Source organism: Paraburkholderia agricolaris (assembly GCF_009455635.1).
Classification (GTDB): domain Bacteria; phylum Pseudomonadota; class Gammaproteobacteria; order Burkholderiales; family Burkholderiaceae; genus Paraburkholderia; species Paraburkholderia agricolaris.
This window is the reverse complement of sequence record NZ_QPER01000002.1, coordinates 3155906-3271248: the sequence shown is the minus strand read 5'-3', so window position 1 is coordinate 3271248 and position 115343 is coordinate 3155906. Positions and strand designations below refer to the sequence as shown.

The window sequence follows — 115343 nt, the reverse complement described above, 5'->3', positions numbered from 1 at the left end:
TGTCACCTATGCAACCACTCTTGGAGATGAAAAGTGAACTCGCGTTTTGTTTTTGGTCTTGCAGTTTTTGCTTATGCATGTGGAGCATCGGCGCAAAGCAGTGTCACGCTGTACGGTCTGATTGATTCAGGTCTCACGTATTCCACGAATCAAGGTGGTAAGAGCAGCGTTCAGGCGGTAAGCGGTGTGCCGGTCGGCAGTCATTGGGGCTTGACGGGAGCTGAGGATCTGGGCGGCGGATTGAAAACCGTGTTTAAGCTCGAAAGCGGCTTTAGCGGATTCACTGGGCAAGGCTATGGAAACAACGCCGAATTCACGCGACAAGCTTATGTCGGTCTCGCCAGCAGCCAATTCGGCACGCTCACGATGGGTGTTCAATACGATTCGATCGTCGATTACGTTGCTCCGTACACGTCGAATGGCGGCTATGCAGGCTTGTACTTTGCACACCCTCTGGACGTCGACAATACCGACAACAGTGTGGTGGAGACCAACACCATCAAGTACAAAAGCGTGAACTATGGCGGTCTGACCTTCGGTGGGGTATATAGCCTTGGCGGCATTCCGGGGCAGTTCAACAAAAACGGGATGTGGAGTGCGGGTGCGAACTACTCGTACGGACCGTTTGGGGTCGGCGCTGCTTACCTTCGTGCAAACAGTCCTGCGAGCGGACTGAATAGCTACCTGCAAAACAGCGCTGCGTTCACCAACACCGTGTACGGAAGTTATCTGGCAGCGGCGAAGTACGAGAACATCCTGGGTGTGGGCGCTTCGTACACGCTGGGTCAAGCCAAATTTCTGCTGAGTTATACGAATACGCTTTTCGAAGGCGGCGATGCGGGACATAACGTGAGTTTCAAGAATCTCGAGGCCGCAGTGCACTATGACGTGACACCTTCGTTCAGCGTGCTCGGATCCTACACCTATACTTTCGGCGACAACAATGCGACGGACGCAAGTCCCAAGTACCACCAGTTCAACCTGTTAGCCGACTATTTCCTGTCGAAGCGAACCGATCTCTACGCGATGGCCATTTATGAGCAGGCCGCGGGAGCCGCGCAAGTCGCACAGATCACCGGTCTGGACGCGTCGAGCAACCGGCGTCAATTAGCGCTGCGCATTGCGATGAAACATACCTTCTGATTTGTCTGCACCCGATTGACGAACGTCGATTGAGGTACCCCGAGTCGTATCAACAGCTTTGGAAGGAAATGTATGGCATCTGCTCGAGATCAATTCGGCAGCCTGGGCGTCGCGTCGGCGTGCGCCTTTTCAGGGGCCGACGAGGTCGCCGCCGGACATACCGGCGCGTGCCTTGGCCCGCATTCAACGTCCTGCCTCAGTTAAAGAGGAAGCATCATGAGCGTCTATGTGCGTATCGCCGCGGTAATGTTTCTCAACTTTTTTATCTGGGGGGCGTGGTTCGTCACCGCAGGGCTCGTCTTGAGCAAGCATGGATTGGGCAGCGAGATCGGCAATGTTTATTCGCTCGGCCCAGTCGCGTCGCTGATCACACCGTTTCTATTCGGCTATCTGATCGACCGGTACTTTAGCGCCGAACGCGTTTTGGCCGTTCTGCACCTGATCGGCGCGGTGCTGCTCGCGCTGGTTCCGTCGTTGATCGAACATCATGACGCGTTCTGGCTGCTGGCCACGCTGTTCGTCTACAACATGTGCTTCATGCCGACCTTGTCGCTGACCAATAACGTCGCCTTCCACCATCTGGGTACAGCGGAGAATTTTCCCTATCTGCGCATATTCGCCAATGTGGGGTGGATCGTGCCGGGCTTTTTCATCGGATCGCTGGGGTTGTCGGATAGTACGGTGATCTTCGATATCGCTGCCGTGTCCTCGGCGATCCTCGGGTTCGTCAGCCTGACTTTGCCGAAACGACGGCCGAACGCTACGACTCTCGCACAACGAGGTTCTTCCTTCCGGGACGGTCTCGTGCTGTTCAAGCATGGGCAATTCGTCATTTTGCTGCTGTGCATGATGTTGATTACCGTGCCGCTGACGTTTTACTACGCGTACACCGCGACGTTCGCCGATGCCGTCGGCTTCAAGCAGGTCGGCACCGTGATGACCATCGGCCAATTGAGCGACCTCGTGGCGATTGCGTTGATCCCCCTCCTGATCAAGCGTGTCGGCTATAAATGGATGATTCTGGCGGGCATGATCGGATGGATCGTCCGATACTGTTTGTACTCTGCCGGCTCGTTGCCGCCGAGTCTGACGCTGGTTTTCATCGGCATAGCGATCCACGGCATCTGTTATGACTTTCTATTCGTGACCGCCTTCATCTACACGGAGAAGATTGCTGGGGCAGCGGCCAAAGGACAAGCGCAGGGTCTGGTAATGTTCTTCACCTACGGCCTCGGCATGCTGATCGGCGCTCAGGTCGCCGGGCATCTCTACAACTCGTACGTGCCGGCGGCGTCTGGCGGACTCGCTCTGGCAAGCTGGAAATCGTTCTGGCTTTATCCGCTCGGTCTCGCCTGCGTTGCGGCCTTCGTGCATCTGATCGGCTTTCGCGGACGGCAGAAAGCGGAGTCGACCCAGTCGCTTCCCGCCTGAGGGCGCGAGCATCGGCCCGACGCACGGCGACTTTGATTAGCAGGACGGTCGGCCATAGAAGGACGACCGAAAAAACGTTAGTTGAAAGGAGAAGGGAAATGAGCAGCACCAAGACCGAGTTGGCGCAACTTTACGCGAGCACCGATGCGCTCGGACTCGCCGCGCTGATAAAGCAGAAGCAGATTTCGCCGCTCGAACTGCTCGAGGTGGCAATCGATGCGGTTGAGACTTTGAATCCCCAGTTGAACGCAGTCACTCAGAAAGCCTATGAGCAGGCCCGGAAAGAAGCGACGCAGGTGTCGCTCAGCAGTACGTTTGCCGGGGTGCCGTTTCTTCTCAAGGATCTGGCAACGGCTGCCGCGGGCACACAAACAACCAACAGTTGTCGTTTCTATAAAAAATTCAATCCGGTCTCAACGGCTGATAACGAAGCAGTTCGCCGAATGCGCGCTGCCGGTCTGGTGCCCTTCGGCTTTACTAACGTTCCGGAAAACGGCTGGGCATTGACGACCGAGCCCGCGCTTAACGGGCCGACGCGTAACCCCTGGAATCCGCAACTGACCCCGGGCGGCTCCAGCGGTGGCGCGGCCGCTGCCGTCGCTTCGCGCATGGTGCCGCTTGCGGAGGGAAGCGACGGGGCCGGCTCCATCCGTATGCCGGCCGCCATGTGCGGAACGGTGGGACTCAAACCGTCGCGCGGCCGTATCACCTTGTCGCCAGCGGCCGATTTCTGGCACGGGGGCGCTGTGTTCCTGTGTCTGTCGCGCTCGGTTCGGGACACCGCGGCCTACCTTGACGCGGTCGCCGGCGCACGTGCTGGCGAGCCGTATGCTCTGCCGCTGCCGGAACAGTCGTTCTCCGATATCGCGTTGAAGCCGTCGGGCAAGCTGCGCTGTGCTTTTAGCGTGACACTTCCCGGCGGCGGCAGTGTCGATCCCGAGGTGGCGGAAGCAGTCCGGGCGACAGCCCGTCAGGTCGAAGCGCTCGGCCATAGCGTCGAAGAGCACGATCTCGCCGTCAACCCGGCAGACGCGTGGAAAGCATACCGGCAGGTGATCGCGGTTCAAGCCGCGGTTCAGTTCGACGCCGCGGCTGCGACGTTCGGCCATCCGCTGACTCGGGACGACGTCGAGGCCTACACGTGGGAGAACGTCGCGAAAGGGCGCAGCATTGATGGGCTGCAGCACGCGAAAGATATCGACACGATTCGCTATGCAGCCATCGATATCGCCCAGGACCTTGCCCCTTTTGACGTTTTCATCACGCCGGTAATGCGCCGTACCGCGTTCGCGCTCGGTTCGTCTTATCAGATGAGCAAAGGAGACTACGAGGCATATAACGCCGAATTTCTGCCAGACACCGCGTTCCTGTTTCCGTTCAATGTCGGTGGCCAACCGGGCATTTCGCTGCCGTTGTACACCAGCAGTGCGGGACTCCCGATCGGTGTTCAGTTCGTCGGCCCGCTCGGCGGCGAAGGTACGCTTCTGCAACTGGCTACTGCGCTGGAAGAAGCCCACTCCTGGCACGAGCGTTATCCAGACATCCACTATTGACTGTTCAGCTACGCTGAGTCATTCCAACTAGGTGACGAGCGTGTCCTACTTGCCCAATCAGTAGGTAGTGGTTCGCGCTCGATTCCGCAATTCTCGTCGCAGGCTTAAAGGAGCAAAGCTGTTTGAATGACGATCGCGGTTACGCATTCGTCTCGGTGTTCGCATTGGCGAGCGGCCAGTCTAGCTCGAAGGCGTTCGTTATAGGCGAGAAGTGGCTACCGTTCGCAACGGGTCGAGAGTACGCGTTCGTTGATGCCACAGCGGTCGTTCGAGATTGCCGTTGTTGAACGACCGCTGTGGTGCAGTGAGGGCGCATGCCTACATCAACATGCCAAAGCAAAGTCGGCTCAGGCGCGCGTCCGCCGGCCGACGTAGTTAGGCGAGCGGCGGTTGGACAATGAAAATCGTCGCCGCAGTCGAGACAACCTAAGGCCGTCGAGTGCCAGAAAGAAATGCCGGTGTCGCGGACGGTATCGGGGCCAAAATTGGCCCAAGCAAAGCTTAGCGTTGGCTTTGCGGCGGGTGGTTATCAATCTCGAGTGGGCATTTGAGATAGCGCGACACGACGACAGGATCGGAAGCGCCATGCGTGCCGGTTTCGAGTCTGTAGCTCCATTGAGCTTGGAGTATGGGTAAGATGATGAGTAGGCCGTGTTCGGGCAGAGCGGGAGTCATACCTGGCCGAGCATTGCGGTCAATTGTTGGAGGGGGCTGCCTTCCGCCGGAACGCCTTGTGGGCGCTCCTTCAGGCTATCGTCGACGTTGTGACTCTTGGGCTTTTCCAGGCCGCCAGAGCGCTGATTTCAAAGCAGTCAATGGGTAACGACGTGCTTGCTGCTTCCGCTACGATCCCGCACAATTTCCACACGAAGTATGGGTAGGAAGATGGGTGAACGTCCTATATGGGCTTGAGATCGCGCGACCTTGACGGGCAGCCGCCCGGCTGCAACGGGTCATACTGGGCCGCTCATCATCAAACTGAGCTCGACCAGGAACAGTCGCTCGCTTTGCTTTCTCGAACGGCGGCTCGCGCAGGATGAACTGCCCCTCCTCGAAGGAGGGTTGGCACTCGATTCAACAGGGCGGTCGCGTCGAGATTGATCCGTGCGGGGAGAGCGTTCCCGCGAGCTTACTGAACGCTGAACCCGTCACATGGCCTTCAGATTCGGCAGCAGTCTTTCGCACTCTCGCTTGACAACGCGATAGCACTCACACACCCGCAGTTCGAGCCCAGGCCGGTCTAGGACTTCAATGCGGCCATAGCTGTAATGGATAAGCCCGGCGTCCTGCAGTTTCAAGGCCGCTTCCGTCACGCCGGCTCGCCGAACACCGAGCATGTTGGCGATCAGTTCCTGCGTCATCGTCAGTTCGTTCGAGGTTAGACGATCAAGGCTTAGCAGCAGCCACCGGCAGAGTTGCTGGTCAATTGAGTGGTGCCGGTTGCACACGGCGGTCTGCGCCATCTGCGTGATCAATGCCTGGGTATAGCGCAGCAACAGGCGTTGTACCGCACCCGCGCGATGGAATTCCCCTTTCAGCACGTCAGCATTCAGTCGATACGCTCGTCCTGCGCTTTGGACTACTGCACGGTTTGGCATGGTCTCACCGCCCATGAAGAGGGCAATGCCGACGATCCCTTCGTTTCCCACAATGGCAATTTCAGCGGATGCGCCGCTTTCCAATACGTACAGCAACGACACGATGGATGTTGATGGGAAATAGACATGGTCGAGCGGGTCGCCAGCCTCGTAGATGACCTGTCCCAATGACAGCTCCACGGGTACCAGATGCGGTGCAATACGTGCCCACTCCGCCTCGTCCAGTACCGCGAGCAGGTGATTGCCGGTTCGATGATCTTCCTTCAACATGTACTGCTTCCCTCAGGGGTCGTCTGAAAATCTTGTCGGTTCGTCGTTCTGTTCCGACGAGTGACACATCAATGCTGAAATCCGAAGCACCGTGCGTGGTACGTAGAACCTGGAGTCGTTAGCCCGTTTCACCTCCCATGCGCTTTCGCGCTTGCCCATTTGCGACGCGCGCCGATATACGCGAAATGCTCGTCCGCTGGAAGCTCGAACAATCGCTGTGTAATAAGCGCTACACTGGCACTCCAGCAGTCTCCAGCGGCGCGCCATGAATGATTCCAATAACACTTTTACTGCGCCCGACCTGGCAGTTGCTCCTCGAATAGTCGCGATTGGTGCGTCGGCCGGTGCCCTTCATGCACTGAGCCTCTTTTTTAGTTCGGCCTCGGCGATTCCGGACGACGTCGCCTTTGTGATCGTTGTTCATCTGGCGCCGGGTTCTGACAGCCATCTGCCGGCCTTGCTGGCCAAAGACACCCTTTTACCCGTGTCAGCGATCGAAGACGGCGCACGATTGCGTGCGGGGCAGGTCTACGTCATTCCGCCGAAAGTGTCGGTGGTGATTGAACAGCACACTTTTCGACTGCGTGCCGTCGTTGATCGTCCAGCAATCCCCATGCCAATCGACGAGTTTTTTACGTCGCTGGCCGCTGACCAGCATGATCGTGCTATCGGGATTGTGCTCACGGGCGCGAACGCGGACGGCTCGGCAGGTCTTAGAGCGATCAAGGCTGAGGGCGGTATGGTGATGGCGCAAACGCCGGAAACGGCCGAGCACAGCGCAATGCCAAACTACGCAATCGCCACGGGGTTGGTGGACTACGTGCTCCCGGTCGAACAACTGCCTGCTGCGCTGTTCGATTACATCAGACGATCCGCGCGCGGGATGCCACAGGTCGCGGTTGATCCTGCACAGCCGGTTGATCTCGAACCAGTGCTCAGAGCACTCGCTGTTTCCGGCTCGGATTTCAGGGGCTACAAACGGGGGACGCTTCAACGTCGCATTGCCCGTCGCATGACGGTCAACCGGGTCGACAGCCTGGACGCGTATTGCGACGTCCTGAAAGCTTCGGTAGAGGAGGCTCAGGCGCTTAGCCTGGACATGATGATCGGTGTGACGGAGTTCTTCCGCGATCCCGATGCCTGGACCGCATTATCCGATCGCGTTCTGGCCGCACTTCTCGACGAGCCAGAAAGCGAGCAGCCGGTTCGAGTATGGGTGCCCGGGTGTGCAACGGGCGAAGAGGCTTATTCGATGGCCATGTTGCTGACTGAAGAAATCGAGAAGCGGCAGGCAACGCGCCCGTTCATGATCCTTGCCTCTGATGTGAATCGGGTGGCGCTGGCGCGCGCACGGCAGGGCGTCTATTCATCCAGCGTGGCGTCACCGGTTGGTGAGGCGCGGCTCGAGCGATTCTTTCAGGCTCACAACGACGGATTCCAGATCCGGCAGGAACTTCGTGAAACGGTTTTGTTTACTCCGCAGAACCTGATTGCCGACCCGCCGTTTTCCCGGGTCGATCTGATCAGTTGCCGGAACCTGCTGATCTACCTCGAACCGGAAGCGCAGCAACGGGTGTTCGAGCTGTTCCACTTCGCGCTTAATCCGACGCGCTATCTGTTTCTTGGCCGTTCGGAGAGTACCGACCCCGATTCGACACAATTCAGGGAGGTGTCCAGAGCCTGGAGGATTTATCAACGCAGTCCGGCCGTGACGTCGGCACCCAGTGGCTACCGGTTTTCCGCCAGAACGACACGCCGCGAGGAATTCCCACCAGCGAGCCGTATCGGGGTCCGCAGCAAAGGTTATGCGGAACTGGTCAACGCCACCTTGCTCGAAGAGCACCATGCCGCATCGGTACTCATCAATTCCTCCCACCAGGTGCTCTACGTGAGCGGCTCGACGGACGAATATCTGACGCAACCGGCAGGTGAGCCCACCGGCAACATTCTCGACATGGCGCGCGAAGGCCTGCGCCTCAAACTGCGGATTGTATTGCGCCGGGCAACGCAGGATCAGGGAGGCTCACCGGTCAGTGAAGTCGTTGCTGACGGAGGCGCGCCCGCGGTGAAAATCACGGTGACGAGATCGTTCGACACGACCCACGCCGGCAAGGCATTGCTTGTTCTCTTCGCCAGGTTGCCGACGGTTGACCGGCCTGTATCGACAGCCCCCTCGGGCGCCGACTCCGACCTCTGGCACCTCGAGAGCGAATTGCGCACCACACAGGTGGAGCTCGGCAGCACGATCGAGGAGCTAGAAGAGAGCAACAGCGAATTGCGGGTATCGAACGAAGAAATCCTTTCGATGAACGAGGAGCTGCGCTCCGCGAACGAAGAGCTTGAAACCTCGAAAGAGGAACTGCAGACTGTCAACGAACAGTTGAATGCCCTCAATTCCCAGCTTGAGCTGAAGATTCATCAGATGGAGCTCCTCAACGAGGACGTCACAAATCTGCTGGCCAGCACGGATATCGCGACGCTGCTTCTCGACCGACAGAGTCTGATCAGACGATTTACCCCCAGTGCGGCGAGAATCCTGGGACTTGGGCCACCTGACATCGGACGCAGAATAGTAGACGTCCTCGGCAACCCGCTCGGCGACGCTTTATCTTCAGAAGTCGACCGGATACTGCAGGGCTTCGATCAGAAGGTCGACAAGGAAATCGAAACCGCGACTGCGGAATGGTATGTTCGCCGTGTTACGCCATATATTACGGTTCGCGAAGCGCCGCCTGCTGGCGTCGTGGTCACCTGGACCGATATTACCCACGTCAAGCTGGCCGACGAACGCGCCCGGCGCCTTGCGGCGGTGGTTCAGGATTCAAACGACGCCGTGACGGTATTCGACCTCAAAGGCCGTTTTCTCGCTTGGAACCGCGCTGCGGGCTCAATGTATGGCTATAGCGAGATCGAAGCGTTGGGCATGACAGTCTCCGACCTGGTGCCGCGCGGTGCCAGGCAGGATCATCTCGACTTCATCCGTCATGCTGAGCACAACGAGGCGCTGCATTCCTACGAAACACAGCGGGTAACGAAGGACGGGCGCGTGATCGATATTTGGCTGACGCTGTCGGTCCTGTCGGACAACGGGGGCAACGCTATTGCGGTTTCATCGACTGAGCGCGACCTCGTTAACCGCAGCGCGAGCAATGCTCATCTTCGCGAGCGCGCTGAGCAGTTGGCGTTGGCCGACCGGCGGAAAAACGAATTTCTGGCAACGCTCGGCCATGAACTGCGTAACCCACTTGCGGCCCTGGTCTCCGCAGGAAGTCTGCTCGTGTCGGAAACGGTCGCGAATCCCCAGAAGACCTGGGCCGCCGGCGTCGTACAACGGCAGGGTAGCGCGATGATGCGCCTCGTGAACGACATGCTCGATATCTCCAGGATAACAAGTGGCAGTATCGAGTTGAATCGACAGACGGTTCTGCTCAAAACAATCATTCAGAGCGCAATCGAGGTTTGTCAGCCCATTGTTGATGAGCGTCGTCATACGCTGTCCGTCTCCTTGCCGGAAGAGCCCGTCTGGCTGAACGCGGACCCGACACGCCTGTCACAGGTCGTCGAGAATATCGTGATCAATGCCGCGAAATATACCGCGCCGGGTGGATCCATACAGTTGCGGGCAACCAGAAAGGCCCATCGGCTTTCGCTCAGCATCAAGGACAATGGAAGAGGTATCCCGTCCTCGATGCTGGGAAGCCTTTTCGACATGTTCGTTCAAGGACCCGTATCCGATAGTCAGCGCCAGAACGGCCTTGGTGTGGGCCTGTCGGTAGTGCGGCGGCTGGTCGAGTTGCACAGCGGCTCGGTTCGGGCCATCAGCGACGGTCGGACCGGCAGTGAATTCGTCGTCGATCTGCCACTTGACCTGGGGCTCGTCACCGGGGAGCGGATGAATACGCAGCCGACACCCGTTGCCGTGCGTCCAAAGCGGATTCTCATCATTGACGACAACGCGGATGCGAGCGAGGCGCTGGCAATGCTTCTGACGAATGACGGCCATCGGGTCGAAACCAGCCTGGAAGGGGTTTTGGGAATCAGCGTGGCGGAAACTTTCAATCCCGATGTCGTACTTCTCGACATTGGACTCGCCGGCATGGACGGTTACGAGGTAGCGAGAAGGCTACGCGAATCCAGAGCCAATCGAAACGCAATGCTGGTCGCCACTACCGGCTACGGACTGCCGGCAGATCGCCGCAGGTCGGCCGAGGCTGGGTTCGACCATCATCTGACCAAGCCGGTCGACTATGAAGCCTTGCTCAGGGTAATTGCCACGGGGACAGAGGGAACCGCGAGCGATAGGCACGGCTAGCGCTCTGGCGCCTGGATGTGCCGCCGGTTCTGTGCCGCCATATAATCTGTTATGGACTGGGGGGCAACTGCGCTTGCCTATCTTCCTTATCGCAATCTTACGAATACGACGCCACTTCTTTCGCGATTTCGGGGGTGTCTCATGTCGAGTATCAATCAACCTCGCGACAACCATCTGCTTGCCGTGTTGCCTGAAGCAGAATGGGCCCGTATCGGACCGCACGTGGTGCAAATGGATATGCCGCTGGGTCAGGTTGTCTACGAATCCGGTGACCGCCTCGATCACGTCTATTTCCCGTCCACTGCGATTGTTTCTCTGCTGTATGTAATGGAAGACGGCGCGTCCGGCGAGATTGCGATCGTTGGCAATGAGGGGGTGGTGGGCATTGCTCTCTTCATGGGCGGCGACACCACGCCAAGCCGGGCTGTTGTGCAGAGCGCGGGGAAGGCGTACCGGCTGGAGGCTCGCATTCTTAAGGAGGAGTTTCATCGTGCCGGCCCAATGCAGCGACTGCTGCTGCGCTATACCCAGGCACTAATCACCCAGATGGCGCAGACCGCGGTGTGCAACCGGCATCATTCGATCGACCAGCAGTTGTGCCGCTGGCTGCTGCTTAGCATCGACCGCCTGCCGTCCAATGAGCTGAAGATGACTCAGGAACTGATTGCCAACATGCTTGGGGTGCGCCGGCCCGGTGTCACCGAAGCGGCGATGAAGTTGCAGGAGGCCCGTCTGATCCGTTACAGCCACGGTCACATCGAAGTGCTGGATCGACCGGGGCTTGAAAAGCGCGTGTGTGAATGCTACGGGGTGGTGAAGCGGGAATTCGACCGCCTGTTGCCAGACTTGAGAGCGCTATAGGCCACCTATGATGTGCGCGGGAGCGCGGCCCTCGTTCGGCAACCTCCGGCATTGCGGCGCGACGGCGACCAGAAGCTGCCTACATGCGTTGAGTTGCGAGAGGAACTCATGGCGATGTGGGACCGCTCCAATGTGCCGTGTGAGCAGTTGCTCCTTCAGTTGCAGGATTGGTGCCGTCGCGCCGAACTAAGCGGGATTGATGCCTTTGCGGAGTTTTCATTTCGCCCCCGCGAGTACGCTTGAGCGACGGCATGGCACTGTGCTGACCTTTGCCGGTACCCGGGGACGATGCTGCGACGCGCAGGCAATCTTGACGGCGGCGGCCGCGCGTATGCGCTTTGGCCGCACGGCGGAACTGATTTGCACCGCTCCAGTATTAGCTCATCTGAGGACTACCCGGAGCTAGTCCGGCGCGTACTTGAACTCGGGCAACGCCCGCAGGGATTCTTTGGTCGCATCCGGTAGCCGCATTTGTTTGTCGACGATCTGGACACTGCTGAACGGTATCGCGACCAGATGAGTCCCCATGCCCAGAAACCCGCCCACTGAAAGGATAAGGTACGGCGTCGGATCAGCCGGACCGACGATCACATCGTCGATAGTCCCGATCGTGTCCTTGTTGCGGTTGTAGACGGAAGAACCGTTGATCTTGGAGGCGCGATACCCGCTCGCCAGTTGTACTACGTCGACTCGTTTCGCATTGATAGTTTGCGGTGTTCCTTGAGCCCAAAGCGGCCCGCTTGTCATCGCCGTGACCAGCAGAACCACAGACAATGAATGATTAATCCGTTTCATGGTGACCTCACTCTGTTTAGGATGCGGTGCGGTCATGCGCCTTGCTTCCTAGCGCTGACGCTTCACGCAACCGCACATGACGCGAGGTGCTACCGGGTCAGCGCCGCACCACGCTCGAACTCGTTGAAGAACCTAAGCAAGCGGGCTACACGTCTGGTTCCGTCGGGCAGGAGGGCTTGCTTTGCTTCCAGGGAAGTGATGCGTTGCCGCCAGTACGATAGTGACAGCGGATTGCCCCGTTCGAGCATCGGCAGAACGTACTCAAGGTGGGCGAGATCTTTGGCGAACTCATGCATGGACATTTTTTTCCTTTAGGAGGCTGGTCAATGCCTCTGCCGTAAGGTATGTCGGCTTTGAGCCAATGTCTGCACGTTACCGTACAAGCCGAAAATTAGCGTCCACACGCCATAGATAGCCGGCAGTTTGTACGCTGACGTACCGCTTGCAGAGTCGATCGGGCGTAGTGTCAGAGTCGCTATCTGAGGAAGTGGAGGCCACAATGCTGCGAAGAACTTTTCTATTTACGACACCCGGTTCGATCCTCGCGATCGGGCTAGCGCTGTCAGCTTGCACCACAACAAGCCCGTCCGACGCCAGTGGTGCACAGATGAACAAGCGTCATAGTATCGACGCAGGTGTGGATTCGACTTTGGGACGTCTCTACACCGCCGCAAACGGATCGCGCGAACTAGTGCAGAAGGCCCGTGGGGTGCTGGTATTCCCGTCGGTCATCGATGCGGGCTTCGTTATCGGCGGCCAGTATGGCGAGGGCTCGTTGCGGGTTGGCGGGCGTACCGTCGGGTACTACAGCACGGCAACGGGGTCGATTGGCTGGCAAGCCGGCGCGCAGTCGAAGGCGATCGTCTTTCTGTTCATGACGGAGGAATCGCTGGCGAAATTCCGTAACAGCGAAGGCTGGTCGGCGGGCGGCGATGCGTCGGTGGCGTTGCTGAAGATCGGTGCGAACGGCAATGTCGATACGGGTACCGCAACCGGTCAGGTGGACGCGTTCGTGCTGACCAACAGTGGGCTGATGGCAGGCGTGACGCTCGACGGCACGAAGGTCAGCCGGCTCAAAACCCTGTAACGCGAGCGGATCGAGGCTCGCATTCGGTGTGTGCTGCGTGCGAGCGAGGAGAGAATCATGCACATGCTCACGAGTGCAGGTCCACTAGTCTCATTGATTGCCGGCATCCTGATTCTTGTCGTGCCACGTCTTTTGAACTACATCGTGGCGATCTATCTGATTGTGATCGGATTGCTGGGGCTTTTCGGAAGTCACATTCACTGAACGCGCGTTTTCCAGCTGAGAGACAACGCGGTGAATCGGGCGCAGGGAAGCCGAAACGGAGTATCGAACATGTTGCGCAATATAGAGTTTTTACAGGGATCCACCGTCAAGGCGAACGACGGTGACGTCGGAACCGTCACGCAAGTCTACTTCGATGACGAAGCGTGGGGCGTTCGCTATCTGGTGGTCGAAACTGGTGACTGGCTCAGGGATCGGCAGGTGCTGATTTCTCCGTATGCCGTTTCTCACTCGGATCCTGGATCAAGCGCCGTGCATGTGAAACTCACGCGGCAACAGGTGAGGGACAGTCCGAATATCGACGCGCATAAGCCTGTGTCGCGTCAACATGAGATCCAGTACCTGCGATACTACGGCTATCCGACGTACTGGGGCGGAGCAAATGTGTGGGGAATGGGGGCCTATCCCGCATTCGACGGACCCGCTGCGACGGCGGCACTCCCATTGGGCGTTTCTCCGCTTGTCGACCCGGACCCCGAGGCCGACGAGCCGCCGGTGGACACCCATTTGCGAAGCACCGAAGCGGTGAAGGGGTACCACATCGAAACGATCGACGGCAGCATCGGTCACGTTTCCGGTTTTATCTTCGACGATGAAACCTGGGTCATACGCTATCTGACCGTCGATACGCGCAACTGGTGGCCCGGCGGCAAGGAAGTCCTGCTGGCGACAGAATGGATCGAATTGATCGACTGGTTCGGCTCAACCGTTTCAACGACGTTAACGCGCGATGCGATCAAGCAAAGCCCGGCATACGACGATGCGATTCCAGTCGATCGGGACTACGAAACGGCGTTGTACGAGTTTTACGGCAGGGAGGGGTATTGGTCGAAAGAGAGGACTGCTTTGCCGGGTGAACGAATGATCGCACCATGAGCCCCGATGCCGGGGTATTCGGCCTCGACGGGTCATAGGTCTTAACGAAAGGCTGTGACCCGTCTGTCCTTCCCCCTAGATTGCGCGCAGATCGGGCAAAAGCCGTTCAAATTCACGTCTGACAACGTCATAACATTCGCAGACGCGCTTCTCGAGGCCGGTCCTATCCAGCACCTCGATATGGCCATAGCTGTAGCGGATCAATCCTGCATCCTGGAGCTTTGTGGCGGCTTCGGTCACACCGGAGCGGCGCACACCCAGCATATTGGCGATCAGTTCCTGAGTCATCTTCAACTGATGGGACGGTAATCTGTCAATGCTCAGGAGCAGCCAGCGGCACAACTGTTGATCGATCGAATGATGCCTGTTGCAGACCGCGGTTTGCGCCATCTGGGTAATCAGCGCCTGAGTGTAGCGAAGCAGCAGCCGTTGCACCGGGCCGGCGCGATGAAACTCCTCCTTAAGAATGCGAGCCTCCAGCCGGTAAGCGTGGCCTGCGCTTTGCACAACGGCGCGGCTGGGCGTGGTTTCTCCACCCATAAAAAGCGCAATGCCGACGAGCCCTTCATTACCGACGATCGCAATCTCGGCGGATGCGCCATCTTCCATGACGTACAGCAGCGAAATGATGGCGTTGGTGGGGAAATAGACGTGATCGAGGCGGTCGCCGGATTCGTATACCACTTGTCCCAGCGGCATATCGACCGGCACTAGATGCGGTTCGATACGTTTCCATTCTGCCTCCGGCAAGACCGATAGCAGGTGATTCTCGTTGGGTTGATGCGATTTCGACATCGTCGCTCCTCGACATGCCTGTGCAATCCGGGTGGCGATCCGGGCGAGCCTTACCCCATTATAGGGCAGCCCTACCAGACGCCGCACTGAGGTAGCGAAACATCGGTTGGATTGAGTACCCACGCAGGATGGCGTGATCGTGGGTGAATTCATCGCAATGGCCGCGGGTACGAGCCGGCCGGTCAGGCCATGCACCACCAGTATCGTGCCGCTGATGCCGCCGCTCGGCAGCACCTGATCGGTAAAGACCTTGGCTATGCCCAGTGGAATCAGGGTGCGCAGGGAGAGTGGATGACCGGCCTGGCGCAAGGCGGCGCGCCAGACGAACGCCGCGCTGACATACGTACCGGACTGAACTGCAAGCGCGGCCAGCATCCAGGCTGGCCGCGCCGAGCGGATCAGTTCGGTCATCTTTTGCAGCGAGCCGATGTGAAGCACCACCAGAATGACGGCGATAAAGCCCATTAGTCCGATGATCCAGAACATGAATGAGCGCAGCCGCGATGTTTTGCCGAGCAACCCGGGAGCGATGTGCACGAGGCCGGTCTCGGCGACCGCCTTCGTTCCGGGCCGCAACGCGCCGCTTCCCGGCATAAGCGGGGGGCGGACGGAGAGGAGTTGCGGAGTGCTCATTGGAGGGATGCGATTGGAAGGTGCTGCAAGAGGTCAAGCCAGGGCGGCAATCCCGCCGCCCTGGTCGCCTGAAACACGTTGCTCGCGAGCTGGCGCGATGTCGGTACGGTGCCGTACTGGTGCCGTACTCGTTCGGTCCAGCATGCCACCGCCATGCGGTTCGCCACCGTACCGACTTTTTTCAAAGGACGCGGCAGAGTGGCTTCAGATGAAGACAGTTGCGCATCACATCAGGCGCCCAAATAGACGCGTCGCTGCGTACGGGCCGACCCCATGCAACCGGAGTTACCGACAATGAAAGCACTCGTTTATCTTGGTCCTGGCAAGAAGGCCGTTGAAGAACGAACCAAGCCGGAGATAGAGGCGTCCACCGACGCGATCGTCAAGATCAGTAAGACGACAATTTGCGGTACGGATCTCCACATTCTCAAAGGTGACGTTCCGACCTGCCAGCCGGGACGCGTGCTTGGTCACGAAGGCACCGGCGTGATCGATCAGGTCGGTGCAGGTGTCACCGCGTTCAAACCGGGTGAGCAGGTCCTCATTTCATGCATCAGCGCATGCGGAAAGTGCCTGTACTGTCGCAAACTTATGTATTCCCACTGCGTCAGCGGTGGCTGGATTCTTGGCAACAAGATTGACGGTACACAGGCCGAGTTCGTGCGGATTCCGCACGCGGATACCAGTCTCCACCGGATTTCCGGCGATGCTGACGAAGAGGCGCTGGTGATGCTGAGCGATATCCTGCCGACAGGCTTTGAGTGCGGTGTGCTTAATGGCAAGGTGCAGCCCGGTAGTACCGTGGCTATTGTCGGCAGCGGGCCGATTGGGCTCGCTGCGCTGCTCACAGCAAGGTTTTACTCTCCAGCCAAGATCATCATGGTTGATCTCGACAACAGCCGACTCGAGACAGCGCAGCGCTTCGGTGCCACGGCCGTGGTCAACAGCGGGGACGGCAAGGCAGTCGAGGCGCTGATGAAACTCACGGCCGACCGCGGCGTCGACACCGCAATAGAGGCAGTCGGCATTCCGGCTACCTTCGAGTTGTGCGAGGCGATCATCGCGCCTGGTGGGACGATTGCTAATATTGGCGTACATGGCGTTAAAGTGGATCTTCATCTCGAACACCTGTGGGACCGTAACATCACCATCACCACGCGACTTGTGGATACCGTCAGTACACCGATGCTGCTGGACACATTACGCGCTCGCAATCTCGACGCCGGGCTTCTGATCACACATCGCTTCAGATTCGATCAGATTCTCGATGCGTACGAGACCTTCGAGCATGCTGCAGACACGCACGCGCTGAAAGTGATCATCGCGGCGTAGCCGTTTCGCCACGATCTTACCGGTGCTGCTTTAGCGCGGCATTGTCAGCATCGCAGCGGCAACGTCGGCATGATCCGTTTGGGCCGGCTCTACGTGCGCGGTTTGCATCTGGCGGCTCGGCACCAGCAACACTGGACAGTTGGCGCTGCGCACCACGCGCTCGGCGACGCTGCCGAGAAACAGCCGTTTGAAGCCCCGTCGTCCGTGCGTGCCAAGCACCAGAAGGTCCGCATTGAATTCGTTGGCCGTGATGCGGATGCGCTCTGAGATATCTTCGCCGATCGGCGCGACGTCCACCATCCGCGGCGTGCCGGTCACGTTTTCGCGTTTCATACGCGCCAGGGTGTCCGCCAGCAAGCGCTGACCTTCTTTCACGAACGCGTCATGCAGGATCGTTGGATCGTAGCCGGAGGCGTCGTACGCCATCAACGGATTGTCGACGACATAAATCGGTTGCAATTGCGCGCCGCTCTCGCCAGCGAGTTGTAAAGCGGCGGCGAACGCATGTTCAGACGTTTCACTGCCGTCGATCGCTACAAGAATGTGTTTGTACATATCGACCTCGAAGAGTTCGTTCGGACGGTGGCCGCCGTCGCGGGATTGAGATGTGTGAACTCACAGCGCAACAGCTTGAACCTTGCCGTCGCGATGTCCTTGCCGAACTGCATGGCAAGGTCGATTGCATCGTCGAAAGTGGCGGGGCGCCCAGCGTCGAATACGGTCGAGTAGCACAGCGCAGTGAATAGCACTACCTTGCGCTCAATGCCGGTGTAATGCAATGAACGGATCACCTGGAATGCCGCAATGCAGTACGGCACCGTACCGACTTCGATCCGTCGTGCGCGCACCGTGAGTACGGAAGCTTCCCCGTCTGCCCAACATCCCCTTTCCCTTCGCTCGGGTGCTCGTTCTCGCACCTTCCGCGTTCATTTCAAGCAAGGAGTGTCACGACATGACCTTTCTAAAATCCCCTCCCGCTACGCCCGATGCTGTTGCAGACGAATACGCCGCGACGATCTCCGGCTCTTCGCTGCCGAAGTACCGGATTCCAGAGACCTCGTCCGACCGCCGCGCGGTATTCGATCTGGTACGTGACGAGTTATTCATGGACGGCAACTCGCGACAGAACGTCGCGACGTTTTGCACCACCTATGCCGACGACGAGGTTCGCCGGCTGATGGATCTGTCGATCGACAAGAACATGATCGACAAGGACGAGTATCCGCAAACTGCGGAGATCGAAATGCGTTGCGTGCATATGCTTGCCGACCTGTGGCATTCCCCGAAGTCTTGGAAGACCACCGGTTGTTCAACGACGGGGTCGAGCGAGGCCTGCATGCTCGGTGGTCTCGCGCTCAAGTGGCAGTGGAAGAAGCGCCAGGAAGCCCAAGGCAAACCGGCCGACAAGCCGAACTTCGTCTGCGGGCCGGTGCAGGTGTGCTGGGAAAAATTCGCCCGGTACTTCGACGTCGAGATGCGGCAGGTTCCGCTCAGCGGCGACGCGACCGGACTGCGGCCGGAAGATCTGGCCCAGTATTGCGACGAGAATACCATTGGTGTCGTGGCCACGCTTGGCATCACGTTCACCTGCGTTTATGAACCGGTGAAGGCGCTGGCGACCGCGCTCGACGCCCTGCAAACCAATATTGGACTCGACATTCCGATTCACGTCGATGCCGCTAGCGGCGGTTTCGTCGCACCGTTCATCCAGCCCGATCTCGAATGGGACTTCAGCGTGCCCCGCGTCAAATCGATCAACGCGTCGGGTCATAAGTACGGGCTCGCGCCGCTCGGGGTCGGCTGGGTAGTCTGGCGCAGCACGCAGGACTTGCCCGACGACCTGATCTTCCGCGTTGACTATCTGGGCGGTGACATGCCGACGTTTGCCCTGAATTTCTCGCGGCCGGCCGGACAGATCATCGCGCAGTACTACATGTTGCTGCGCCTGGGCCGTGAAGGTTATCGACATATCCAGCAGGAATGCGCCGACACCGCGCAAGCGTTGGCCGACGGTCTCGCGAAGATCGACGCGCTGGAGATGATCTACGACGGGCGCGGCGCGTTGCCGGCTGTCTGCTACAAGCTGAAGCATCCTGAAACAGCGGGCTTTACGCTGTTCGATCTGTCTGATCAGGTACGCATGCGCGGTTGGCAGATCGCCTCGTACAAGTTGCCTGCGGGGCGCGAGGACACCGTCGTACAGCGCGTGTTGATCCGGCGCGGCGTGACCCGCGATATGGCGGCGATGTTGCTCAAGGACATCGGGCACGCGGTCGAGCATCTGACGAAGAATCCGGTGCTGCATTCCACCGCCGGCCCTACGTTCCATCACGATTGAGGTCACCTCGTTACAGGAGCGCACGAAATGGATAACAGCGTTACCACCTCGGCCGCGTTGCCGGCCGCAGACACCGCAAAGCGCGGTAAGTATCTGAGCGTCACGTCGATTGGTTTGATGACAGCCGCAGCCGTGGTCACCAGCCTGCGCGGACTTCCTTTGCTGGCGAAGGAGGAGATGACGATGTTCGTCTATCTCGCGTTTACCGTGGTTTTTTATCTGATCCCGGCGTCGCTGATTTCGGCTGAACTGGGCGGCGCTTTTGCGGACCGGCGCGGGGGGATCTATACGTGGGTCGCGGAAGCGTTCGGCACACGGTGGGGTTTTCTTGCAATCTGGCTGCAATGGATCCAGAACGTGGTCTGGTTTCCGGTCGCGCTGACATTCGGCGCGGCAGCGCTCGCGTACACGATCGGGCGGCCGGAGCTGGCGAAGAACGGTGTCTACGTGGGGATTTTCTGCATCGTCGCGTACTGGCTCGCGACGTGGGTCGTGCTGCAAGGCGTGGAAGTCTTCGCAAAGATCGCCAACTGGACCTTCGTGATCGGCACCATCGTACCGGGCGTGGTGCTGCTGGGGCTGCTCGGCTACTGGATCAGCAGCGGCCACCCGCTCGGCTGGCAACACCTGAACGATGCGGCACTGTCTCAGGATGGTCATTCCCGTTACTGGCCCGCGATTCACGGTTTCGGAACGATCTCGTTTCTTGCCGGCATCGTGCTGCTGTTTGCCGGTGTTGAGGTGCAGGCGGTTCACGTGATCGACATGCGCAGCCCGAGTCGCGGTTATCCGGCGGCCATAGGACTGGGGGCGCTGATTTCGGTGCTGATCTTCGCACTTGGTGCATTGCCGATCGCGGCAATCCTGCCGTACCAGAAGATCTCGCTGCAATCCGGCGTGTTCGACTCGTTTGGCGCCGTGCTTGCCGACATCTGGCACATGAACTGGGCTGTGTCGGGCTTGTCGCTGCTGGTCGGCGTCGGTGCAATCAGCGGCGTGCTGGCATGGCTCGGCAGCCCGTCGCGCGGCCTGCTCGAGACAGCGCATGAGGGCGAGTTGCCGCCGCTCCTTCAGGCGAAGAATAACAAAGGCATGCCGACTCATATTCTGCTGGCGCAAGGTCTGATAGTGACCGTCATTTCCTGCTTCTACTTCGTGATCCGTGATGTCTCGGTCGCGTTCTTCCTGATTTCTGCGATGACGATCGCGCTTTACCTGATCGCTTACATGTTGATGTATGCGGCGGCGATCCGGTTGCGTTACTCCGCACCAGCTTTGCCACGTCCCTTCACGGTCCCCGGAGGATCAGCCGGCATGTGGCTGACGGCCGGTGTAGGCTTCGCCGGCGTTCTGTTCAGTTTCGTCGTATCGTTCTTCCCGCCGGACCAGTTGCCGGTCGGCTCACCATGGCTTTACACGGGGTTGGTCGTGCTCGGCATCGTTGTGTTCGCAGGCATTCCGTTGATCATCCACCATGTGCGACGCAGCGACTGGGCGATTGCTCATGACGTGCCGCTTGTTAGTCCCGCTGCGATACCGCTGAAATAGGTGCGCGCGCTGATTTCCTGAATCGTCGCCGTCCATGAACGTGTGCTCCTCATGACCGGCGACGCCGTACCGACCCATCAGGCAGTTTCGGGAGTGGCGGGCTCGGTGGGCGTGACGCCTTCGTGCCAATCGAGAAGTGTCGGTTGGTAGGTCGTGAGCACGGCCTTTGCCCGCGCCATTTCATCCGGCGTGCCGTGAGCCATCACGATGAATCCATCGGCCTTGATGGCGGCCTCGTAATGGATCACTCTTTCTTTCGGCAACCCAGCATTGACGAGCGTTGCGCCCAAAGCACTGAGGGTGCCGACAACAACTGCCCCTTCCACCGTCGACACGATGATAACGGCGAGATGGCCCAGCACCACGATCGGCCCGAGCACCGGAATCGTCAGAAACACGCCGCCTATCAGCAGGCCCCACAGGCCGCCCCAGAAGGCGCCGTACTTGCCCCACATCTTCATGCGATCGCCGATCGTGTAGAGACCGACGATTTTTTCTTCGGTGTGGTAACCCTTGCCAACCACACTGAAATTCTTCATATCGAAGCCGCCGTCTATCAACTTGCGCACGGCGGCATCGGTCTTACGGTGGTCATCGAAGACCGCGATTACGACGTCATAGGGAGTCATGCGATTGTTCCTTGAGAAAATGAAAGGCAGCAGGCTGCTTTGCTGTGCCTGATAAGGTTTGGAAGTGTGGCCGCGTGCTATTTCCGATTGTTGAGCTCCGCACGTGCAAGCGTCTCAGCCGATTCCCATGCGAGATCTTCACTTTCGAAGAGCGTGGCGAGTTTGATGGTTTCATTGCCTTTTGGCGCACCTTTCGGAACGACGCACACGCTTGCCACCCAACCATCGGCTACGTGATCGTTGACACTCATGTGAGCGTCGTGTGTCTTGCTTGATATGGTCCTGTCTGTCATGGCGCCTCCCGGTCTGATTTTCAAAACGACGAGAGAAGTGAGAGCGCCACACCGAATACCAGACACGATCCGCAGGTGCTCCAGTTGAAGATTCGTCCAAGCATGATTTCTCCCCACTGGTCGACGATAGAAGACACGCTACGCGCACGCGCGGCACAAAGCGGTACGACAACGTACAGAGTTTGGTCTTTGTTCAAATGCGCAATCCACCGTGATTGTCATGGGATTTTCCAGATAGGAATGGGCGCCGGTCTGATATCTGTCTGCACGAGTTTTGCTGCGTTGTCGTATGTAGACTGCGGAGTTGCACACCGAACGGCATCTCCGCGGGCGCATTTGTTCGATCAGGACTATGTGCTCGTCATGGGCGAGCATCAATGCGATTTTTGAATTGAAATGGTATCGATTGTCCAATGCGAGTTGCTGAAAGCTGGAATAAAAAGTCGGTATCGGTGCTCATGAAGTCGCTGAGGGCCCGACAGCACAGCGGCCAGCCGGGTATGTGCAGCCGAGTGGGAATAATTGAGAGAGCACTTGAAGCCCACTAGCAAGAACCGCATTGGAAGCGGTCCGTGGGCGTTTTGAGCTATTGATTTTGCTGTGTGGGTAGGATGATGGGTAGGTCGTGTTCGGGCAGAGCGGGAGTCAAACCTGGTGCGGCTTTGCAGGCAACTGTTGGAATCGGCTGCCTTCCGCCGGAACGCCTTGCTGGCGTTCTGTCAGGCTATCGTCGACGCGCCGATTGTTCTGACTTCTTCCAGGTCGCAAGAGCGGCGAAATTGGGCGGAAGCGACGGAATTCGAAGGTCGCTCACGCTAGTTCTTGCAGCCCAACTGTCGTTGGTGCACAAGCCGTGCGCGGTCCTCCATGGAAATGAAGAAAGCCTTTTATCCTTGCCGTGCTTAAAAGCAGTGTTCGGACGCGGGGAACAGGTTCTCCTTCACTGCTTCAACATAGGCGCGGATAGCGCCCTCGATACTCGACTGCCCATGCATGAAGTTGCGTACGAAGCGAGCGGTCCTGCCGGGAAAGACGCCCAACATGTCGTGCATTACCAGCACTTGCCCCGAACAGTCTGGACCAGCCCCGATGCCGATTGTCGGGATATCCAGCAACTCAGTCACCTCCTTGCCGACGGAAGTGGGAATGGCCTCAAGAAGGAGAAGCGATGCGCCTGCTGCCTGCAGTGCAATGGCATCGGCTTTCAATTGCTCCACGTCTTCTGCTTTTTTCCCTTGTACCTTAAACCCACCGAGTCGATGCACGGACTGCGGCGTCAGGCCAAGATGAGCGAAAACCGGTACGCCACGCTCAGTGAGAAATTTGACGGTATCGACCAGCCAGGCGCCCCCTTCAAGTTTGACCATCTGCGCACCCGCTTGCATCAGTTTCACAGCATTGTCGAATGCGGATTGCGGTGTTGCATACGTACCAAATGGCATGTCGGCAGCCACAAAGGCAGATCGGTTTCCTCGAGTGACCGACGCTGTGTGATAGGCAATATCCGCCAGCGTGACCGGCAATGTCGTGCTGTGACCCTGCAGTACGTTGCCGAGCGAGTCGCCCACCAGCACCATATCAACGCCACAGCGATCCATCAACGATGCGAAGCTGGCGTCGTAACAGGTCAGCATTGCAATCTTTTCGCCTGCATTTTTCATATTCAATAGCGAAGACACGGTGACCGCTTTGCGGCTTGCGGCGCTCTCGCCTTGATGAAGATATCCAGCCATATTTTCTACTCGTTATTAAAAAGGAGGGTGCTCGCTTGCTCCCAAGCTTTAAACGGGGAGGAGCTACTCGTTTCACGTTCTGACTGGGTGCAACTCGCAAGAGCATCTGGCTCACGCACGGAGCGCAATGAAAAAGGACCGGGTCCACCTGCCCGATGCGGAGCAACACTTCGTGCGCATCTGTGGGGTTGGCCAAGGTTTCAGGCTTCCGCAGGCGAGCGGGGTGCAACTACACGCAAAGTCGTCATGCTGCGCCGGGCGCGCTCAACCTCGATCTACTTCTCTACCTTGCCATGCATCACCATGATGGTTTGTTGCATCAACGCACATAGCGTTTCATCGCCGCCTTTGACGGCGAATACTTCTGCCTGAGTGACGATAAGCGTACGGCCGGGACGGACTACCCGGCCACGGGCAATGAGGCTGTTGCCGTCGGCCGCGGCAAGCAGATTCAGCTTGTATTCGACGGTTAAGACTGAAGCGCTGGCCGGTACCAATGTCATAGCCGCATATCCGCCAGCAGAGTCGGCAATCATTCCCACTACGCCGCCATGTACGAAGCCATGCTGCTGCTCGACACCATTCCAAACCGGTAGGTGAATTTCGGTGTGGCCATGTTCAACCACGGGCATAGTCGCCTGGATCAACGTCATCGCATTCTGACGCATGAAGCTGGCGCGAATGCGTTCAGCGAATAGGGAGTCAGGTATATGTGCCATAAAGGGGATTGTATTGTCAGATTCCATATTATTGAGCGACGCAAGCGGCTCCAGCTCCAATGACGCGGCTGATGGATTGACGAACGCATGTGGCGATCGCCTTTTGTCTGGCGTACTCGCGTCAGTCACACTTCTTGCGCCAATCGCACGAGGATGTCGGCAAGCGCACGAATCTCCGGCTGTGCTGCACGTTGAGATGGATATACCAGGAAGTACGACGCGCCGTTTCGCAATGCCTCGCGAAACGGTGTCGTCAGGAAGCCCGCTTCAAGCTTGTCTTGCGCCATGCGTGGGTCGCCGATTGCAACCCCATGACCTTCCGCTGCGGCAGTGAGCGTCAATTCAAGTGTGTCGAATACAAGACCCTGTCGAGCGTTGATGTACGTCGCCCCGACACTGTCAAGCCAACCACGCCATTCCGCATAACCAGGTCCAGGATGTAGCAAAGTCACGTCCGCAAGATCGGCGACCGATCTGAGAGACACTGCCAATGCGGGTGCGCACATTGGCGCGAGCGTCTCGGCAAACAGCGGTACCGCTTCTGCGCCGACCCACTGTCCGGTGCCACGCACAACAATGGCGTCGACATCCGGCGCGGTGAAATCCGGCACGTCGTCAGCGGATGTCGAGATGCGCATTTCAGTGCCGCCCAGCGCATTATTGATTTCTGTCAGCCGCGGAAGCAACCAGCGAATCGCAAACGTGGACGGTAACCGCACCGTGAGCACCGACGCCCCGCCATGCTGAATTGCAGCATGCTGAACGAGCTGCGTCAGCACTTTGACTGCCACCGTAAGCAGCGCGTCTCCCTCTGCTGTCAATGCCAGCCCTGACGCGTGACGCACGAACAGTGCACATTGATAGTGCGCTTCCAGTTGCTGGATCTGCCGACTGACCGCTCCCTGCGTGCGGCACAGATGATCTGCGGCCTTACTGATGCTGCCGAGAGACGCCGCAGCGACGAACGCCTGAATTCCGGCTAGCGACGGTAGCGTGCGGGTCAGATCGGCCAGCGGGTATGTTCCGGGTGCATACCCCGCTTGCGAATTTTTCGATTGTTCGGTCATCGGTGCGTCGCTATCGTATTTTAACCAGGGGCGTGCTCGTTTGACCGGGCCGCATCTTTAACGAATTATCGGAGGTTACTGTGGTGTCATCGCCGGAATTACTCTATACGCAGCAAGTTCGTACCTACCTCAAAGAGTTGGAGCGCGGCGACGTTGCTGCGATCTGCGCTCTGTTCGCACCGGACGCACAGATTTTCTCGCCATTTCTTGGTTGGAAGCAAGCTGCACCGTTCTTTGCCAAAGTCAGCGAAGCATCGGGAGCCAGCACGATCACACCTATCGACATCTGCGTAAGCACAACGGGCGCTCGGCGCGCGACAGGTTACTTCATCTACGACTGGGTGCTCAAAGACGGTTCGACGGCGAGCTTCGAGTGCGTCGATGTGTTCGAGTTCGACGTCGATGGTCTCATCGAACGCATGATAATCGTGTACGACACGTATCCTATCCGCAGCACTGTCGGCGATAAGTACGCGTAGTTTGCCGACTAGTCGTTTACTCGGCCATTATCTCTGGTCAACCGCGGAACTATGCGCTTTGCCGTGCAAGTACCGCGGCATTCCGCATCTTTAGCCTGCACCTAATCCCCGCTTTCGAACAATCAAATTCCAACTTGTTTTTGGCGTCGGCAACCTGCGCTCTACCTCGTGAACGAATGCGAGGCGACACTCAGGAACGATAGCCGAGACCTGTTCGTTCCTGCATCGAAGCCTGCTCTTGGAGATGGTTATGAACGGCCGGAAAGGATTGGTTAAATTAGGTGCGGCACTCAGCATGGGCGGTGTGGCGCTAGCCTGCGCGGCCACCGCGGACGCAAGCGTTGTGGTGGGAGTGGCAGGTCCGATGACGGGGGAGTATGCGTCGGGGGGAGACCAGTTTCGCAAAGGCGCGGAACAGGCGGTGAAAGACATCAATGCGGCAGGTGGTTTGCTCGGGCAGCAACTCGACCTGGTCGTCGGTGATGACGTTTGCGATCCCAAGCAGGCAGTTTCCGTCGCCAACAGTTTCGTCAACAAGAAGGTGGCGTTCGTCGATGGCCACTGGTGCTCCAGTTCCACGTTGCCCGCGTCGGATGTCTACAACGACGCGCAGATTCCCCAAGTAACTGTGTCGACCAACCCCAAAATCACGGAGCGCGGCATCAAGGGGGTTTTCCGGATCACGGGCAGGGACGACCAGCAAGGACAGGTCGCGGCCGACTACATCGCCGCGAACTTCAAGGGCAAGAAAATCGCCGTCATTGACGACAAGACGGCTTATGGCGGTGGTCTGGCGGACGAGATTGCAAAAGATCTGGCGGCGAAGCAGACACCCGTGGCGCTGCGCCAGTCGATCACGGCCGGCGAGAAAGACTACTCCGGCCTGGTCAGCAAGCTGAAGGCAAACGGCATTCAAATCCTTGCATACGGCGGCTACTACCAGGAAGTGGCGCTGATCCTTCGCCAGGCGGCCCAGGCCGGGCTGGATCTGACGGTCCTCGGCGGCGACACACTCACGAACAATGAACTGGTTACCGCGGCTGGACCGGAGATCAGCAAGGTTCTGTTCACCTTCCCACCCGACCCGCGCAAGAGTGCGGCAGCGGCAAAGGTGGTGGCGGCGTTTCGCGCGCAGAAGATCGAGCCGGAGGGCTACATGCTGTACTCGTACGCCGCCATGCAGGTTTTTGCAGAGGCTGCGAAAAAAGCCAACTCCACCGACTATGCGGCGATCGTAAAGCAGCTTCACAACGCATCGTTCAGCACGGTAGTCGGCCAGGTGGACTTCGACGCGAAAGGCGATCTGAAGAGCCCAGGCTATGTGGTCTACCGGTGGAAGGGCAACAACTACGACTATGTGAAGTGACGCGTCCTGTCCAGTTTTTGTAGCAAGGAAAGAGGCGGCGCGTCGTTCTACTGCGCCGCCTCTGCAGCAGATTCACCGGAGAGGACATGAGCCAGGCACTGCAACAATTAATCAATGGGCTGACCTTGGGCGCTGTCTATGGCCTGATCGCGATCGGCTACACGATGGTCTACGGCATTATCGGCATGATCAATTTCGCTCATGGCGATATATACATGGTGAGCGCGTTCATCGCCGTGACGTGCTTCACGCTGCTTGCTGGCAGCGGGGTCTCGTCGGTCGTGGCGAGCATTGCAATTACGTTGATCGTATCGATCGCACTGACGTCCGTATTCGGATGGACCGTCGAGCGTGTCGGCTATCGGCCGCTGCGTGGCTCCAATCGTCTTGCGCCGCTGATTTCATCGATCGGAATTTCGATTTTCCTGCAGAACATGGTTCAGCTTACTCAAGGCGCACGAGTCAAGTCCATCCAGCCGCTTGTGAGCGGAGGGGTGAACCTTTTCTCAGGTGAGCAGTTTCACGGGCCATACATTTCGTACGTGCAAATTCTCATTGTTGCAGTAACGATTCTGCTGATGTGCGCCTTCACGTTGTTCATCAATAAAACACCTTTTGGCAGGCAGCAGCGAGCCTGTGAGCAGGATCAAAGGATGATGCAATTCCTCGGCTACAACGTCGATCGGATCATCGCCCTGACGTTCATGATTGGCGCCGCACTGGCGGCCGTCGCAGGGGTCATGGTGACGCTGTACTACGGTGTGATTGATTTCTCGATCGGATTCGAAGCGGGCATCAAGGCGTTTACCGCAGCCGTGCTCGGTGGAATTGGTTCGATTCCCGGAGCCATGCTGGGCGGTGTGATCATCGGCTTGATCGAAGCATTCTGGGCCGCTTACCTCTCGCCCGAATACAAGGATGTGGCCACTTTCGTCATCCTGATTGTGGTCTTGATGTTTCGTCCGTCCGGGCTTCTCGGTCGACCCGAAGTGGAGAAGGTGTGATGAGTTCGACAGTCATGCAGCAAACGAATCTACATTTCCGCCTCAAGGATGCACTTGGCGCGGCGCTGGTCGCGGGCCTCGTCGGCTTGCCTATGCTGGGTTTGACGACGCGAGATGGTGGCAATGGTCTGCAGGTTCAGACGCGCTGGGCGCTGCTGGCGGCCTTCGTTGCGATCGCATTTGCCGGACGCATCGTCATGCAGCTTTTGCTGCAACGTTTCAGTCTCTTTTCAAAACGCCGGTCGCGGGCCAGACCCGCTCCTCAAGTCACGGGTAATGGCTCGCTTGTCTGGGTGGGTGCCGGATGCGTGGCGTTCGCCGTGCTGTTGCCCGCGTTGTTCGCCGGCAACCGCTATGTCGTCGATACAGCGACGACCGTACTGATCTACGTCATGCTTGGCTGGGGCCTGAATGTCGTTGTCGGGCTGGCAGGACTGCTGGACCTGGGTTATGTCGCGTTCTATGCGGTAGGCGCCTACACATACGGTTTGTTGTCGACACATTTCGGTTTTGGTTTCTGGCAGTGTCTGCCGATCGCCGGTGGCCTCGCAGCGGCGTTCGGCATGTTGCTGGGTTATCCGACTCTCCGGCTCAGAGGCGATTATCTGGCGATTGTCACGCTCGGGTTCGGAGAAATCATACGGTTGATACTCGTGAATTGGGGTGACGTGACCGGCGGTCCCAATGGCGTGTCTTCGATTCCGAAGCCAACCTTTTTCGGGCTCCCCATGCAGGCGTCCGGTGCGGGTCCGACCTTCGCGACCGTGTTTGGTCTTGAATACTCGCCAGGCCAGCGAGTCGTTTTTCTGTACTACCTGATCCTCGCACTCGCGCTGCTGACGAATCTTCTCGTCTCGCGGCTCAGACGGCTGCCCGTGGGGCGCGCGTGGGAAGCGGTGCGCGAAGACGAGATCGCCTGCAAAGCCATGGGGATCAACGTAACGAATGTGAAACTGTCTGCCTTTGCAACCGGCGCAATGCTGGCGGGATTCGCCGGCGTGTTTTTCGCCGCCCGGCAGGGGTTCATTTCGCCAGAGAGCTTCACCTTTTCGGAGTCGGCCACGATTCTCGCGATCGTGGTGCTCGGCGGTATGGGAAGCCAGCTCGGCGTCGTTCTTGCGGCGGCCTTGCTGGTGATTTTGCCCGAGTTAGGGCGTGATTTCTCCGAGTACAGAATGCTGCTTTTCGGTGTTGCAATGGTGTTTATCATGGTCGTGCGCCCAGGCGGTCTGATCAGCCATCGCCGTGCGACGGTCAGCGCGCCTCGCGTGGAGGCAAAACGATGAACGCATCCACATCGCTGCTCAGCGTAGAGAACCTGACGATGCAGTTCGGCGGCCTTCGCGCGATCGAGGACCTTTCCATGACGGCGCGCGCAGGAGCGGTGACGTCGGTGATCGGGCCGAACGGCGCCGGAAAAACGACGTTTTTCAACTGCCTGACGGGCTTCTACAAGCCGACCACGGGTGCCATCACGTTGGGGCATCCCCGTCATGGGGCGCTTCGGCTGGATGCGATGCGGAATGTCGACGTGGCGCGGCTTGGCCAGGTCGTCCGGACGTTCCAGAACATACGGCTGTTCCCGCGTATGACCGTGCTCGAGAACCTGATGATTGCCCAGCACAATGTGTTGCAGGAAGCGTCCAGGTTCTCGATTGCCGGCGCATTCAATGCGAGGTCTTTTCGACGCGCGAACGACGAGGCGATAGACAACGCTTTGACGTGGCTCGAGCGTTTGAGCGTTCGGGATATAGCTAACAAGCCTGCCGGTGATATGCCATATGGGGTGCAGCGTCGCGTCGAGATCGCGCGCGCGATGTGCGCGAACCCCATTCTGCTGTGTCTGGATGAGCCTGCTGCAGGCCTCAATCCGCGCGAGTCGGCAGAACTCACCGCGTTGTTGACCTCTCTCGCGAGGGAGCAAGGCATCGGGATATTACTGATCGAACACGATATGAGCGTTGTGATGAAGGTTTCAGACCATATTGTCGTGCCCAATCATGGGAAGAAAATTGCAGAGGGCTTGCCGGCCGACATCAAGGTGAATCCCGATGTGATCAGCGCATACCTCGGCGAGGACGACGAGACGCCGTCACTCGGTGAAGCATCGCAGGAGAAATCAGCTCATGCTTAAGGTTACCGAACTCAGTGCCCACTATGGCAGCGTCCAGGCACTACACGGGGTCAGTCTGAATGTGAAGACCGGTGAGATCGTCACGTTGATCGGCGCGAACGGCGCAGGCAAGTCGACGCTGATGAATACCGTTTTCGGCTATCCGCGGGCCAGCGGTGGGAAGATCGAATTCGACGGACAGACTATTTCGAATCTGCCATCGCATGCGATCGGCAAGCTCGACATTGCGGTCGTGCCCGAAGGGCGCCGCATTTTTCAACGGATGACGGTTCTCGAGAATCTGCTGATGGGCGATACGTCAGGCAATCGCCGGACCGTGGATGATCTCGAGCGCATGTACGAGATGTTTCCCATCCTGAGAAGCAGAGCTTCGCAGCGTGCCGGTACGCTGTCAGGAGGAGAGCAGCAGATGCTTGCGATAGGCCGCGCATTGATGTCGCGGCCCAGGTTGCTGTTGCTCGATGAGCCGTCGCTTGGGCTCGCGCCGATTTTCATCAAGAAGATCTTTTCGGTTATCAGGGAGTTGAACGAGCAACTCGGGATGACGATTCTGCTTGTCGAGCAGAATGCGCATCATGCGTTGCGCGTTGCGCATCGAGGCTACGTGCTCCAGCACGGGCAGATTGCCCTCGAGGGGAGCGGTGCCGAACTGCTGGCCAACCCCGCCGTGCGGGCCGCTTATCTGGAGGGCGAGACATCCCAGCTCGATGCGGCCTGAGCGATGATCCGGCGCACGTGGGCTGCGTGTTTCCTGCCACGCGGCTTCCGAACAGGCGGATTGCGGCAATTCTCCGCAGCGTTGTGGATCCGGTTGAAGAGTTGGACCCCCTTATTGAGTGGGATTTTCGGCTGGCTCAATAAGTCTTGTCTTCATGAAATGTGCAGAATTCCGCACGAATTGACCGAGCCTCCTCAAGACCGGAATTTCGCCAGGATCCAGAATGTTGTAAACCGTCTGGACCGCCGCCACAGGGATTGCGTTCCAGAATGGGAAGCGATCCCCGAGCCTGCCGGCTGCGATTCCGCGGAATGACTGCCGCGCACACGGAACGAATTCAAGCGTAGGCCACCGGCCGGCACGCTCAAAGAACTGGTTTTTATGGAGTTTTCACATGAAAGTGCTCATCGTCTTCGCTCACCCTGAACCCAGGTCGTTCAACGGTGCGCTGAAAGATACGGCTGTCTCGACCTTGAAGGCGCAAGGACATGAGGTTCAGGTAACAGACCTGTATCAACTGAATTGGCGGCCCGAGCTCGGCGTCGAAGATTTCGTGGGCGAGCGTCTCAATCCTGATTTCCTCGATCTGTCGGCGGAACAGGAACATATGTTCGCGACGTTCACGAAACCAACGCCTGACGTCTACGCCGAACAACAGAAGGTGCTCTGGAGCGATCTGATCATTTTCCAGTATCCAATGTGGTGGTTCGGCATGCCCGCGATCCTGAAGGGCTGGGTGGATCGCGTGATGACCCGCGGATTCGCCTATGCGACCGGGCGCAAATACGAGACCGGCATGTTCAAGGGCCGCAAGGCAATGGTTTCGACCACGACGGGAACGGCCGCGAGCCTCTACGAGCCGGACGGTGTCGACGGGGATATCAATCACATTCTCTGGCCGATTCACAACGGAATCTTCAATTACCTCGGCTTCGAAGTGCTGCCGCCGCACGTGGCATGGATGCCTGGCCGTGTGAGCCCTGAAGACCGGCAGGCATACCTCGATTCCTACGCGGAGCGGTTGCGTGCGATCGAGAGCACGCAGCCCTTGTTCTTTCACCCCTTTGCCGACTTTGGTCCGGACCAGCGTCTGAAGCCAGGCGTCGTGGCCCGTTCCGGCTTTCAGTGGAACCCTGCCGTCGGCCAGTCGCACGACGAGGCGGCGCAAACCTACACGCCGAAGAAGATTGCGAAGGCGGGATGATCCGCTGTGACGTCGGGCTGCCGCTGCTTTCGAGCGTTTCTGTGGCCCGGCATTGAACCTGACGAGGAGTGAAACACACGATGGAAAAGCTGCCCATGTTTCAGAAGCTACACCACGTCTGCATCGTGGTTCGCGATATCGGGAAGGCCGTGAAGTATTACGAATCGATCGGAGTCGGTCCGTGGACGGATTTTCCGCCGATGGATGCGTACGAACTGGACGGTTACGAGCGCCCAGCCTTTCTGAAGATGCGTTATAAGTTCGCGAACATCGACAACGCTCAGCTACAGCTTTGCCAGCCAGGAGACGGAGACACGCCGCAACGACGTTTTCTGGAAACGCGTGGAGAGGGCGTATTTCATCTTGGCTTCTCTGTGGAGAGCTGCGATAAAGCAGAGGAACAGGCTGCGAACATGGGGCTGGATGTTCTGGCACGCGGGCGCCTCGATGATCGAAGCGGCTTCACGTACTTCAAGACGGTCAACGAAGGGGCAGGGGTCACGTTGGAGGTCCGGGCGCCGAGCACCAAAGCGGCACAAGGGATCAAGTCCTGAAACATGCTCGTCGAGTGATCCGTTCGTCATACTGATCGAATCTGGAAATGCCCCGCGGTTCGCCGCGGGGCATTGTCACATTTATCTCATGACGAAGGGGTTTGCAGTCTTGACCCCCGTATTGATCCAGACGCTCTTCGTTTGCAGATACTCGCGGATCGCGTCGATACCATTCTCGCGACCAAGTCCCGAATCCTTGTAGCCGCCAAACGGTGACATGTAGCTCACCGCGCGATAGCTGTTCACCCAGACCATGCCGGCCTGCAGCTTTTCGGCGACACGAATGGAGCGGCCGATATCTTTCGTCCATACCCCTGAGCCCAGACCGAAGCGCACATCATTGGCCAGTGCAACCGCGTCGTCTTCGTCTTTGAACTTGATGATCGACAGGATGGGGCCAAAAACTTCCTCCTGCGCGATTCGCATCCTGTTGTTCACGTCACCGAAAATGGTCGGCTCGACGAACCAGCCATTACCGCATTCAGGTGCGCTCCCAGGTTTTCCACCGAGCAGCAGCGTCGCCCCTTCCTGCTTTGCGGTTTCAATGTACGAGAGAACCTTCTGGTATTGAGGACGCGTCGTTACCGGTCCGACCTGTGTATCCATATTCGACGGATCGCCCATTTTCGCGGTACGTGCCAGCCTCAGGAGTTTGTCGACGAACGTATCGTAGATGCTTTCTTGCAGCAACAGCCGCGAACCGGCAATACAGGTCTGTCCGGTCGCGGCGAAGATGCCGGAAACCGCGCCATTCACTGCGTCCTCGAGATCGGCATCTTCGAACACGATGTTGGGTGACTTGCCGCCGAGTTCGAGACTAACGTGTTTGAATTGACGCGCTGCCGCCTCGTTGATCGCGCGGCCTGTGGAGTCTGCGCCGGTGAACGTGATCTTCTTGACCAGCGGGTGTTCCACCAAAGGCGAGCCAACGTCCGCACCGAATCCGGTCACAACGTTCACTACGCCCGGTGGAAAGCCGGCTTCGGTGAAGAGCTTCGCAAACTCGATGGTGGAAGCCGACGTGAACTCGGACGGTTTGATCACAACCGTGCAACCTGCGGCCAACGCGGGTGCAATCTTCCACGTAGCCAGCAAAAGCGGCGAATTCCACGGCGTGATGGCGGCGACGACACCCAGCGGTTCGTTGCGCGTGAAGTTGAAATAGCCTTTCTTGTCGAGCGGAATGACCGCACCCTGAATCTTGTCCGCCAGGCCGCCGAAATAGTAATACCACTGGGGCAAATACTGGCACTGGCCGAGCATCTCCGCGATGAGCTTGCCGTTGTCCTGAACTTCGAGCTCGGCAAGCCGCTTTGCGTCTCGTGCGATCAGGTCGCCGACCCGATGAAGCAGCAGGCCTCGCTGGCTCGGAGACATCTGTGACCATGGTCCTGTACTGAACGCGGTATGCGCCGCAAGGACCGCGCGGTCGACGTCGGTCCCGTTGCCTTTTGCAATCTGCGCCCAGGTTTCTCCCGTGAACGGATTTTCCGTATCGAACCACTCTCCCGAACCGGACTGGCAAGATTCGCCGTTGATATACATCTCAAACCGTTGCATGACTCTCGTCTCCCATTGATATTGAATCAGGCGCCAACGGGCAGGCGTCGTTGTGACTCTGCCAGGATTTCCTGCGCCTTCAGAATGACCGGCCGGTCAACCATGCGACCGTCCACGGCAACGGCCGCGCCGTGGGATGCAGCTGCGCCTTCGACAACCCGGTGCGCCCATTCGACATCCCTCTCGCTGGGGACGAACGCGGCGTTGACTGCGGCCACTTGCCTCGGATGAATGCAAAGCTTGGCGCCGAAGCCGAGCCGCTTTGCACGGACCGTGTCGCGCGTGATCTGCGCGGGATCGTCGAGTGTGGTGCTCACCCCGTCCACCGGCGCCAGCAGGTTGCCGATGCGAGAGGCGAAGACGATCTGTGAGCGGAAGTACAGAAGCTGCTCATCGTCGCCGTCAATGCCGAGGTCGAGCTGGAAATCCACGTTGCCGAACACGAGTCGAGTGGTCAGCCGGTGCTGGGCGATGGCGACCACATTCCGAAAACCTTGGGCCGTTTCGATCATCGGCAAGATGTCGGTCGGCTTGCCGGCGAACTCGCACAGGAAGATATCGTCGATGCGTTCCGTCTTGGGCAGCATGACGGCGGCGACGGAGGGCGCGCGGCATACGGCGATGTCGTCGCGAAACCATTCGCTGTTCACATCATTCACACGGACCGCCACGGGCGTACCGTTTGTCGAAAGCCACTCAGCGAGGGCTGCCCGCGCGATCTTCTTCTCGGCGGGCGGCACCGCATCTTCCAGATCGATAACGACAACATCGACGCCCGACGCCGCCGCCTTGGCAAATCTGTCCGGCCGGTTGCCGGGAACGAAGAGATACGACCGGGGTGCAAGGTCAGCCATGTTGGGCCTCCAGTTTCGATTCGGGGAGCAGTCTGGGTACAACGGTTGCATCGGTAATCGTCCATACCGATGTGATTGAGTGCTTGAGTTCGTCTTCGGTGGCCGCATTGCCATACAAACCCAGCGTGATGGTCTTGTGTTCGAGTTCGGCGCGCGTGAGCGTGTTGCCTGGATCGCCCTTGGGATCATCCACGCGGCCCTCGAAGGAGCGACCATCCTTTGTCTGAACGATGACCTTTCCAATCCAGCGTGACGGATAGGCCGTATCGACTTCGGGATCGAGCACCATCGAAACTTTCTTGCAGAAGTGCGCGATCCTGCTTTCGTTGTAATGGCCGTCGAACTCACGTACGCCCGCGTGGCCGAATTCCGCGACCAGCGCGAGTACGGTGCCCATGGAGAACTTTGCCTGATGGACCGTCTGGGGATCGATTACCGGTCCAAGCACGTCGATCGCAGCCTGGTGAACCTGAGTCACCACCGTCTCGATGTCATCCGGCACGAGGTTTTCGCGCTGAATAACCTGCAGCAGGGCATCGGCCGCCGGATGAGTGTGCCGGCAGGAAGCGTGATACTTGAAAGAGGTTTCGATCAGCGCCCAGCGCTCTCCGAGCGCTTCGGCGAGTTTGTCCGGGTGCGTATGCGTGGACATGCCGGCGCCCATGCCTTTCGCGCCCTCGAAGATGTCCTTCGCACCGGTGAAGCCGTCAGCTGCCAGGTAGGCCGCGAGAAGACCGTTCGCCGCCGCCTTGGCCGTATGCAGTTGCTTGGAGTCAGCGGCGTCTTTAAGGAATTCCCAGAGTCCTGCTGCCTGGGTGCCGGCGGAGCCAAACGCATTCACCATCTGCTCGGCGCTCAATCGCAGGAGATTGCCGACCGCGGCTGCTGCTGCGATCGTACCGACGGTACCGGTGGTATGAAAAATCTTGTAGTGCGATCGGCCGAGGAATTCACCGACGCGGATGCCCACTTCATAGCCCGCGACAGATGCAGCGATGAACTCTTTGCCGCTTCTGCCCAGCGCTTGCGCGGCGGCCCATGCTGCGGGGAAGACGACGGTTGCCGGGTGCAGGACTGAGCTGTTGTGGAGGTCGTCCTGTTCGGCGAAGTGCGATGCGGCGGCGTTGATCATTGCCGCGAAGAGCGGGCTGGTGGTTCGGCGGGAGATCAGTACTTCACAGGGACCGGACTGCGGACCGAAAGCGAATCCGTACTTCTGGATCGTCTCGACCGGGCGCGCCGCGCGGCCGGCCAGTGCTGACCCGAACCAGTCGAGGAAGAGGTCTTCCGTGCGGGCCACCACGTCCTTGGGTATCTGTTCAAACTTCAGATTGGCCGCAAACGAGGCAAGAATCTGGGTGTTGCTCATAACATGCTTACCTTAACCGGGAGTTAGATTACTGCCGCTTCACGAAGCTCGCGGATGGCATCGGTCGAAAAACCCAATTCATTCAAAAGGGCTTCGGTGTGTTGGCCTAACGCGGGCACGGCGTCCATTCGAACCTCGGACGCTTGACTGACGCCTGGCGGCAGCAAGGCGGGAATGACGCCTGCGGGGGAGTCGATGTTCACCCAACGTTTGCGTTCTTCAAGCTGGGAATGCGACCACACGTCGGCCATATCATTCATGCGCGCGTTGGCGATCTGCGCGATTTCCAGCCGCTTGATGACCTCTTCCGAAGTCAGTTTGCTGAACGCGGCGACAATGATTTCGCGCAGCGCCTCGCGCGCGGCCGTGCGCTTTGAGTTGGAGCTGAAACGGGGATCGACGGCGAGCTCGGGTTCCAGCAGAACCTGCGAGCAGAAGGCACCCCATTCACGCTCGTTCTGCAAACCCAGCATGACCGTCTTCGCATCGCCGGCGGGGAACGGTCCATACGGGTAGATGGTTGCGTGAGCGGCGCCCGCGCGAGGTGGCGGAGAAGCGCCGTCGAACGCGTAGTAAAGGGGATACGACATCCATTCCACCATGCTCTCGAGCATCGAGACGTCGATTTCCCGACCCAACCCGGTTTTCGAACGTTGCAGAAGCGCAGAGAGGATGTTCGTATAGGCGTACATCCCTGCCGCGATGTCGGCAATGGAGCAGCCGGCTTTTGCCGGCGACTCTGGACCGCCGGTGATCGAAAGGAAACCGGACTCGCTTTGGATCAGCAGGTCGTAGGCTTTCTTGTCCCGATAGGGACCATCGGATCCGTAACCGGAGATGTTGCAGACAATCAGGCGGGGATACTTCTCACGCAGCGCTTCATACGAGAGACCCAGTCGTGCTGCGGCGCCGGGTGCCAGGTTCTGCACCAGCACGTCAGTGTCCTCGAGCAGGCGCGCGAAAATATCCTGCGCCTGGCGGGCCTTGACGTCGAGCGTGAGGCTCTCCTTCGAGCGATTGCACCATACAAAGTGCGAGGCCATGCCGTGCACGCGCTCATCATAGGCACGCGCGAAGTCCCCGACACCAGGGCGTTCGATCTTGATCACGCGTGCGCCAAGATCCGCGAGCTGACGCGTGCAGAAGGGCGCTGCAATCGCGTGTTCAAGGGTGATGACCTTCACGCCGTCCAGCGGTTTCATGTTCTTCCCCTTAGAAAGAACGTGGCAGCCCGAGCAGATGCTCGGCTACGTACGAGAGAATGAGATTGGTCGAGATCGGTGCGACCTGATAGAGCCGGGTTTCGCGGAACTTGCGTTCGACGTCGTATTCGTTGGCAAAACCAAAGCCGCCATGGAATTGCAGGCAAGCGTTTGCGGCTTCCCACGAAGCGTCTGCGGCGAGTAGCTTGGCCATATTGGCTTGCGCGCCGGCTGGCTGTTTTGCGTCGAAAAGCTCGCAGGCCTTATAGCGCATCAAGCTCGCCGCTTCGACGTTGACGTACGCGCGGGCGATCGGAAACTGCACGCCCTGGTTCTGTCCAATCGGGCGACCGAAGACGACGCGTTCTTTAACGTACTTACAGACCTTGTCAAGGAACCAGTACCCATCGCCGATACATTCGGCGGCAATGAGTGTGCGCTCGGCGTTCAGGCCATCAAGAATGTACTTGAAGCCTTTGCCTTCTTCGCCGATCAGGTTTTCGGCGGGGATCTCGAGGTTGTCGAAAAAAAGTTCGTTAGTCTCGTGATTCACCATGTTCGGAATCGGGCGAACCGTCATGCCTTTGCGGATTGCCTGATGCAAGTCGACCAGGAAGATCGACATGCCCTCCGATTTCTTTGCAACCTGATCGATCGGTGTGGTTCGCGCCAGCAGAATCATCAGGTCGGAGTGTTGAACCCGAGAGATCCAGACCTTCTGGCCATTGACCACATAACGGTCACCCTTGCGAACCGCAGTCGTCTTGAGTTTGGTGGTGTCGGTGCCGGTCGTCGGCTCGGTCACGCCCATGGACTGAAGTCGCAACTTTCCGCAGGCGATTTCCGGAAGATATCTGGCCTTTTGCTCTGCAGAGCCGTGCCTGAGCAGCGTCCCCATGTTGTACATCTGCCCGTGACAAGCACCGGAATTGCCACCGCTGCGATTGATCTCTTCCATGATGACCGAAGCTTCCGTCAATCCGAGCCCCGAACCCCCATATTCCTGTGGAATGAGGGCCGCCAGCCAACCGGCGTCGGTCAGGGCTTGTACAAAGGTCTCGGGGTAGGCTCGTTCCTCGTCGATCTTGCGGAAGTACTCGGCGGGAAAGTTGGAACACAAATCGCGAACGGCTTCGCGAATGTCCTGATAGGGGTCGATGTTGGCCATCACTTGTCTCTACTCCTCAGAGTTCATTTTCTTGAAAGGCATGCGCGGGCGCCGTCAGCGTCGCCACGGCATCAATGCACAACACGCCGTCGGGATTGGCTGCCCAGAGCTTTACTTCGGTTGATCCGGGCATACGGGCTGCATAGATAGAAAAAGGGGCGCTGTCAAAGAGCGGGTTGACCGCTTTGAACGAGAAAGAAGCAATTGACTCGCCTGGCAGGCTGCGACGAAGCAGATCGATCAGCAACGTCGCAGTCAGTGGCCCATGGACGACGAGCGCCGGATAGCCTTCCTGTTCATTAGCGTAGGTGCGGTCATAGTGAATACGATGCCCGTTGAAGGTATCGGCGGAGTAGCGAAAAAGTAGTACCGGATCCGGTACGATCTCCCGTCTCCATGTGAAATCGGTCGGCGCGCGCGGGCCGGTTGCCGCGGTGTACGCGGTTGCTGCGGACTCGCGATACACAACGTCCTGTTCTTCGGAAATCAGTGGACCTTCGAGGTCTTCCAGTTCGTGACGCAGACGGACAAACACCAGCTTTCCTGTGCGCCCTTCTTTGGCGGCCACGTCGAGAATCTGCGACGTCCTTGAGACTTCGCTGCCGACCACGAGTGACCGCTCGAACCGGACGCGGCTGCCCGCCCACATGCGTCTTGGCAACGGCACCGGCGGCAGGAAGCCACCGCGTGTCGGATGTCCGTCCGCGCCGACCTGCGACTGCGAAACAATGTGAGGAAAAAACGCCCAGTGCCACAACGGAGGCAACCGCCCGCCGACACGCGGCACGTCCTCATAGTCCAGCGTGGCAGCGAGTTGTTGCGCGAGACGCGGCGAGACAAATTCGCGTTCGGTCTGGGTACGGCCGATCCAGGTGCGCAGGTAGTCGAGTTCAGCAGTCATTGGGGCGTCGGGTAGCGTTGTTCACGCTAGATTGACGCACCTGTCTGCTGACTACAATTTGTGTGTGGAGAAGAGGGCTTTAAACGCAGACTAACTGCCTGACGTTCAGGCTGGCTGGGGCCCAGGATCGGTCTTGCACTTCTGCGTGAGGAGGTCGACCAGTTCCCGCGCGAAAGACGGCAGCAGGTCGAGGTTGCGCACGCAGATCAGGAGATTTCGCGTCGCCCAGTCGTCTTCGATTTCAACGAGCCTGATGTTCATGGTTTTCACGTAGCGTACCGCTGACGAGCAAGGCAACACGCCGATCCCGACGTTGGCCTCGATCATTCGGCACAGTGCTTCGAAGTTGCCCACTTCAATTCGCACCTGAAGCTTCTTGTGCATGTCGTTTGCTACGCGGTCCAGAAACGTGTGTATCGCGCTAGCCTCAGGCATTCCCACGAAGTCAAACCCGGTCGCCTGCTCGAACGGGATCGACGTCTTCCCGGCGAGGGGATGCGAATTCGAAACAGCCAGTATGAGGCGATCCGAGCGGTATGGCAGGACGCGCAGGGATTCCGGTCGGACATTACCTGCCACTATGCCGACGTCCGCAGTGCCTTCACTGACCGCGCGCACCACGTCATGGCTCAAACGTTCGCGAAGCTCGACGTTCACGTCGGGATGCTCGGCGAGAAAGTCGCGCAGGTCGTTGGGGAGGAATTCAGTGGTTGCGGTAGTGTTCGCAAAAATCCGCACATGGCCTTTCACACCGCGTGCGTACTCCTGCATGTCGCCGCGCAACTGTTCGAGCTGCGACAGGACGAGCCGGGCGTGGTGAAGAAATGCCTGACCCGGTGGCGTCAGGGTAACCCCCTGGCTGGTCCGGTACAGCAGTTTTGCCCCCATGCTTTCTTCCAGATTCTTGATGCGAGTGCTTGCCGCGGGGACAGACATATGAAACCGCTCGGCACCACGCGTCAAGCTATCCGTCTCAGCAATACATGTGATGAGACGAAGATCAATCAGATCGAAATGCATGGCCATGATACGTGCTCCGAATGAAAATATGCGCCGTTCATCCAGTGTAGCAAATAGCAGAAATCCGCAAATCGGTATTTACGATGTTACCCATGGAATTTCATGACGTATCGCTAGGAGAGGCATATCGGTGTTGGTTGTCCTGACCAGTGGCTTTATAAGTGTGCAAAATTCCGCAAAATTAAAGGCGACTAGATCAAGACCGGAAGAATTTCGCGCCGGACAATCGGTTCACGGTAGCGTGCCGCGATCGTCAGAGCGGCAGAGCAGCCAAACCCATTCAATCTGGAGAAAGCGATGTTGATTGCGCCGTTCAAGAACGAGCCGTTCGATTTATTCGACACCGAAAGTACCAAGGCAGACATGCAGCAGGCACTGAAGAAGGTGCGTGCCGAGTTTGGCAAGACATATCCGCTGATTATCAATGGCGAGCGCGTGCAGACCGAGGCGACACTCGTCTCGACCAATCCGTCGAATCCGGAAGAGGTCGTTGGCTATACCGCCAAGGCGACGACGCGGCACGCGGACGCCGCGCTGGAAGCCGCCTGGGCGGCCTTCGAATCGTGGAAGCGTTGGAGCCAAGAGGATCGATCGCGCGTCATGTTGAAGGCCGCCGCAATCATGCGCAGGCGCAAGCGCGAACTCGAGGCATGGCTGGTCTATGAAATCGGCAAGAACTATGTCGAGGCCAGCGCCGAAGTTGCGGAAATGATCGACTTCACCGAGTACTATGCACGCCAGGCTATCAAGCATGTCGGCGGCCTCGGCTCGTTGATCGATTATTCCGGTGAAGAGAACGAGAGTTTCTATATCCCGCTCGGCGTGGGCGTGACGATTTCGCCGTGGAATTTTCCGATGGCGTTGATGACCGGCATGACGGTCGGCGCGATCGTGGTGGGTAACACGGTGGTTTGCAAGCCTGCGGAAGATACGGTGGTGTCCCTCGCCAAGATCTTCGACATCTTCGCCGAAGCAGGTTTGCCGCCTGGCGTGGTGAATTATCTGCCGGGTACCGGACGCGAAATCGGGTCGTATCTGGTCGCCCATCCGAAAACGCGCTTCATCAACTTCACGGGCTCGCTCGCAACCGGCGCCCAGATCAACGAGTCCGCTGCGAAGCTTGCCGAAGGCCAGAAATGGTTCAAGCGGGTCTTCCTCGAACTGGGTGGCAAGGACGCGATTCTTGTCGATGAAACGGCCAATCTCGATGACGCAGCGACTGCAGTGATCCAGGCAGCCTTCGGCTATTCCGGCCAGAAGTGTTCGGCCTGCTCGCGTCTGATCGTGGTGGATTCGGTCTATGACGCCTTGCTCGAGAAGGTCGTCGCGAAGACGAAGGAACTCGTTGTCAGCGAGGCGAAGGACAATCCGAGTTTTGGTCCGGTGTGCAATGAGCTGCAGTACAAGAAGGTGCTGTCGTATATCGACATCGGTCACACCGAGGGCAAGCTGCTGACCGGCGGCAAGGCCGTGGAAAATGCAGCGGGCTATCTGATCGAGCCGACCATCTTCGGCGACGTGTCGCCCCGCGCGCGCATTGCACAAGAGGAAGTGTTCGGACCGTTCGTTGCCGCGATCCGCGTCAAGGATTTCGAGGAAGGTCTGGCCGTGGTCAATGACACGGTCTACGGGCTGACCGGTGCGCTCTTCTCGAACGACCGCAGCCGCATTGAACGAGCCCGCCGCGATTTCCACGTTGGCAATCTGTACTTCAACCGCAAGTGTACGGGCGCGCTGGTCGGTGTTCAGCCGTTCGGCGGCTTCAACCTCACGGGTACCGATACCAAGACGGGTGGTCCCGACTACCTTCTGCAGTTCCTGCAAATGAAGGCAGTGGCTGAACGTCTGTAAGCGTGCGTGTTCCGGGGCGCCACCGACAGGCGACCCCGGTTCACACGGTAGGCTTTTAAAACAAACGGAATGAACACAATGGGCTTCATTGCAGACCGCATTGGCCAGATCGCCCCTGCGCAGACGATGGCAATGGCAGCAAAAGCGGCAGAACTGCGCCGTGCCGGGAAGAACGTCATTTCCCTGTCGCAAGGCGAACCAGACTTTCACACACCCGAGAATATCCAGGCGGCGGCGGTTCGTGCGATGCGCGAAGGCAAGACACGCTACACGGAGGCCGCGGGTATTCGGGAGTTGCGCGAGGCGATCGTCGCGAAACTGAAGCATGACAATGGAGTCGACTACCCGGTGGATGGAGTCAGCGTCTCCGTCGGTGCGAAGCAGGCGATTTTCGCGGCCTTTTTCGCGACTCTTAACCCGGGCGATGAAGTGATCGTACCCGCGCCGTGCTGGGTCTCCTATCCGGAGATCGTCAAAATGGCGACCGGCACGCCAATCGTCGCGGCGTGCGACGAAGCGGCAGGCTTCAAACTGACTGCTGCGCAGCTGGAAGCGTCGATCACGCCGCGCACCAAGTGGCTGATGCTGAATTCGCCATCGAATCCGACCGGGGCGGTTTACTCGGCTGAGGAACTCCGCAGCATCGCCGAAGTACTACGTCGACATCCCCACGTCTGGGTGCTGTCGGACGACATCTACGAAAAGCTCATTTATACCGGAAGCCCGTTCATCAATATCCTGAACGTGGCGCCGGAGTTGCAGGAGCGCACGCTCATCATCAACGGTGTCTCCAAGGTGTACTCGATGACAGGCTGGCGGATTGGCTATTCCGCCGGACCGGCTGCGCTCATCCGCGCCATGAATCTCGTGCAAGGGCAGATCGTCACCAGTGCGTCATCGGTGTCGCAATACGCTGCAATTGAAGCACTCAATGGCGATCAGTCATTCGTCGAGAGATCGCGATTGGCTTTCGACGAACGTCGGAAGCTTGTAGTCAAAACGCTGAGCGATATTCCGGGACTTCACTGTAACGAGCCCGAAGGCGCGTTTTATGCGTTTGTGGGTTGCCATGGTGTCATTAGAAGCCGTACGCCGGGCGGCAGGCTTCTGAATAACGACCAGGACTTTGTCATGTACCTGTTGGAAGAGGCCAACGTGGCCGTTGTTTCAGGTTCCGGGTTTCTGCTCTCGCCGTACTTCAGACTTTCTTATGCCGCATCACTCGACGACTTGAACGAAGCGCTTGCGCGGATTCACGCTGCGTGTCAAAGCCTCGAAATTGTGGCGCTCCGATAGTCCCTTATTCACACACTGCTCGGCTCTCAGGAGCCCAACGAGCCTTCGAAGGTAAATCATGAGCGAAAGGATTGTCATCACGGGTGGTGGTGCAATTGGTTGTTCAATCGCGTATTTCCTGAGCCTCCAGAAGACGCCCGGACGTGAGATCTGGGTGATCGAAAAAGATCCGACCTACAGAATCGCGTCATCGTCGCTTTCGGCGAGTTCGATCCGGCAGCAGTTTTCAACGCCCATTTGCATTCAGCTATCGCAATTCGGTTATGAATTCTTCTCCTCCTGCGAGCGGGATAAGGCGCGGTACGGTGCCGGTGTCGATCTGGTGGATTGTGGCTATCTGTTCGTGGGCAATGCGCAGCAGGAGAGCGTGCTACGTTGGCGGAGCGCTCTGGCCAGGTCGTTAGGTGTCGAGCTGGGGGAGCATTCCGCGGAAGCGTTGCGGCAGCGCTACCCGTGGATGAACGTCAGCGATCTGACTTATGCCGTTGAAGGCCTTGCCGGCGAAGGCTGGTTTGATGGCTACAGCGTGATGCAATGGTTCAGAAACCGTGCGAGAGAGGCGGGCGTTCATTTCGCCACGGGTGAAGCGTCGGGTTACCGCACACGCGGAGACCGGATTACTCACGTCGAACTGACCGATGGGCGGGAAATTGCCGGGGATACGTTCGTCAATGCGAGCGGTGCGTGGTGTGCGCCGCTTGCGAAGAGCGTTGGTGTCGATCTGCCGGTTCGGCCAAGGCGGCGTTCAGCGTTCGTCGTGTCATGTCCGACGCCGATTCCGGATATGCCGATTCTGATCGATACGTCTGGCGTATACCTGCGCAGGGAGCAGAACCATTTCCTGTGCATCGTCTCGCCTTCGGCGGAGATGGATCTGGATAACCTACCGCTCGACGTGCAGTTTTCCGAGTTTGACGAGATCATCTGGCCGACGCTGGCAGAGCGGATCCCTGCGTTTGAGGCTTTACGTGTGGAACACGCATGGGCTGGCTATTACGAATACAACATTCTCGACCAGAACGGCCTTGTCGGTCAGTCAGGTCCGGAAAACTCGTTCGTGGCGGCTGGTTTCAGCGGCCACGGCATGATGCACAGTCCGGGCGTCGGTCGTGCAATGGCTGAATTGCTGACCTTCGGCGAGTTCCGAACGTTGGACCTGTCGCCGCTCTCGCCGGCGCGGCTCACGTCCGGCCAACTTGTGATCGAAGAGGGTGTTTACTAACGCCCGGCAGGCGGTTGATCAGTGTGGATGCAGGCCACGCCCCCGCGCGTTCCGATACTGTCGGGGCGTGAGGTGCGTGGCGGACTTGAATTGCCGCGCAAAAGCGCTGTGGTCCGCGTAGCCGCAGTCCGTCGCGATATCCGTAATGCTGTTGTCCGTCGTTTCGAGTAGTTTGCACGCGTGGTCGATCCGCAATTTCATCAGCAGTTGCTTGGGCGTCAGATGAAACACTTCACGGGTCAGGCGTTCCAACGTGTCGACAGAAATAGATGCGCGTTCTGCCGCTTCGGTGACCAGGATGTTCTGTCCGAGGTTCTGTTCCAGATAATCCAGATATTCCAGTAAGCGGCGGTAACCGTGGTGCCGTTCATCGGGGCGAGGCAGATCGCGCGAGATGCCGATCAGTCCGATTGCTCGTCCGTCCTCGTTGAGAACTGGAAACTTGGAGCTTAGGCACCAGTATCGATGTCCCGATCCTGACGAGTAAAGACGCAGGCGATCGACAATCGGAGACTGGGTTTCGATAACGTTCAGATCTTGCGCGTTGGTGCTTGCACCGGTCACCGGAAACAGCTGGTCGGCCGTCTGGCCAATCACATCTTCGCGCGCCATCCCGCTTCGATTGATGAGCGTTTGATTGACGGAAAGATAGCGCGCTTCAGCGTCCTTGATGTAATACAGCACGTCCGGAAAGCAATCGAAGACGCGCTCCAGCATCTCGGGCTGCCGGTCCAGCTGTCGAAAGACCTCCACCAACATATCGGAATAGGCCTTGGCGGGCATAAGGGGATCAGCGTGAAGTCACGGTGATCTCGATTGTACAGGGGGGCAAAGCGGGGCGGGAGCGAAGAAAGCGGTGGGGCGGCAGTTAGCCGCCACACCGCTTTCCTTCAGGAGTCCGCGCCTTGGCGCTTATTGACTTGCGTGGGCCTTCGCGCCAAGCAGTGCTTCGCGGAAACGGCTTCGCAGGTACGGACCGTCCCGGGGCGGAAGGGCGGTGGGCTCGGGGTCGGTTCCGACCTTTACCGTGACGAGCACGGGACCCTTGGCCTTGAGAATGACGTCGACATATTCTTCGAGTTCGCCCTCCGTGTAGACCGTCGTCGCCTTTTCGAACCCGGCCGCGCGCGCGATTGCCGTGATGTCGACACCGCGCCCCGCATGGGCGAGTTGCATACCCGTTTCCGCGTAGTGTTCGTTGTCGATCACGACGATCGAGAGATTGGCCGGCCGATCGACGCCCACGGTCGCGAGCGATCCGAGGCCCATCATCATTTCACCGTCGCCAACAAACACGATCACGCGCTTCTCAGGTTGTGCAAGCGCAATGCCGAGTCCAAAGGAAACAGCTCCGCCCATAGCACCCCAAAGATAGAAGTTCTGCGGCGTATCTCCTGCGGCGGCAACATCGAAGGTCGGATTCCCAAGGCTGGTTACTGCCAGAACGTCCTGCTGCCGATCGCGGAGAATCCGCTTCACCGTCAGTCGACGGTTCAGGGGCGTCGTCTGCTGAGTCATGTTCGTGCTCACTTGTTAAAGTTTTTGGTGCCGATAACGCGCTGTCCGATCAGGACAGCGACCATCCGGGACGTGTTGTAGCCAAAATTCAGTGCGGCGCGTACGGTCTCGGGGACGTCGGCGGGATCATCCGCGCGGTAGACATAAACGCCGGCCGATTCGAGGGCTTGCTGGGTGGATTTGCCCATTGCCACCTGCCAGGGATTGAATTCGCCCCACTCTCCGCGCATGGTGACCAGCATCACGATGGGCATGCGGCATTCGTGTTGCAGCGAGAGCATGTTGATGCAGTTGCCCACGCCACTCGACTGCAGCAGCAATACGCCGCGCTGGCCGCCGACCCATGCGCCGCCCATCATGGCCACCCCTTCTTCTTCGGTGGTCAGCGAAACCGCGTGGATTTCGGCGTCTGCTTCACACAGTTCGATAAGACGTTTGTGCCCCGCATCGGGCACATATGCTACTTGCCGCACATCAGCGGTTTTGAAGTGCTCGAAGATTGTTTCCGGCCAATTGACTGACATGATGACGAGTTTTGGTAGGTTGATGAAAACGGATAGCCGTCGCGATCAGCAGGGGCAATCGATTACCTCGCTTTGATGAGTGATAGCGTGCATCAGCAAAAGTCGTCGCTCAATTACTGATTGCGGAAGGCGCGATTAGGCTGGGGTTAACGGGGTTCGTCGCTGCGGATTCGCCCGCAGATCCTTACCGTTCCAGCTGCGCGCGTATTCGAGCGTCTGGAATGCGGCGTTCCAGAATGCCGAATTCCAACGCTTGGTTTGAGTACGCACACTAGCGTTCAAACGATTGGAGAGGGAATCATGAAGATTGTTGTGCCGGTTAAGAGGGTGATCGATTACAACGTGAAAGTTCGAGTCAAATCGGACGGCACGGGCGTCGACATCGCGAACGTGAAGATGTCGATGAATCCGTTCGATGAGATCGCGGTTGAAGAAGCGGTGCGTCTGCGTGAAGCCGGCGTGGCGACCGAAGTGATCGCCGTGTCGGCGGGAGTCACGCAAGCGCAGGAAACGCTGCGCACGGCGCTGGCAATCGGCGCGGACCGCGCGATCCTGATCGAATCTTCGGAAGAGCTGCAGCCGCTGGCCGTGGCCAAGCTGCTGAAGGCGCTGGTCGACAAGGAACAGCCGCAGCTGGTGATTCTCGGCAAGCAGGCTATCGACGACGATTCGAACCAGACCGGCCAGATGCTGGCTGCTTTGGCCGGGTTGCCGCAGGCGACGTTCGCCTCGAAGGTTGTCGTCGCTGACGGAAAGGCTACGGTGTCGCGTGAAGTGGACGGTGGCGCTGAAACGCTGTCGCTGACGCTGCCGGCTGTCATCACGACCGATCTGCGCCTGAACGAGCCGCGCTATGTGACGCTGCCGAACATCATGAAGGCGAAGAAAAAGCCGCTGGAAACGATCAAGCCGGAAGACCTGGATGTCGACGTCACGCCGCGCCTGAAGACGCTGAAGGTTGGCGAGCCGCCGAAGCGCTCCGCCGGTGTGAAGGTGCCGGATGTGAAGACGCTGGTCGAGAAGCTGAAGACCGAAGCCAAGGTGCTGTGAGGGAGACAGAGCAAATGACGAATCTGGTTAATCTGGTAATAGCAGAACACGACAACGCGTCGATCAAGGCCGCGACGCTGAACACGATCGCAGCGGCGCAGAAGATTGGCGGGGATATTCACGTGCTGGTCGCGGGCCACAACGCGCAGGCCGCAGCGGATGCGGCAGCGAAGATTGCAGGCGTTTCGAAGGTCCTGCTCGCCGACGCGCCGCAACTCGAAGCGGGCCTCGCGGAAAACGTCGAAGCGACGGTGCTGAACATCGCGAAGGACTACACGCACATCCTCGCGCCGGCAACGGCATACGGCAAGAACATCGCGCCGCGTATCGCCGCGAAGCTCGATGTCGCGCAGATCAGCGACATCACCGCAGTCGACAGCGCTGATACGTTCGAGCGCCCGATCTACGCAGGCAACGCAATCGCAACGGTGCAATCAGCTGACCCGATCAAGGTCATCACGGTTCGTTCGACCGGTTTCGACGCTGTGGCGGCGGAAGGCGGAAGCGCAACGGTCGAGAAGATCGAAGCCGCAGCGGACAGCGGCATCTCGTCCTTCGTGAGCCGTGAAGTGACGAAGCTGGACCGTCCGGAACTGACGTCGGCAAAGATCATCGTTTCGGGCGGCCGCGGTTTGGGCAACGGCGAGAACTACACCAAGGTTCTCGAGCCGCTGGCAGACAAGCTGAACGCAGCGCTGGGTGCATCGCGCGCCGCAGTGGATGCGGGCTTTGTGCCGAACGACTACCAGGTGGGACAAACCGGCAAGATCGTCGCGCCGCAACTGTATGTTGCAGTGGGCATCTCCGGCGCGATCCAGCATCTGGCCGGCATGAAAGACAGCAAAGTGATCGTCGCGATCAACAAAGACCCGGAAGCGCCGATTTTCAGCGTCGCCGATTACGGTCTGGTGGGCGATCTGTTCACGGTCGTGCCGGAGTTCGAGGCCATGCTGTCTTGAGTGTACTGAGGGTACGGTCAAGGTTTGACGAGGTGACAAGTGAGCAATCTGAACGATATGGGGCGTGCCAGAGCAGCGGCGGCCTTGGCAGCCAACGCTGAGGATGCCTCCATTTGGCGGTGGTTCGCGCTGCTCCTCGAAGAGAGGAGGATTCGCTGGTGCTGCAGCGAGGACCGTTGGCTCGTCAGTGTCGATAACAGGCATGTGGCCACAGATAGCAGCTTCGATAAAGCCATCCGGACTGCGCGGGGGAATGTGGAGGGGGCGCCGCCGACGCTGTTGCGTCGAGCAGTGCGTAGCAGACGGGCGGCGTAATCCGATCGACCGTTGCGGATTTAACGAACCGGAGTGCGAGGTCTCTTCTGGCCATAGCACAAGTTCTGCTCACTGAAGAGATAGGGCTAACGGCCGTTAACACGTTCTTGATGTAAATGTGGGCCAGTTAAATGAGTGAAAGATCTATGTTGAAAATGAATGGACCGTTGGGCGAGAAACGTGAAGTGGAACTGCGACTTGTCACCAATATTAACGAAGAGCCAAGCTTAGGCGACCGGGTCGCGGGTGATGATCAGAACAATCGAGCGTTCCGTATGGAATCAGATTACGACTGGATGAATAACTTTTTCTCGTTCTCAACGACCGATTGGTAGGCCCATACTTGGACGGGATTTGGCGAGATGTGGATGCTCTTATCGAATGAAGGATGGATTCGTTCGCAAACGCATTCATGCTATGGAATCGACAACGGGATTGTGTGAATGTGGGCCGCAGCGTACGCATCAAAAAATGAGGGCGGGGCAATAAGACTCGTTATCGCCGCAACCTCACAACTGCGTGGCATCGCGGCAGTATGGGTAGGCCGTCGTCGGGCAGAGCGGGAGTCGAACCTGGCGAGGCTTTCGTGGACAACTGTTGGAGTTGGCTGCCTTCCGCACGGCAAGGCTTCTCGCACAATTTCCTCACGAAGTATGGGTAGCGGGATGGGTTTCGTGGGTAGGAATGGATGGCAACATGGCAGGACGACAATTGCATCGGCTTAGCGCGTTGCGGGTCGCAAAGGAGGCGGCCCCGAGCCATTATGCGGAGGGCGGAGGTCTCTACATGCAGATCGCTGACAGCGGTGCGCGTTCATGGGTGTTTCGGTTCAAGCTTGGCGGGAGCAGCAGCGTAGACAGCTGCTCGATATCTCGTCGGATGCCAACGTGACTTCCGTGAGGCAACTGAAGCGTTTATCCGTGTACAGGAACCTCTGTGGCGCAATCGTAAGCATGTCCAGCCGTGGCGCAACACACTTAGCACGTATGCGTATTCTGTGATTGGCGAAGTCCGGGTGCGTGACATCGATATCGCGATGATCGTGCGGATTCTCCAGCCGATCTGGACAAAAAAGCCGGAGACCGCGCGCCGCGTGCGCGGCCGCATCAAGACCATCCTCGACACTGAGACTGTGCTGGACCATCGCGCCGGCAGCAACCCTGCACGGCACGCTGGCCATCTGCAACTCGTCTGACCACGATCGCAAACCGGCGCCTGTTCGCATTCTTTTAAGCGAACCTAAATTCCATTTAAGTGACGCTTTGCTGTTAAATCTGCGCCTAGGTCGTTATTGATCTGCGCACTCGAAAGGCAATGAACTACCCGAGACGCCCCGCAAGCAAAAGCTGATGATTGCCGATGCATGAGTCGTCAATTGCTGGCCACCGTTGGCAGCGTCATTGGTCAGCGGTGCCACCAGCCCTTCAAACAGGCAGCCGACTATGCAATCGGCCGAAGCTCCTGCGTTCTGGGTGGGGAACTCGCCTGTCGCGATCCCCTGTTCGATGATGGTCCTGAAAACCCGCGATAACGCACGGTGATACACCAATCGGGCCGCTTCAACATCGGGCTCTACTGGCTCGGCGACCAGTGCATACGCAAGCCTGTGGCCCCGCAGCGCTCGACTGGCAAACGTCCAGGCGGCTGCACCGAGTCGCTCGCGCGCGGTGCCATCGCGCATCGCAATCCCGGCAACAACGTCGACTTCCCGCTGCGCGGTCGTTTTTACTATCTCGACCATCAACTCCGTCTTCGACGGGAAGTAGCGATACAGCGTGCCAATCGCTATTCCCGCGGCGTCTGCGATCGACGACATCTGGGCCTCGCGAAATCCCGCTTCGGCGACGAGGCCTCGCGCCGCCTTGAGGATCAACGGGTATTTGTCTGCGCCGCGACGACGGATGCGAACGCGCGGTGCGCTAGCTAGATCTTGCATTTCTGTCCACGGTCTCTGTTTTTGCATTCGCATGCGGCCGGACTGCCCGCAACGCGACACCTGGCCGACGCCATAAGCACCTTCAATTTCCATTATGGCATGGCCAATCGCCCGGGTTGCAGTGCGTTACCGGTGCAACGCCGAGCACCCTCCTGGTACTAACACGGATCGCGTCGGCCTTGACAGGCTTTCTGATGCTCCATATTCTTAAGTGAATCGTGATTTCACTTAATGCTTGAACCATGCAGGTCGGGTGGTCAATGAATAACATCAGGAGATAGAGATGGACCTCAGCGCATCACACGTGGATCCAGCAAAACGGATTTCCGATCTGCTCGGTCAATACGGCGTTCAAACCGCCAGTCTTGCGTGGTTGCTTTGCGACCGGCACGATCCGGCGAGTGTCGCCTACGACGTTGTCGACGCAACGCTTCAGACCGAGCGGATGACGTATGGTGAACTGAAACGCGAGTCCGAATCCTTTGCTGCAGGCCTGGCGTCCCTGGGTGTGCGGCAGGGTGATCGCGTCGCAACCCTTGCCGGGAAGAGCAAGGAGTACCTGATCGCCTTGATGGCCATCTGGAGACTGGGCGCAGTGCATGTGCCGCTTTTCACCGCGTTCGCCCCTGCTGCGATTGCGCCGCGACTGTCGGGCAGCAAAGCAAAGGTCGTGATTTGCGACGCTGCGCAGCTCCCAAAGTTGCTGCCGGATGAGGACGTGCTGGAACGCCGCACGCTCCAGGCCGTCGTCATTGGCGGAACCAAAGGGGATGTGACGAGCGGGTTCTCCTGCAGCTTCCAGTCGGTTCTCGAAACTGAAGCGCCGCCGGTGTTGCCGGCAGTGCAAGGAGGCGACGCTCCATTCATTCACATCTACACGTCGGGCACCACGGGCCGCCCAAAGGGGGTGGTGGTTCCCATCCGCGCGCTTGCATCGTTTCATGCCTACCTCGAGTTCGGCATTGGTCTGCGCCATGACGACGTCTACTGGTGTGCGGCTGACCCAGGATGGGCTTACGGGCTCTACTTCGGCGTTCTCGGTTCACTTTGTACCGGCGTCCATAGCGTTCTGCTGAAGGCTGGTTTCGATGCAGAGACTACGTACCGGGTTCTCGTCGACCGCAAAGTGACCAATTTCGCTGCCGCGCCGACGGTCTACCGCTCTTTGCTGTGTTCCGAGAAGCAGCCGCCAGCCGGCTTGCATCTGCGTTGCGCCTCCAGTGCAGGAGAGCCGCTCACGCCGGACGTGAACGAATGGGCGGTGGGTGCGCTGGGCGTGCAGGTTTTCGACCACTACGGTCAAACGGAAGCCGGCATGCTCATCAACAATCACCATGACGAACGGCTGGCTGGCCCTGTCAAGGCGGGGTCCATGGGGGTTCCGCTTCCTGGATGGAAAGCAGTCGTGCTTCACCGCGATGAGGACGTCGAGGTTGAGGCCGGGCAGGTGGGTCGCGTGGCGTTCGTCGTCCGTGATAGTCCCCTTGCCTGGTTTGCGGGCTACCAGAACGATCCGGAGAAGAGTGCGGAGAAGTTTGCCGGCGCCGGCAAGTGGTACTTGTCGGGCGACCTCGGCCGTCTCGATGAAGACGGCTACTTCTTCTTTTCGTCCCGCGAGGATGACGTGATCATCATGGCCGGATACCGGATAGGTCCGTTCGAGGTGGAGTCGGTGCTTTCGGCGCATCCGGCGGTCGCGGAGTGTGCCGTGATCGCGGTGCCTGACAAGGTGCGAGGCGAAGTCCTTGAGGCTTTCGTCGTGCTGCGCCAGTTGTCGAGCGCGACGCCCGCAATGGAAGCCGAGCTTCAGCAATGGGTCAAGACGCGTTACGCGGCCCACGCCTATCCCCGTCAGGTCCATTTCGCCAACGAACTCCCTAAGACGCCGAGCGGCAAGGTGCAGCGCTTCGTCTTGCGCGAGGCGCGAAAGAAGGCCATGGCAGAAGCCATGTCCGGTACCACGCTGGTTTGACCCATTTCCATCACGGTGTGAATCAACGATGAATGCAGCGCCCTCCCTGAATGCAATCGACGCCATTGCCCGACGTCGTTCGGTCCGCCGCTTCCTCGACAAGGATGTCCCGGACGCGGATATTGAGGCTCTTCTGAACCTCGCCGCCAGGGCGCCTTCCGGCACGAACATTCAGCCCTGGCATGTTCACGTCGTGACCGGCAATGCGAAGGCCCGGCTGTCCCATGCCGTCCTTGAAGCCGCTCGGGACGGCAAGCGCTGCGACGAATACGCGTACATGCCGGAAACGCTGAAGGACATCCACTTGGAGCGCCGGCGCAAGGTGGGCTTCGATCTCTACGGCCTCTACGGTGTAGCGCGCAGCGACCTTGCCGCAAGGAAAGAGGCCATGCTCAGGAACTTCACGTTCTTTGGTGCGCCGGTCGGGCTGTTCTTCACCATGGATCGATACCTGCTCGCGGGTTCGTGGCTGGACAGTGGCATGTTCATGCAAAACGTCATGATTGCCGCCCAATCCATTGGACTCGCTTCATGCCCGCAGCAGGCGTGGTGCGAGTATGGCGGCATCGTTCATCAGGTTCTCGGTATTCCAGAGGAGAAGATCCTGCTCTCGGGCATGGCCATTGGGTACGAGGACTGCTCAGCCGATGAGAACCGGCTGCGAACCGAACGGGCGCCTGCCGACGAATTCACGACCTACCACCGGGATTGATACCGAGGCCTGAGGGTCACTCAACCTGAATCTCCGTTTCATAATTCGCGCCGCCCGCATGGGGAAATTCGTATTGAAAGGGTGTGCATAAATCATATTAATTAGGATATCTATGAAAATATCCGGAAAAACTTTCATGGTGACTGGTGGTGCGTCCGGGTTGGGTGCCGCTACTGTCGAAGCGCTAGTGAACAGGGAGGCAAAGGTTGTGGTTGCCGATCTGAATCCCGATGTGGGCAGCGCGCTCAACGAGCGATATGGGCGCGCCGTCAAGTTCGTCCAGGCCAACGTGACCAGCGAAGCCGACGTTCTGGCAGCCGTCGACGTTGCGTGCGACTTTGGCGAAACCTTCGCCGGAGCCGTGAACTGCGCGGGAATCGCGCCGGCTGAGCGCATCAATGGACGAAACGGCATGCACCGGCTGGAGAGCTTTCGGACTGCTGTAGAGGTCAATCTTGTGGGGACATTCAATGTGTTGCGCGTAGTGGCTGATCGCCTTATCGCGCGTGGCAGGAGCGCTTGCGACGAAGAGCTTGGGGTGCTGATCAGCACGGCTTCCGTGTCGGCCTATGACGGTCAGATCGGCCAGGCGGCCTACGCCGCCTCCAAGGGTGGGGTCGTGGCATTGACCTTGCCTGCGGCGCGCGAACTGGCAAAACACGGAATTCGCGTCATGGCCATTGCGCCAGGAATTATGGAGACGCCAATGTTGCTCGGGATGCCCGAAGACGTTCAGGCCTCGCTCGCTGCCACGGTGCCGTTTCCAGCCCGCCTTGGTAAGCCGCACGAGTATGCCGCTCTCGTTTGTCATGCAATCGAGAACACCTACCTCAATGGTGAAGTAATTCGTCTGGATGGCGCGCTACGGATGGCGGCCAGGTGACCACACGTGCGATAGCCGAGGTTGTGAGCAATTGTATCGGCTGCGCCATAGGAGAGGGTTAAAGCGACGCGACGCTTTGCACAGGAGGAGGGGAAGCCACTGCCAATCGCCGTGGAAATGATCTGGGAAGGACACAAAGAAATCCTTCTGGAACCATCGAAAAGCAAATTCTTCAATTTGACGCGGTAGGAGACACGATGCGGAAAATCAATGTATTAGAGCTCGCCGACAGAGCTCAATTTAGCCGGTTCCATCTGAGTGTTCTGCTCTGGTGTGGGCTGGTCATTATCTTTGACGGATACGACCTGGCCGTCGCCGGCATTGCTCTGCCACTCATCATGAAGAGCATGGGGGTGGGAGCAGCGAGCGCGGGTGTGATGGTGAGCGCCGCGTTGGTGGGCATGATGCTGGGGGCCATTATTTTTGGCAGCATCGCTGATCAGATCGGGCGACGCCGCGCGATTGGTATCAGCGTTGTCCTCTTCAGCGTCGGCACGGTGGCAACGGGTTTCACAAGCGACCCGATTGTCTTCGGCGCGGTGCGCTTCATTGCGGGCCTAGGTATTGGAGGGGTCTTGCCTAACGTGGTCGCCGAGATGACGGAGTTTTCGCCCAAACGTATCCGCACGACGATGGTCACGTTCATGTTCAGCGGATATGCCGTGGGTGGCATGCTGGCCGCCGCCACGGGCAAAGCGATCATGGAGACATATGGGTGGCAGACGCTGTTTTTCATCGCCGTCATTCCGCTCTTCCTGCTGCCCTTTGCCCTGAAGGCGCTGCCCGAATCGATGCCGTTCCTGATCCGAACGCGCCGGGTCGACGAACTCCGCACGATAGTGTCATGTCTGGATTCGAATTTTCGCTCGCTGCCGGATGATGAATTTGTGGCGACATCGTCGGGCACCCCGCAATCGGCGGGCATGCGCAGCCTCTTTGGCGAAGGGCGGGGATTCAGCACCTTGATGATCTGGACTGTGTTCTTCATGTGTCTGTTCATGGTGTATTCCCTCAGCTCCTGGCTCGCCAAGCTCATGGTGAGCGCCGGCTACACGCTCGGTTCGTCCCTGACATTTGTCCTTGTTCTGAACTTTGGCGCGGTGCTCGGCGCGATCGGTGGCGGGTGGCTCGCGGACCGACTGCATATCAAGTACGTATTGATGGCTTTCTTTCTGATCGCGGCGGCATCGATCGGAATACTGGGCTTCAAGACGCCCACCGAGCTGAGATTCCTTCTCGTTGGCATCGCCGGCGCCACCACGATCGGTACACAGTTGCTGGCTTACGCCTACGTAGGCCAGTTCTATCCCGCATCGAGCCGCGGCACCGGCGTCGGCTGGGCTTCAGGAGTGGGACGTACCGGAGCGATCATCGCCCCGATCGTGATTGGCGCCCTGGTCGAGATGAACCTGAAGCTCGAGCACAACTTCTACGCCATCGCCATTCCCGGGCTCATTGCATTCGTCGCCATGGCTTTCGTGAACCACGGGCGATACGCCTGCGCGGCTGAATCGGCTTTCTCACAGGATGAAGTCCGGCAAGCTCCCGCTTCATCTGATTTCAGGCTCATTGAATAGGTGTGTAGGCGCTCATTCGCGCGAGCGATGGGGCGCCGATTTTATTAAACCAAGGAGACAAGATATGGAATTGAACCAGATAGTAAGAAAGTCGCGCTTGCCCATTGTGTTTTCCATTACATCGACATTGATAGTCACCGGTTGCGGTGGTGGCAGCGGCGTGGCGGCCGGTTCAGCAACGTCCGCTGCTACAACGAAAACGCCGACTGAGATGTGTGCCGCTTTGCAGGACGTCGAGGTGCCTGCTTCGGCGATTGGGCTACCTACGTCCGGAGCGTCGATTGCGAGTGCGACTCTGATCGCGGCGACCGCAGAGGGCAACACTTCCGGCGAGTATTGCAAGGTGCTGGGGAAAATCCACCCGGTGGATTTTTCGGCTCCCGACATCCGTTTTGAAGTGGACCTGCCTAGCACCTGGAATGGAAAATCCGTTCACTTTGGTGGTGGCGGGCTCGACGGGACGATCCCGGCGACGACTGGTTTTGCCCAGTCCAGCCTCACATTCACTGAGGTTAGTGGCGTGAAGACGCCACTGGCACGCGGATATGTGACCCTTGGGAGCGATAGTGGGCATCAAGGGAACAGTGAGCAGGGTGATTTCTTGCAAAACGACGAAGCCTTGGCCAATTACGCTGGAGAGCATGTTAAAAAGACTCACGACGTCGCCCAATTTCTCGCGAAGAATCGCTACGGTGCGTCTTTCTCCCATAGCTACTTTATCGGTGGCTCCGGCGGTGGCCGCCAGGGTCTCGTGGCGGCACAGCGATACCCTGCCGATTATGATGGCGTGATCGCGTCTTTCCCTGCGTCCGAAATCCTGGGCCTGTCATTTCAGATGGGCCGGGTTTCACAAGCCTCTCTTGCGTCTGGCGGGTTCATCAATACTGCGAAGGCTTCTGTTCTGAAAGCCGCGGTTATGGCGCAATGTGATGCTCTGGATGGGGCGACGGACGGCGTCATTAGCAATCCGGCTGCGTGCCATTTCGATCCGGCAACCCTTCGCTGCCCCGGGGGCGTCGACACAGGCAATACCTGTCTCTCTGATGCTCAACTCAACACGGTCAATACCATCGCGACGCCGCTTGTCACCAACTTTGACTTCGCGAACGGTATCCGCACGATCCCCGGGTACAACATTCTTGCTGGCACCGACTTCTGGAATCCCTATATAACTCCACTGGGACCTTCGGCACAGGCCGCAATAGTGAATCCGGCAGCCGCCACCTCGAATTATGGATCCTTCTATTATTTATTCCCGAATGCCCTGGTCAGATACGCAATTGCACGCAATCCTGCTCTCGACTTGATGACCTTCAATTTTTCAGATCCGGGAGCTCTGACTGCCAGAACGCAAGCGGTGAGTAGTCTAATGGATGCCACGAGTACCGATATGACTGCTTTCAAAAATCGTGGTGGAAAACTGATCCTTCAACATGGGCAATCAGATCAGTTTATTCCTGCGCAAATGTCAATTGATTACTACAACCGGTTGCTGGCAGCGTACGGACAAGATGCGCTCTCGTCGTTCCTGAAATTCTTCCTGGTGCCAGGTGGGTCGCATGGTTATGGTGGGCAATTCGAGGGCGCCTATGATGGGCTAACCGTGTTGGATAATTGGGTTACAAAAGGGGTGGCGCCGAGCAGTCTGGTGATCACTGATATGAACCCACCCACGGCTGGGCGAACCCGTCCGCTGTGCGAGTATCCCCAATGGCCCAAATACGTCGGCGGGGACGTGAACGCTTCTTCAAGTTTCACCTGCTCGAATTGACGATTTGGGAGGCTCGGCCCAGAAGGGCTCGCATCCTTTTCCCGCATTGGTCTGCGGTCAGGATGCTGGGCTGAAGTCCCTGAGTTATGTCTTGTGCGGCACGGCGCCTCGCCTGCGATGAAATTTTTGGTTTGGGGTAGGCGCCGCGTTGGCAAATCGGCTCGTAGTCCTTCGCGTTCGTTGCTGGTTATTTCGCGGCATTCGCCGGAGGTTCGCGCAGGCGAGCTCAGGCAAGGGTGACCGGCGACGAAAAATGGACCCGTCGGATTAGCTTCGGGCGAGTTTTTTTCGGGAGAGACAATGAAAGCCAGCCACTTATGCCGCCGGCGCTTGCTCAGACTGCTTCTGCTTTCTGTCGCATGCGGCCTGACCTTGTATTGTTCGCAGCCGTTTTACCCTGGCGGCGACGCGCGGGTGCTGAACCGCCACGAGGCGGGCGGCCTGCTGAGCCGTGCGATGTCATCGAACCCCCCGCGGGTCTTTCCGCACGGACTTCAGTGATGAAGATCGCCAGACAAATCACCGCGGTCATCGGCCTGAAATCAACCGCCGATAAACCTGCCGCGACTCCGCAACCCATTGCGCGCCCGACTTCGAAACCAGGCGGGGTACTACAAGGTCTATCGAGGCAGCCGCGGCAGGCGGAGCGTCCTGCAACGTCTGCGCTGCGCGGCAAAGAATCCCCATTGCCGCTCAAGACGCTGCGGCGCTCCAATGCGTTCACAGCAGCCACAGTAACAAAAATCGTCCGCTCACTGCGCCAGTTCCCAGTGTCGGTGATCCGTGGTCATGGCGTGCCATGTCGCGACGTTTCGCCTGATGTACGCTCGGCCTCTGATCTCACGATGAGGCTGCACCGTTTGAATAACTCGTCGAAAGTCAGAATGTCAATAGAGGATATGCTATTCCGGTAAAGCTCGAATGACTGAAGCTTATCTTTGTTCGCGCCCTGCTCGGTGATAAATTCACCGAGAGAGCCGGCAACGATGAAGGCTCGCGGTTTGAAATTGAATACCTCTTCGCCCGTGGGGGCATCGTGCGCATCCGTCGGTCGGATATATATTGATTTTGCAGTATGGGTAGGATTATGGGTAGGCAGTCGCCTCGAGAAGTGGGAGTCAAACCTGGCGGGGCTTTGCGGGCCACTGTTGGAATCGGCTGCCTTCCGCCAGCCGGGGCTTCCCGGGCATTCCGATATCTTTGTGCATGTTCTGTCTTCCCAAGCCGAACACCAGCGTTTCAATTGCCTGAGCACACTGACGGATAATCGCGCGCTGGCCGGTGGCGGCTAAGACAATTTACGCCGTTCGAATACCGGTACATCGTCCTGAATGTGGTGGAACGTCTGCATGTCGATTGCGAAGATCGCGGCGTCGGCACGTTGGAACACGGAGGGCTCGTCCAGCGTGCCGACCTTGATCAGCACCACGCCGGGCAAACGCGGAGAACGCGTCAGCAAGTGCGTACCACAGGTGCCGCAAAACTCGCGCGTGACAGGTTGAGGGATATCGTTTCGCGTGAACTGTTTCGGCTGGCCGGTGAGATAGCAGAATTCGTCGGTGGACATCGCCATGATCACATTAGGATTCCCCCCAGAAATGTACTGGCATTCGCGGCAATGGCATTGAAGGCGGCTGCGCACTTCGCCGTCCGCCTGGTAGCGAATTTCACCGCAGTAACAACCACCGTGCAGTGTCATGGTTCGTTTGTTCCAAGTATTGTTGATGGTGTGTCAGGCCCGTCCGAAGAGCGCGACTCGCGCGTCGGCGCAGGTCGTGCTGATATCGCTACCGAGTTCGTGCAGGATTTCGTCGCTTAGTTGGCCGTTGAAAGTATGAGCGCTGACGACCATGGCCGGCTTGTCGTCACGGTCGAGAATCACGGCGGCTGCGGACACCACGCTCTTGATTAGCGCGCCGGTGTCGATGGCGTAGCCGCGCTCGCGCGCCTCGTCGATTTCGGCGAGGTAATGCTCAAACGTCATCGGCTTGACCCAGCGGATGTTGGCAAAGGCCTGATGCAACTCATCGCGCGACACATTGGAGGCGGCCGCGACTGCGCGGCCGTTGGCACCCGCGTAAAGCGGGATTCGCATTGCAATCTGAAACTCGATATGCACGCCGACGCCTGGCTTTACACGATCGAGCAGGAGCAGCCGTTGCCGGTCGGTGACCTGCCACAGACTGACCGTGGCCTCGTACTGGTTGGCGATGCGTTGCATCTTGGGGCGCAACAATTCGATCTTCGTCTTGCCGAGCATTGCCCGGGTGAGTTCGAGCAGGCCGAGATCGAGGCTATATGTCTTGTTTGACGGATCGAGCGCGACCAGGCGCTCCTTCACGAGTGTGCGCAGAATATTCAGTGTGGTAGATGGGCTCACCTCCGCCTTGCGAGCCAACGCAGTGACGCCGATCGGTTCCCGCGCGTCCGACAACGCCCGGAGGATCGCCGCCGCCTGCATCACTGCACCCACGTCTTTTCCCGCTTCCATGCTTTGCTCCCTCAATGAGGCTCGCCGCGGCAACGGCATGTGCGCCGCGGGTTCGCGCCGCCAATATATCAGAGTCGAGAACATTCACAATGGTGAATTGATGGTAGAAAAATGTATAAATTTATGAACTAACGTTCTGATGACCTCTGAAAACGTTCTATGAAATGCACGATAGTGAATAATATTGACAATGGAGAATTTGCGGAATAATGTGAACACCCTGCCCACGCGGCTCATATTGAGACCTTCCCTTTCCCGCTCCGGACTATGATCAGCTACGAAATCACTGCCTTCAACGAGCCTCTTGTTCGCGCCGAACGCCTCGCGCCGACGCCGACCGGAACGGAGGTTCTCGTGCGAGTGCTCGCCGCCGGCGTCTGTCACACGGACGTCCACACCCGCTCTGGCAGCTACGACCTGGGCGGTGGCAATACCTTGCGGATGAACGAACGCGGCATCGCGTTGCCGCTCACACTCGGCCATGAAATCGCAGGCGAAGCAGTGCAGGGTGGTGAGCAGGTGGCGGCGTCGGTGCTCGGCAAGCGCTACCTCGCCTATCCGTGGATCGGCTGCGGCGGTTGCGAAGTCTGTCTGGCGGGTCAGGAAAACATGTGTGCGCAACCCCGCTCGCTCGGCATCTTTCGGGCGGGTGGCTATAGCGACCACGTACTCGTTCCCGACTCGCGATATCTGATCCCCATCCCCGACCTGGCGCCCGAAGCCGCGGCGCCGTTGGCCTGCTCGGGCCTGACCACTTACAGCGCGCTGAAGAAGATCAACCCGCAGACGCTCGCCCGGACACCCGTTGTCCTGATCGGCGCAGGCGGTTTGGGTCTGATGTGCATCAAGCTGGTCAAGGCGCTCGGCGGCCGCGGCGCGCTGGTGCTCGATATCAATCAGGACCGTCTCTCGGCGGCCGCCGAGGCGGGCGCGCTAGCGGTGTTCGACACGTCGCAGCCCGGTGTTGCCGATGCGATTCGCACCGCGGCCGGTGGCGCGATTTTGTCGGTGATCGACTTCGTCGGATCGGTGCAAACGGTCGAGCTTGGCATGAGCCTGCTCTCGAAGGGCGGCAAGATCCAGATAGTCGGTTTGGCCGGCGGCGAGATGCGCTTGCCATTGCCCATGTTGCCGCTGCGCGCGCTGTCGATTGAAGGCTGTTATGTCGGTTCACTGCAAGAACTCCGTGAACTGGTGGAGCTTGCGCGCGCTGTCCGTCTCACACCGGTGCCGACGATCTGCCGGCATTTGCATGAAGCCGAAGCCTCACTCAACGATCTCGAGGCCGGCAAGATCACAGGCCGGATCGTCCTCAAACCCTAGCTCGACATAGCCAGACACAACAGCGATCGAAGAATCGTTGTTTAACACGAACGGAGACATGGATCATGAAAACCACTTTCGCCGGGGACCTTCCCGGCGTCGACACGGACAGTAGTATCGCCGCGACGTACGGAAAGATTACGCTACGGCTCATGCCGATTCTGCTGCTGTGCTACCTGGTGGCGTATCTCGACCGCATCAACATCGGCTTCGCGCAGACCGCCATGAGCCAGGACCTCGGTTTTTCGGCTGCCGTGTACGGCTTCGGCAGCGGTATTCTGTTCATCGGCTATCTGCTGTTCGAGGTGCCGAGCAATTACTTGCTGGAGCGCATCGGCGCGCGGAAGACACTCGCCCGGATCACGTTCCTGTGGGGCGTCATTTCGATGGGAATGATGTTCGTGCGCACACCGATGCAGTTCTACGTGATGCGCTTTCTGCTCGGCGTCGCGGAAGCGGGCTTTTTCCCCGGCGTCATTCTTTACCTCACCTATTGGTATCCGCCGGAGCGGCGCGCAAAGATCGTCGCCGTGTTCATGACGCCGATCGCGTTTTCGGGTTTCATCGGCGGACCGCTGTCGGGCTGGATCATGCAGAACATGGGCGGCTTGAACGGCTGGAAGTCGTGGCAGTGGATGTTTCTGATCGAAGGCTTGCCTTCCATCGTCATGGCCCTCGTCGTGATGCTGTTTCTGGTCGACCGCCCGGACGCCGCGTCCTGGCTCACGCATGACGAAAAAGTGCAGGTCAATCGCGCAGCCGGCACGCCATCGCCTGGTACGCACAGCTTCAGGGCGACCTTCGTGGCGCTGATCCGGGACACGCGAATCTACCCGATGCTGCTGGTGTACTTCGCGCTGATCTGCGGGGTGGTGACCACCTCTAGCTGGATTCCGGCCTTGCTGAAAGTGGTCTTTCCCGGCGGCACGCCACTCCAATTCGGACTGCTGACTGCGATTCCGTATGCGCTGGGCGGCGTGGGCATGATCTGGATCGGCAGGCATTCGGACCGTACCGGTGAGCGTCGTTGGCATTGCACGCTGTCGCTGCTGGCTGGCGCGATCGGTATGGCGATGCTGGCCTGGAGTTCGGACCTCGCGCTGACTATTGTCGCGATGTCGCTCGCCTCGATTGGCATCTTCGCTGGTTTCCCGACCTTCTGGGCCGCGTCGACCCATGCGCTCGACAAGGAGACCTCCGCTTCCGGCATTGCGCTGATCAGTTCGGTGGGCCTGATCGGCGGCTTCGTGAGCCCGATCGTCATCGGCAATGTGCGCACGCTAACCGGAAGCTACGCAGGGGGACTCTATGCCGTGGCGGCCGTACTGGCGATCGGTGCCTACGCCATTTCCACCGTGCTCAAACGCGAGCATGCTACAAAGGACTGAGATGGACCTGTTCGACAACTTCAGCATGACGATCGGCGGCAGTTCGGTCTTTGCCGCCGGGACGCTGCCGGTGATCAATCCGGCCTCGGAGGAGATCGTCGGCCTCGCGCCGCGCGCCTCCAGGGCCGATCTCGACAGCGCCGTGGCAGCCGCGCGCGCAGCCGCTGCGCCATGGAAAACGACCCCGCTCGAGGAGCGGCAACGGCTCGTGCGGGATCTGGCGAGTCTGGTGAAAGCGCACGACGCGGACTTCGCGCGCCTGCTCACGCTGGAGCAGGGCAAGCCTTTGCATGCGGCGCGTGGCTCCGTCTATGAAGTGACAAGTATCCAGAACTGGCTCGAGGCCGTCTCGCGCAAGTCGCCGCCGGTCGAGGTGTTGCTCGATACGCCGCAGCGCCGCGTCGAGGTGCACCGCGACCCACTCGGCGTGGTCGGCGCGATTGCGCCATGGAACTTCCCGATGACGCTCGCGGTGTGGAAGATCGCACCGGCGCTCGTCACGGGCAACACCATGGTGCTGAAGCCATCGCCGTTCACGCCGCTCACCATGCTGAAGTTCGGCGAACTGGCGAAAGAGGTTCTTCCCCCAGGTGTGCTCAATGTGATCAGCGGCGACGATGCGCTCGGACCGTGGATGACCTCGCACCCCGGCTTCGACAAGATCGCCTTCACCGGTTCGACCGCGACCGGCAAGGCCATCATGCGCAGTGCGGCGGACACGATGAAGCGCATTACGCTGGAGATGGGCGGCAACGACGCCGCCATCGTCATGGACGATGCAGACCTCGACGCAGTTGTGCCGAAACTGTTCTGGGGCGCTTTCTCCAACAACGGGCAATTCTGTCTCGCCACCAAGCGTCTTTACGTGCATGAAGCGATCTACGACCGTTTTGCCGCAGCCTTCGTTGCCTATGCCAGAACGGTCAAGGTGGGCAATGGCCTTGACGAAGGTACACAGCTCGGGCCGGTACAGAACCGGCGCCAGTACGACTTTGTTTGCGCGCTGATTGCCTCTTCGCGTGCCGCGGGGCACGAATTCCTGCTGGGGGGCGAAGTGCCAAAGGGCACCGGCTACTTCGTTCCGGTCACGATCATCGGCAATCCGTCCGACGATTCGCGAGTCGTCGCCGAGGAGGCGTTCGGGCCGGTGCTTCCGCTGCTCAGGTTCAAGACGGTCGACGAGGTGGTGCGGCGCGCGAACGCTTCCGAGTACGGTCTGGGCGCGTCGGTGTGGAGCGCCGACGTCGCAAAGGCCCAGGCGATTGGCGCGCGCCTCGACGCAGGCACGATCTGGATCAACACGATCCATGTCCTCTCGCCTGACTACGTGTTCGGCGGCTACAAGCAGTCCGCGCTCGGCAAGGAAAACGGCCTCGACGGCCTTCTCGAATACACCAACACCAAAACAGTCGTCACGGATTTCTGATGTCCATTCAAATGAGCCACGAACGCCCAGCTGAACCCCTGCGTGCTTCCACCATCGACGTGCTGTTCTCGGCACGCAGCATCGCCATTGTCGGCGCCTCGTCGGACCCCTCGCGGATCGGCGGCCGGCCGCTGCGTTACTACCGCGAGAGCGGTTTCACCGGTCGCATCTATCCGATCAATCCGTCGCGCAAGGAAGTTCAGGGCTACACCGCGTATCCGGATCTGGCGTCGCTGCCGGAGTCTATCGATCTGGTGATCATCGCGGTAGGCGCCGAACTGGCGCCGCAGATCATTGTGGATGCTGCCGCCAGGGGCGCGCGAGGCGCGATCATATTTTCATCGGGCTTCGCGGAAATGGGCGCACAGGGTGCTGCGCTGGAGCGTGACATGCTGGCCGTCGCGCGTGCACATGGTGTGCGCGTACTCGGTCCCAATTGCCTGGGTCTCGCGCATGCCGCGCATCGACAAATGGCGACGTTCGCCTCGTTCGTGGATACATTGCCGCTGCCGCAAGGACGCGTTGCGATCGTGAGTCAGTCGGGTGCTTACGGCTCGCACCTCTTCGTACTCGCGCGTGCCCGTGGGATTCCGATCGGTGCGTGGGTCACCACCGGCAATGAAGGCGACGTCACCCTCGCCGATTGTGTCATGCACATGGTGAAGGACGACAGCGTCGATCTGATCGGCTGCTACGCCGAAGGCATGTCGGACGGTCCAGCGTTCCTGGCCGCGCTGGATGCGGCGCGCGCGGCAGGAAAGCCGGTCGTGATCATGAAAGTCGGCCGCACCGCGAGCGGCGCGAGTGCGGCCCAGTCGCACACGGCGTCGCTGGCCTCGGACGACGCGGTGCTCGACGCGGCGCTGATCCAGTACGGCGCCTACCGCGTGCCGACCACGGAGGCTTTCATCGACCTGATTTACGCGTTGTCGCGCCGGCCGCCAACAGCGGGCCGCAAGCTGGGCGTGTTGACGGTATCCGGCGGAGCCGGAGTGCTGATGGCGGACGCCGCCAGCGATCACGCGTTGACCCTGAGCGCGATGCCTGCCGCCATTCAGCGTCATTTGCGCGAGCGCGCGCCGTTCGGCTCGCCGGTCAACCCTGTGGACATTACCGCGCAGGCGCTCAATGACATGACGCTGGTGAGCGATCACCTGCGCGCCATGCTGGAGCATGGCGGCTATGACTCCGTGGTGGGTTTCTTCATGAACTGGGCAGCTTCGCCGGTAACGGGGCCACTGTTGCGCCGCGCACTGGCCGACGGCATGCGCGGCTTCGAGAATCGCACCGTGGCGATCGCCGTCACGGCGCCACGCGAGATCGTCGAAGAGTTCGAGGCGAGCGGCATGCTGGTGTTCGAGGATCCCACACGCGCCATCGCGACACTGGCTGCGCTGGCGATCATCGGCGAGCGCCTCGCCGTGCGGCGTCCGGTTGCCGGGGAGGCTGAATCTGCAGCGAGCTTGCCGCTGACCATGCTCGACGAAGCGCAAACCAAGGCATTGCTGGCCGAGGCCGGTATCCCGGCGCTGCTCGAGGCGGTCGTTCAGACGCCTGAGGCCGCCGAGGCCGCCAGTGTCCGGCTGGGTCTGCCCGTTGCCCTTAAGATCGTGTCGCCCGACATCGCGCACAAGACCGAGCTCGGCGGCGTGGCGCTGAATCTCAGGACGGGCGAGGAGGTAAGGCTGGCGGCGCGGCGGATGCTCTCGAGCGTGCGTGAGCGGGCGCCTGAGGCGCGGCTATCGGGCCTCTCCGTGACGCCGATGGCGGGTGCCGGCATCGAGATGATCGTGGCTGCGCGAACGGATCCCTGTTTCGGTCCTGTGATGATGGTCGGGCTTGGCGGCGTGTTCGTCGAGATATTCCGCGACGTTGCGTTCCGTATCGGCGCGCTCACGGTGGCGCAGGCGCGCGACATGCTGGCGCAACTCAAAGCTTGGCCGTTGCTGCAGGGCGCGCGCGGCGCGCAACCTGTGGATGTCGACGCGCTGGCCGAGGTGATCGCGCGTCTGTCGCGCTTTGCCGTGGCGAACCAGGGTCGCTTCGAGACAATCGAGATCAATCCGCTCCTGGTCCGCCCAGGCGACGCCGGGCCCGTGATGCTGGATGCGCTGATCATTCCTGCTGCTGGCGCGGCAAAGGAGCAATGACATGCACGATCTTTGGACCTATGACCGCTTCGAAGAGAACGCCGCACTCGGCGAGTGCGCGGTCTCGCTGGATGAGCGTCAACTCGCGTTGTGGCGCAGCGCCGGTGGCTGCGTGACGCCGCCGCCGGACGACGGCCGGGTCGCACCGCCCAGCGGTTTACTGGTTGCGCTTGCCATGCGCGGCTATCTGTCTATCGTCGAGCCGCGTCCGCCGGGCAACATCCATGCTTCCAGCGTACTGCGCTGGGGAATGGCGTCCGTGTCAGTAGGCGAACCTCTCCTGGTGCGCGTCATTTGCCTGTCGAAAACCATCGCCAAGGGACGGCGCTGGGTCAGCCTGCTGGTGAAGCTGGTGAATCGCGACGACGCGCTGGTGCTGTCCAGCGAGTTAAAAATGGTGTGGGCCGCATGAGTACCACCATGGTCATGAGTTCGACGACGATCCATCTCGCTGCGCTGGTCGCGCAAAGCCGCGTCATCGACGCGCAAGCCATTCGCCTGTATGCCGAATTGACCGCGGACTTCAACCCGGTCCACGTCGACGAAGACTTCGCGAGCAAGACGCCATTCGGCCGCACCATCGCTCACGGCACGCTCACGCTCGCACTGATCTGGCAGGCATTCGACGTCACGTTTGGCGGTGATGTGCTGGCAGGCGCCGAGGCGGACATTCGCTTCGTCAAGCCAGTGCTGGTGGACACGCGCGTCACCGCGAGCGGATCCAGGGTGGCGGCCGGTTGCGACGATATCTGGCGGGTCGAAGTGGTCAATGATGACGGCGTGGTTGTGATAAGCGGCACGGTCCGGCTGGCCGGTCACGAGCTGACCTCGAGGCGGGAGGCCGACACCGAAGCCGACACCGAAGCCGCAACGGAAATCGATCTGCCCGGCGGCTTCGCCGCCGGACGTTAATACGACACTGCGAATCATGGAACCCTCTGCATTTATCCGCGGCGTGGGCGTGACGCCCTATGGCCGCCTCGAAGGACGCGATACGCTCGACCTGATGTCGGCCGCCGCAACCCGCGCGCTCGGCGATGCCAATCTGCAGCGCAGTGACGTCGACGGCCTGCTGGTCGCTTACTCGACGACGATGCCGCACCTCATGCTCGGCACTGTCTTCGCTGAACATTTCGGCTTGCGTCCCACGTGGGCGCACGGCGTTCAGGTCGGTGGCGCGACCGGGCTGACACTCGTCGCGCTCGCCAGTCATCTCGTGCGCGCGGGCGCGGTGAAGCGTGTGCTGTGCGTGGCTGGCGAAAACCGTCTTACCGGCCAGTCGCGCGACGATTCGATCAAGGTGCTGGCCCAGGTTGGTCATCCGCGCTACGAGGTGCCGCTCGATGCCAGCATCCCCGCTTACTATGCGCTGGTCGCCGCGCGCTATCTGCACGAGACCGGTGCGACACGGGCGGACCTGGCGGAACTGGCTGTGCTGATGCGCGCCAACGCGGCCATGCATCAAGGCGCCCATTTGCGGCAAACGATTACCGTCGCCGACGTGCTCGCGTCCAAACCCGTCTCAGCGCCGTTGAGTCTGCTCGATTGCTGTCCGATCTCCGACGGCGGGGCAGCGGTGATCGTCGATTCGGTGCCGGGGGAGCGGGGCGTGATCCGCATCGCCGGCACGGGCAGCGCTCATACGCACCAACACGTTTCGATGGCGCCCGACGACATCGCCTGCGGCGCACGCGAGTCGTCTGCCGCCGCCTACCGCCAGGCGGGCTGCCAGCCGGCCGATATCGGCTACCTCGGCATCTACGACAGCTTCACCGTCACGCTCGCCATGCTGCTCGAGGCGACGGGCTTCAGCGAACCCGGTCAGGCGGGCGCACTGGCACGCAGCGGGCGCTATGACCGCACCGGGACGCTTCCGCTCAACACGCACGGCGGCCTGCTGTCGTATGGCCATTGCGGCGCTGCGGGAGCCTTGGCGCATCTGGCCGAGGCGGTTCAGCAGATGCGGGGCGAAGGCGGCGAGCGGCAGATCGCACACGATGCCCGCCGTGCATTTCTCCATTCCGATGGCGGCGTACTCTCGTCGCATACCAGCATGATCCTGGAGAAAACCGAATGAGCGGCTCACAGGATTGGACGGCCGGCGTACAAGCGCTTCTGGTGGACGAATGCCGGGATTGCGGCCGGCGCAATGCACTGCGGCAGCAGCACTGTGCCCACTGCTGTAGCGAGTCGTTGACGGCTGTGGCGGTCGAGGGCTCGGGGCGCGTCTGGTCGATCACCGTGGTCCATCGCGGGCCCACCAGGGAGGCGACGCGCGAAGGACCGTATGGTATCGCGCTGATCGATCTGGCCGAGGGTGCACGGGTGATGACGCGGGCCGACATCGACCTTGCGATCGGCATACCCGTTCGAGTCACGCTGCGCACGATCAATGGCACACCGTTGCCGTATGCGTCGCGTGTCGACGAGCCTGACTGACGATGTGCACGAGCGAGCCCGAATAACACCCGAACGACGCACGACTAGCGCCCGCTCACCTTCGCGGGCAATAAGGACACGATATGGATTTCACACTCCCGCCAGCGCTGCTGGAATTGCGGGATCGGACGCGGCGCTTCATCGCCGAGCAGGTTATTCCGCTCGAAAAATCGACCGGCCAGACGCCCCATGGTCCGAGCGAAGAACTGCGCCATGAACTTGTCGGCCGCGCTCGCGAGGCCGGTCTGCTGACGCCGCATGCCAGCCGCGCAGCGGGTGGCCTCGGCCTCACGCACGTCGAGAAGGCCGTGGTCTTCGAGGAGGCCGCTTACTCGCCGCTCGGACCGATTGCTTTGAATATTCACGCCCCGGATGAAGGCAACATCCACTTGATGGAGATTGTCGCTTCGCCGATGCAGAAGCAACGCTGGTTGCTGCCCCAGGTCGCGGGTCAGACACGCTGGCTCTGGTGCAAATAGCGTGGTCGAAACGGTTACAGTCTCGGGCTGAACGAATTTGAGAGCCGAGGATGAGTAAGTTCAAGAGCTCGGAGGAGTTGTTCGCGGGGCGCCACTTTGATCGCGAGGTGATCATCCTGTGTGTTCGCTGGTACCTGCGCTACAAGCTCAGCCTGCGAGATCTGGTGGAAATGATGGCCGAGCGAGGACTGTCGCTGACGCACACCACCATCTTGCGTTGGGTGAAGCGCTAATCGCCCGAATTCGTCAAACGCTGGAACCGTTTTGGCACGCACCCCGGTCAGTCCTGCCGTGTCGACAAGACCCTATATCAAACTGCGTGGCAAATGGGTCTACCTTTATCGATCGGTGGATCGGGCAGGCCAGACGGTAGACGGCGTGCTTCTCGAAATCACGAGGGTCCGGTCCTCGAAGTACCTGAACAACCAAGTCGAGCAAGATCATCGCAACATCAGGGCAAGGACGAACGTCATGCTTGGTTTCAAGCAATTCAAGAACACCGCGATCACGCTGGCGGGCGTTGAATTGATGCATTGCATTCGCAAAGGACAATTTAGCCTCACCCAACTTCGCGTCAAGGACATTATTACTGCGCGTGCAATTTGGAATGCGGTCCTCTCGGCTCAATGAGGCATCCTATCAAAGCCAACTTGCTCGACAAGCTCCGCTATTTTCACCAGAGCCACGATTCCCCCGTAGTGTGAAAGCCGTGCTGGGGGCGGGCGCTGACGCTCCGTACTTTCCCCTGCTGACCGCAATCTGGCAGTCCAGTAAGCTTCACGACGCGACTACGCGACGAAGACGTACACGGAGGCGACACAACGTGGTAATGGAGTCAGAGCAAACGCAGGACGCGATTAACAGCGATACGGGATGGGCGGGCATTAGCAATGCCCGCTTCAGCGAGTTGCTGGCGAGCATCTATCAGGGGCCCATGGAATCGGTGCCGTGGGCAGGCGCATTGGAGCTGATCCGGCGATATCTGAACGCGAACTATGTGACGCTGACATTGCGGCCGGCCGCGAACCAGCGTCGCGGATTGATTGTGGGTGCGTCAGAAGCGGGACCATCGCTGCCGGGCGAAGCGTCATATAACGACTACTTCTATTCAGTCGATCCATTCGTGGGTTTGCCGGCTGATCGCGTGGTAACCGCCGAAGAAGTGTTCGGTGACACGGGTTGGCTCGCAAGTGAACTCTATAAGCAATTTCTACAGCCTGCCGATGTCCGGCATATTCTTGGCGCAGACCTGCGCACGGAATCAAGCGTCGAGTGCCGATTTCGCATATGCCGAAGTCATGCCGCGCCTCGCTTCAACGCGCGCGACAGGGGGTTTTGCGCGATGTTGCTGCCGCATCTACGGCGTGCGGTGGAACTGCATTTCCGGCTTGATGTCGTGGAGTCGGAGCGCACGCTCTATGCGAATGCGATCGATCGCATGCAGGTTGGCATGCTGACGCTCGACGCAGAAGGGGCGATCATCAAAAGCAACCGCGTTGCAGAGAACATCCTCGCCGAGGGAAACGGGCTACGCGTTGCGCACGGCCGTGTGGAGGCCACCGACGCGCGGGAGAACCGCTGGCTCCAGCGGCTGGTCCGTCACGCGGTGGTCGGGCATTTCGGCAGTGCTGCGCCGATTGTCGAAGCATTGCCGATTGCACGCGCGCGCGGCAAGCCGAGGCTTGGCGTGCTGGTGCGCACCATCCCGCTTTCGGAGTGGTCAGAAGACAACAAACACCGGCCTGCCGTCGCGCTGTTCCTACGTGATCCAGACCGCAACCCGGAAGGAGAGCAGGAAACCTTGCGCAAGCTGTTCGATCTGACGCCTGCCGAAACGTCACTGGCGGTGATGCTGACCCATGGCTTGACACTGGAGGAGGCCGCAGAGGAATCAAGCATCAGCAAGAACACGGCACGTACGCACCTGCGCGCGATCTTCTCAAAGACTGGCGTAACGCGGCAGGCCACACTTGTGCGGGTGCTGTTGGGCACCGCGATCCCGGTGGGCTGACGCGGCTTGCGGGGCAAAGGCGGCCGGGCACCATGTGGCCCGGCCGTGTCGCGCATGCCGGCTAGTTTCCAGAGCCGCGAATCGCGTCCGGGGAGAAGTACGCCTCATCGAGATTTGGGTTGTCGTTGAGTTTTGGCATCGGCTCCGCGTTAGTCAGCCGGTCTGCGAAATACGCGCCTGAGATCAGGTCATGGTAGAACGCCGCTGTCGAGTAGAAGCGCTTCGCGTCGTACGCATAGACGGTCGTAGCAAAGTTCGCTCTCCATAGCGTACCGTGTGCGTCGTAGTTGTCGGCGGCGAGTGCGATCCATGAGTCTTCGTCCAGATACAGTACGCGTTTTGCGTATTGATGGCGAAAGCCTGTTTTCAGTGTTGCTTGCAGCACCCAGACGCGGTGCAGTTCGTAGCGCATCAGGGCCGGGTTTTCATGCGATCGGGTGAGCAGGTCGGCGTACTTGATCGACGGATCCTGCAGTTTGTAGTTGTTGTACGGGACGTACACCTCGCGCTTGCCGACGATTGTCCAGTCGTAGCGATCGCCAGGACCGTTGTAGAGCCGATCGTCGTCCACTGTGCGGAAACCGCCGGGTCCCTGCGGCTGGTCGTAGCCGTATTCCGGCGCCTGACGAACGCGGCGAGTGCCGGGGTTGTAGACCCACGTGCGGCTGCTGTTTTCCGCGCCTTCCTTGTCCCAGTTCGTAAAGCCGACCGTGAGCGTGCCGCGGTCGCTGAGCGGAAGCTCCGTCGCCACCCGGAAGTATGAGTGGTTGTTGCGGTCGCTCTTCACGTTGAACTTCCCGTCGTTGCGCGGCGAATAAATGTCATAGCGGACTTTGCCCCATGCGATGTTGCCGTCGGGGTAGACCACCGCCTGATCGTAGGTCGCGTGTTCTGTGGCGATGGCGGACGACATCCGCTGATTCCACAACACCTCTTCAGCGGTCTTCGGGATGGGATACGGCGCTTGCGGGGGCGCATCTGTCAGGCCGTTGCCGTCGGACGTCATCGTTGAACCGGGCGCGTAGGTCCGGATGTCCTTGTAGACCGCATCGTCGTAACGGAAGTCGCGATGGCTCGGATACACCGGCATCTTGAACGTGTCGGGATAACGCTTGAATAACGCAATTTCGCCGTTCGTCAACTGGCTCGCATACTGCGCCATGTTAGCAGCGGTGATTACGTAGAGCGGCTTTTCGGCTGCGTACGGGTCTGGATAGCGTGTACCTGGTTTATATCCAAGCCCCTCCGGTGCGCCAAGCCATTTTCCGCTCCATGCCGGCACGGCGCCGTCTTTGCTGGCTGTGCGTTGCGCGCCCATTGGCGTGAGCTCCGCGTCCAGCGGTTTGAGGTCGTCCGGAGCGATCTTCGAGAACGATACGGCGGGGACCAGCGTGCAGGTCACCAATGCGACGGTAACCAGCATGGGCGAGTGGGTTCGACTCATAACCAATTCCTCTGGCAATAGACATGCGACGGAAACAACGGCCGCCTGTGTGGCGGTATGGTGTGCCACAGGGACGGGGCGTTGGGTGTAGCCGCGCGCAGAGTGCGCCCGGCCTGGTGTCAACCGAGGTCAACCGAGGTACTGCTCGACGATCTCGTGAATCGCGCGCTGCACGTCGCGACGGCGGTACCCGAGATGCGCAACGTCGGCCGGATCGGGGTCATATGCGACGACATTGCCCCGTCCGGTATAGATCGCGATGTCGGGCAGCAGCGGGTGCGGCTCATCGATTGCGGGCACGGGCTGCGTGTTGCCTGCCGCGCGAAAGAAGCCCTCAAAGTACTGGGCAAACGTCAGGTTTTCGTCGCCGAGAAGATAAGCCTTGCCAGGCTCGCCGCGCTCCAGTGCACCCCGGATCGCCTCCGAGAGCGACTGTACCGACAGGAAGTTGCTGCCGCCTGCCGGGCCGAATACCGGCAGGGCAGTCAGCTTGCCTTGCGCGTACTGCGTGTACGCCGCGAACATTTCCGAGCGCAGGCCGGGTAACGAGCCGACAACGAACGGCGCGTTGACGCTACACACATGAAACGTGTCCGTGGCGAGCGAGCGCACGCGCTGATCGGCCAGGTGGCGCGAGCGGACATAGGGGCTCGTATTGATCAATTGGGGCGCCACCTGTGGATAGAAGCTGCCCACCAGTACGGCCTTGCGAATACCCGCATCGCGGGCCAGGGCGAAGAAGCGCGGTACGGCTTCTACGTTCGCGTGTTCCCAGTGGACAGCTTCGTCCGTGCCAGGCGGCAGGTGGCGAATGTCGTTGCCCGCCGCGAAAACGAGTGCGTCGAAGCGCGCAAGGCAATCCCGTGTGAAGTCGCCGGCCACATAGTCGCCCTGCAGCCATTCCAGGCGGGCGAGAGTACTTTCATGTGGTGCCGGCTTGCGCGCCGCGATGCTGACCCGATGGCCGAGCGATTCGAGAAAGAGGGCGGCGTGTCCACCGATGAGCCCGGTGCCGCCGATGACGATGATGTTCATTGTGTCTCCGTTGGCGGACTGTGCGCCGCCGTGTTTTTAGAAATTAATCAGGATGTCGACTAGAAATTGAAGCCATTTCCGCTGATGACCGGGATATTGGTCCAGAAGCCTTTCGGATCCCGATACCAACCTGCCGCGGCGAGCGCGCCGCCGTCCACGTGTAGTGTCGTGCCTGTAATCCACGCGGCCAACGGGCTCGCGAGAAACAGCGCGGCGCCTGCCACGTCGCCCGGCATGCCGAAGCGGCCAAGCGGAATCCAGTGCGGAATGTGGTTGCGATGCTCCGGGGCGATCATCATGCTGACCGGCACCTGCGGTGTTTCCGTGGTCTCCGGGGCGATCAGATTCACGCGAATGCCGACGGGGCCCAGTTCGAGTGCGAGGCTTCTGGTGAAGCCCGTGAGGGCGGCTTTGCACGCCGCATAGACAGCACAGTTCGGAATGGCCCGGAAACCCTCGATCGACGACACGCACAGGATGCTGCCGCCGGGCGCATTGCGCCGCAACAGTTGGAGCATGGCACGCGTGACTGTGAATACCTGCTTCTGGTTGATCGCGTAGAGCCGTTCGATCTCGTCGTCGCTGTAACTGTCGAACGGCTTCGCGATCTGCAGGAAGTCGCCCACGTTGTTGACGAGCACGTCCAGCCCGCCGAACCGCTCGTCGATGCGTTGCGCGAGCGCCGAGACCTGGTCCGCCTGCGTGACATCTGCGACGACGACCAGTGCGTTCACGCCCGCGGCTTCCAATGCATGCCGCACATTGTCCGCACGAGCGACGTCGATTTCAGCAATCACGACGTGCGCGCCCGCATGTCCGAAAGCCTCGGCGGTCGCCCGCCCAATGCCTGCTCCGCCATCCGTGACCAGGACGGTTTTGCCGTTGAAGTCAATCATCTTTCGTTCTCCTGCGTGAGTTATACGATTGCGTCTCGGTGACGGGATGCCAATGCCGGCGCGCTCCCGCCCACCGTCGTGTCAAAGCGCGCAAATCAACTGTGCGTTATCGACGCGCAGTTCCGCGCCGTTGATGTAGCGTGATTCATCCGACGCGAGGAACAGCACAAGCTGCGCGACATCCAACGGATCGCAGATGCGTGCCATCGGATCGGTGCCAATACCCAGCGCCGACGGATCGAGTTCAGCGACGAGGGCCTGTGTCATCGGCGTCCAGATGCCGTCGGGATGAACTGAATTGCAGCGGATGCGGTAGCCGCTCTGCTTGCAGTGTGCGGCCACGCTGCGCACGAGCGCTGTCACTGCGCCCTTCGAAGCCGCGTACGCGGCCATCGACGGCAGACCACCGAGTGCGGCCACCGAGGACATCACGACAATCGAGCCGCCCATTGGGTTGTGCTTCATCGCGCGTACACCGAACTGGCAACCAAGGAAATAGCCGTCGGCGTTGATGCGCATCGTTTCGCGCCACGTCTGCGGATCGATCTCGTCGATCGGGCCCGGTGGGCAGATCGCGGCATTGTTCACGAGCACGTCGAGTCGACCGAACGTATTGATCGTCTCGGCGAATGCGCGCTCCCAATCTGCCGTGAGCCCGATTTCATGGTGCACAAAGTGCGCCGCGTCGCCGATTTCTCGGGCCACCGCTCGCCCCCGGTCTTCGTTGATATCGGTCAGCACCACGCGCGCACCTTCTGCCGCGAGCAGCCTGGCATCGGCTTCGCCGACACCGCTTGCGGCCCCTGTGATGAGCACAACCTTGTTTGCCACGCGATTCATTCTAGGGCCTGTCTAATGAGCGGGTTGGACATTCAGGCGGCCACAGGGACGTGCCCCGTGCGCACGGCATGCAGCGCGGCTTCGCCGTAGAGATGCGCGATCGTGTCGTCCAGTAGCGGGTTCGTGCGCAGTTCGCAGCCGCCGTCCTGCGCGAGTGCCTGGGCGCTCGCGAGGCCGATGCCGCCTGCTCCGCCAGTCACGAGCGCTGTCTTCCCTTCGAGTATCGGGATCTGGTTCATCGCTTACTCCTGAGCGGGTAGGTCCTGAGTCCAATCGACGACCAGCACGCGCTGCGCGAAACGCCAGTCACGGCCTTCACAGATACATCGGTCCTGATAGCGAATGCCCCAGTCCAGTTTGCGCGTCCCGCTTTCGTGCTCGTAAAGGTGATGCGCGACGCAATACGTCTCCACCCGGGCGCTCGGGCCGTCGAACTCGGCGAGCTGGTTATGCACGTGATGTTGCGTGACGCGGTACTGCACCATGGCGCCCATTCCGGCGACGATCGCATTGCGGCCGTCGAGGCTGAAGCCTGGTCCCTGAAGGCTGGCGTCCAGCGTGAAGAGCGCCGCGAGCATTGTCCAGTCGCGCCGATCGACCGCCTGCGCGTAGCGGTACGCCAACTCGCGAAGTGCTGCCGTGTGATTCGATTCAATCATCGTGTGATGTCCTGTCGTTGCCTGAGCGTGAATCGCATTCCGTCGTGACGGCACACACAGATTGGCGTGGCATGTCCCCCGCGTCGTCACCCAAATGGATGAGCACGCCGCAGTTGGCGAGCACACTCGAAGCATGGATTGGCCCTGATCGATAACGGAAGATGGGAAGCCAGTCTGGAGAGTGTTTGCGCGCCGGCGCTATCCGCTGGATGCGACGCAAACTATCGTCCCTTTGCTGGGTTAATCGCATAAGTTGTTGGTGTTCACAATTGCCGCCAGCCGTGTCAATCGGAGCGGACAAAAATTGGGGAGTGCGGCGTTTTGTCCTAAGCTATCTTCGACACCCGTTCAGCGAGGTGACGGATGAATATGCACTAGACGGTTTACCTGCAGCGGGACGGTGCCGACGAGAATGTGACGTTGGCGAGCTTTCAGCGTCCGCTCGAAGGAGTGCCCCCGGCAGAGTGCGGATTGTCGATGTCTGAGGCAAGAAGCCTGTTTTCCAGTATTCAACAAGCGGTGGCTCAGGATCAGATCCGCACCTACGATGCCCGACGCTGCCGTGCAGACATTGTGAGCGATACCGCCGCATAAAAGACTGGCGCCCTCGGGGGGGGCGACCGCGTTGGGCAGTGTCAAAGTTCGAGTGCCCCGGGGTCATATCGGGCTTGTGCACTCCTGAACCGCTCGACGAGAACGATGAATCAGCCGATCTTCGATTCTCCGAGTGCCCGATAGAAAATTTTCTACCGGCACGACGTACGCTGGAGCTTGCATACCTGTGTGCGAAGCAAGGTGCTGCTGTTTCCTAGCGGTCTGCTGCACGCAATGTCGCCGATCTCACCGGGTTGCAAACTTTGTCTCACGCCGTTGTTCGCAAGGAGACGCTCAACTGCAGTGAAAAATTGAAAATGACCAGTTCTCCGTTGGGTGGTTCGCGGGAACCCAACACCGTGGTGGAGCGAAGCACCGGCGTCTCGCCATTGACGGCGCGTAATCATGGCGGTGCCGCTGGAAGAGGTGCGCACGTTCGAAGTTATCGCCTGACGTGTCGAGTGTGAGGGGATAGCGGCCCGACAATTCGCATGTGCTCTCCGGCGTCCAAGCCTGATGCGCGTACTTATCGCTGCGCTCGACCAGTGTAGCCAGGTCCGTTCTACTTCGGTCGATCTGGTCACAGATGGTACTCGGCGTATGCGATCGTTAACGACTTCAGTGGCGCCTGGCGTCGCACTGCGGGTTCTTGACTGGTTTCACATCGGCATGAAAATTCACGCTGTGCGGTCGGCGCTCTGCGCATACACTTTTCCTCTCTACTACCGACCGGTGGTGGTGCGGCGATGCGAGCGGCTAATAAACCGCGTGCGCGACAAGCTGTGGCGCGGCCGGGGCGACGCGGCAATCGAGATCCTACGTACGTTTAAGATCGCGGAAGCCACGCATGCGTCGCTCGCGTTCGCGCGTGGGCTGAGGGCCGTTTTCCGTCCGGTTATTGACCCGCGCGCTGGCTTTGACGAAAGCGTGCTTGACGATAACCCCGCGCTCGAACCGCAGTTCCTCGACATCACGCAGGCTGAGCTGAAACCTGAAATACCAGCGTACGGCGCAACTGATGACTACCGTCGGAAAGCTATGACCGTGGTAAAGCCAGTTTGCATTCTTCATCCCACGAGCTTACTCGACCATCTCCTCAGCGTGACAGTGCCCCGACAACCGCTAATTGATTGGAGAATACCGTCAGACAATCGCACACAAGAAGTAGTTCTCGCAAACTTCAGAAGCGGTGCACTACGCCAATGCTGGCGGCCAGCTGACTGCGAGACGAGGACGGCGACAAACCGTCTCCGATCGTCGCGGTGGCGTTGATGAAATCTCCGGCGCCTGCCGTTCCAAGTGTCTTTCCGCTACTACGCTGGAAGGCCTGAAGCGCGTAAAGGACCGTGTTCTTGCTCACGCTGTATGACTCAAACAGTACGCCTTGATGATATTGCGCCGGATCGCTGATACCGTTCGATGCGGTGGCGCGCGTATAGCTGTACGAAGCCGCCAGATCTATCGACGACTGCGGATGCCAATGAAGAACGGCGCCAGCGACATTAAATGTGGCAGTACTGGTGAACGCTGATCGAATACCGGGTATGTATTGAACATTCGCGTACGTTGCCGATACATCCCATGCCGAGTTGAACGTGTATCCGGCAGCCACGGCGACGCGCTGCTGTGCCTGAGCCGTCTGATAGCCGTTTGTAACGGCCGATATTCCAACTTCCCCGTTGGAGTTAACCGTCGAAGCTGTCCCGTACGCTCCCCCGCCGGCAGTGGAGTTATTAATTCGTAGAACCCCTGCTGCAATGCCGACAGGGCCGGCAGCATACTGTACTGCGCCGCTCCAGGTAGACCCGCTATTCACGCTGCCGGCAACGCCGCCAAATGCGTACATTCCCCCGATAGTAAAACCGGCAAACTGGGGAGAGATATAAGCAACGGAACTGTTCACCCGCCAGATGGTATCCATCGCGTCGACGTCACCTGGATGAGCGCCGACGAACCCGCCAAGGTAATTGACCGGGTTGTACGGTACCAGAAGAGAAAAATACGGCGAATACTGTCTGCCGACTGTGATTTTCCCGTACTGTGGATTCGTGAACCCCACCCACGATTGTCTGTTGAAACCCGCCCCGCCATACGCTTGCGCGCCGGTGTTCGCGTTGAACAACGCGTCAAGCTTAAAGATCGCCTTTGTCCCGCCCCCAAGATCCTCGACGCCCAGCATTCCGAACCCGCTGCCTTGCAGCATGGCTGTCTGAAGCTTAACGACGGAGTGGCCGCCCGACGTCGATCCCAGTGATGTCTGGCTGCTTTGGTATAGGATTGAATTATCAACAACGCCGTACAGCGTTACGCTGCTCTGCGCAAAGGACGGAACTGCGGCTAACATTGCTGCAATGGCAAGTGCCGATTGCGAGAATTTTCGTTCCACGATCAATCTCCTCATGGTTCAATCTATAAAATTTGTAGGAATACTTATCGTCAATAAAATAAGAAATTTGATAAGAATCGACTGCTTTTATATATGGCTACACTAAATCTGTTTGAGCAGCGACATCACACGACAAATTCAAGGAACATCGTTCTCGAATTTTCCCCAGTGTTCCGCGAGTTCCCGCACAACGACGTTGCCGACCTCGTACGCCGCATTCAATGAAGGTATGTACCCTGATAGCGACCCTTGCTTACTCTCTCCCGCGAGCAACTCGGCAGCCGTTTGCCCCGGATGCTGCATGTCGAAATTGGCAGCCGTTCGCAAAATGAGAATACGGTTCATGTCCACCTTCTTGCTCTTGGCAAGGAAGCTCATTGCTTCCATAAACCCTGCATCCTCGTTTGCCGTAGTAGCAAGAGATCCTTGATCGTGCGTCCAGTACTTAACCCAACCCTCTGCCCACGAGTTCATCTTTTCTCCGATCCACCAGATTGGGGTTGCAATGACGTCCCCTCTCATCACCGACGGCGGTTTCTGCGCTTCCGGGAATCCCGTGTATCGCCCGCGTATCGCTTGCAGCGCGGCATTGTCTTGGAGTTTGACGTCTTTCGTCTTCGCGTAAGCCCATGCAACCAGGCTCGGATTTAACTTGAACAGGTTGTCGCCAAACATCGTGTTGGGATCGGGAACTGGCTGGAAGTTCGGGTGATCATGATGTACCGGCGTAAATCCATTGGGCCAATCCGGCGGTATTTCGCGAGCATCGATTTCATGGCCGATACTTCCGTCGACGACGTACGAAGCCCAAAAGGCAGACCCAACGGTGCCGGCGTTAGGGTCTACGCCTGCAATCCCGGCAAGAACGAAATAGGCATGCGAGAGATCAAATCGCGGATCCTGGCCCAGTGCAGTAATGGTCGCAGCGGTACGCTGAGGGCCTTGTCCCGTGACGACTGCGAGTACCTGCAGATCGGGGTTGTATCGTAGATGACCAAAGTACGTATCAGTGAGCGGAAGCGAATCGGGCAACGGGAATTTCCCTGCCCAGTTTTGTAATTCGCCTGGTCGGTCTCCTGTGTCATTTCCGACCTCGAATGTCGTCACCACAACAACGCGAATCGGGATTTTCGGTGATTGCCCGTGCGCGACCGTCGCTGATGACGCAAGTACGACGAACGTCAATCCGCGGCGCCATCTACGAACAAGCGAGTGGATGCCATTGTTGAATAGGTTAAGAGTCATTGGCGCGTCTCCTTTTCTGATTTAGTGATTTGTAATACTAATTATTAATTTTTGTATATTTCATTGACCGACTAAGCGACTTGCAAATCGCGGCCCAATGTCTTTTAGATCGCTCGTATCCCGATGTCTGCTAGCCGGGAACCGATACGTATCACAAGTCGTTCAGCCGTTGACCCGCTCCCCATCCTTCAGGCGCCAGAGATTGAGCGGATTGGCATCCTGCAGTGCCTCGGGCAACCATGAATCGGGAACGTTCTGATAGCAGACGGGGCGCAGGAAGCGATCGATCGCGCCAGCACCGACGGACGTCGTTCGACCGTCGGAGGTGGACGGAAACGGACCGCCATGCACCATGGCATGGCAGACTTCCACACCGGTTGGAAAGCCATTGATCAACACTCGCCCGGCCTTCAATTCGAGGCACGAAAGCAATAGCTGCGCGAGTGCGGCATCGACCTGCAGCTCGGCGTGCACGGTGGCGGTGAGCTGTCCTTCCAGCGCCTGCGCGACAGCAAGCATATGGGCGCTATCGCGGCAAATCACGATCACGGACGATGGCCCGAATACTTCGTTCTGGATCTGTTTGTCAGCGAGGAAAGCGTCAGCGGTGGTTTCGTAGAGTGCGGCGCGAGCCTGACAGGACGACGCAGGCGTGACGCCGTGAGCCAACCGCCTCACGCCGTGCATGCCGTCGAGTCGCGCGATTCCGGCCTCGTATGCTGCGTGGATGCCAGGTGTCAACATCGTCGCGGCGGGACGGCCCACGATCGCAGCAGAGACGGCCAGTTTCCACGCGTCAGTGTCGGCACCTGCGATCGCCAATACAAGACCTGGGTTGGTGCAGAACTGGCCCGCGCTTGCCGTCAGGGAGTCGGCGAAACCCGTCGCTAGTTGCACGCCCCCGGCGCGCAGCGCGCCAGGCAGCAGGAATACCGGATTGGTGCTGCTCATCTCGGCGTAAACAGGAATCGGCTCGGGCCGGTTGGCGGCGATGCGGGACAACGCGATGCCACCGGAGCGCGAGCCCGTGAACCCTACCGCCTTGATCGCAGAATGGCGAACCAGTTCTTCACCGATGGCATGCCCGTGGTCGACCAGCATGGAGAACACGCCGTGTGGCAAGCCTGCGCTGGCGACTGCGGCCTGGATCGCCCGCCCCGCGATTTCCGACGTGCCGGGGTGGGCGGGATGCGCCTTCACAATCACAGGGCAGCCCGCCGCCAGTGCGGAAGCGGTATCGCCGCCTGCGACAGAAAACGCGAGCGGGAAGTTGCTTGCACCGAATACCGCCACCGGACCCAACGCGATCATCCGCATGCGCAGATCGGGTGCGGCTCCCGACGCCGAGTCCAGTGTTGCATTCAGCCAGTGACCTTTACGCACTACGCCTGCGAACATGCGTAGCTGCCGTGCCGTGCGCGCCAACTCGCCCTCCAGACGAGGACGGGCCAGCCCCGTTTCGGCCATCGCGCGCTCGACCAGTTCGTTCCCCGCCGCCTCGAGGTTCGACGCAATCGATTCAAGCAACGCGGCTCGCGTTTCCAGACTGGTGTTGCGGTAGAGATTGAACGCTTGCCGCCCTAGCTCGCACGCACGCGCAACGTCAGTCACGCCGCCACTGCGAAAGGCGGGTTCCATTTGCGCGCCAGTAGTGGGATTCAATGCATAAAATGCATCCCCGTTGCCCGTTACAGCTTCGCCGTCGATCAGCATTTCGCCAGTGATAGTCATATCGCCTTTAGTCAGTTTTTCGTACGCTCTTCATCCGGTACGGCGGACCTCAGATTCCAAAGCGCGGCTCTGGAATGCCGGGAACGGACGTCCGCATCGCAAACAATCCGCCGGACTGCGGCAGTTCGCGTAACTCACTAGTGGAGCGGCCGTGACGACTGGTTGTCACGTACAGCGTGCGCAGATCGGGGCCACCGAATGCGCACATCGTTGGGCACCGCGCGGGCAGGGGATACTCGGCAAGCAGTTGTCCCTGCGCCGACAACGTGACGATGCGGCCGCCCCGATAAAGGGCCAACCAGTAGTTGCCTTGCTGGTCCACCGTGGCACCGTCTGGCCGATCGTCTTCGGCGTCCCAGCTCGCAAACCGCTTGCGATCGACCGGCGTGCCTGTCGACGTTTCGTACGAATAGGTCGAAACCGTGAGTGTTGCGGTGTCGGCGTGGTACATCGTTCGGCCATCGGGACTCCAGGCAAGTGCATTGCTGACCATCAGATCGCCGAATAGCTGCGTGAGGCGAAGATCATGGTCGAGCCGCCACAACCCGCCATCGGATGCGTCACGTCGTTCGTTCATTGAACCGACCAGAAATCGGCCCTGGCGATCACATTTGCCGTCGTTAAACCGATGCGCCTCGCCGGTGAAAGGCGCGTCTGCCACCTTTTCCTGCAGCTCTCCGGCAGCGTTGGCAAGCCAGATGCCATCTTTCAGCGCCAGCACGAATCCAGCTTTCTTTCGTAACGTAAAGCTACCGATTTCGGTAGGCATCGGCATAACGTGATTCGTCCGCGCGGACGGATCAAACCGGTTGAGTGACGGCCGCTTGATGTCGACCCAATAGAGCGCATTGTCTTTGGCCGACCAGACCGGGCATTCACCCAATTCGGCCGCGGCATCCAGCACACACGTAAAGAGACTTTCCATTGGAGAATGGATAAAAATTGACAAGAGTGGAAAAGCCGCCGCGCTCAGTTCAGCGTGACGCCCGCGTCGACGATGAAATTCTGTCCGGTGCAGCCGCGGCTATCGTCGGCGGCCAGAAAAAGCACCATTCGCGATATGTCGGGCGGCGCGAGCGGATACCCGAGTGCCTGGGTCTGAACAAACTCTTCGACCTGTTCAGGTGAGAACCACAGATCCTGGGCGCGCTGCGTCAGCACGAGACCTGGCAGCACGCAGTTAACCCGGATATTGTCGTCACCCAGTTCGCGCGCCATCGTTCGCGTTGCGCCATTGATTGCGGCCTTTGAGCTCGTATAGCCGATGAAACCGGGTCGTCCTCGCATCCACGTCACGGAACCGAACATGATGATTGAGCCGCCTCCCGCGGTTCGCATCCCTTTGGCGACCGCCTGCGATGCAAAGATCTGATGCCGCAGGTTCACCTGCAGGCTTTCGTCCCAATAGTCCGGCTCAAGGCTGTCCAGGCTGTGCCGGTCATCGCGCGCGGCATTGTTTACGAGGACGTCGATCCCGCCGAGTTGACGCTCCACGGTGGCGATTTTCCGGCGCAAGACCTGGATGTCGCGCAAGTCGCAGTGTGCGTAGCAGGCGCCGGGGAGACCTTTGTCTCGAAGCTGGGCGAGCAGCGACTCAGCCGCCGTATTATCGATGTCCAGGAATGCCACATTTGCGCCTTGCGCGCAAAACTGAGTGACGAGGTCTGCCCCTATGCCGCTTGCGCCGCCGGTGACAAGCACGCGCTTGCCCTTGAGCGAAGGATAGGTGGCGAACTTGGGTTGATCTGTCATGCTTGAAACTTCCCTGAAGTCAGCGGCTTGTCAGAGACGCCGTAGTCAAGAAACGCCGCGGCCCGTTGTGCTGCCAGCATGCTGCAAACCCGCATCACATGGGCACTCGCCGCCCGTCCTGCGGCGGCACTGTCGCGCGCGGCAATGGCCTTCCATATCGCGCGATGATCGTCCAGCGCCTGATCCGGACCGGTCGGGATCACGCGGGAGATCATGGCTGTGTGGATGCGCTCATAGATCCCGCCCAGCATCTCATCGAGCGTCGGATTGGCCGCCGCCTTGAGCAGCAACTGATGAAATTGCATATCGATGTCGATGTGTTTTTCCATGTCGTCCCTGGCGATCGCATCCGCTTCGGCATCCAGAATTGTCTTGAGATTCTGTATCACGTCCTCCGACGCGCGTTCTGCGGCCAATGCGGCCGCCATGCTTTCCAGCGCGCATCGCACTTCATAGAGCGGTACCAGGGCCGGCGCACTGTACACGGTGACGAACGCACCTCTTCTGGGTTCTTCGGTCGCCAACCCTTCCTGCACGAGCCGCTTGATGGCCTCGTGAACAGGGCTTCTACTGGTGCCAAGCTGAGCAGCAAGCGCCGGTACGCTCAGATGCGCCCCGGTCGCGATCTCGTGCCGGACAATGGCGCGTCGCAGCATTGCATAGACGGCGTCTGCGATGCGTTCGCCGGGTTGAACGTTCAGCGTGGTGAAAGGGGCGAGCATGGTAAGGGGCCTCTGTCGCTGTTAATGGAATCCAAGCAGGCTCAAAATTTCTTCCTTATAGGCGCCAAACTGCGGTGTCGCCACTTCATGAAGCGCCCTCGGACGGGGAAGGTCTATTTTAAGGTCTGCGATGACTGTACCCGGCCGCTGGCTCATGACGATCACGCGGTCAGCAAGAAACACCGCTTCGTCGACATCGTGCGTAATGAATACGATGGTTGGTTTGTGCTTCCCGTGCAGCTCCATCAACAATCGATGCATTGAGAGCCGCGTCTGGTAATCGAGTGCACCGAACGGCTCGTCCATCAGCATGACCTTCGGCTCGGACAGCAGCACTCTGACCAGTTGGGCACGTTGTGCCATCCCGCCTGAAATCTGGTAAGGGAAATGCCGGACGTAATCCGTCAAACCGGTCTGCTGGAGCAGGTTCTCCGCGCCTGCACGATATTGCCGCTCGCGGCGACCCGCGACCCGCGCTCCCAGGGTCACGTTCTGCCACATCGTCATCCACGGATAGAGCGTCGGTTTCTGGAACACGAAGCCGCGATCCGGCCCGGCACCGGCCACCGCGCGGCCGTCGACGTCGCACGCGCCGTGCGATATCTGTTCAAAACCCGCCAGTACGTTCAGCAAGGTCGTCTTGCCGCAGCCCGACGGGCCGACGATGCAGATCACCTCGCTGGCCTTGATTTCGAGGTTGACGCTATTCAGAACAGGACGTTGGTCTGCCTCGAAGAACTTAACGATATTCCGGAAACTGATGTTTGCGCCACCCATGTTACTTCCCCTGCCAGTGCAATACGCGATGGTTGATGGCCACGACCGTGCGGTCCATGATGAAGCCGAACGTGGCGATGATTAGAACGACGACGTATACGATGGGCAACTTATAGAAGTTCGAAGCGTCGGTGATCATGTAGCCGAGGCCGACCTGGGACGCAATGAGTTCGGCGGCCACCACAAGTGCCCACGAGATGGACAGCGTTGTTCGCATGCCGGTCAGTATTGACGGCAGCGCGCCCGGCAGGACGACCATCCGGAAGATCTGGCCAGGTCGCATTCCCATGCTTTTTGCCGCGCGATAATAGTCTTTGGGCAAACTACGCACCCCTTCGGTAGTCGCCAGGATCATGAACCAGAAGCCCGTCAGGAAAATGAGCGCCACTTTCGAGCCAAAGCCGATGCCGAAGTAAAAAACGAAGATCGTAACGAGTGAGATCGGAGGAATCGGACGCATGAAATCAATGAACGGCATGGCGATGGCCCGGGCCATCCGGTAGTAGCCGACCACCAAACCGACCGGCACACCCACGGCGACCGCGAGTGTGAAGCCGCCCAGTGTCTCGCTGAGACTGGTCAATACGTGAGCCCACAGTGGCTTGCCCGTGTAGCCGTGGTACACCAGATCGAGGAACGTCAAAGCGAGAAGCTGCGGCGACGGAAAGCCGTCGGCGTTGCGCGCGACCGTATTGGTGAGAATAAACCACACCAGGACCGCCATGGCGACGCTTGCCGCGCTAACGAGCCGGTAATGATGTTCCGGCCGGTGACGTCGTCGCACGGCCCGGGTTTCAGAACGTGATGTCGGTGCACCGGGCGGCACGGCGACAGCGGGATGCTTTGTCTCCATCTTTCTTTATCCTCATTGCTGACTATGAATGCAGGGATCGTTCTATGTGTTCGCACCCAGTCTACATGTAGATTTGCCGATTATCAACATGAGGTTTCTGATGAATTCCGGCTTATTGCGCTGTTTTAGGCGTAAACCCTCATGATTCATGCTTTGCTTCAAGTAAATCTACATGTAATATGGACCAGTGATGTCCGTGCCGTGGCAGTCCAGATGGATCCAGCGCGTAACGCGGTCACTCCACCCCGAGGAATACTTTCATGTCTCGTCTGACCGTCTGCTTTCGAAACCTGATGATTGGTATTGGTTTGCTATCCTTATTAACGCCAGCGTTCTCACAGGCTCCGCCCATGACTATCCGGGTTGGTGTGCAGCCCGTCATGATCAGCACGCTATGGAACGCCATTGCGCAAGGGCTTTTCAAGAAAAGCGGCCTGGACGTTCAGCTGGTCACCTTTACGACGGGTCCCGCGCAGACAGCGGCGCTCAAGAGCGGCGTTGTCGATCTCGCATGGGGCGCCGCGACGACTTTCTATGCGATCCGCTCCAGCGGCGCACCGGTTCAGTGGGTCGCGACCATCGGCGACTTCAACGGCAATGATGCGCTCGTCGGCTTTCCGCAGAGAGGAATCCGTACCGCCGCGGATCTAAAAGGCAAGAAGGTCGCTCTGCCTTTCTATACGGTCGTTCATGCGCCTTTCCTCGCCTGGCTTGATGCCAACGGCGTGAAGGAATCTGACGTTGAACTGGTCAATCTCGCACCGCCGCAGGCTGTCGCGGCGCTGAACAATCACACGGTCGACGCGATGTACGCGTGGCCGCCCTTCACCACCGAGATCGAAAGTCGCGGTGGCGCCGTGCTTACCTCCCCGAAAGACGCTCCCGGGGGCGGTTGGAGTTGGGACGGGTTTGCAGCGAATCAGAACTGGGCGGAAGGTCACGAAGCAGCGCTGGCCCGCTTTTTGACGGTGCTGGATCAGGCCCGTTCCACTATTCCCGCCAATCGCGACGCGATTATCAGAACCGCCGTTCAGGTAACCGGCATGCCCGAGAGCACGGCTAAAGCATCATTCCAGCTTGCGAAGTTCCCCTCTCTGCGGGACAACGTCACGCCAGGTACGGCCATTTCGATGTGCGCGGCCGACACCGGCAAGGGGCTTTCAATGGTTCTATCTCAGGCGAAGGCCTTTTACATGCGAACCGGTCAAATTACCAACCCTGCCCGGTTCTCAGAGTTTCTCAATCCCAAGGCGCTCAGCGCCGGATTGGGTATGCATTGCCCATGAGCGCTGTGGCGCGCGTTGTGTAGCGGCTCACTGCGTCCGGTTCTCTCCACCCTGATCCTTGTTTGTTGATCTTCTTTCAAACCATCCATGACCAAGCCAATTGTTCATTCCATTGAAGTCGTCGTCTCCCAGTTCAAGCTACCCGATCTGGGTGTCGACACTGCCGGGTACAGCCTGGTTTATCAGCCTGGCGGCACGAAGTCAGTCAAGGCATACGGCGTTCGTATCGTTTGCGACGACGGACTCGTCGGTGAGTACGTCGGTGGCGACGCCGTCGGGCTCGCCCAGATGAACAAGTTCGCGGACACGCTGATCGGCAAGAGTCCGCTCCAGCGGGAGCTTATCTACAACGATCTGAAACGGTGTCTGCGCAAGTTCGACAAGATGGGCATGGGGATGGTCGATCTGCCGCTCTGGGATCTGGCCGGAAAATACTACGGCGCGTCCGTGTCCGAGCTTCTCGGCGGATGGCGCAAGCGTCTGCCTGCCTACGCGTCCACCATGTCAGGCGATCGCAACGGTGGTCTCGATAGTCCTGAAGCGTTTGCCGAATTCGCGGTGCAATGCAAGTCGCTCGGCTATCAGGGTTACAAATTGCACGTCTGGGACGACTACTCCGTCAGAGAGCTGACACGAACCATTCTGGCCGTGCGCAAGGCAGTCGGTGACGACATGCATCTGATGCTGGATCCGGCGTGCAAGCTCCAGACGTTCACCGAAGCGCTGGAGGTGGGGCGAGCGTGCGATGAGGCTAATTATCTTTGGTATGAGGACCCGTATCGCGATACCGGCATTTCCTCCTTCTCTCACAGGATGCTTCGCGAGAAGCTGAAGACGCCGCTGTGCCAGACGGAACATATCCGTGGTGTGGAGGAGCACGTGAACTTTATTGTGGCTGGTGGAACCGACATCGTACGTACCGATGCCGAATACGACGGCGGCATTACTGGCGCGATGAAGATCGCACATGCCGCAGAGGGATTCGGTCTCGATGTGGAGATCCACGGACCTGGGCCGATGCACCGGCATCTGATGTCTGCACTGCGCAACTCAAATTACTACGAGATGTCGCTCGTCCATCCGAAAACACCTCAGATCGGCCGATGCCAGGAGATCTACGCGTGCGGATACCGCGACGGCCTCACGGCAATCGACGCCGACGGCATGGTCGCGGTCCCCGAAGGGCCGGGCTTTGGAGTCGTGTACGACTGGGACTTCATTCGGGCACACCAGGTCGACGGCAAGATCTTCAACTAAGGAGCATAACTATGAACGCAACAAGCGCCAGACTGGCAGAATTCGCAACGTCCGAACTGTCGGACGCACTGGATGAACTCGGGATCGCCGGCGTGTTACCGGGTTTGTCGGCTCAACGCGTCGGACAGGGGAGGATCGTGGGAAGGGCGATGCCTGTCAAGCTTCTGCCCAAGTCGAAGGACCCGGCCGCCTATAGATTCGGTGGCGGTGTCGGCAAGCCATTGGAGCAAGTTCTGCAGACGATGCAGACGGGAGATGTCGTTGTGATGGATCTGCAGGGCGCCAACTATGCGTCAGCGTGGGGCGGACTGGCCTCGCGCCTCGCGCAACGTCGCGGTGTTGCCGGCACCATTATGTGGGGAACGTGCCGAGACATCGACGAAATCAGACAGGTCGGTTATCCGGTCTGGGCAGTGGGCGTCTGCCCACGACGAAGCCGTAACGAATTCACCTTCGGGTCGATCAACGAAACGATCACGATCTCCGGTGTGTCCATTTCTCGCGAAGACTGGATCGTCGCCGACGAAAGTGGCGTAGTCTGTGTTCCGGATGCACAGGTCGAGAAGGTGATCGAACTGGCCACACGCATTGCCGAACAGGAAGGCGAGCTGTTGCAGATGGTGATGAGCAATAACGTGACGTCGTGGGACGAGCTCTAACGCCTGCGCGTCGCTGTTGTGTTGTGAGGCATGTGCGCTGTGTTTCTTGAACTCGGCATTAACTTTGGGGTGAGGGTCGGCGGGCGCTGCCTCGGGTGTCCGGAGCACGAAGCAGGAAATCTGCAATCTGGTCGAGAAGTCTACCCCTATCGCTAGCCGGCGTTAGCGATAGGGGGCGTTCTCAGTCTCTCCTCCGCTGTTCAAGCGCGTGATGCGAACGCGTCGACACCCGTCAGCTCCGCCGACAGCTTCCAGAGGCGTTCAGCCTGCTCCGGATCGATGGCGTGTGGGTGTACGCCGGCATCCGCATCGCCAGTGGTCGCCCGCGCGACATCACAATCCTCGCAGTAGAGACCACCAAGCCCCGCAAGGAGGGGCGACGTCGCCGCCCACACCTGGGTTGCCGCGCCCTGCTCAGGCGTTTTGAAAGTCGGATCGAGCAGCGTGCCCTGCACGTCATCCCAGCGTATTTGTTTGCGTTCCTAATGGGCAATCCCGGCAACCACCATTCCGACATCAGTGCCACGTCGTCCGCAGGCTCGTGCTCACGGACGACGTGGCTTCGTTCATGATGGTCAACGATCAGGACGCGAAAGCTGCATGGTCCTTTACGGCACTCCGCGAACTGACTCACATATGGCAGCGGCAAACCGGTATCAGCGGTGGATTTCATGAACAGCGCGCGGAGAAATTCTCCAACGATGTCGCGAGCCGGGTCCTGCTCGCCGACCTGAGTTCGATTCACTCGCACCGGCCGGAGCGGACCTCGCGGCACTGATTGATCGGTTTGCTCAGTGCCACCATCTCGTCGCTTATCGCGCTACTCCAACGTCGGACTATTTTCATACGCGCAATGGATGACGTTGGAGCCGATGTTCCGCGACGCGTGGCTACGCGCGCGAGGGCGGACCTATACCGTGCGTCGTCACCGCCTGGGTGGCCCAGTACTTCAGTCTGTCATCCAACTCATTGCACTGTGATGCACCATCGGCACCGGGATGTTCCTTGGATCGGAACAAGGTCGCCCAGGAATATTGCAAGCGCTATTTCCCTTCATTCAATGATGGCCGCAAATCACCTTCCGAACGGTGAAGTGCTTACTTACGATTTCCACCGGAAGAACGCTGGCCGGTTTTTCTATGCGACACCGATCAGACAACCCAGCTTGTCAGGCGACTCGTCCATTATCACCAAACTGCCTTTTGCACGGAATATCAAATGGAAGAGCGCACCAGGCGACAACCATGCCGCGCCGCGTTAGCCGCGTTCCTCGGTTCGGCCGTCGAATACTACGATCTGTTCTGCTACGGCACAGCTGCAGCGCTCGTTTTTGGCGAAATCTTCTTTGCGACGAACAACCGGTTCGTTGGCACGCTTGCCTCGCTAGTGACCTTCGCAGTCGGTTTCATCGCTCGCCCGTTCGGGGCGCTGGTCTTTGGATATCTGGGTGACAAAATCGGGCGGCGGTATTCGCTAATCATCACACTCCTTGTCATGGGGCTGGCAAGTACGCTTATTGGCGCATTGCCGACCTACGCCCAGATAGGGCCATGGGCCGCGGTACTGCTGCTGATTCTGCGCGTCGCGCAAGGCATTGCGGTTGGCGGTGAGTGGGGCGGTGCCGTGTTGATTGCAGCGGAGCACGCGAGCCCGCGGTGGCGAACTTTCCTTGCCGCGGCTCCCCAGTACGGCAATCCCATTGGGCTCATCCTTGCTTCGCTGGCGTTCCAATGGGCTACATCGCTTCCGCATGACGACTTCAGGACATGGGGTTGGCGGATTCCGTTTCTCGCGAGCGCCGTTCTGGTGCTGCTCACGTTCATCATCCGACATGGTGTCAGCGAGAGTCCGGAGATTGTCGATTTTCGAAACAGGGCGAGCGTAGCGGCCCGAGAGACGAAACGTTCTCCTATCCTGGAGATTCTGAAGTCGCACAAACGGCGTGTGGTGCTCGGCGTCGGCTTTACGATGATGGCAGTGGCCGGCTTCTACTTCGTCACCACCTTAATGCTAACGGTCACGACGACGTATCTGGGAATCGCCAGACCGGCCATCCTCCAGGTGATGAACTACACCGGCATCGTTCAACTGATTGGATATCCAATCGGGTCCTATCTCGCCCATCGGTTCGGTGAGCGCAGATATCTGCTTGCCATCACGACCATCATCTTCCTCTGGTCTGCTCCGATGATGATGCTGATCTTCACCAGGGACATTCGATACATTGAAGTGTCGATTTTGATCACGAATCTTTTGACCAGTGGCTACTACGCGGTACTCGCTTCATTTCTGCCAAAGGCTTTTCCGGTTCAGGTCAGGTACACCGGCATATCAATCAGCTACCAACTATGCAGCGCCGTGTTCGGCGGCACCACGCCACTCGTCGGCTTGTGGGTGATCAGGTCGTTCGGTGTTCATTGGGCGCCGCTTGCAATCATGTTCGGATTGATGGCGTTATGCACCTTGATTTCCGCGGCCCTGCTCCCTGCGGAGAAGCCGGACGTCAATATGATTGCGCCCGGCGAGGCGGTGGGATCCGCCTGAACTCCAGGTATTTCAGGTTGCCCTGATACGGGACATCCGTGCGGAGTTGGGGCGCGCGGATTTCATTGCCTCTCGGTATTCCTGGGCCTGTGTTTCCACCCACTCGCGAAAGACCGTCAGGGGCTTACTGTCCGCCTTCTGCGCGGGGTAGGTGAGGTAATAGGATCGGTCGCTCTGGAGTTCGCGGGTATCGATCGGCACAAGGGCGCCGCGTAGCAATTCGTCCTCAATCAGCAGCCGGGGTATGAGCGCGATTCCCATTCCGTTGATAGCCGCCTCGGTCTGCATGGAATAGAGCTCGAAGCGAGGTCCAGACGTACTCGCTTCAACTTCGATGTTCATCGTGGCGAACCAGTCACGCCACGCATAGGGTCGCGTGCTCTGCTGCAGCAGCGTGCATCTGTTCCAGTCCGCGGTCGCCATCCGTTTGCCGCGCGGCTTCCAATCCGGGCTGCTCACCGCGATCAGGCTTTCATCCATCAAAAAGTGGCTGGTGGCGCCAGGCCATGAGTTTGCGCTTGCGTGAATCGCCGCATCGAATTCCGTATCGTCGAACAGGAACGGGCGCGTTCGCGTGGACAGATTGATATTGATCTCCGGGTGGACCGCGATGAAGTGACTCATGCGCGGCAACAGCCACTTGGTAGCGAAAGTCGGCACCACCGCGATTTCCAGTGTTCCTCCGGTACCCCCGCCTGTTATCAGGTCCAACGTGTCGCGCTCGATTTCATCGAGACGCGACGCAACCTTGCGGCTGTACGCAGCGCCGGCCTCGGTCAGAGCGACCCCGCGCCCGTCGCGACGGAACAGGCGCAAACCGAGAAAACTTTCGAGCGAAGCAATCTGGCGGCAGATGGCGCCCTGAGTGAGCGAGAGGTCGTCGGCCGCTTTGGTAAAGCTTCGATGCCGCGCTGCAGCCTCGAAGGCGCAAAGCGCTGCGGTTGAGGGAATCTTTCTACGCATGGCGTGGGCTAAAGGCGGCTGAAGGACTTGTGCAATTGTTGCACAAGTCACTGAGAACAAATCGTTTGTGAGGTAGATTTTCAGCGGGTAAATTCGAATTCAACAATGACTGTTGGATACAAAAAATGAGCAACCAGCACAAGTCTGCTTCCTTCCACTGGGAAGACCCGCTCCTGCTATCGCAGCAGCTGACCGAAGATGAGCGCCTTGTGCGCGAATCCGCGCGGGCGTACTGCGAGAAAGTACTCGAACCGCGTGTACTGGAAGCCTTCCGGCAAGAACGGACCGACCCTGCCATCTTCCGCGAGATGGGCGAAATCGGCCTGCTAGGCGTGACAATTCCTGAAGAATACGGCGGTGCCGGCCTCAACTACGTCAGCTACGGCTTGGTTGCACGCGAAGTGGAGCGCGTCGATTCCGGCTATCGCTCGATGCTTAGCGTGCAGTCGTCGCTCGTGATGGTGCCGATCAACGAGTTCGGCAGCGCCGAAACCAAAGCGAAGTATCTGCCCAGACTAGCCCGTGGCGAGTGGATTGGCTGCTTCGGCCTGACTGAGCCAAACCACGGTTCGGACCCTGGTGGCATGCTGTCCCGAGCCCGTAAAGTCGAAGGTGGTTATCGACTGACGGGCAACAAGATGTGGATTACCAACAGTCCCATCGCCGATGTATTTGTTGTGTGGGCAAAAGACGACGAAGGCGCGATTCGGGGCTTCGTTCTCGAGAAGGGCTGGAAAGGCCTGTCCGCCCCCGCGATCCATGGCAAGGTAGGTCTGCGAGCTTCAATTACTGGCGAGATCGTCATGGATGACGTTTTCTGTCCCGAAGAAAACGCATTTCCTGAGGTGCGTGGATTGAAGGGCCCATTTACCTGCCTGAATAGCGCCCGTTACGGCATTGCATGGGGCGCGCTCGGGGCCGCCGAAGACTGCTGGCATCGTGCGCTTCAATACGTTCTCGACCGGTTCCAGTTTGGCAAGCCATTGGCCGCGAATCAGCTGATCCAGAAGAAGCTGGCGGATATGCAGACCGAAATCACACTCGGACTGCAGGGTTGTCTACGCCTCGGCCGCCTGAAAGACGAGGGAAATGCGTCTAACGAGATTACGTCGCTGATGAAGCGCAATTCGTGCGGCAAGGCGCTCGACATCGCGCGCGCCGCACGCGACATGCTCGGCGGCAATGGCATCAGCGATGAGTTTGGCGTTGCACGACACCTCGTGAACCTCGAGGTCGTGAATACCTATGAAGGGACGCACGATATTCACGCGCTCATCCTCGGACGCGCCATGACAGGCATTGCTGCATTCTGACGACTATGGATACCTCACTTCTGCCGGGCGCGCTCGCGGGCTTGCGCGTACTCGACCTTTCGCGTGTCCTCGCGGGTCCGTGGTCTGGTCAACTGCTCGCCGACCTTGGCGCTGATGTCGTGAAGGTTGAACGTCCGGGGGCCGGTGACGACACTCGTGCGTGGGGACCACCGTGGCTGGAGTCTCCGGACACCGAACGGAAAGGCGAGGCGGCCTATTTCCTATGCGCCAACCGCAACAAACGCTCGGTGACGTTAGACCTTGGTAGTCCAGAAGGCCGGGCGCTTGTCAGGCGACTCGCTTGCGAGGCTGACGTGCTGCTCGAAAATTTCAAGGTGGGTGGCCTCAAACAATACGGTTTGGACTACGCAAGCTTGCGTGAGCTGAACCCTCGCCTTATCTACTGTTCTATCACGGGCTTCGGCCAGACGGGACCGTATGCTAATCGCGCGGGCTATGACTTCCTGATTCAGGGCATGGGTGGCCTCATGAGCCTGACGGGCCGCGCAGACAGCGAGGCGGGCGGCGGGCCCTTGAAGGTCGGCGTTGCGCTCACCGATATTCTGACCGGCCTGTATGCGAGCGTGGCGGTACTTGCGGCGCTCAAACGCCGCGATGTTTCGGGTGAAGGTCAACATATCGACCTCGCTCTGCTCGATGTACAGATCGCGTGCCTCGCCAATCAAGCGTCCAATTATCTCGTTGGCGGCGTCGCGCCGCACAGAATGGGCAACGCTCATCCGAACATCGTGCCTTATCAGGACTTCCCCACGGCCGACGGATACATGATTATCGCGGTCGGCAACGATGGCCAGTTTGCGAACCTGTGCAAAACGCTAGGTTGCCCGCAGTGGGCAACGGACGCGCGATTTGCCACCAACTCGCAACGGGTAAGGCACCGGAGCGATCTGGTCGCCCTGATTCGCGACGTCACGATGGGCCAAACCACGGACTTCTGGGTACAGGCCATGGAGGCAGTTGGCGTTCCCTGTGGTCCGATCAACAGCCTTGACCGTGTATTCGCCGATCCGCAAGTGCAATCCCGGAACATGCGGATCGAGATGGAGCATCCGCACTCGGATCAGCTTCCTTTGGTAGGCAATCCCATTCGGATGTCCGAATCGCCCGTGCAATATCGGCATGCTCCCCCGACGCTTGGTCAGCACACGAGACAGGTGCTGACCGACTGGTTAAAGATGACCGATGCCGAGCTGGATGAAATCGGTGCCGGCAACACGAAATAACAATGATGAGTGAAGTGGCCAATCTCGCAGAAGCGATTGCAGATCGCGAATCGATGGAATACGACGTGGTGATTGTCGGTGGCGGTCCGGCGGGGCTGTCGGCGGCAATTCGGCTCAAACATCTGGCGGCGCAACGTGGCAACGAGATCAGCGTCTGCGTTCTGGAGAAGGGCTCGGAGGTCGGCGCGCACATTCTCTCGGGGGCGGTCATGGACCCGCGCGCGCTCAGCGAACTCATCCCGGACTGGCAGGAAAAGGGCGCTCCTTTAAATGTCGAAGTGACGGAAGACCGGTTCCTGTTTCTGACTGAGACGGCTGCGAGAGCAGTACCGAACTGGGCGTTGCCGGACAACTTCAAGAACCACGGCAACTATGTGGTCAGCCTCGCCAACGTCGCGCGCTGGCTTGCTCAGCAAGCCGAGGCGTTAGGCGTGGAAATCTTCCCGGGCTTTGCTGCCGCGGAGATTCTGTATCACGCCGATGGGTCGGTCAAAGGCGTCGCCACCGGCGACCTCGGTATCGGCAAGGATGGACAACCGACCGGGAGCTACCAGCGAGGCATGGAACTGCACGCGAAGTACACACTCTTTTGCGAGGGCGCGCGTGGACATCTCGGGCGTGTGCTGAGTGATAGATTCAGCCTGCGCAATGGCGCGGACCCGCAGGTGTACGGCATCGGCATCAAGGAAGTGTGGGAAATCGAACCTTCGAAGCATCGGCAAGGGCTCGTGATGCACACGGCCGGCTGGCCGCTTGACCGGGGTACCTATGGTGGTTCGTTCCTGTATCACGCGGACAACAACCAGGTCGTGGTCGGCTTCGTAGTCGGGTTGGGATACACGAATCCCTATCTCTCGCCGTTTGAAGAATTCCAGCGCTACAAGACCCACCCCGAGATTCGCAAATTTCTTGAGGGCGGCAAGCGTGTGTCATATGGCGCGCGGGCGATGACCGCCGGAGGCTTATTGTCGCTGCCGAAACTGGTCTTCCCAGGCGGCGCATTGGTTGGCGACGAGGCGGGTTTTCTCAACGCCTCGCGCATCAAAGGGTCGCACGCGGCAATCAAGACGGGAATGCTGGCCGCCGAGGCTGCATCCGATGCACTTCAGGCCGGCCGTCATAACGACGAATTAAGCGCCTATCCTGAGGCATTCAAGACGTCGTGGCTTTATGCCGAGTTGCATCGTGCCCGCAACTTCAAGCAGTGGATGAGCAAAGGCCTGTATCTCGGCACAATGATGGTTGGCATCGAGCAGAAGCTCCTGGGCGGCAAGGTGCCGTGGACGCTGCATCATCGACATTGGGACTACGAGATGCTCAAGCCGGCGTCCCAGTGCAAGAAGATCGAGTATCCAAAGCCGGATGGCAGGTTGAGCTTCGATCGCCTGTCGTCGGTGTTCATCTCGAACACCAACCACGAGGAAAATCAGCCTGCTCACCTGACGCTCAAGGACCCGCTGATCCCGGTGAACGTGAACTGGCAGACGTATGCGGGCCCTGAAAGTCGTTATTGCCCCGCTGGCGTTTACGAGTTCGTTCAGAACGACGACGGTAACGAGAGTCTCGTCATCAATGCGCAGAACTGCGTGCATTGCAAGACCTGCGATATCAAGGACCCTACCCAGAATATCGTGTGGGTCACGCCGGAGGGCGGCGGCGGTCCGAACTACTCGAACATGTGAGGCAGGACGGATTCGAAAAAATTCGTAGGCGTGCGACAGATGGACAGTGGCCAATCTTTTACGTCGCGCTGCCCCGTCTCAGCGCGCGCGAATGATTGATTCCAGGAGGATATGAATCGCATCCTGAAGCGTGTCGTCGAGAATTCCGCCAACGGTTTTCGCTGAGTGCAAGACCAGGAGTAACCCATCCAGTTGCGAAGCAATCAGGACCGCCCGAACGTGGCGCTCCTTCTCCGACAAGCCCGCACTGACTTCGCCGATGAGACGCGATAACAGGGAAAGATAAGCCCGGCGGATTCAACCGGTCATTGCAACACCTCTGTTCCAATACGGAAATGGAGTGTGGAGCACGATGGAACGACAAAGAAAACATTGGTTGAGCGCGGAGCAGAAGAACGAGATATGGAGGATGTGGCGCGAGGGTGAGTCGTTGAGCACAATCGCGCGCATGCTCGAGCGTCAGCCGAGTGGGGTTTATCGGGTTGTTCACAAGACCGGTGGAATCTCTCCGGTCGCTCGTACACGATCTGCCCGGTCACTGACACTTGCCGAACGCGAGGAGATATCGCGGGCCTTGGGGGCAGACAGATCGTTGGGCCAGATTGCCCTGCAACTGGGGCGCTCGAAATCGACCATCAGCCGGGAGATCGGGCGCAATGGCGGTATTCAGCGATATCGGGCGCACGAGGCCGATGCGAATGCCTGGGAGCGTGCACGGCGGCCCAAGGCGTGTGCGTTGTCGGGCAACGCGCGTCTGCGCCGGCTGGTGGCAGCCAAGCTCAAATTACAATGGGCTCCTGTACAGATAGCGGGATGGCTCAGGCGCGAGTTCCGGGTCAACAAGGACATGCAGATATCTCACGAGACGATCTACCGCAGCCTGTTCATCCAGGCGCGCGGGGTGCTTAAAAAGGAACTCGTCACCCATCTTCGTACGAACCGTACGATGCGTCAGGCGAAGAGCGCCTCGGCAAGCGGCCAGAACAGGGGCAAGATAATCGGGGCAGTGTCGATCAGCGAAAGACCCGCTGAAGTGGAGGACCGCGCGCTGCCCGGTCACTGGGAGGGCGATCTGCTGGCGGGTTCGAACAACACCTACATTGCCACACTGGTGGAGCGGCACTCGCGTTATGTGATGCTGGTCAAGGTGGCAGGCAAGGACACGGCAAGTGTGGTGTCCGCGTTGATAAAACAGGTGAACAAGCTGCCAAAAGAACTGCGTGGATCGCTGACATGGGACCGCGGCACGGAAATGGCGAGCCACCGGAACTTCACGATTGCCACGGACGTGCAGGTGTATTTCTGCGATCCGCGAAGTCCATGGCAACGGGGCAGTAATGAAAACACGAATGGCCTGCTGCGTCAGTACTTCCCCAAAGGCGAGCCGGTGGGCGGCTATTCGCAGTCAGAATTGAACAAGGTCGCCGCGCGCCTGAACGGTCGGCCCCGGCAAACCTTGCAATTTATGAACCCGGCTGAAAAACTGGCAGAAACGTTGGGTGTTGCGTTGACCGGTTGAATCCGCCCCTGTAGCTATTCGCGAGCGCCACGGCAACCACCCATTCGTGATGCGCGAGCGCCGCGATTTCGAGCATGAACGAAGCCGTCCCTCGGTCGAAGATATCCCTAAGATTTTGCTCCAGCAGCAAGGTGAGCCGCTCTGTTCCCACTAGCGCGTAGCGAGAGATCTCCTGGTAAGTCCGGTTGAATGAACCGACCGTGCTCGTGACCACGGCATTGAGCAGAAGCGTGCGATTCGGGAAGTAATGCTGCAACGTTCCAAGCGAGACACCCGCAGCTGTCGCGACTTTCCGGAGACTGAACGATGCGTAGCCCTCGTGCTGAAGCAGGCGACGCGCTTCCTCGACGATATGGGATTGCATCTTGTTTCGATGGTCCTCCCGTTTCGTTGAAGACCGTCCCGCGAGCGGCGCCCTGGTTTCAAATTCGGCTTTTTGCATGCCCCGTTTGTGCTCGCTGGTTCGCCCGGTTATCTGCGATTGACTCCGTCCGTCGCGTCGACCTCGCGCAAATTTGCGCGCACCCTCCCCAGCGATGAATGCCGTACAAGTGACTGGCATTTTACAACAACTCCTTATGAGAAGGCACCGATTCGGTGCATATCCTCCACATTTCTACGCCATATGCCTTATTTGTCAGGACTTTGATGGCCGGTTGGCCGAAGATAGCGGAATAAGACGCCTTTCACGCCTAGGGTTTGTACGATGTTGCGAGTAAAAAACTGACACCCTAGACTTCAGTCACATGACCGGATTAACTGGGTCTTTTGACTGGCTGGGGTCGAAATGGATTGTAAGCAAGATGTTCTTTCTCGCCATCGGAGCAGCATTGCTCGACGTTGGATGGAAATGTCAGGAACGGTCGACCACGAGCTCAGCGATGCCGTCCGCGCGCTGCTGCTGGAAAGACCGGGCAGCCCACCTTCGATGGCCGAGGTAGCCGACGCGCTCCGCCTGTCGACACGGACCCTGCGCCGGCGTCTCAAAGCCCTGAACACGGGTTTCAGTGCGCTTGTCGCGGACATCCGGGGCAGCCTCGCTTGTCACTATCTGACCGATACCAGCTGGCCACTCGACGTCATTGCCGAAAAGGTTGGCTATAGCGACGCCTCCAATCTGCGCCAGGCGATTAAGCGCTGGGTTGGCGAGTCACCGCAGGCGTACCGGGCACGGATCGGCCGTGCGCCCGAACGGACCGGCCATCACGACCATGTTGTGCACGGCTAGCTCGAAGGCGGCGTCCTGTCCTGAGGCGCCGATCGTCCATATGCAAATAGAACGCACAGTGCCCCGTAGCGGTCACGTCGTGGCGTGACCGAATTCCGCGTTAAAGAAGGCACCATCACATGAATCTAAAATCGCTTGTTTCAAAGCTGGAACTCTGGCTGTTTTCTCACCGGCTTCCGTTGCTTTCCGTGCTGGTTGTCTTCACGCTGGTGATGGGTGTGTTCGCCGCACAGCTACGCATGGAAGCCGGATTTGAGAAGCAGATTCCCGTCGGCCACGAATACACCAAGACCTTCCTTGAATATCGCAAGGACCTTCCGGGTGCCAACAGACTCACGATTGTGATGCGTGTGCAAAACGGAACGATCTGGAACAAGGATGCGCTCACCCGTCTGTATAACGTGACCCAGGCGGTAACGTTCCTGCCAAACGTCGACAGGTTGGGCGTTCAATCACTGTGGACGCCGAACACCTTCGTCAATGAAATCACGGAGGATGGCTTTCGCGCTGCGCAGTTGATACCCGGCACCGTGGTTCCCGCGTCTCTCGATGCCAAAACGATTGCCGACATTCAACGGTCGGCGGCGCAAGGCGGATTCGTCGGTGTGCTGGTTTCAAAGGACCAGAAAGCCGCGATGATTACGGCAGAGCTCAATGAAACCGATGCCCAGGGTCATCACCTCGACTACATCAGTTACAACAGGATTCTCGAACAGAAAATCAGAAAGCAGTTCGAGGACAAGAACGTACAGATTCAGATTATTGGCTTCGCCAAGCAGGTTGGCGACATTGCGGAAGGCGGCAAGAGCGTCGTTGAATTCTTTGGACTCGCGATTCTTCTGACCGTCCTCGCGCTCTATTGGTACTGTCATTCGTGGCGCTTCACCTTCCTTCCCGTGCTTTGTTCGTTCACGTCGCTCGTCTGGCAGTTCGGCACCCTGCGCATCATTGGCTACGGTCTCGACCCTCTTGCTGTCCTGGTTCCCTTCCTGGTCTTTGCAATTGGTGTCTCACACGGCGTTCAGCAGATTAACTTTATTGTCCGCGGCCTCGCTCAGGGAAAAACAACCGAACGCGCGGCTCGCGACAGTTTCACCGGCCTGCTCATCCCCGGCACCTTGGCGCTCGTCACGGCATTGCTGTCCTTCATCACGCTGCTCGTCATTCCTATTCCGATGATTCGCGAGTTGGCCATCACCGCCTCGCTCGGTGTCGGCTACAAAATCGTAACGAACCTGGTCATGCTGCCGTTGGCCGCGTCCTATTTCAGGTTCGACAAGGCCTACGCGGAGAAAGCGCTGCGCAAGCGTGAAGCCAGAACTCGCATCATCCGGGCAATCTCGGTGGTGGCCGAGTGGCGCAACGCGGTAGCGATCACCGTCATCGCGTGCATTGTTCTCGGCACGACTGCGTGGGCGAGCCGCGACCGTATTGTGGGCACGCTGCAACCGGGGGCGCCCGAATTGCGGCCTGACGCCCGCTTCAATCAGGATGCCGTTTCGATTGCGAAGAACTTCGACATGGGTTTGGACTGGTTGACGGTTATCTATCAGTCGCCGCCGGACTCATGTGGGCGAGTTGGCGTCGCCACGCATATGGACGGTTTCGCGTCTTCGATGAAGTCTGTGCCAGGCGTTGTGTCGGTCGATTCATTCTCCTCGCAACTGCGCAACTATAGTCAGGGGTACAACGAAGGCTATCCCAAGATGGATGTCGTCCCTATCGACCCGACCAATTACGCGGCGCTCGCCACCGAGATCGGTCGCAACAAGGGATACAACAGCAAGGATTGCAGCATGACGGCTGCACACCTTTATCTGACCGACCACAAGGCTGTAACCATCAAGAACGTCCTGAAAGCGGTTCGGGCGTACTTCGATGCCAACCCTTTGCCTCACGGCGTCGTACTGAGACTGGCCGCGGGCAACGCAGGTGTCCTCGCCGCGACGAACGACGTTCTCGAGAAGAGCGAACTGCCCATGATGCTGTACGTCTATGCGGCCATCATTGCGCTGGTTCTGTGCGTATACCGTGATTTTCGTGCGGCAATTGCCTGTTGCTTCCCGCTCACCGTCGGCACCTTCATTGGATACTGGTTCATGAAGGAATTCGAAATCGGCCTGACGGTAGCGACCTTGCCAGTGATGGTGCTTGCTGTCGGAATCGGCGTCGATTACGCGCTTTATATCTACAACCGGTTGCAGATGCACCTTGCCGATGGCGACACGATCCGCACAGCCATGAACCGTGCGTTGGAGTTCGAAGGTATCGCAACGATTTTCACGGCGCTCACACTTGCGATTGGCGTCGCGACCTGGTCGTTCTCCGCTTTGAAGTTTCAGGCCGACATGGGCAAGTTGCTGGCCTTCATGTTCATCGTGAATCTGGTGATGGCTTTCACTGCGCTCCCGGCTTTGGCTGTTGTGCTCGAGCGGTTGTTTCCGCGCACGAAGAAAGCTTACTCACCTTCCATCCTCACCCACTAATTATGAACAGTGTCCGGAAATTCACGCTTGCGGCCGCTCTTGCGCTTGCCTCAGTCGCGGTCCATGCACAGGCAACCGAAGGGCCTGACGGGCTGAGCTTGCACCTTGCATCAACCGCAGCGGACCTCTCGGCCACCGAGTATCTCGCGGTCGCACGGGCGGGCAAGAGGATCGTGGCCGTTGGTGAACATGGAACGATCGCTCTGAGCGATGACGGCAAGTCCTGGCGACAGGCCAGGCACGTTCCTGTTCAGTCGACGCTCACATCCGTCGCATTCTCCGACGCGATGCACGGCTGGGCTGTGGGCCATTGGGGTGTGGTTATTCATACCGACGACGGCGGCGAGACCTGGTCCTTGCAGCGGTCCGACCTGAAAGTCGACCAGCCTTTGTTCTCCGTGTACTTCAAGAATTCGACAGAGGGCTTCGCGGTTGGTTTGTGGTCTCTGTTGCTGAAAACGTCAGATGGAGGCCGAACCTGGACGCAGTCCAAGCTCGTGTCGGACAAGAAGGAAGGCGCGGACAAAAACCTCTTCCAGCTGTTCAGCTCGCGAGACGGGACTCTCTATATCTCGGCGGAAAAAGGCACGGTCTTTTGCTCGACAGATGCCGGCGCGACATGGACGGGGATTCCAACCGGTTACAGCGGAAGCCTGTGGACGGGAGTCGCATTGAGTGACGGCGCGCTGCTTGTGGGGGGGCTCCGTGGCTCCATGCTGCGCTCCGACGACGGCGGGAAAACCTGGTTGCCGCTCAAGACAGATACGTCGAGTTCCATCACGGACATTGTACAAATGCCGAACCACGAGGTAATCGCCGTTGCGCTCGATGGGGTAATCCTGCAAAGCAACGACAACGGACAACACTTTCAGCGGATGGTGGGACAGGACAGAGCCAACTACACCGCGGTGGTCGCGAAGTCGGATGGACAACCGGTGTACTTCACGGCTCGCGGCATCGCGATAGACCACTGAACAGAACACGATAGGGAGGCGTAAGCCATGTTTGAAAAATCTCATCTTCAGCAGTTTTACATCGACGGGAAGTGGCAAAGCCATGTCACCGATGAACAGTTCGGCGAGGTCATCAATCCCGCGACGGGTGAGCCGACCGACAAAATTGCGTTCGGCTCTGCCGAAGACATCGACCTGGCCGTGCGGGCCGCACACCGTGCGTTCCCGTCATTCGCGAGTTGGAAACAAAGCGAGCGAAATGAACTCGTTGAGCAGGTCTGTTCAGTTTATGAACGTCGGATGGGTGACTTCGTGGATGCCATCACCGCGGAGATGGGTGCGCCACGCGAGTATGTCTCCCGCGCCGCGCAGGCGCCCTCGGGCCTCGGGCACTTCCGTGCCGCGGTCGAAGCGGCGGAGCGTTTGCATTTCCGCTATCGGCAAGGCACGGCATTTATCGTACGCGAGCCCGTCGGCGTGTGTGCCTTAATCACCCCGTGGAACTGGCCAATGAACCAGGTTGCCTGCAAGGTGGCACCGGCGCTCATCGCCGGCTGCACGATGGTGTTGAAGCCGAGCCAGGCCGCGCCGTACTCCGCCACTGTCCTCGCGGAAGTGCTGCACGAAGCGGGCGTTCCGGCCGGTGTTTTCAACTCGGTGCAAGGGGAGGGGGCACGACTCGGCGGAGCTCTCTCGTCGCATCCTTTGGTCGACATGGTTTCGCTGACGGGTTCGAACATGGCCGGTGAACAGGTGACGCGTGCAGCCGCGCCAACCGCGAAACGAGTCTCGCTTGAATTGGGCGGCAAATCCGCGAACATTATTTTGCCGGGGGCCAATCTGGATGAAGCGGTGACGCATGGTGTTCTGACGATGATGTACAACTCGGGACAGACCTGCGTGGCACCGTCGCGAATGCTGGTGCCGATGGACAGCATCGAGGAAGTCGAACGCATCGCGCGGAAGGCTTGCGCGACGATCGTGGTGGGTGACCCCAGCGACCCGCACACGACGATGGGGCCGATCGCCAACGAGCGGCAGTTCAAGAAAGTGCTCTCGATGATCGCGAGCGGACAACAGGAAGGCGCCAAGCTCATCTACGGCGGGACGCAGCGGCCTGATAACTGCCCCAAGGGGTTTTACGTCCAACCTACAGTGTTCAGCCGCGTGAACAATCGCATGACGATCGCCCAGGAGGAAATCTTTGGCCCGGTCCTCGTCATCATTCCATACGAAGATTTGACGGACGCGGTCGAGATCGCCAATGACTCACCGTTCGGCCTGTCAGGCTACGTTTATGGCGCGGACAAGGCACAAGCTGCAGCAGTCGCGGCAAAGCTCAGAACCGGCATGGTTCACCTCAATGGCGCGCCGGTCGACTTTCAGGCGCCGTGGGGTGGCTACAAGCAGTCTGGAAACGGCCGGGAGTGGGGTGCATGGGGCATCGAGGAATTCCTTGAGACCAAGGCAATCCTCGGCGTTGACGAGCATTTCTCTCTCGCCTGAGCGGCGTCACTGACACGCTGCATTGGCCACTTACAACCTGAGAACGCGACGCAAGCTGCCCTACCATTTCCTATGCGCGTTCGGCGAACGCTGCATTGGCAGCGCTCAAGCAGCCTGGGTAATAAAGACAAGGTAACGAAGGATTGAGATGAGAAATCACGTAGTCGTCGTCGGCGGTGGCCCGACTGGCCTGCTCACCGCGCTGGGGCTCGGGCGCCGGGGTGTTCGTGTGACGGTGCTCGAGGCCGAGGAAAAACCGAACGACAGCCCGCGGGCGCTCGTCTATCACTGTTCAGTGCTGCCTCACCTCCGCGATCTTGGTGTTCTTGAAGACTGCGTATCGGCCGGATTCTTGCGCCAGGATTTTGCGTGGCGTATCCATGAAACGGGCGAGATGATTCGTTGGGACCTCAGCGCAATTGATGGAGACGTCGAGTTCCCTCATGCGTTGCACCTGGGTCAGGACAAGCTTTCTGCAATTGTCGTGCAGCACCTCAACAAGCTACCGAATGTGGACATCCGGTATTCGACATCGGTCCTGGCATGCATCGATGCCCATAACGGTGTCACGGTAAAGGCGGAGTGCCGGGGCGAGGCGTTCGACATCGAAGCCGACTGGCTGGTGGGCGCGGACGGCGCCCGCAGCACAGTTCGCCGCGATATCCTGAAGATGCAGTTTTTCGGCATTACATGGCCCGAACGCTATATCGCCACGAATATCCGTACCAACCTCGCGAGCCTCGGTTACAGCAACGCCACCATGCAGGTGGACCCGGTTTGCGGTTCGGTTATCTGCGCGATCGACGCTGACGATTTCTGGCGCGTCACGTTTGTGGAAGAACCCGAACTTCCGATTGAAGGATTGGAGCAGCGCATTGGCGCAATGTTCGAGAAGCTTCTGCCCAAAGACAACCCTTATGAACTCATTGCGTACACGCCGTACCGGATGCACCAGCGTGTGACCGACAGGATGCGGCACGGCCGGGTGTTGCTCGTCGGCGACGCCGCGCATGTGACCAATCCGACTGGCGGGCTTGGGCTGACGGGCGGTATGTTCGACTGCTTCGCTCTGATCGAGGCACTTGGACTAGTGCTGCTGGATGGCGCAGACGATGAGATTCTTGAATTCTACGAGCGTGACCGTCGCAAGAAATTCATCGAGCTTGTTTCGCCGAGAGCATCGAACAACTTGCGCACGCTGTATCACCTGCTCCCGGGCCAGCAGCGCACCGAATGGATTGAATGGGCCCGTTCCATTTCGAACGACCGGAACAGGATGCGCGAAGCCATGCTCTTCCATGAGCAGATGCGTACGGTCTTCTGAGAAGCCGATGATCAACTATGAACTGAGCGACTTTGGGGGGCGTTTTCTGACGACGCCTTCCCAGTCGATCAACGGGCGTCGATACCCAGGTATTTCAGCCTATGTCGAGTGGTTTATCCCTTCGGAGGCGAAGCAGATCTCGGTGACGTTCGTGCATGGGGGAGGCGGGCAGGGGTCCGAATTTCTACGAACGCCGGATAACCGGCCCAGTTGGGTTCATTCGTTTCTCCGGGCCGGGTACCCCGTCTATGTGCTGGATAGACCCGGTCACGGACGAAGTCACTGGAACGCCGAGGTACTCGGCCCGGCGCTTCCTCCGCCCTCGTACGAAGCGCTTGTCCCACGCTTCGTGGAGCCCGCAAAGCATTTGCTGTGGGACGAAGCCGGGAAACACGATCAGTGGCCAATCGAAGAACCGCGCGCGGCCGACCGGTTCATGGCCAGTCAGGGCCCCATGGCGACGACCCTTGAAAGCAGCCAGCGTCACGTCGAGGCTATTGCTCCCGAGCTTTTTCAACTGGTCGGAGATACCGTGCTGATTCCCCATTCCGCCGGTGGCCCGTGCGGTTGGGCTTTAAGCGCGATCGGCGGAAAACAGGTCAAAGCAGTCGTTGCAGTGGAGCCGCTTGGCGCTCCGGGTCTTGATCATCCGCTGGGCCGGTTTGATAACGGACTTTGCGTCGCGGCGTTTGCCGGTTCGAGTAACCCTTACGGGCCGCCAATCGCGATGGTGACCTCAGAGGCGACGTGGATGCGCGATATGAATCTTCGTGCGACCGAATACCTCGAGTCGTGCGGTGCGAATGTCACACTGATCGACCTGCCTCAACTTGGAATTCGCGGCAACGGCCACATGATGATGTCGGAACGCAACAATGACCGGATTGCGGACGCAATCATCGACTGGCTGGCTCGAACAGTTTGAGCGTCGTTATCCAGTCTGTGGGTTGCTTGCGGGTAACGCTTACCTGATGCGCCAGACCGCAGGTTGAAATTCGTCCATGGTAGGGCGTCGAGCAGCGCCCTGGGTGGCCGCGCAAACGTGCGCGATATATCAAACCTCGTAATTGGCGGCGGTACGAGCGCACGTCAGCGCTCGTACCGTGGATGAAATGATCTGTTCAGTTGCCGGCGGTACTGAGCGAATTCACCACGACATGAACTGCATGGTCCAGTGCCTGCCCGTCGATGCTCGGGCTAACGTTGCCACTGTTTAGCACCACGAGGAGGCCCTCGAGTTGCGACACGATGAGGACAGCCCGGATGTGACTCTCCTTCTTGCTGAGGTGCGGATTGATTTCCGCGACGAGGTTCGCAAAGATGCCAATGTAGTCCTGATAGCACTCGGCCAGCGCTTCAGTTGCGAAGTCCTCGTGATTGGCAAGCGCCGCAACCTCCAGCATGAATAGACGGGTCTCGGTGTCGCGTACCTCCGTCAGAATCTTCGAAATCAACTGCGTCAGCCGGTCGGCGGCGCCCCCGCCAGACCTCGCGATTAAATGATATTCGTCGTTGAACTGTTTCAGCGTTTGATGGATGACGGTCTTCAGCAGAACTTCGCGCGTGGGGAAATAGTGCTGCAGCGTGCCCAGCGGAACACCCGCCTCCGCTGCGGCCTTCCTGAGCGTGAAGGCTGCGTAGCCATCACGTTGCATCAACTTGCGCGAGTCTTCCAGAATCGTTGCCAACTTATGCCCGCGCTTGCGCTGCTGAGTCGTACTCATCAGGTCTTCGGGCAAAAGTGCCCCAGTTTCGAAAGTCAGCCGTTGCATTGAGGGTTCCGTAATCAGGGAATACCTGCCATGCCGATGCGTAGCGCGGCAATCTTGGCGAGGTCAACAGCAACATCTTACAACGGACTTGTGCAATTCGTACATTTGACTTGGTTATGTTTGCTTTGCATGGCCTGAAACTTAGTCTGCGGTGTCCATTTTGCCTGGGAAAAACCTGTGAAGGCCTGTTCCTGCATGGATCCATGGTGAATGCTCAACAACGGCCAGGGTTAATACTGGATTGATGGTCTGAAAATGACACTATACATTGCAAGTCATGTGACCGATATAAGCAAGTCTTATGACCTGTTTGTTAGCCTGCAGAAGCAGGTCGTCGAGAGCGTGGGCGCGTTGTGAGGGCTAATAAGGCCATCCCTGCGATCACGTCAGAGCGGCAGCCGATGCCGTGAGCAGGCAAGTGCGCTGAGCGGTGGTATCGAGCATCAAGATAGATTTGGACTGCTATATGAATCTGCATCGCTCCTTCGAAAGCTCGCGTCGAGATCCGCCTGCCTCGGGCAGCAAGTCATAACCAAAGCGAAGTCTCATGATTGAACCGCGGAATACAGTGTTAACCCAAGGGAGTTGGAAATGAAAGCAGTAAGTCAAATCGCGTGCCTGGTGGCTCTGGCGTGCGCGATTGCACAACCGGCGCTCTCAGCTTCGCAAGCGGACGCCGATAAGCTGGGTAAAGAATTGACGCCGGCGGGCGCCGAGAAGGCCGGCAACAAGGACGGCACCATTCCTGCATGGACCGGCGAAGGCGCGGAATCCACGGGCTGGAGTTACGGCAAATTCCGCGGCGACTACTTCAAGTACAAGAACGAGAAGCCGCTTTTCGTTATCGACGCCAGCAACGTCGACAAGTATGCCGACAAGCTTGCTCCGGGTGAGATCCAATTGATCAAGCAGAACAAAGGCTATTCGATGCCGGTTTACCCGACGCATCGCAGTTGCATGCTGCCGGATTTTGTCGCCGCGAATACAAAGAAAAATGGCTCGGCGTCGACGATCGGGCCGGATGGTTGGACGATGCGTGGGGAGACGCTTCCGGGTGTGCCGTTTCCGATTCCCACGAGCGGCATTCAGGCGGTCTGGAATCACCTGACGCGTTATCAGGGCGTGGCGGCGGAGTATCCCGCGGCGCTATCGTTCGTCTCGGCGAAAACCCCGGGTGATCCGGGTATCGAATACAGGTGGACCCTGCAGTTCTATTGGCCGAATGGCGCCAAGGGCGAGAATCATCCTGCGGACGGGTCGTTGTTCCAAGGTCTGTACTTCGGCTACATCCAGCCGGCGGCGCTTGCCGGTCAGGCCGCAATGCAGCGCTTCTACTTTGATAAGCCGACTGAGTCCTACTATTACTTCACGGGCCAGCGTCGTGTGCGCCGCATGCCTGCCTACGACTACGACGCACCTTCGATTGGCTTTGAGAATCAGTATCAGGTTGACCAGCAGGACGTGTTTTTTGGCGCGCCGGACCGATTCGACTGGAAAATTGTAGGCAAGAAAGAGATGTACGTGCTTTACAACGACTTCGCCATGTTTGACTTCCGCAAGCCAATGTCAGAAGCGTTGCAGGCGTCCTACGTGAATCCCGCTTTCCGTCGCTATGAACTGCACCGTGTGTGGATTATCGAAGGCACGGTGAAGCAGGGGATGCGGCACTCGAATCCGAAGCGCACGCTCTACCTCGACGAGGACTCGTGGCTCGCACTGGGTGGAGAAGATTACGACGCGCAAGGGAAAATATGGAAATGGAAGGAATCGGCGATCGCGCCCGCCTGGGAACTTGGCGGCGCTTGCGTCATGCCCCAGACGCTTATGTATGACCTGACGAGCGGCCGCTACCTCGCTGATTCGCTGATTTTCGGAACGGGCAAGGACTATCATTACTATCAGACTCCCACGCTCCCTAACCAGAACGATTCGTTCTTTACGAGCGAAGGTCTGGCTCGGGTAAGTGACCGGTAATAGTCAGTACATCATGGTTTATATGACCCGTCATTGATCTGGAACTCGCGGCGGCATTTCACGACGGTGCGCGAGTCGCCAATCGAAGTGACGGTTCGAATTGGTGCGACGAGATAAGCATTCAATGCATCCCTCGCCAGACAGCCGTAGGCCTGAAGTCGGAGGGTTGGGACATGGGTACGAGATTCAAAGTCAACGGCCGGTCCGTTGATGTGAATGCCGACGAAGCGATGCCGCTGCTATGGGTGATACGCGACCGGCTCGGATTGACCGGGACGAAATTTGGCTGCGGCATCGCTCAATGCGGCGCGTGCACAGTGCACATGAACGGCGCCGCCGTGCGGTCATGCGTCGTGCCGCTCGCGGCAGCGGCTGGTGCGAACGTGAAGACTATCGAAGCACTTTCGCCGGACAGGTCTCATCCGGTTCAGAAAGCATGGGAAAGCTGCGCCGTACCGCAATGCGGCTATTGTCAGTCAGGCATGGTCATGGCGGTCGCGGCCCTGCTTGAATCCAACCCTGACCCAAGCCGGGAGGAGGTCGACGCGTCCATTACCAATATCTGTCGCTGCGGAACCTACCAGCGGATTCGCGATGCTATACAGGTTGCTGTGAAGAACGCGCGTCATGGATAAGTTCGAGCTGTCGGAAATCAGAATCTCTCGCCGTGCATTGCTGGTGGGAACCGCGGTGTCCGCCGTTGGCATTGCGTTCGGCGTGCGAGCGAGTGCCGCGCCCGCAGCACCGCGTCCAGGATCTCGCGGGGCGGCCGCCGCGAAGGCAGACTCGGATGTCGCTATTGGCGTGTGGGTCGTCATCCGCCCCGATAATTCTGTCCTTATCAAGGTGCCGCAGGCCGAGCTCGGCCAGGGCGCGTTGACCTCTGTCGCGCAGATGCTCGGAGAAGAGCTCGAGGTGCGCTGGCAAGACGTGCGGACGGAGTTTTATCAACCGAGCGTGAACATTGCCTTAAACAATGTCTACGTGTGGGCCGCCACGTTGAGCAGCCTTGGAATCGAATCGCTATTTGATCCGACGCGCGTGGCCGGCGCGCAGATTCGGGCGATGTTGATTTCCGCTGCTTCGGACGAATGGGGCACGCCCGTCGATCATCTCATCGCCAGGAACGGACGCGTTATCGACCAGGGGGGCGGCAGATCGATTGAGTATGCCCGGCTGGCCGCGCTTGCGGCGAAGAAGCCCATTCCGGACCCGAAGCTTGTGAAACTGAAGCGCCCGGTCGATTGGACTTTCATTGGAAAGAGCGTCCCGCGCATAGACATACCGTCAAAAATTGACGGGTCGGCCGTTTACGGAATCGACGTGCGGCTGCCCGGGATGAAATATGCCTCGGTGCAACAGTCTCCCGTATTCGGAGGACGGCTGAAGTCTTTCGACGAAAAGGCGATCCCGGCGAACGCCGGCATTCTCAAAGTGGTCAAGATTAGCGCCGGAAAATCTGGCCTCAACGAAGCTGAAGCCGGCTGGGGTGTCGACTACGGGATGGACGACGCCGTCGCAGTCGTAGCCGACGACTGGTGGACGGCCAATCGTGCGTTGCGCACATTGCCCATTGAGTGGAGCGAGGGCAAGTTTGCGAAAAGTAGTACTGCCGCGATTGCCCACGAGCTTGTGTATGCTCTTGAACACCCGCCGCTGCCATTTCCGCCTGTGCGCGTCCAGGGTGATGCTGTTGGCGCGCTCAAAAGCGCGCATAAGGTTCTCGAGGCGGAGTATTGGGTGCCGTTCACGGAACACGCGCCCATGGAGCCGCTGAACTGCACGGCGCTGGTTACTGCAGATAGCGTGGAAGTATGGACCGGTACGCAGTTCGCCGACGAGGCGCTACGCATCGCCTGCCACTATGCCGGACTGCCGCCCTCAAAAGGACGTCTCAATCTGATGTTATGCGGCGGTGCTTTCGGGCGACGCATCAACAGCGATTTCGTCGGACAAGCCGTCCAGATTGCGAAGACCATGCCGGGCGTGCCGGTCAAACTCCTCTGGAGCCGGGAAGAATGTTTCCATCGCGGCTATAACCCGCCGATCACCGTGACACGGTTCAAAGGCGGCCTTGATTCCAGCGGCAATATCACGAGCTGGATGTCGAATTCCGCCGGCGGTCGCGCGCCCGACCAGACCTATGGAACTGGGCGAATGGTCCAGACGTTTCCCAACATCCGCATCGACTACCAGCAGATCGAAACGCCGCCGCCGTTCGGGTGGAAACGCGGTGTGGCCTTTACGCAGCAGACGTGGATGAACATGTCGTTTATCGACGAGCTGGCCCACGCCGCGAGAAAGGATCCGTACGAAGTCCAGCTGTCGCTGTTGAATCCGGATAAAGTCCCCAAGGATTTTGAAAAGCGGGATCTGGAGGTAAGCAGGATCATAAAGCAGCGCAGAGTGCTGGTTGCCGTTGCCGAAATCGCGCGCTGGTCTGACCGTGTCCCTTCAGGGTACGGCAAGGGAATCGCTGTGCATGACATGAGTTACTGGCCGGAAGACCAGGCAACCGCAGCAGCTGCTATCGCCGAAGTCCACATCGACGTACATGGCAACGTGTCGGTCACGAAGCTGACGATAGCACTTGACTGCGGCCCCGTAATCAATCCCGATGCGGCGCTGGCCCAATTACAGGGCGGTGCGGCCTACGCGATTTCGGACCTCATGTTTGCAGAGCTAACGATTGCCGACGGGCGCGTGGAACAGTCAAACTTCAACGACTATCCAGTCCTTCGGCTCGCGCAGATGCCAAAGATCGATGTTCATTTCCTGAAAAGCGATACGCCGCCGCACGGGCTTGGCGAGACTGCAGTGCCGTTGACGATGTCTGCCGTCGTCAACGCTATTTTTGCTGCGGGTGGCCCGCGCATTCGACAGCTTCCAATCAAGCACGCAAAGCTGCAGGCAGCCTGATGGTCAGTTGATTTGAGCGAACTTCCGACGGTTCTTAGGAACTGCCAACTCATTGGGTAACGACTATCGGCAGACTTGCGTCGCAATCAGGCTGCACATCGCTTGATGGATGCAGCAATTGGCCGTTTGGCACCTGAGCGGACGGGACTAACTGGAATACGATAAAGCCTGGCTTTTTGAATGACGTGTGCGGAGCCTGGTGGACCTTAGCACCTGTGTCCATGTAACCAATATTGTTCTGATGATAGCTTGCTCGCAGAGGCTCCGCCCGCTATCACGGTGCATGAAGAATCTTTTGCTCAGTAAATAATCTGGTGAAAGCCGTTAGTCCAGGATGGAGTCTATATGAGTACCCTGCAGCGAGTATCCAACACCACGTCGGTCGACAATATCTGCGAGATTCTCGAGCGTGACGGCGCGATTGTCATCGAGGACATGATCTCCCAGAAGACGCTCGACGCATTCTTTGCGGATGTTCAACCTTTCCTCGATCGAGTGCCGTTCAGTGCCGATGGTTTCTCAGGTGCGAGAACGCGACGGGTGTCCGCACTGTTCGCCAAATCGTTGCACACTGCGCAGATGATTACGCAACCGCAATTCATCGCCACGGCGGAGCGTTCGCTGGCGTATCCTTTTCCGATGATGTCGGGTGGGGCGCGTGTCATGGTGAAGCCGACCATTCAGGTGTGCTGCACCCAGGCGATCGACATCTGGCCGGGGCAGAAAGCGCAGGATCTTCACCGCGACGACGGCATGTTCCATGTTCATCACCCTGCGCCGCAACAGACACTGCTGCAAACGCTGTTTGCCGGCACGGACTTCACGGCTGCCAATGGCGGAACGATGGTCATCCCGGGCAGCCACAAATGGGACATGGACCGGCGTCCACGGCTGGAGGAAGCGATTCCGACCGAGATGAAGCGTGGCTCCGGACTCATGTACTTCGGTAGCTGCTATCACGGTGGCGGCGCTAACTCGACCGACAACCAGCGTCGTGTCGCAATTGCACTCTCGTTTACCCAGGGATATCGGCGTCAGGAAGAGAACCAATACCTCGTTGTGCCGAAGGAAACCGTGAAGAAGTACCCTGAGCGTGTTCAGGAACTGCTCGGCTACAAGATGTGTACACCATACTGCGGCTGGGTGGAAATGAATGAACCTAGCATCGTTCTCAAGGACGCCGACTTCAGCATTGCCGCGGCGGCGAGTCCTTATGACGAGAATATTCTTGCCGAAGGAAAGCACGGCGCTGGAATGGCGTGAGTTCCGCCAGCCGCGGCTCCGACCGGCAAAGTAACGGCGAATCGCTCCCTTGCATTACTCTCGGTTATTAGACGTGGCCACTATGAATGAAGTGAATGGTATCGCAGAGGTCGAGGTGCGCTCCGACGGACTCGGGTTCGCCGGCTTGTACGCGCAGGCCCTGGGGTCGATGGCGCCGCCCTACAACTGCATTGTTGTCGGATCGGTGATCGCGGCACTTTCAGGTCACGGCATCGCAGCGGCGTTTCTGCTGGCCGGCTTCGCCATGATGTTCTACGGTATCACCATCGTTTCGCTGGCCGACAACGTGACTTCGACGGGCGGTCTCTATGGCATGGTCGGCTCGACACTCGGGCGGCGCGCTGCGTTATGGTTCGGCGGGGCGCTTGTGCTGAATGGTCTGTTCTCGATACCAGCAACGGTCGTGTCAGCGGCCTACCTTCTCCAGCTTATCGT

General features: G+C 59.1%; 102 protein-coding genes and 5 pseudogenes (1 of these 107 cut by a window edge). 64 read left to right on the top strand and 43 right to left on the bottom strand.

From position 1 onward, the window contains the following. The first annotated feature begins 33 nt into the window (after positions 1 to 33). From GH665_RS35920 to GH665_RS35910, 3 genes are all read left to right on the top strand, one after another. Positions 34 to 1143, top strand: coding sequence for a porin (locus tag GH665_RS35920; protein WP_153141788.1), 1110 nt, complete (start codon positions 34 to 36; stop codon positions 1141 to 1143). Positions 1144 to 1359: 216 nt separating this feature from the next. Next, positions 1360 to 2574 carry an MFS transporter gene (locus GH665_RS35915; RefSeq protein ID WP_153141787.1) on the top strand — a complete coding sequence of 405 codons (1215 nt, stop codon included), beginning with the start codon at positions 1360 to 1362 and terminating at the stop codon, positions 2572 to 2574. A 98-nt stretch (positions 2575 to 2672) separates the two neighbouring features. Further along, complete coding sequence (locus tag GH665_RS35910; RefSeq protein WP_153141786.1) at positions 2673 to 4127, top strand: amidase; 1455 nt, start codon at positions 2673 to 2675, stop codon at positions 4125 to 4127. Positions 4128 to 5275: 1148 nt separating this feature from the next. Here GH665_RS35910 and GH665_RS35905 read toward each other — a convergent pair. Next, positions 5276 to 5995 (bottom strand): Crp/Fnr family transcriptional regulator, encoded by a 720-nt coding sequence (locus GH665_RS35905; RefSeq protein WP_153141785.1) that lies wholly within the window; start codon positions 5993 to 5995, stop codon positions 5276 to 5278. A gap of 265 nt (positions 5996 to 6260) precedes the next feature. Here GH665_RS35905 and GH665_RS35900 point away from each other — a divergent pair, with 265 nt between their 5' ends. The 3 genes from GH665_RS35900 (at position 6261) to GH665_RS39585 (ending at position 11411) form a co-directional block, all read left to right on the top strand. Further along, positions 6261 to 10307, top strand: coding sequence for a CheR family methyltransferase (locus GH665_RS35900; RefSeq protein WP_153141784.1), 4047 nt, complete (start codon positions 6261 to 6263; stop codon positions 10305 to 10307). A gap of 141 nt (positions 10308 to 10448) precedes the next feature. Then, entirely contained in the window at positions 10449 to 11168 is a 720-nt protein-coding gene (locus GH665_RS35895; protein WP_153141783.1) for a Crp/Fnr family transcriptional regulator, read from the top strand. Between the two features lie 12 nt (positions 11169 to 11180). Beyond that, positions 11181 to 11411: a DesA/ISL3 alpha bundle tail domain-containing protein gene (locus tag GH665_RS39585; RefSeq protein ID WP_425496066.1), complete on the top strand. Its 231-nt coding sequence runs from the start codon at positions 11181 to 11183 to the stop codon at positions 11409 to 11411. 159 nt (positions 11412 to 11570) lie between these two features. Here GH665_RS39585 and GH665_RS35890 read toward each other — a convergent pair whose 3' ends face one another. Further along, positions 11571 to 11999, bottom strand: a complete 429-nt coding sequence (locus GH665_RS35890; RefSeq protein ID WP_246216482.1) for a PRC-barrel domain-containing protein — start codon at positions 11997 to 11999, stop codon at positions 11571 to 11573. A gap of 53 nt (positions 12000 to 12052) precedes the next feature. After that, entirely contained in the window at positions 12053 to 12259 is a 207-nt protein-coding gene (locus tag GH665_RS35885) for a hypothetical protein (RefSeq protein WP_246216481.1), read from the bottom strand. Positions 12260 to 12462: 203 nt separating this feature from the next. On the opposite strand from GH665_RS35885, the gene GH665_RS35880 reads away from it, so the two are divergent. The 3 genes from GH665_RS35880 to GH665_RS35870 all read left to right on the top strand — a co-directional run bounded on the left by GH665_RS35880 (position 12463) and on the right by GH665_RS35870 (position 14148). Beyond that, a complete protein-coding gene (locus GH665_RS35880) occupies positions 12463 to 13050 on the top strand; it encodes a BPSL1445 family SYLF domain-containing lipoprotein (protein ID WP_153141781.1) in 588 nt (195 codons plus the stop codon). A gap of 57 nt (positions 13051 to 13107) precedes the next feature. After that, positions 13108 to 13254, top strand: coding sequence for a DUF3096 domain-containing protein (locus GH665_RS35875; protein WP_074288095.1), 147 nt, complete (start codon positions 13108 to 13110; stop codon positions 13252 to 13254). Positions 13255 to 13323: 69 nt separating this feature from the next. Beyond that, positions 13324 to 14148, top strand: a complete 825-nt coding sequence (locus GH665_RS35870) for a PRC-barrel domain-containing protein (protein WP_153141780.1) — start codon at positions 13324 to 13326, stop codon at positions 14146 to 14148. A gap of 75 nt (positions 14149 to 14223) precedes the next feature. On the opposite strand, the gene GH665_RS39345 is transcribed toward GH665_RS35870, so the two are convergent. Beyond that, positions 14224 to 14943 carry a Crp/Fnr family transcriptional regulator gene (locus tag GH665_RS39345; protein WP_167531079.1) on the bottom strand — a complete coding sequence of 240 codons (720 nt, stop codon included), beginning with the start codon at positions 14941 to 14943 and terminating at the stop codon, positions 14224 to 14226. A gap of 927 nt (positions 14944 to 15870) precedes the next feature. Here GH665_RS39345 and GH665_RS35860 point away from each other — a divergent pair. Continuing rightward, positions 15871 to 16908, top strand: a complete 1038-nt coding sequence (locus tag GH665_RS35860; protein WP_153141778.1) for a zinc-dependent alcohol dehydrogenase family protein — start codon at positions 15871 to 15873, stop codon at positions 16906 to 16908. Positions 16909 to 16938: 30 nt separating this feature from the next. Here GH665_RS35860 and GH665_RS35855 read toward each other — a convergent pair whose 3' ends face one another. After that, positions 16939 to 17463 (bottom strand): universal stress protein, encoded by a 525-nt coding sequence (locus GH665_RS35855; protein ID WP_153141777.1) that lies wholly within the window; start codon positions 17461 to 17463, stop codon positions 16939 to 16941. Between the two features lie 397 nt (positions 17464 to 17860). On the opposite strand from GH665_RS35855, the gene gad reads away from it, so the two are divergent. Both gad and GH665_RS35845 read left to right on the top strand, forming a co-directional pair. Continuing rightward, positions 17861 to 19246 carry a glutamate decarboxylase gene (gad, locus tag GH665_RS35850; RefSeq protein WP_153141776.1) on the top strand — a complete coding sequence of 462 codons (1386 nt, stop codon included), beginning with the start codon at positions 17861 to 17863 and terminating at the stop codon, positions 19244 to 19246. Between the two features lie 27 nt (positions 19247 to 19273). After that, positions 19274 to 20794: an amino acid permease gene (locus tag GH665_RS35845; RefSeq protein WP_153141775.1), complete on the top strand. Its 1521-nt coding sequence runs from the start codon at positions 19274 to 19276 to the stop codon at positions 20792 to 20794. 77 nt (positions 20795 to 20871) lie between these two features. On the opposite strand, the gene GH665_RS35840 is transcribed toward GH665_RS35845, so the two are convergent. The 5 genes from GH665_RS35840 to GH665_RS35820 form a co-directional block, all read right to left on the bottom strand. After that, positions 20872 to 21423: a general stress protein gene (locus tag GH665_RS35840; RefSeq protein ID WP_153141774.1), complete on the bottom strand. Its 552-nt coding sequence runs from the start codon at positions 21421 to 21423 to the stop codon at positions 20872 to 20874. Positions 21424 to 21500: 77 nt separating this feature from the next. Next, entirely contained in the window at positions 21501 to 21674 is a 174-nt protein-coding gene (locus GH665_RS35835; protein ID WP_153141773.1) for a hypothetical protein, read from the bottom strand. 944 nt (positions 21675 to 22618) lie between these two features. After that, entirely contained in the window at positions 22619 to 23449 is an 831-nt protein-coding gene (panB, locus tag GH665_RS35830; protein ID WP_153141772.1) for a 3-methyl-2-oxobutanoate hydroxymethyltransferase, read from the bottom strand. 275 nt (positions 23450 to 23724) lie between these two features. Beyond that, positions 23725 to 24168 (bottom strand): PaaI family thioesterase, encoded by a 444-nt coding sequence (locus tag GH665_RS35825; protein ID WP_153142473.1) that lies wholly within the window; start codon positions 24166 to 24168, stop codon positions 23725 to 23727. Positions 24169 to 24293: 125 nt separating this feature from the next. Beyond that, entirely contained in the window at positions 24294 to 25235 is a 942-nt protein-coding gene (locus GH665_RS35820) for a LysR substrate-binding domain-containing protein (protein WP_153141771.1), read from the bottom strand. Positions 25236 to 25315: 80 nt separating this feature from the next. Between GH665_RS35820 and GH665_RS35815 the strand changes: the two genes are divergently transcribed. From GH665_RS35815 to GH665_RS35780, 8 genes are all read left to right on the top strand, one after another. After that, positions 25316 to 25714, top strand: coding sequence for a nuclear transport factor 2 family protein (locus GH665_RS35815; RefSeq protein ID WP_153141770.1), 399 nt, complete (start codon positions 25316 to 25318; stop codon positions 25712 to 25714). A gap of 295 nt (positions 25715 to 26009) precedes the next feature. Next, positions 26010 to 27080: a branched-chain amino acid ABC transporter substrate-binding protein gene (locus GH665_RS35810; protein WP_246216479.1), complete on the top strand. Its 1071-nt coding sequence runs from the start codon at positions 26010 to 26012 to the stop codon at positions 27078 to 27080. Between the two features lie 86 nt (positions 27081 to 27166). Then, positions 27167 to 28084, top strand: a complete 918-nt coding sequence (locus GH665_RS35805) for a branched-chain amino acid ABC transporter permease (protein ID WP_153141768.1) — start codon at positions 27167 to 27169, stop codon at positions 28082 to 28084. Beyond that, positions 28084 to 29370 carry a high-affinity branched-chain amino acid ABC transporter permease LivM gene (gene livM, locus GH665_RS35800; protein ID WP_153141767.1) on the top strand — a complete coding sequence of 429 codons (1287 nt, stop codon included), beginning with the start codon at positions 28084 to 28086 and terminating at the stop codon, positions 29368 to 29370. Before GH665_RS35805 ends, livM begins: the two co-directional genes overlap by 1 nt. Next, positions 29367 to 30218 (top strand): ABC transporter ATP-binding protein, encoded by an 852-nt coding sequence (locus GH665_RS35795; RefSeq protein ID WP_153141766.1) that lies wholly within the window; start codon positions 29367 to 29369, stop codon positions 30216 to 30218. Before livM ends, GH665_RS35795 begins: the two co-directional genes overlap by 4 nt. Continuing rightward, complete coding sequence (locus GH665_RS35790) at positions 30211 to 30936, top strand: ABC transporter ATP-binding protein (RefSeq protein ID WP_153141765.1); 726 nt, start codon at positions 30211 to 30213, stop codon at positions 30934 to 30936. The genes GH665_RS35795 and GH665_RS35790 overlap by 8 nt, the downstream gene beginning before the upstream one ends. Before the next feature lie 394 nt (positions 30937 to 31330). Continuing rightward, positions 31331 to 32140 (top strand): NAD(P)H-dependent oxidoreductase, encoded by an 810-nt coding sequence (locus GH665_RS35785; protein ID WP_153141764.1) that lies wholly within the window; start codon positions 31331 to 31333, stop codon positions 32138 to 32140. Between the two features lie 80 nt (positions 32141 to 32220). Further along, complete coding sequence (locus tag GH665_RS35780) at positions 32221 to 32694, top strand: VOC family protein (protein WP_153141763.1); 474 nt, start codon at positions 32221 to 32223, stop codon at positions 32692 to 32694. Positions 32695 to 32775: 81 nt separating this feature from the next. Here the strand turns inward: GH665_RS35780 and GH665_RS35775 are convergent, their stop codons facing one another. From GH665_RS35775 to GH665_RS35745, 7 genes are all read right to left on the bottom strand, one after another. Beyond that, entirely contained in the window at positions 32776 to 34254 is a 1479-nt protein-coding gene (locus GH665_RS35775) for an aldehyde dehydrogenase (protein ID WP_153141762.1), read from the bottom strand. 26 nt (positions 34255 to 34280) lie between these two features. Continuing rightward, entirely contained in the window at positions 34281 to 35108 is an 828-nt protein-coding gene (locus GH665_RS35770; protein ID WP_153141761.1) for an HpcH/HpaI aldolase/citrate lyase family protein, read from the bottom strand. Next, positions 35101 to 36477: an MmgE/PrpD family protein gene (locus GH665_RS35765; protein ID WP_153141760.1), complete on the bottom strand. Its 1377-nt coding sequence runs from the start codon at positions 36475 to 36477 to the stop codon at positions 35101 to 35103. Before GH665_RS35765 ends, GH665_RS35770 begins: the two co-directional genes overlap by 8 nt. Before the next feature lie 23 nt (positions 36478 to 36500). Further along, positions 36501 to 37679, bottom strand: coding sequence for a CaiB/BaiF CoA transferase family protein (locus tag GH665_RS35760; protein ID WP_153141759.1), 1179 nt, complete (start codon positions 37677 to 37679; stop codon positions 36501 to 36503). Positions 37680 to 37689: 10 nt separating this feature from the next. Next, a complete protein-coding gene (locus tag GH665_RS35755) occupies positions 37690 to 38847 on the bottom strand; it encodes an acyl-CoA dehydrogenase family protein (protein WP_174771780.1) in 1158 nt (385 codons plus the stop codon). Positions 38848 to 38863: 16 nt separating this feature from the next. Continuing rightward, a complete protein-coding gene (locus tag GH665_RS35750; protein WP_153141757.1) occupies positions 38864 to 39748 on the bottom strand; it encodes an HTD2 family dehydratase in 885 nt (294 codons plus the stop codon). Between the two features lie 105 nt (positions 39749 to 39853). Continuing rightward, positions 39854 to 40768 (bottom strand): LysR substrate-binding domain-containing protein, encoded by a 915-nt coding sequence (locus GH665_RS35745; RefSeq protein WP_484555887.1) that lies wholly within the window; start codon positions 40766 to 40768, stop codon positions 39854 to 39856. A gap of 297 nt (positions 40769 to 41065) precedes the next feature. On the opposite strand from GH665_RS35745, the gene pruA reads away from it, so the two are divergent. The 3 genes from pruA to GH665_RS35730 all read left to right on the top strand — a co-directional run bounded on the left by pruA (position 41066) and on the right by GH665_RS35730 (position 45137). Beyond that, the gene (gene pruA / locus GH665_RS35740; protein WP_153141755.1) at positions 41066 to 42619 is read left to right on the top strand and encodes an L-glutamate gamma-semialdehyde dehydrogenase; all 1554 of its coding nucleotides are present in this window, start codon (positions 41066 to 41068) and stop codon (positions 42617 to 42619) included. A gap of 78 nt (positions 42620 to 42697) precedes the next feature. Continuing rightward, positions 42698 to 43915, top strand: coding sequence for a pyridoxal phosphate-dependent aminotransferase (locus GH665_RS35735; RefSeq protein WP_153141754.1), 1218 nt, complete (start codon positions 42698 to 42700; stop codon positions 43913 to 43915). A 58-nt stretch (positions 43916 to 43973) separates the two neighbouring features. After that, positions 43974 to 45137: an NAD(P)/FAD-dependent oxidoreductase gene (locus tag GH665_RS35730; protein ID WP_153141753.1), complete on the top strand. Its 1164-nt coding sequence runs from the start codon at positions 43974 to 43976 to the stop codon at positions 45135 to 45137. A gap of 18 nt (positions 45138 to 45155) precedes the next feature. Here GH665_RS35730 and GH665_RS35725 read toward each other — a convergent pair whose 3' ends face one another. From GH665_RS35725 to GH665_RS35715, 3 genes are all read right to left on the bottom strand, one after another. After that, positions 45156 to 45920 (bottom strand): AraC family transcriptional regulator, encoded by a 765-nt coding sequence (locus GH665_RS35725; RefSeq protein ID WP_153141752.1) that lies wholly within the window; start codon positions 45918 to 45920, stop codon positions 45156 to 45158. A 129-nt stretch (positions 45921 to 46049) separates the two neighbouring features. After that, positions 46050 to 46655, bottom strand: coding sequence for a thiamine pyrophosphate-dependent enzyme (locus GH665_RS35720; RefSeq protein ID WP_153141751.1), 606 nt, complete (start codon positions 46653 to 46655; stop codon positions 46050 to 46052). Between the two features lie 8 nt (positions 46656 to 46663). Then, positions 46664 to 47110 (bottom strand): thiamine pyrophosphate-binding protein, encoded by a 447-nt coding sequence (locus GH665_RS35715; RefSeq protein WP_246216478.1) that lies wholly within the window; start codon positions 47108 to 47110, stop codon positions 46664 to 46666. A 369-nt stretch (positions 47111 to 47479) separates the two neighbouring features. Between GH665_RS35715 and GH665_RS35710 the strand changes: the two genes are divergently transcribed. The 4 genes and pseudogenes from GH665_RS35710 to GH665_RS39735 all read left to right on the top strand — a co-directional run. After that, the gene (locus GH665_RS35710) at positions 47480 to 48229 is read left to right on the top strand and encodes an electron transfer flavoprotein subunit beta/FixA family protein (protein ID WP_153141749.1); all 750 of its coding nucleotides are present in this window, start codon (positions 47480 to 47482) and stop codon (positions 48227 to 48229) included. A 23-nt stretch (positions 48230 to 48252) separates the two neighbouring features. Then, complete coding sequence (locus GH665_RS35705; RefSeq protein ID WP_153142472.1) at positions 48253 to 49188, top strand: electron transfer flavoprotein subunit alpha/FixB family protein; 936 nt, start codon at positions 48253 to 48255, stop codon at positions 49186 to 49188. A 461-nt stretch (positions 49189 to 49649) separates the two neighbouring features. Then, positions 49650 to 49838: a hypothetical protein gene (locus GH665_RS35700; RefSeq protein ID WP_153141748.1), complete on the top strand. Its 189-nt coding sequence runs from the start codon at positions 49650 to 49652 to the stop codon at positions 49836 to 49838. Between the two features lie 361 nt (positions 49839 to 50199). After that, a pseudogene (locus tag GH665_RS39735) lies at positions 50200 to 50695 on the top strand (phage integrase central domain-containing protein); the annotation flags it as partial. 96 nt (positions 50696 to 50791) lie between these two features. Here the strand turns inward: GH665_RS39735 and GH665_RS35690 are convergent. Beyond that, the gene (locus GH665_RS35690) at positions 50792 to 51532 is read right to left on the bottom strand and encodes a TetR/AcrR family transcriptional regulator (RefSeq protein ID WP_246216476.1); all 741 of its coding nucleotides are present in this window, start codon (positions 51530 to 51532) and stop codon (positions 50792 to 50794) included. 190 nt (positions 51533 to 51722) lie between these two features. Here GH665_RS35690 and GH665_RS35685 point away from each other — a divergent pair, with 190 nt between their 5' ends. The 6 genes from GH665_RS35685 to GH665_RS39330 all read left to right on the top strand — a co-directional run bounded on the left by GH665_RS35685 (position 51723) and on the right by GH665_RS39330 (position 59268). After that, on the top strand, positions 51723 to 53411 hold the full coding sequence (locus GH665_RS35685) for an AMP-binding protein (RefSeq protein ID WP_153141747.1): 1689 nt from the start codon (positions 51723 to 51725) through the stop codon (positions 53409 to 53411). 28 nt (positions 53412 to 53439) lie between these two features. Beyond that, on the top strand, positions 53440 to 54123 hold the full coding sequence (locus GH665_RS35680) for a nitroreductase (protein WP_153141746.1): 684 nt from the start codon (positions 53440 to 53442) through the stop codon (positions 54121 to 54123). Between the two features lie 112 nt (positions 54124 to 54235). Further along, positions 54236 to 55006 carry an SDR family NAD(P)-dependent oxidoreductase gene (locus tag GH665_RS35675; RefSeq protein ID WP_153141745.1) on the top strand — a complete coding sequence of 257 codons (771 nt, stop codon included), beginning with the start codon at positions 54236 to 54238 and terminating at the stop codon, positions 55004 to 55006. A gap of 197 nt (positions 55007 to 55203) precedes the next feature. After that, on the top strand, positions 55204 to 56583 hold the full coding sequence (locus tag GH665_RS35670) for an MFS transporter (RefSeq protein ID WP_153141744.1): 1380 nt from the start codon (positions 55204 to 55206) through the stop codon (positions 56581 to 56583). A gap of 64 nt (positions 56584 to 56647) precedes the next feature. Continuing rightward, a complete protein-coding gene (locus GH665_RS35665; protein ID WP_153141743.1) occupies positions 56648 to 58354 on the top strand; it encodes a tannase/feruloyl esterase family alpha/beta hydrolase in 1707 nt (568 codons plus the stop codon). Between the two features lie 500 nt (positions 58355 to 58854). Further along, positions 58855 to 59268, top strand: coding sequence for a hypothetical protein (locus tag GH665_RS39330; RefSeq protein ID WP_246216550.1), 414 nt, complete (start codon positions 58855 to 58857; stop codon positions 59266 to 59268). 11 nt (positions 59269 to 59279) lie between these two features. Here GH665_RS39330 and GH665_RS35660 read toward each other — a convergent pair. The 3 genes and pseudogenes from GH665_RS35660 to GH665_RS35650 all read right to left on the bottom strand — a co-directional run. Further along, positions 59280 to 59609, bottom strand: a pseudogene (locus GH665_RS35660) (hypothetical protein); the annotation flags it as partial. A gap of 33 nt (positions 59610 to 59642) precedes the next feature. Further along, the gene (locus GH665_RS35655) at positions 59643 to 60053 is read right to left on the bottom strand and encodes a GFA family protein (RefSeq protein WP_153141741.1); all 411 of its coding nucleotides are present in this window, start codon (positions 60051 to 60053) and stop codon (positions 59643 to 59645) included. A gap of 33 nt (positions 60054 to 60086) precedes the next feature. Beyond that, on the bottom strand, positions 60087 to 60845 hold the full coding sequence (locus GH665_RS35650) for an IclR family transcriptional regulator (protein ID WP_167531051.1): 759 nt from the start codon (positions 60843 to 60845) through the stop codon (positions 60087 to 60089). A gap of 267 nt (positions 60846 to 61112) precedes the next feature. Between GH665_RS35650 and GH665_RS35645 the strand changes: the two genes are divergently transcribed. The 11 genes and pseudogenes from GH665_RS35645 to GH665_RS35595 all read left to right on the top strand — a co-directional run bounded on the left by GH665_RS35645 (position 61113) and on the right by GH665_RS35595 (position 72061). Next, the gene (locus GH665_RS35645) at positions 61113 to 62168 is read left to right on the top strand and encodes an alcohol dehydrogenase (RefSeq protein ID WP_153141739.1); all 1056 of its coding nucleotides are present in this window, start codon (positions 61113 to 61115) and stop codon (positions 62166 to 62168) included. Between the two features lie 65 nt (positions 62169 to 62233). After that, positions 62234 to 63556: an MFS transporter gene (locus GH665_RS35640; protein WP_153141738.1), complete on the top strand. Its 1323-nt coding sequence runs from the start codon at positions 62234 to 62236 to the stop codon at positions 63554 to 63556. Continuing rightward, on the top strand, positions 63540 to 64982 hold the full coding sequence (locus GH665_RS35635; protein WP_246216474.1) for an aldehyde dehydrogenase family protein: 1443 nt from the start codon (positions 63540 to 63542) through the stop codon (positions 64980 to 64982). The genes GH665_RS35640 and GH665_RS35635 overlap by 17 nt, the downstream gene beginning before the upstream one ends. Next, positions 64982 to 67132 carry an acetate--CoA ligase family protein gene (locus GH665_RS35630; RefSeq protein WP_153141736.1) on the top strand — a complete coding sequence of 717 codons (2151 nt, stop codon included), beginning with the start codon at positions 64982 to 64984 and terminating at the stop codon, positions 67130 to 67132. The genes GH665_RS35635 and GH665_RS35630 overlap by 1 nt, the downstream gene beginning before the upstream one ends. Position 67133: 1 nt before the next feature. Next, entirely contained in the window at positions 67134 to 67544 is a 411-nt protein-coding gene (locus tag GH665_RS35625) for a hypothetical protein (RefSeq protein WP_153141735.1), read from the top strand. Next, entirely contained in the window at positions 67541 to 68044 is a 504-nt protein-coding gene (locus GH665_RS35620) for a MaoC family dehydratase (RefSeq protein ID WP_246216473.1), read from the top strand. Before GH665_RS35625 ends, GH665_RS35620 begins: the two co-directional genes overlap by 4 nt. 16 nt (positions 68045 to 68060) lie before the next feature. Beyond that, on the top strand, positions 68061 to 69209 hold the full coding sequence (locus GH665_RS35615; protein ID WP_153141734.1) for a thiolase family protein: 1149 nt from the start codon (positions 68061 to 68063) through the stop codon (positions 69207 to 69209). Further along, on the top strand, positions 69206 to 69571 hold the full coding sequence (locus GH665_RS35610) for a Zn-ribbon domain-containing OB-fold protein (protein ID WP_153141733.1): 366 nt from the start codon (positions 69206 to 69208) through the stop codon (positions 69569 to 69571). Before GH665_RS35615 ends, GH665_RS35610 begins: the two co-directional genes overlap by 4 nt. Before the next feature lie 83 nt (positions 69572 to 69654). Further along, positions 69655 to 70032: pseudogene (locus GH665_RS35605) on the top strand (acyl-CoA dehydrogenase family protein); the annotation flags it as partial. Between the two features lie 68 nt (positions 70033 to 70100). After that, positions 70101 to 70680: pseudogene (locus tag GH665_RS35600) on the top strand (IS6 family transposase). 193 nt (positions 70681 to 70873) lie between these two features. Further along, a complete protein-coding gene (locus tag GH665_RS35595; RefSeq protein WP_425496065.1) occupies positions 70874 to 72061 on the top strand; it encodes a helix-turn-helix transcriptional regulator in 1188 nt (395 codons plus the stop codon). Positions 72062 to 72122: 61 nt separating this feature from the next. On the opposite strand, the gene GH665_RS35590 is transcribed toward GH665_RS35595, so the two are convergent. The 15 genes and pseudogenes from GH665_RS35590 to GH665_RS35520 form a co-directional block, all read right to left on the bottom strand. Further along, on the bottom strand, positions 72123 to 73505 hold the full coding sequence (locus tag GH665_RS35590) for a DUF1329 domain-containing protein (RefSeq protein ID WP_153141731.1): 1383 nt from the start codon (positions 73503 to 73505) through the stop codon (positions 72123 to 72125). 129 nt (positions 73506 to 73634) lie between these two features. Then, positions 73635 to 74540, bottom strand: a complete 906-nt coding sequence (locus tag GH665_RS35585; protein WP_153141730.1) for an NAD-dependent epimerase/dehydratase family protein — start codon at positions 74538 to 74540, stop codon at positions 73635 to 73637. Between the two features lie 59 nt (positions 74541 to 74599). After that, a complete protein-coding gene (locus GH665_RS35580) occupies positions 74600 to 75436 on the bottom strand; it encodes an SDR family NAD(P)-dependent oxidoreductase (RefSeq protein ID WP_153141729.1) in 837 nt (278 codons plus the stop codon). A gap of 81 nt (positions 75437 to 75517) precedes the next feature. Then, positions 75518 to 76276: an SDR family oxidoreductase gene (locus tag GH665_RS35575; protein ID WP_153141728.1), complete on the bottom strand. Its 759-nt coding sequence runs from the start codon at positions 76274 to 76276 to the stop codon at positions 75518 to 75520. A gap of 32 nt (positions 76277 to 76308) precedes the next feature. Beyond that, complete coding sequence (locus GH665_RS38900) at positions 76309 to 76515, bottom strand: hypothetical protein (protein ID WP_174771779.1); 207 nt, start codon at positions 76513 to 76515, stop codon at positions 76309 to 76311. Between the two features lie 3 nt (positions 76516 to 76518). Then, positions 76519 to 76935: a nuclear transport factor 2 family protein gene (locus GH665_RS35565; RefSeq protein WP_153141727.1), complete on the bottom strand. Its 417-nt coding sequence runs from the start codon at positions 76933 to 76935 to the stop codon at positions 76519 to 76521. A gap of 1413 nt (positions 76936 to 78348) precedes the next feature. Further along, positions 78349 to 78600: pseudogene (locus GH665_RS39325) on the bottom strand (hypothetical protein); the annotation flags it as partial. Between the two features lie 109 nt (positions 78601 to 78709). Then, a complete protein-coding gene (locus GH665_RS35555; protein WP_153141726.1) occupies positions 78710 to 79930 on the bottom strand; it encodes a porin in 1221 nt (406 codons plus the stop codon). 123 nt (positions 79931 to 80053) lie between these two features. Then, on the bottom strand, positions 80054 to 81160 hold the full coding sequence (locus GH665_RS35550; protein WP_153141725.1) for a purine-nucleoside phosphorylase: 1107 nt from the start codon (positions 81158 to 81160) through the stop codon (positions 80054 to 80056). 162 nt (positions 81161 to 81322) lie between these two features. Next, positions 81323 to 82891, bottom strand: a complete 1569-nt coding sequence (locus tag GH665_RS35545; protein WP_153141724.1) for an aldehyde dehydrogenase (NADP(+)) — start codon at positions 82889 to 82891, stop codon at positions 81323 to 81325. A gap of 49 nt (positions 82892 to 82940) precedes the next feature. Next, positions 82941 to 83795: an SMP-30/gluconolactonase/LRE family protein gene (locus tag GH665_RS35540; RefSeq protein WP_217361934.1), complete on the bottom strand. Its 855-nt coding sequence runs from the start codon at positions 83793 to 83795 to the stop codon at positions 82941 to 82943. A 65-nt stretch (positions 83796 to 83860) separates the two neighbouring features. Next, positions 83861 to 84643 carry an SDR family NAD(P)-dependent oxidoreductase gene (locus GH665_RS35535; RefSeq protein ID WP_153141722.1) on the bottom strand — a complete coding sequence of 261 codons (783 nt, stop codon included), beginning with the start codon at positions 84641 to 84643 and terminating at the stop codon, positions 83861 to 83863. After that, on the bottom strand, positions 84640 to 85365 hold the full coding sequence (locus tag GH665_RS35530; RefSeq protein WP_153141721.1) for a GntR family transcriptional regulator: 726 nt from the start codon (positions 85363 to 85365) through the stop codon (positions 84640 to 84642). Before GH665_RS35530 ends, GH665_RS35535 begins: the two co-directional genes overlap by 4 nt. Positions 85366 to 85386: 21 nt before the next feature. Beyond that, positions 85387 to 86142, bottom strand: coding sequence for an ABC transporter ATP-binding protein (locus GH665_RS35525; protein WP_153141720.1), 756 nt, complete (start codon positions 86140 to 86142; stop codon positions 85387 to 85389). Position 86143: 1 nt separating this feature from the next. Then, positions 86144 to 86995, bottom strand: a complete 852-nt coding sequence (locus GH665_RS35520; RefSeq protein WP_153141719.1) for an ABC transporter permease — start codon at positions 86993 to 86995, stop codon at positions 86144 to 86146. A 260-nt stretch (positions 86996 to 87255) separates the two neighbouring features. Between GH665_RS35520 and GH665_RS35515 the strand changes: the two genes are divergently transcribed. The 3 genes from GH665_RS35515 to GH665_RS35505 all read left to right on the top strand — a co-directional run bounded on the left by GH665_RS35515 (position 87256) and on the right by GH665_RS35505 (position 90197). After that, positions 87256 to 88281 carry an ABC transporter substrate-binding protein gene (locus tag GH665_RS35515; protein ID WP_153141718.1) on the top strand — a complete coding sequence of 342 codons (1026 nt, stop codon included), beginning with the start codon at positions 87256 to 87258 and terminating at the stop codon, positions 88279 to 88281. 87 nt (positions 88282 to 88368) lie between these two features. Then, on the top strand, positions 88369 to 89538 hold the full coding sequence (locus GH665_RS35510) for an enolase C-terminal domain-like protein (protein ID WP_153141717.1): 1170 nt from the start codon (positions 88369 to 88371) through the stop codon (positions 89536 to 89538). 11 nt (positions 89539 to 89549) lie between these two features. Next, the gene (locus GH665_RS35505) at positions 89550 to 90197 is read left to right on the top strand and encodes an RraA family protein (protein ID WP_153141716.1); all 648 of its coding nucleotides are present in this window, start codon (positions 89550 to 89552) and stop codon (positions 90195 to 90197) included. 200 nt (positions 90198 to 90397) lie between these two features. On the opposite strand, the gene GH665_RS35500 is transcribed toward GH665_RS35505, so the two are convergent. Then, a complete protein-coding gene (locus GH665_RS35500; RefSeq protein ID WP_408332596.1) occupies positions 90398 to 90652 on the bottom strand; it encodes an SDR family NAD(P)-dependent oxidoreductase in 255 nt (84 codons plus the stop codon). Positions 90653 to 90738: 86 nt separating this feature from the next. Between GH665_RS35500 and GH665_RS35495 the strand changes: the two genes are divergently transcribed. Next, complete coding sequence (locus tag GH665_RS35495; RefSeq protein ID WP_153141715.1) at positions 90739 to 90975, top strand: hypothetical protein; 237 nt, start codon at positions 90739 to 90741, stop codon at positions 90973 to 90975. Positions 90976 to 91415: 440 nt separating this feature from the next. Beyond that, positions 91416 to 92741, top strand: a complete 1326-nt coding sequence (locus GH665_RS35490; protein ID WP_153141714.1) for an MFS transporter — start codon at positions 91416 to 91418, stop codon at positions 92739 to 92741. A gap of 12 nt (positions 92742 to 92753) precedes the next feature. On the opposite strand, the gene GH665_RS35485 is transcribed toward GH665_RS35490, so the two are convergent. Beyond that, positions 92754 to 93704 (bottom strand): LysR substrate-binding domain-containing protein, encoded by a 951-nt coding sequence (locus tag GH665_RS35485; protein ID WP_153141713.1) that lies wholly within the window; start codon positions 93702 to 93704, stop codon positions 92754 to 92756. A 125-nt stretch (positions 93705 to 93829) separates the two neighbouring features. On the opposite strand from GH665_RS35485, the gene GH665_RS35480 reads away from it, so the two are divergent. From GH665_RS35480 to GH665_RS35465, 4 genes are all read left to right on the top strand, one after another. Continuing rightward, positions 93830 to 95017, top strand: a complete 1188-nt coding sequence (locus GH665_RS35480) for an acyl-CoA dehydrogenase (protein WP_153141712.1) — start codon at positions 93830 to 93832, stop codon at positions 95015 to 95017. A 5-nt stretch (positions 95018 to 95022) separates the two neighbouring features. Continuing rightward, positions 95023 to 96261, top strand: coding sequence for a CaiB/BaiF CoA transferase family protein (locus tag GH665_RS35475; RefSeq protein WP_153141711.1), 1239 nt, complete (start codon positions 95023 to 95025; stop codon positions 96259 to 96261). Between the two features lie 5 nt (positions 96262 to 96266). Continuing rightward, positions 96267 to 97943 carry an electron transfer flavoprotein-ubiquinone oxidoreductase gene (locus GH665_RS35470; RefSeq protein WP_217361951.1) on the top strand — a complete coding sequence of 559 codons (1677 nt, stop codon included), beginning with the start codon at positions 96267 to 96269 and terminating at the stop codon, positions 97941 to 97943. 352 nt (positions 97944 to 98295) lie between these two features. Continuing rightward, complete coding sequence (locus tag GH665_RS35465; protein WP_153134736.1) at positions 98296 to 99462, top strand: IS30 family transposase; 1167 nt, start codon at positions 98296 to 98298, stop codon at positions 99460 to 99462. Here the strand turns inward: GH665_RS35465 and GH665_RS35460 are convergent. After that, entirely contained in the window at positions 99407 to 99904 is a 498-nt protein-coding gene (locus tag GH665_RS35460; RefSeq protein ID WP_167531050.1) for a TetR/AcrR family transcriptional regulator, read from the bottom strand. The two genes, GH665_RS35465 and GH665_RS35460, sit on opposite strands and share 56 nt — an antisense overlap. 402 nt (positions 99905 to 100306) lie before the next feature. On the opposite strand from GH665_RS35460, the gene GH665_RS35455 reads away from it, so the two are divergent. From GH665_RS35455 to GH665_RS35430, 6 genes are all read left to right on the top strand, one after another. Next, entirely contained in the window at positions 100307 to 100690 is a 384-nt protein-coding gene (locus GH665_RS35455; RefSeq protein WP_167531049.1) for a helix-turn-helix domain-containing protein, read from the top strand. A 119-nt stretch (positions 100691 to 100809) separates the two neighbouring features. Then, the gene (locus GH665_RS35450; protein ID WP_153141708.1) at positions 100810 to 103176 is read left to right on the top strand and encodes an efflux RND transporter permease subunit; all 2367 of its coding nucleotides are present in this window, start codon (positions 100810 to 100812) and stop codon (positions 103174 to 103176) included. 2 nt (positions 103177 to 103178) lie between these two features. Beyond that, positions 103179 to 104150 carry a WD40/YVTN/BNR-like repeat-containing protein gene (locus GH665_RS35445; RefSeq protein ID WP_153141707.1) on the top strand — a complete coding sequence of 324 codons (972 nt, stop codon included), beginning with the start codon at positions 103179 to 103181 and terminating at the stop codon, positions 104148 to 104150. Between the two features lie 27 nt (positions 104151 to 104177). Next, a complete protein-coding gene (locus GH665_RS35440; RefSeq protein WP_153141706.1) occupies positions 104178 to 105635 on the top strand; it encodes an aldehyde dehydrogenase family protein in 1458 nt (485 codons plus the stop codon). Between the two features lie 148 nt (positions 105636 to 105783). After that, a complete protein-coding gene (locus GH665_RS35435; protein WP_153141705.1) occupies positions 105784 to 106959 on the top strand; it encodes an FAD-dependent oxidoreductase in 1176 nt (391 codons plus the stop codon). Positions 106960 to 106966: 7 nt separating this feature from the next. Continuing rightward, positions 106967 to 107884, top strand: a complete 918-nt coding sequence (locus tag GH665_RS35430; RefSeq protein WP_167531048.1) for an alpha/beta fold hydrolase — start codon at positions 106967 to 106969, stop codon at positions 107882 to 107884. A 196-nt stretch (positions 107885 to 108080) separates the two neighbouring features. On the opposite strand, the gene GH665_RS35425 is transcribed toward GH665_RS35430, so the two are convergent. Next, entirely contained in the window at positions 108081 to 108731 is a 651-nt protein-coding gene (locus tag GH665_RS35425; protein ID WP_153141704.1) for a TetR/AcrR family transcriptional regulator, read from the bottom strand. 591 nt (positions 108732 to 109322) lie between these two features. Between GH665_RS35425 and GH665_RS35420 the strand changes: the two genes are divergently transcribed. From GH665_RS35420 to GH665_RS35400, 5 genes are all read left to right on the top strand, one after another. Continuing rightward, positions 109323 to 110705 carry a DUF1329 domain-containing protein gene (locus tag GH665_RS35420; protein ID WP_153141703.1) on the top strand — a complete coding sequence of 461 codons (1383 nt, stop codon included), beginning with the start codon at positions 109323 to 109325 and terminating at the stop codon, positions 110703 to 110705. A 173-nt stretch (positions 110706 to 110878) separates the two neighbouring features. Beyond that, positions 110879 to 111340, top strand: a complete 462-nt coding sequence (locus GH665_RS35415; protein WP_153141702.1) for a (2Fe-2S)-binding protein — start codon at positions 110879 to 110881, stop codon at positions 111338 to 111340. Beyond that, on the top strand, positions 111333 to 113624 hold the full coding sequence (locus GH665_RS35410; RefSeq protein ID WP_153141701.1) for a xanthine dehydrogenase family protein molybdopterin-binding subunit: 2292 nt from the start codon (positions 111333 to 111335) through the stop codon (positions 113622 to 113624). The genes GH665_RS35415 and GH665_RS35410 overlap by 8 nt, the downstream gene beginning before the upstream one ends. A 345-nt stretch (positions 113625 to 113969) precedes the next feature. Next, positions 113970 to 114887: a phytanoyl-CoA dioxygenase family protein gene (locus GH665_RS35405; protein WP_153141700.1), complete on the top strand. Its 918-nt coding sequence runs from the start codon at positions 113970 to 113972 to the stop codon at positions 114885 to 114887. A gap of 82 nt (positions 114888 to 114969) precedes the next feature. After that, positions 114970 to 115343 carry the start of an APC family permease gene (locus GH665_RS35400; RefSeq protein ID WP_153141699.1) on the top strand. It continues 1051 nt past the right edge of the window, so 374 of the gene's 1425 nt are visible here — the first part of the coding sequence; its start codon is at positions 114970 to 114972; its stop codon lies off the right edge, out of view.

Coding starts and splice junctions, on each gene's coding strand:
- GH665_RS35915 (WP_153141787.1), top strand. CDS start 1,360: ATGAGCGTCTATGTGCGTATCGCCGCGGTAATGTTTCTCAACTTTTTT.
- GH665_RS35910 (WP_153141786.1), top strand. CDS start 2,673: ATGAGCAGCACCAAGACCGAGTTGGCGCAACTTTACGCGAGCACCGAT.
- GH665_RS35905 (WP_153141785.1), bottom strand. CDS start 5,995: ATGTTGAAGGAAGATCATCGAACCGGCAATCACCTGCTCGCGGTACTG.
- GH665_RS35900 (WP_153141784.1), top strand. CDS start 6,261: ATGAATGATTCCAATAACACTTTTACTGCGCCCGACCTGGCAGTTGCT.
- GH665_RS35895 (WP_153141783.1), top strand. CDS start 10,449: ATGTCGAGTATCAATCAACCTCGCGACAACCATCTGCTTGCCGTGTTG.
- GH665_RS35890 (WP_246216482.1), bottom strand. CDS start 11,999: ATGACCGCACCGCATCCTAAACAGAGTGAGGTCACCATGAAACGGATT.
- GH665_RS35885 (WP_246216481.1), bottom strand. CDS start 12,259: ATGCATGAGTTCGCCAAAGATCTCGCCCACCTTGAGTACGTTCTGCCG.
- GH665_RS35880 (WP_153141781.1), top strand. CDS start 12,463: ATGCTGCGAAGAACTTTTCTATTTACGACACCCGGTTCGATCCTCGCG.
- GH665_RS35875 (WP_074288095.1), top strand. CDS start 13,108: ATGCACATGCTCACGAGTGCAGGTCCACTAGTCTCATTGATTGCCGGC.
- GH665_RS35870 (WP_153141780.1), top strand. CDS start 13,324: ATGTTGCGCAATATAGAGTTTTTACAGGGATCCACCGTCAAGGCGAAC.
- GH665_RS39345 (WP_167531079.1), bottom strand. CDS start 14,943: ATGTCGAAATCGCATCAACCCAACGAGAATCACCTGCTATCGGTCTTG.
- GH665_RS35860 (WP_153141778.1), top strand. CDS start 15,871: ATGAAAGCACTCGTTTATCTTGGTCCTGGCAAGAAGGCCGTTGAAGAA.
- GH665_RS35855 (WP_153141777.1), bottom strand. CDS start 17,463: ATGTACAAACACATTCTTGTAGCGATCGACGGCAGTGAAACGTCTGAA.
- gad (WP_153141776.1), top strand. CDS start 17,861: ATGACCTTTCTAAAATCCCCTCCCGCTACGCCCGATGCTGTTGCAGAC.
- GH665_RS35845 (WP_153141775.1), top strand. CDS start 19,274: ATGGATAACAGCGTTACCACCTCGGCCGCGTTGCCGGCCGCAGACACC.
- GH665_RS35840 (WP_153141774.1), bottom strand. CDS start 21,423: ATGACTCCCTATGACGTCGTAATCGCGGTCTTCGATGACCACCGTAAG.
- GH665_RS35835 (WP_153141773.1), bottom strand. CDS start 21,674: ATGAGTGTCAACGATCACGTAGCCGATGGTTGGGTGGCAAGCGTGTGC.
- panB (WP_153141772.1), bottom strand. CDS start 23,449: ATGGCTGGATATCTTCATCAAGGCGAGAGCGCCGCAAGCCGCAAAGCG.
- GH665_RS35825 (WP_153142473.1), bottom strand. CDS start 24,168: ATGGCACATATACCTGACTCCCTATTCGCTGAACGCATTCGCGCCAGC.
- GH665_RS35820 (WP_153141771.1), bottom strand. CDS start 25,235: ATGACCGAACAATCGAAAAATTCGCAAGCGGGGTATGCACCCGGAACA.
- GH665_RS35810 (WP_246216479.1), top strand. CDS start 26,010: ATGGGCGGTGTGGCGCTAGCCTGCGCGGCCACCGCGGACGCAAGCGTT.
- GH665_RS35805 (WP_153141768.1), top strand. CDS start 27,167: ATGAGCCAGGCACTGCAACAATTAATCAATGGGCTGACCTTGGGCGCT.
- livM (WP_153141767.1), top strand. CDS start 28,084: ATGAGTTCGACAGTCATGCAGCAAACGAATCTACATTTCCGCCTCAAG.
- GH665_RS35795 (WP_153141766.1), top strand. CDS start 29,367: ATGAACGCATCCACATCGCTGCTCAGCGTAGAGAACCTGACGATGCAG.
- GH665_RS35790 (WP_153141765.1), top strand. CDS start 30,211: ATGCTTAAGGTTACCGAACTCAGTGCCCACTATGGCAGCGTCCAGGCA.
- GH665_RS35785 (WP_153141764.1), top strand. CDS start 31,331: ATGAAAGTGCTCATCGTCTTCGCTCACCCTGAACCCAGGTCGTTCAAC.
- GH665_RS35780 (WP_153141763.1), top strand. CDS start 32,221: ATGGAAAAGCTGCCCATGTTTCAGAAGCTACACCACGTCTGCATCGTG.
- GH665_RS35775 (WP_153141762.1), bottom strand. CDS start 34,254: ATGCAACGGTTTGAGATGTATATCAACGGCGAATCTTGCCAGTCCGGT.
- GH665_RS35770 (WP_153141761.1), bottom strand. CDS start 35,108: ATGGCTGACCTTGCACCCCGGTCGTATCTCTTCGTTCCCGGCAACCGG.
- GH665_RS35765 (WP_153141760.1), bottom strand. CDS start 36,477: ATGAGCAACACCCAGATTCTTGCCTCGTTTGCGGCCAATCTGAAGTTT.
- GH665_RS35760 (WP_153141759.1), bottom strand. CDS start 37,679: ATGAAACCGCTGGACGGCGTGAAGGTCATCACCCTTGAACACGCGATT.
- GH665_RS35755 (WP_174771780.1), bottom strand. CDS start 38,847: ATGGCCAACATCGACCCCTATCAGGACATTCGCGAAGCCGTTCGCGAT.
- GH665_RS35750 (WP_153141757.1), bottom strand. CDS start 39,748: ATGACTGCTGAACTCGACTACCTGCGCACCTGGATCGGCCGTACCCAG.
- GH665_RS35745 (WP_484555887.1), bottom strand. CDS start 40,768: ATGCATTTCGATCTGATTGATCTTCGTCTCATCACATGTATTGCTGAG.
- pruA (WP_153141755.1), top strand. CDS start 41,066: ATGTTGATTGCGCCGTTCAAGAACGAGCCGTTCGATTTATTCGACACC.
- GH665_RS35735 (WP_153141754.1), top strand. CDS start 42,698: ATGGGCTTCATTGCAGACCGCATTGGCCAGATCGCCCCTGCGCAGACG.
- GH665_RS35730 (WP_153141753.1), top strand. CDS start 43,974: ATGAGCGAAAGGATTGTCATCACGGGTGGTGGTGCAATTGGTTGTTCA.
- GH665_RS35725 (WP_153141752.1), bottom strand. CDS start 45,920: ATGCCCGCCAAGGCCTATTCCGATATGTTGGTGGAGGTCTTTCGACAG.
- GH665_RS35720 (WP_153141751.1), bottom strand. CDS start 46,655: ATGACTCAGCAGACGACGCCCCTGAACCGTCGACTGACGGTGAAGCGG.
- GH665_RS35710 (WP_153141749.1), top strand. CDS start 47,480: ATGAAGATTGTTGTGCCGGTTAAGAGGGTGATCGATTACAACGTGAAA.
- GH665_RS35700 (WP_153141748.1), top strand. CDS start 49,650: ATGTTGAAAATGAATGGACCGTTGGGCGAGAAACGTGAAGTGGAACTG.
- GH665_RS35690 (WP_246216476.1), bottom strand. CDS start 51,532: ATGGAAATTGAAGGTGCTTATGGCGTCGGCCAGGTGTCGCGTTGCGGG.
- GH665_RS35685 (WP_153141747.1), top strand. CDS start 51,723: ATGGACCTCAGCGCATCACACGTGGATCCAGCAAAACGGATTTCCGAT.
- GH665_RS35680 (WP_153141746.1), top strand. CDS start 53,440: ATGAATGCAGCGCCCTCCCTGAATGCAATCGACGCCATTGCCCGACGT.
- GH665_RS35675 (WP_153141745.1), top strand. CDS start 54,236: ATGAAAATATCCGGAAAAACTTTCATGGTGACTGGTGGTGCGTCCGGG.
- GH665_RS35670 (WP_153141744.1), top strand. CDS start 55,204: ATGCGGAAAATCAATGTATTAGAGCTCGCCGACAGAGCTCAATTTAGC.
- GH665_RS35665 (WP_153141743.1), top strand. CDS start 56,648: ATGGAATTGAACCAGATAGTAAGAAAGTCGCGCTTGCCCATTGTGTTT.
- GH665_RS39330 (WP_246216550.1), top strand. CDS start 58,855: ATGAAGATCGCCAGACAAATCACCGCGGTCATCGGCCTGAAATCAACC.
- GH665_RS35655 (WP_153141741.1), bottom strand. CDS start 60,053: ATGACACTGCACGGTGGTTGTTACTGCGGTGAAATTCGCTACCAGGCG.
- GH665_RS35650 (WP_167531051.1), bottom strand. CDS start 60,845: ATGGAAGCGGGAAAAGACGTGGGTGCAGTGATGCAGGCGGCGGCGATC.
- GH665_RS35645 (WP_153141739.1), top strand. CDS start 61,113: ATGATCAGCTACGAAATCACTGCCTTCAACGAGCCTCTTGTTCGCGCC.
- GH665_RS35640 (WP_153141738.1), top strand. CDS start 62,234: ATGAAAACCACTTTCGCCGGGGACCTTCCCGGCGTCGACACGGACAGT.
- GH665_RS35635 (WP_246216474.1), top strand. CDS start 63,540: ATGCTACAAAGGACTGAGATGGACCTGTTCGACAACTTCAGCATGACG.
- GH665_RS35630 (WP_153141736.1), top strand. CDS start 64,982: ATGTCCATTCAAATGAGCCACGAACGCCCAGCTGAACCCCTGCGTGCT.
- GH665_RS35625 (WP_153141735.1), top strand. CDS start 67,134: ATGCACGATCTTTGGACCTATGACCGCTTCGAAGAGAACGCCGCACTC.
- GH665_RS35620 (WP_246216473.1), top strand. CDS start 67,541: ATGAGTACCACCATGGTCATGAGTTCGACGACGATCCATCTCGCTGCG.
- GH665_RS35615 (WP_153141734.1), top strand. CDS start 68,061: ATGGAACCCTCTGCATTTATCCGCGGCGTGGGCGTGACGCCCTATGGC.
- GH665_RS35610 (WP_153141733.1), top strand. CDS start 69,206: ATGAGCGGCTCACAGGATTGGACGGCCGGCGTACAAGCGCTTCTGGTG.
- GH665_RS35590 (WP_153141731.1), bottom strand. CDS start 73,505: ATGAGTCGAACCCACTCGCCCATGCTGGTTACCGTCGCATTGGTGACC.
- GH665_RS35585 (WP_153141730.1), bottom strand. CDS start 74,540: ATGAACATCATCGTCATCGGCGGCACCGGGCTCATCGGTGGACACGCC.
- GH665_RS35580 (WP_153141729.1), bottom strand. CDS start 75,436: ATGATTGACTTCAACGGCAAAACCGTCCTGGTCACGGATGGCGGAGCA.
- GH665_RS35575 (WP_153141728.1), bottom strand. CDS start 76,276: ATGAATCGCGTGGCAAACAAGGTTGTGCTCATCACAGGGGCCGCAAGC.
- GH665_RS38900 (WP_174771779.1), bottom strand. CDS start 76,515: ATGAACCAGATCCCGATACTCGAAGGGAAGACAGCGCTCGTGACTGGC.
- GH665_RS35565 (WP_153141727.1), bottom strand. CDS start 76,935: ATGATTGAATCGAATCACACGGCAGCACTTCGCGAGTTGGCGTACCGC.
- GH665_RS35555 (WP_153141726.1), bottom strand. CDS start 79,930: ATGAGGAGATTGATCGTGGAACGAAAATTCTCGCAATCGGCACTTGCC.
- GH665_RS35550 (WP_153141725.1), bottom strand. CDS start 81,160: ATGACTCTTAACCTATTCAACAATGGCATCCACTCGCTTGTTCGTAGA.
- GH665_RS35545 (WP_153141724.1), bottom strand. CDS start 82,891: ATGACTATCACTGGCGAAATGCTGATCGACGGCGAAGCTGTAACGGGC.
- GH665_RS35535 (WP_153141722.1), bottom strand. CDS start 84,643: ATGACAGATCAACCCAAGTTCGCCACCTATCCTTCGCTCAAGGGCAAG.
- GH665_RS35530 (WP_153141721.1), bottom strand. CDS start 85,365: ATGCTCGCCCCTTTCACCACGCTGAACGTTCAACCCGGCGAACGCATC.
- GH665_RS35525 (WP_153141720.1), bottom strand. CDS start 86,142: ATGGGTGGCGCAAACATCAGTTTCCGGAATATCGTTAAGTTCTTCGAG.
- GH665_RS35520 (WP_153141719.1), bottom strand. CDS start 86,995: ATGGAGACAAAGCATCCCGCTGTCGCCGTGCCGCCCGGTGCACCGACA.
- GH665_RS35515 (WP_153141718.1), top strand. CDS start 87,256: ATGTCTCGTCTGACCGTCTGCTTTCGAAACCTGATGATTGGTATTGGT.
- GH665_RS35510 (WP_153141717.1), top strand. CDS start 88,369: ATGACCAAGCCAATTGTTCATTCCATTGAAGTCGTCGTCTCCCAGTTC.
- GH665_RS35505 (WP_153141716.1), top strand. CDS start 89,550: ATGAACGCAACAAGCGCCAGACTGGCAGAATTCGCAACGTCCGAACTG.
- GH665_RS35490 (WP_153141714.1), top strand. CDS start 91,416: ATGGAAGAGCGCACCAGGCGACAACCATGCCGCGCCGCGTTAGCCGCG.
- GH665_RS35485 (WP_153141713.1), bottom strand. CDS start 93,704: ATGCGTAGAAAGATTCCCTCAACCGCAGCGCTTTGCGCCTTCGAGGCT.
- GH665_RS35480 (WP_153141712.1), top strand. CDS start 93,830: ATGAGCAACCAGCACAAGTCTGCTTCCTTCCACTGGGAAGACCCGCTC.
- GH665_RS35475 (WP_153141711.1), top strand. CDS start 95,023: ATGGATACCTCACTTCTGCCGGGCGCGCTCGCGGGCTTGCGCGTACTC.
- GH665_RS35470 (WP_217361951.1), top strand. CDS start 96,267: ATGAGTGAAGTGGCCAATCTCGCAGAAGCGATTGCAGATCGCGAATCG.
- GH665_RS35465 (WP_153134736.1), top strand. CDS start 98,296: ATGGAACGACAAAGAAAACATTGGTTGAGCGCGGAGCAGAAGAACGAG.
- GH665_RS35460 (WP_167531050.1), bottom strand. CDS start 99,904: ATGCAAAAAGCCGAATTTGAAACCAGGGCGCCGCTCGCGGGACGGTCT.
- GH665_RS35455 (WP_167531049.1), top strand. CDS start 100,307: ATGGAAATGTCAGGAACGGTCGACCACGAGCTCAGCGATGCCGTCCGC.
- GH665_RS35450 (WP_153141708.1), top strand. CDS start 100,810: ATGAATCTAAAATCGCTTGTTTCAAAGCTGGAACTCTGGCTGTTTTCT.
- GH665_RS35445 (WP_153141707.1), top strand. CDS start 103,179: ATGAACAGTGTCCGGAAATTCACGCTTGCGGCCGCTCTTGCGCTTGCC.
- GH665_RS35440 (WP_153141706.1), top strand. CDS start 104,178: ATGTTTGAAAAATCTCATCTTCAGCAGTTTTACATCGACGGGAAGTGG.
- GH665_RS35435 (WP_153141705.1), top strand. CDS start 105,784: ATGAGAAATCACGTAGTCGTCGTCGGCGGTGGCCCGACTGGCCTGCTC.
- GH665_RS35430 (WP_167531048.1), top strand. CDS start 106,967: ATGATCAACTATGAACTGAGCGACTTTGGGGGGCGTTTTCTGACGACG.
- GH665_RS35425 (WP_153141704.1), bottom strand. CDS start 108,731: ATGCAACGGCTGACTTTCGAAACTGGGGCACTTTTGCCCGAAGACCTG.
- GH665_RS35420 (WP_153141703.1), top strand. CDS start 109,323: ATGAAAGCAGTAAGTCAAATCGCGTGCCTGGTGGCTCTGGCGTGCGCG.
- GH665_RS35415 (WP_153141702.1), top strand. CDS start 110,879: ATGGGTACGAGATTCAAAGTCAACGGCCGGTCCGTTGATGTGAATGCC.
- GH665_RS35410 (WP_153141701.1), top strand. CDS start 111,333: ATGGATAAGTTCGAGCTGTCGGAAATCAGAATCTCTCGCCGTGCATTG.
- GH665_RS35405 (WP_153141700.1), top strand. CDS start 113,970: ATGAGTACCCTGCAGCGAGTATCCAACACCACGTCGGTCGACAATATC.